Source organism: Isoptericola sp. NPDC057653, assembly GCF_042799955.1.
Taxonomy (GTDB): Bacteria; Actinomycetota; Actinomycetes; order Actinomycetales; family Cellulomonadaceae; genus Isoptericola.
In genome coordinates, this window is sequence record NZ_JBHVHP010000001.1 from 1099561 (window position 1) to 1211646 (window position 112086).

Below are 112086 nucleotides of genomic sequence, written 5' to 3' on the forward strand. Positions count from 1 at the left end.
CGGCCAGCATCGCGGCCGCGGCGCTCGGGCCGGACTCGAGGAAGCAGTCCTCCCACAGCCACACCTCGTCGAGGCCGGCGGCCTCGGCGGTGCGGGCGAACGGGACGAACCGCGAGGGCGGGTTGCCGTAGGGCGCGAGGATGCAGCCGAGAGTCGCCATGCGCCGATCCTGCCGCACGCCTCCGCCGCCGAACAGGCAGTTGACACCGTGATCGCGCAATCTCGGGTGCGATCACGGTGTCGGCTGCCTGTTCGGCAGGCGGGCGGAGCCCGGTCAGAGCGGGGTGACGGTGCCGCGGAAGTGCTGGCGGCCGCGGCCGCCGTTCCAGCCGACGTACGCGAAGCCGGGGGCCTCGGGCTCCGGCGTCACGGCCACGTCGACGGTGCCGGGCAGCAGCACCGGCGAGGCGAACTCGACCGTCCACCGGTAGGCGTCCCCGCGAGCGTGCCCGACGTCGGCCAGCGCGCGGGCGGCGGTGTACATGCCGTGCGCGATGGCGCGGGGGAACCCGAACGCCTTGGCGGACAGGGCCGACAGGTGGATCGGGTTCCGGTCGCCGGAGACCGCGCCGTACGCGCGGCCGGTGCCCGGGCCGAGCGCCCAGCGGCCGGTGGGCAGCGGGGGCGTCCACGTGCCGGCCGGCGCGCGCTCCTCGCCGTCCTCGGGCTCGGCCGCCGCGGCGTCGGAGGCGTCCGCCTCCGCGGTCCACGGCAGGTGGAACCCCTTGGCGAGGTACGTCGACACACCGCGCCACACGGCCGGGCCGGCCGGATCGTCCTGTCGGCGCACCTCGGCGACGAGGTCCACCTGGACGCCGCGCTTGTGCGGCCGCAGGTTCTCGGCCCACGCGCGCACCTCGAGCACGTCGCCGAGCACCACGGGACCCCGCACGACGACGTCGTTCGCGAGGTGCACCATGCCGAGCAGCGGCAGCGGGAAGTCGCCGCGCACCATGACCGCCGTCGCCAGCGGGAACGCGAGCACGTGCAGGTAGCCCGCGGGCAGGACGTCGGTGACCGGCTCGTGCAGCAGCCGCTGGTAGTCGTGCAGGTGGTGGGCGACGTCGGCCGTCGGCACCCCGGAGACGCGGTAGGCGACGTCGGGCAGCGTGAGGGGCGGCTCCTCGCCGTCCCCCTCGCCGGTCCGGCCCTGGCCGATGACGGGCAGCCCCGGCATCGCGCGGCCGGCGGCGATCCGTCCGGACGCGGCGGCGCCGCGCGCGTACAGGCCGCCGAGCCCGGGGAGGGTCGGCAGCGTCTCGACGCGCAGCGGCTCGCCGGCGCTGGTGGCCGGCGCGGCCGCCGTCACCGCCCCACCAGGTTCTGCCCGCACACGCGCAGCACCTGACCGTTGACGCCCGCGGCCGCGGGGGAGCAGAGGAAGGCGATCGCCTCGGCGACGTCCACCGGCTGCCCGCCCTGCTGCAGCGAGGAGACGCGGCGCGCGACCTCGCGGGTGGCGAACGGGATCGACGCCGTCATCTCGGTCTCGATGAAGCCCGGCGCCACGGCGTTCGCGGTGCCGCCGCGCGCGGCGACGAGCGGGGCGGTGGCGCGCGTGTGCCCGATGACGCCTGCCTTGGAGAACCCGTAGTTGGTCTGCCCCTTGTTGCCGGCGATGCCGGACGTCGACGCGAGCGACACGATCCGCAGGCCGTCGACGCCCTCGCCCCCGTCGAGGCCGAGCAGCTGGTCGTTGATCCGCAGCTGCGCCTCGAGGTTCACGGCGATGACCGAGTCCCACTGGGCGGGTTTCATGTTGGCCAGCAGCTTGTCGCGCAGGATCCCGGCGTTGTGCACGACGACGTCGAGCCCGCCGTGGCGGGTGCGCGCGTGCTCGAGGATGCGGCGGCCCGCGTCCTCGGCGGTCACGTCGAGCTGCAGCGCCGTGCCGCCCACGGCGTTGGCGGTGCGGGCCAGGCCCTCGCCGGCGGCGGGGACGTCCACGCAGACGACGGTGGCGCCGTCGCGGGCCAGCGTCCTCGCGATCGCCGCTCCGATGCCGCGGGCCGCGCCGGTGACGACGGCGACCTTCCCGGCCAGCGGGTGGTCCCAGTCGGCGGGGAGGTCGGCGTCCGCCGGCCCGACCGGCAGCAGCTGCCCGTCCACGTACGCGGAGCGGGCGGACAGGAAGAAGTGCAGCGTCGCCAGGGTGGAGGCGGCGTCGACGGCGGCGCCGTCGGTGAGCACGATGCCGTTGCCGGTGGCGCCGGCGCGCAGCTCCTTGGCCAGGGAGCGCAGGAAGCCGTCCACGCCGTTGCGGGCGGCGGCGAGGGCGGGGGCGTCGCCGGCGGCGGCCTCGCGCGAGACCGTGATCACCCGGCCGTTGCCGGCGAGCCGGCGCAGCACGGACCCGACGGCGAGGACGGCCTCGGAGACGTCGGTGGGCCGGGCGGCCTCGGTGAGCACGAGGAGGACGGCGCCCCAGCGGGCGTCGTCGGTGGGCTGGCGGCGCACGTCGAGGCCCCAGCCCAGCAGCTCCTTGGCGAGGGTGTCCGCGTCGCCGGTGGAGGCGGCGTCGGAGACGACGAGCACGGGCCCGACGGTCAGCGGGTCGCCCGCGCGGAACCGCCGCAGGACGGCGGGGCGGGGGAGGCCCAGCTTCTTGGCGAGCGTCTTGGTGAAGCCGCTGTTGACGGCACGGGTGTAGGAGTCGGTCATCTCGTTCCTTCTCCGCTCAGACGGACTCGACGACGGCGGTGGCACCGAGGCCGCCCGCGGCGCAGATGGAGATCAGGGCACGGGCGGGCTCGCCGGACTCGGCCGCCTTCGCCGCCACCAGCTTCGCCGCCGTGGCGAGGATGCGCCCGCCGGTGGCCGCGAACGGGTGACCCGCGGCGAGCGAGGAACCGTTCACGTTGAGCTTGTCGCGGTCGATGCTGCCGAGCGGCTCGTCGAGGCCGAGCTCCGCCTTGCAGTAGTCGGCGTCCTCCCAGGCGGCGAGCGTCGTGAGGACGGTCGACGCGAACGCCTCGTGGATCTCGAAGAAGTCGAAGTCGCCGAGGGTGAGGCCGTTGCGGGCGAGCAGGCGGGGCACCGCGTGCACCGGCGCCATGAGCAGGCCGTCGTGGCCGTGCACGAAGTCGACGGCGGCGGTCTCGGCGTCGACGAGGCGGGCGAGCACCGGCAGGTCGCGCTCCGCGGCCCAGTCCGCCGAGGCGAGCAGCACGGTCGATGCGCCGTCCGTGAGGGGGGTGGAGTTGCCGGCCGTCATGGTGGGCTCGGCCGGCTCCGCGAGGCCGCGCCCGAAGACCGGCTTGAGACCGGAGAGCTTCTCCATCGAGGTGTCGGCGCGCATGTTGTCGTCGCGGGTCAGGCCGCGGAACGGCGTGACGAGGTCGTCGAAGAACCCGGCGTCCCAGGCGGCGGCGAGGTGCTGGTGGCTGGCGAGCGCGACCTCGTCCTGCGCGCTCCGGGAGATGCCCCAGCGCGCGGTGGTGATCGCCTGGTGCTCGCCCATCGACAGCCCGGTGCGGGGCTCGTCCGTGGCCGGGGTGAGCGGCTTGAGGTCGGACGGGCGGATCTTCGCGAACGCCTTGAGGCGCGCCTGCAGCGTCTTGGCGTGCGAGGCGTCGAGCAGCGCGCGGCGCAGCCCCTCGCTCACGGCGACGGGTGCGTCGGAGATGGTGTCGGTGCCGCCGGCGATGCCGGACTCGATCTGTCCGAGGCGGATCTTGTTCGCCACCGTGATGGCGGCCTCGAGGCCCGTGGCGCACGCCTGCTGCAGGTCGAAGGCGGGCGTCTGCGGGGACAGCGAGGAGCCGAGCACGGACTCGCGCACGAGGTTGAAGTCGCGCGAGTGCTTGAGGACGGCGCCGCCGACGACCTCGCCGATGCGCTCGCCCTGGAGGCCGTAGCGGGCGACGAGACCTTCGAGCGCGGCGGTGAACATCTCCTGGTTGGAGGCGTCGGCGTACTTCTTGCCGGCCCGGGAGAACGGGATGCGGTTGCCGCCCACGATCACGGCGTCACGCACGCCGGCGGGGGCGGACGAGCTCGCGGCGCGGGCGGTGGTCCGGGAGGTGCCGGACGGCTTGCGTGTAGCCACAGGGGTAGTTCCTTCACTCCGTCGGTCAGGTAGGACTCACAGTACCTGATACTCTCAGTCTCGTGAGACGAGTCACAAGGTGCGGCCGATGACGGCCGCAGAGCAGCTCGACGCCCGCTCGAACCAGGAATCTCGATCGGCCCTCGACGGTCGTTCGACGCGCTGGGACGATCATCGTGCCGCGCGGCGGGCGCAGCTCGTCAACGCCGCGCGCAAGGCGGTGCACCGCGGCGGGCCCGGGGTCTCGATGGACGAGATCGCGTCCGAGGCGGGCACGTCGAAGTCGATCGTCTACCGGTACTTCGACGACAAGGCAGGGCTGCGCCTCGCCGTGTCCGCGCACGTCGTCGCGACGATGCACGACGCCCTCCGCGAGGCCGCCGAGGCAGCGCCCACCCCGCACGCCGCGCTGCGCGCGATGGTCCGCGTCTACCTCGAGATGATCGAGCACTCGCCCAACGTCTACTGGTTCGTGACGCGCACCGCCATCGGCGGCAACGAGCCCGCGCCGGGAGCCGCCGGCACCGGGCAGGTCGAGGCGCTCGGCGCGTACCTCGACTCCGTCATCGAGCTGGTGGCCGAGCCGTTCGCCCGGGCCGTCCAGGTGGCGCCCGGCCTCGCCGCCGCGTGGGCCGCGGGCGCCGTCGGCTTCGTGCGCGGCGCCGGCGAGTGGTGGCTGGGCCACGAGGGCCCCGGACGCCTCACCCGGGAGGAGCTCACCGAGCAGGTGACGCTCTGGCTGTGGACCGGCCCCGTCGGCGTCCTCCACCACGAGGGCGCGACGCCTCCCCAGACCTCCCTGACCTCCGACCCCGCACAACCGCAGGAGAACCGATGACCACGACGTCCGACCGCCCCGCGACGACGCACGCCACCGCCGGCGCGTCCGCCCCCGCGCCGTCCTCCGCCAAGGCGACCGCGCGCGTCGACGTCGCCGGCCTGTCCGAGCAGCTGCTCGGCCGGTGGCCGGAGTGGCGCCGGCACGCCCGTGCCCGCTCGACCGACCCGACCTTCTGGAAGGACGAGTCGCTGTCGATGGCGGAGCACCGCGAGCGCGTGCTCGAGCAGATGAAGCTGCTCGCGACCGACCCGAAGCACCAGGTGTGGCTCGGCTACCCGACGCGCCTCGGCGGGGCGGACTCCCCGGGCGCGAACCTGGCGGGCTTCGAGGAGCTCGCCGTCGCCGACCCGTCGCTGCAGATCAAGGCGGGCGTCCAGTGGGGCCTGTTCGGCTCGGCGATCCTGCACCTGGGCACCCCGGAGCAGCAGGACCGCCTGCTGCCGGGCGCCATGGACCTGACCGTGCCGGGCGCGTTCGCGATGACGGAGATCGGGCACGGCTCGGACGTCGCGTCGGTGGCCACGACGGCCACGTACGACCCCGAGACGGAGGAGTTCGAGATCCACACGCCGTTCCGCGCGGCGTGGAAGGAGTTCCTCGGCAACGCGGCCGTGCACGCCACGGCGGCGACCGTCTTCGCGCAGCTGATCACGAACGGCGTCAACCACGGCGTGCACTGCTTCTACGTGCCGGTGCGCGACCCGGAGACGATGGAGTTCCTGCCGGGGATCAGCGGGCACGACGACGGCCTCAAGGGCGGTCTGCGCGGTGTGGACAACGGGCGCCTCGCCTTCGACCACGTGCGCATCCCGCGCTCCGACCTGCTGGCCCGCTACGGCGCGGTCGCCGCGGACGGCACGTACTCGTCGTCGATCGACAGCCCCGGGCGGCGCTTCTTCACGATGCTCGGCTCGCTCGTGCAGGGCCGCGTGTCGCTGGACGGCGCGGCGTCGACGGCGTCCAAGCTCGGCCTGGCCATCGCCGTGAAGTACGGCGCCGAGCGCCGGCAGTTCACGTCGGCGTCGCCGATCGAGGAGACGGTGCTGCTGGACTACGCGACCCACCGCCGCCGCCTCTTCCCGCGCATCGCGGAGACGTACGCGACGCACTTCGCGCACGACCGCCTGCTCGACCTGTTCGACGACGTGTTCTCCGGCGAGAAGGACACCCCGGAGCACCGCGAGGACCTCGAGACGATGGCGGCGGCGCTCAAGGCGACGTCGACGACGTTCGTCCTCGAGACCCTGCAGGAGGCGCGCGTCGCCTGCGGCGGTGCCGGCTTCATCACCGAGAACCGCATCACGAGCCTGCACCACGACATGGACGTGTACGCCACGTTCGAGGGCGACAACACGGTGCTGCTGCAGCTCGTGGCGAAGCGCCTCGTGGGCGACTACGCGAAGGCGCTCAAGGGCGCGACGTCGACGCCGGCCGGCATCGCCCGGTTCGTCGTCGACCGGGCCGCGGACGCCGCCCTGCACCGCACCGGCCTGCGCCGGGCCGGCCAGGCGATCGCCGACGTCGGCGACCCGCGCCGCGCCGCCGGGCACCTGCGCGACGCCGAGACCCAGCGCGAGCTGCTGGCCGACCGCGTCGCGACGATCGTCGAGGACGTCGCCATGGCCCTGCGTCCCGCGCAGAAGGCCGACCCGGTCACCGCCGCGCGGATCTTCGACGAGAACCAGGTGCAGCTCGTCGAGGCCGCCCGGGCGCACGCGGACCTGCTGCGGTGGTCGGCGTTCACCGACGCGCTCGAGCAGGTCGAGGACGCCGGCACCCGCCGCGTCATGACGTGGGTGCGCGACGTCTTCGGGCTCACGCTCATCGAGCGCAACCTCGCCTGGTACCTGCTCAACGGGCGCCTGTCCGTGCAGCGTGCGCGCACGGTGACGTCGTACGTCGACCGCCTGCTCGACCGCCTGCGCCCGCACGCCGTCGACCTGGTGGACGCGTGGGGCTACGGGCCGGAGCACCTGCGGGCCGTCATCGCGTCGGGCATCGAGGCGGAGCGGCAGGACGAGGCGCGCGCCTACTACGCGCAGCAGCGTGCCGACGGCACGGCGCCGATCAGCGAGAAGGCGCTCAAGAAGCAGAAGCGCTCCTGACGTCGGTCGCGCGAACGCCGCTGGGGCCCGGCGAGACGATGTCTCGCCGGGCCCCAGCGGCGTCGTCGTGCGCGCGGGTGCGTCAGGCGGCGGCGGGCGTCGGCTCCCCGGCGGCTCGCACCGGCTGCGGGTACTGCCCGACGGCGGCGGGGGCGTCCTCGGCGGGCGCCGCCGCGGGAGCGTCGGCCGGGGCGGCGACGGCGACCTCGGCAGGAACCTCGACGAGCACGGGCGCCTCGGCGGCCTGCTCGTCACGCAGCGGCAGCCCGAGGGTCACGGTGGCCGGGCGCGAGACGCGCGGCGGCGGGACGGCCAGGGCCACCAGCGCGGCGCCCCCGAGCCCGAGCAGCAGGGCGGCCCACGCCACCCACGTCCAGCCCAGCGCCGCCGACGCGCCCAGCAGGGCTCCGTCCGCGACTCCTACGACGAGCCCGACGACGAGCACCCGTCTCATGCCTACCTCCCACGGTCCGCCTCATCCGTGCCTCTCCCAGGAGACGACAGGTACGGCGCTCGTGCATCCGCTGGGCGGACCGGGCAGGTCACAGGTGCGTCACGGTCGCCGTCCAGGCATGCGCTGCCAGTCGAGCGCGGGCGCCGGCACGGGGACCGGGTGCGGCGCGTCGGCGTGCCCGAGCAGGAGTGGGGACGGCGTGGCGTCGAGCGACGAGCGCAGCTGGTGGTGCATCTCGCCGGTCAGTCGCAGCGCGAGCTCGAACCGGACGGGCGCCACGAAGTCGACGTGCAGCCGGCCGCCGAGCGCGGGGTGCGGCGAGAAGGCGAGCACCTCGTCCGCGCGCGGGACCGTGCCCGCGTCGAGGGCGTCCCGGCAGAGGTCCTCGAGGAGGAGGTCGGCGCGCCCGTCGGGTGACTCGAGCTCGGTGTACATCTCGACCGCGCTGGACCACCGGAGCTCGAGCGACCCCTCGATCGTGTCGAGGAACCACCACCCCTCCAGGGACTCGAGGAAGACGTCGCCGAAGACGGTCGTGAATCGGGGCGTCTTGCCGTGGACCCCCAGCCACGACCAGGACGCCAGCCCGTACGCGAAGGCGCCCGGGGTGAAGGTTCGAAGCAGTTCCACGAGCGAATCAAACCACCTTGTGGTAAAAGACAAAACCCTTGGCGGTCCGGACGGTCGTCGTGGCCTGGCTCACGGAGAAGCGTCACCTGGTCGTGACCTGGGTCAAAGATGCGGGCAGAATGGTCAAGCAGAGGTCATCTCCGCAGGTCCCGGATCGGCCGTCGGGGGGTACAGGAACTCGCCCTCGGCCCTGGGCGTTGTCCCGGGTGCGGTCCGACGACCTCGGGACGCTCAGGACTTTCAGCCCCTCACCCGGAGGTGACCCATGGAGACGCCGGCCGACAGCCGACGGATCGACGCCCGCAGCGTCGCGATCACGGGCCTCACGACCCTGGCCTGGTACGCCGTGCCGGACGTCGTCGGTCCCCGATGGGCGCGTGCCCTGACGAAGGCCGGGGTGCTGGCGGGCGGGGTCGCCCTCGGCATGGCCGTGACCCAGGAGGGCCGGTCCGCGCTCGACGGGGTCCGGGAGGTGCGCGACGAGCTGCGTGACCTCGAGGGGCCCGGCGCGGCGCCGGTCGTCGACGGCGCCGTCGAGGACGCCGAGCGGGACGACAACGTGCTGGTCGGCGACGGAGGCCTCGACGGGGCCGACCCGCTGCCGGACCCGGCCGTCGTGGGTGTCGCCGTGGGTGCCGCCGTCGTGGTGGCGGCGGTCGTCGCGGTGGCGGCGGAGAAGTGGGCCTACCGCCGCGGCGAGCGCTGGCGCGAGCGGGGGCTGGCGCTCCCGCACACGCGGGTGGGGCTGCTCCTCGGGGCCGCGGCAGCGGCGGCGACCGCCCTCGACCCCGCGGCGGCCGTGCGGCCCTGACCGGCAGGGTCGGCGGAGGTCACGCGTCGCCGGTCGTCGAGGCCCGGACGACGAGCCGCGGTGGCGAGAGCTCCGTGCCGTGCGCGGGGCGGCCGTCGATGGCCGCGAGCAGCAGCTCGGCGGCCCGCTGGCCGAGCCGGTCGAGCTGCGGGTCCACGGTGGTGAGCGGCGGCCGGCTGGCGAGGGCCATGACGTCCCAGTCGTCGTAGCCGGTGACGGCGACGTCCTCGGGCACGCGCACGCCGCGGTCGCGGAGCCGGTCGCAGCCGCCGCGGGCGAGCTGGTCGGAGGCGAAGACGAGCGCGTCGACCGGGAGCGGGTCCCCGGGGCGGTGGTCGCCGAGCACGAGGTCGACGGCGAGCCGGCCCCACCGCTCGGACCACTCGCCGAACAGCGGCTCGCCGACGAGCTGGGCGCCGTGCTCCGCGAGCGCTGCGGAGAGGGCCGCGTGCCGCAGCGTCGACGCGGCCTGGTCGCCGCGCCCCCCGACGTACGCGACCCGGCGCCGGCCGAGGGAGACGAGGTGCGCGGCGAGCGCGGCCATCCCGGCGGTGTCGTCCGGGACGACGGAGGCGTCCTGCGGGTCCTGCGACGGCGAGTAGGCGTAGACCACGGGCATCGGCACCTGGATGGGCGGCCGGGAGTCGGTGGTGCGGCCGGTGACGATGATCCCGTCGACGCGGCGCGCGACGAGGCTGCGCACGTGGTGCTGCTCGCGCACGGGGTCGTGCCGGGCGGTGGCGAGGAGGGCGGAGATCCGCCCGCCGACGAGGGCGTTCTCCGCGCCGAGCACCACGGGCAGCGAGAAGCGCCCGGCGGAGTCCGTGCTCAGCAGGCCGACGGTGAAGCTCCGCCGCGCCGAGAGGGACCGGGCCTGCGCGTCCGGCACGAACCCCAGCCGCTCGGCGGCCTCGCGGACGCGGGCGCGCGTCGCGGGCCGCAGCGAGCCGGTGTCGTTGAGGGCTTTCGAGACGGTGCTGGGGGACACCCCCGCCAGTGCGGCCACGTCGGTGATCCGCACGACGCCCGGAGCCTCCGCCATAGGACCTCCTCGAAGTTTCCTGATGTTCCGCCCCGCGGCGGGCGGACGGGTCGATGGTACGCGATATCGCCTGTGAAGATGGTGGTTGACGGCTTCGGTGTCTCTCCCTACGGTAAGGAAAACGGATTCCTAGTTTCCTTCCTCGAGGGAGAGGCGCATGACGACGACGACGTTCAGGACCGACCGCGGGCCGGCCGAGCCCACCGCGGCGGCGATCGCGGCCCTGCGTCCGCTGCCGCCCGGCAGCGCGACCGTCGACGGCGGGCTCTGGGGGCACCGCCTGCGGGTCAACCGCGCGGCGTCCGTGCCCGAGGGCCTGGGGCACCTGCGCGAGTACGGGAACCTGCGCAACCTGGAGGTCGCGGCGGGGCTCGCCGAGGGCGAGGCGACCGGGCCGGTCTTCGCGGACTCCGACGTGCACAAGTGGCTCGAGGCGGCCGCGTGGGAGTACGGGCGCGAGCCCGACGAGGCGCTGCTCGCCGACATCCTGGAGGTGACCCGCGCCGTCGCGGGCGCCCAGGCTCCGGACGGCTACCTCGACTCCGTGCCGCAGCTGCGCGACGTGCCGCGCTACTCGGACCTGCCGTGGAGCCACGAGCACTACTGCGCCGGCCACCTGTTCCAGGCCGCGGTGGCGCAGGTGCGCGCGACCGGGCGGCGCGAGCTCCTCGACGTCGCGGTCCGCCTCGCCGACCACCTCGTCGAGACGTTCGGGGACGGGCCGGGGCGGCTGCGCGAGGTCGACGGCCACCCGGTCGTGGAGTCGGCCCTCGTGGAGCTCTACCGGGAGACGGGCACCGCCGCCTACCTCGAGCTGGCGCGCTGGTTCGTCGAGGCCCGGGGCACCGGTATCATCGCGGGCCACGGCAAGCAGCCCACCTACTTCTCCGACCGCGTGCGCGTCCGCGAGGCGACCACGGTCGAGGGACACGCCGTGCGCGCCGTCTACCTCGGCGCCGGCGCCACCGACGTCGCCGTGGAGACGGGGGACCGCGAGCTCCTCGCGGCGCTCGAGCGGCAGTACGCGGCGATGGTCGACGGGAAGCAGTACCTCACCGGCGGGCTCGGCTCCCGCTGGGACGGCGAGTCGTTCGGCGACCCGCACGAGCTGCCGAACGACCGGGCCTACGCGGAGACGTGCGCCGCCATCGGCGGCGTGCAGTGGGCGTGGCGCCTGCTGCTCGCGACGGGCGACGTGCGCTACGCGGACCAGATCGAGCGGATGCTGCTCAACGGCTTCCTCGCGGGCCTGTCGCTGGGCGGCACCGAGTACTTCTACGTCAACCCGCTCCAGGTGCGCACGGGCGCCCACGCGGAGGAGGAGCGGAACCCCGCGGCGGGCCGCCGCCCGTGGTTCGGCTGCGCCTGCTGCCCGCCCAACATCATGCGGACGCTGTCCAGCCTCGAGGGCTACCTCGCCACGGTGGCCGACGACGCGCTCCAGGTCCACCAGTACGCGCCCGGCACGATCGCGGCCGCGCTGCCCGGCGGCACGCTGCGCGTGCGCGTCGAGACGCGGTACCCGCACCAGGGGCGCGTGACCCTGCACGTCGAGGAGGCGCCCGCGGGCGCGGGCCTCGCGCTGCGCGTGCCCGGCTGGGCCGAGGGCGCCACGCTCGACGGGGCCCCGGTCGGGGCGGGTGCCTACGCGAGGGTGGGCCGCCCTCTCGCGGCGGGCGACGCCGTCGTGCTCGAGCTGCCCGTGACGCCCCGCCTCACCGCGGCCGACCCGCGGGTCGACGACGTGCGCGGCTGCGTCGCCGTCGAGCGCGGCCCGCTCGTGTACGCCCTGGAGCAGGACGACCAGGACCCGGGTGCCGTCGTGGACGACGTGCGGATCGACGTCGCCGGCCCGCTCGGCGAGGAGGAGCGGCCCGACCTGCTGGGCGGGGTGGTCGTCGTGACCGCCACGGGCACGGTGCAGGGCCGGCCCGCGACCGCCGCGGGGGACGGCCCCTACCGGGCGGCGTCGGCGCCGGCCCCGGCCGCCGCCGGCACGGTGACGCTGCGGGCGATCCCGTACCACCTGTGGGCCAACCGCGGCCCGCAGGCCATGCGGGTCTGGGTCCCCGTGGCCTGACCGGCAGCACCTCGCGCGGGGCGCCCGGCCACCGGGCGCCCCGCCCCCCGCGGGCACCGCCGCCCGCGGGACGCAGACGCGGCGCCCGCGGGCGCGGAGGAGGAGAGCGATGGAGCTCACCAGACGGCAGCTGCTCGCGCTGCTCGGCGCGGGCGGCGCCACGGCCGCCGGTGTGGGACTGGCCGGGTGCGCGGGCCAGGTCGCCGCCGTCGACGTCGGGGCCCCCGGGTTCGGGGACGGGGCCCGCGGCACGGTCGAGATGTGGTGCCGCTCGGACACGATCAACGGGGTGCAGGCCGTGGTGGACGCGTTCCACGCGGCGCAGGACCGCGTCCGGGTCCGGCTCACCCCGATCCAGGGCGGGCAGTACGTGACCAAGCTCGCCACCGCCATCCGCGGCGGGCGGGTGCCCGACGTCATCGACATCGACGACATCTACTCGACGATGTTCGCGTTCCGCGACGTGCTCACCGACCTCACACCGCTCGTCGAGGACCTCGGCCTCGGCGACGCGCTGAGCCCGGGCCACCTGGCGCTGGCCACCAAGGACGGCCGGCACTACGGCGTGCCGTTCCTGGGGGACTTCTCGGTGCTGTTCTGCAACACCGAGCTGTTCGACCGGGCGGGCGTGGACGTCGCCGAGCACACGGCGTCGTTCGACGGCATCCTCGAGGCGGCCCGCGCGATCGCCGCGCTCGACGACGACACGTACGCCTGGTCGTACCCGGGCAACGCCTCCGGTGCGCTCGGGTTCACCGTGCAGCCGCACGTGTGGGCCACGGGCACGGACCTCATCGCGGGGGACGTCGGGGACCAGCGCGGGAACGTCGCCGGGAACGACGCGCTGCGCCGCACCCTCGACCTCGAGCGCACGCTCTGGGACGAGAAGCTGGTGCCGCCCGGCTGCTTCGCCGACGACGCGTCGCGCTGGTCCGCCGACTACGTGGCCGGCCGGCTCGGGATGTTCCCCGCCGGGTACGGGGTCGTCGCACCCAACGCCTCGCCCGAGCTGCTCGAGCGGAGCCAGGTCGTGCTGCTGCCCGGGCCGGACGGCGGCCGCGCGTTCTTCGACGGCGGCGACAACCTGTGCATGCCCGCGGGCGGGAAGAACCCGGAGGGGGCCGCCGAGCTCGTCCGGTTCGCCGTCGCGCTGGAGCAGCAGGCGCGGATGCCCGACGGGTTCTACTCGCCGATCCGCTCCGACGTCGTGACGCCCGGGTTCGAGGCCGACCACCCGCTCGTCACGCCGACGCTGAAGGCGCTCGACTCCGGGTACGCCCCCACCACGCTCGCCTACAACCTCATCTACAACCAGCAGGACGGACCCTGGCTGCGCATGTTCCGCCGGGCCGTCTTCGACGGGGAGGTCGACGCCGCCATGGACGAGGCCCAGACCACGTACGACCGCATCCTGCGGCAGGCCCAGGCATGAGCACCCCGGCCGTCGCCCCGCCCACCGCCGCGGGCCGACCCGGAGCGGCCCGCCGGCCCGCCCGGCGGCACGGCACCCTCACGCACCCCGCCCGCACCGGCCTGCTGCTCGTCGCACCTGCCGTCGCGTTCGTCGTCGTGTTCGTGCTGGTGCCGCTGGTCTCCGCTGTCGGGATCTCCTTCACGAACCTGCCGCTCATCGGGCCGTGGCGCTTCGTCGGCCTGGAGAACTACGCGTCCGTGCTCACCGACCCCACCTTCTGGCGCGCCGTCGGGTACACGCTGCTGTACACCGCGATCGTCACGCTGCCGATCCTCGTGCTCGGCTACACGCTCGCGGTCGTCGTGCGGTCCAACCGCCGCGGCGCCACCGTGCTGCGGACGATCTTCTTCGTCCCGTACGTCGTCGGCCTCACCACGCTGAGCTTCCTCATGCTGCTCGAGGCGCAGCCCAACAGCGGCATGGTGAACGTGGTGCTCAAGGCCCTCGGGATCACCGACGGCACGACGGCGTGGCTCGTCGACGGGCCGCTCGCCACCGGGCTGCTGTGCGTCATGGTGATCTGGGCGGTGTCGGGCCTGACCATGGTGCTGCTCATGTCCGGGATGCAGGGCATCCCTCGCGAGGTCTACGAGTCGGCCGAGCTGGACGGCGCGTCCTGGTGGGTCCGGGAGCGCTCGATCACCGTCCCCATGCTGCGGCGCACCATCGCCATGACCGTCGTGCTGTCGGTCATCGGGTCGCTGCTCGCGTTCACGCAGTTCTACATCCTGACCCAGGGCGGCCCCGGCTCCGACACCACCACCGTGGTGATGGCGATCTACCGGCGGGCCTTCGTGCAGCTGCAGCTGGGGGCGGCGACCGCGATGTCGCTCGTCCTGGTCGTCATCACCGGACTGGTCACCGCGGCGCAGTTCTGGCTGCTGCGGGAGAGGAGCTGACATGGCTGGCACGGCAAGCCTCACGGGCACGGCCCCCACGGCCGACCTCCCCGGCCCCGCCGGGGGCGCCGCCACCGGGCGCGGGCCGTCCTCCGGTGCCACCCGGCCGTCGGGCCCCGAGCGCGACACCCGCGTGCGCCGCACGCTCTACGCGGTCGGCGGGATCCTCGCGGCGCTCGTCTTCGTGGTGCCGCTGGTGCTCGCCCTCGTCCGGGCCGGGCAGCCGGGCGACGTCGTCGTCGAGGCACCCGACGGGCGGTTCCTCGACCTGTCGTGGGTCAACTTCCGGCTCATCCTCGACCAGCCGGAGATCTGGCGCGGCATCGTGAACTCGGTGGTCGTGTCGGTCTCGACGGCGGTGCTCACCGCCGTCCTGGCGACGCTCGCCGGCTACGGGTTCGCCAAGTTCGGCTTCCGCGGCCGGGGGCTGCTGTTCGGCCTGGTGCTCGTCACGCTGATGGTGCCGTTCCAGGCCATCCTCACCCCGCTGTACCTGCAGATGAACGCGATGCGGCTCACGGACAGCCTGTTCGGCCTCGTGCTCTTCTACACGACCGTGAACCTGCCGTTCTGCGTGTTCGTCATGCGCAACGCGTTCGAGTCCGTGCCCGGCGAGATCGAGGACTCGGCCCACGTCGACGGCGCGGGCACCGTGCGCATGATCGTGTCGGTGCTGCGCCCGCTCGTCGTGCCGGGCGCGGCGACCGCCGCGCTGTACGCGTTCCTCGCGTCGTGGACCGAGTTCCTCGGCGCGCTGACGTTCCTCACCGACTCGTCCCTCTACACGCTGCCGGTGTCGCTGGTGAACCTGCAGCAGGGCGCGTACGGCCAGGTGGACTTCGGGCTCCTGGCCGCCGGGTCGGTGGTCGCGATGATCCCGTGCGTCGTGCTGTACGTGGCGTTGCAGCGGTACTACGTGGCAGGGCTCGCGTCGGGGGCCGTCAAGGGCTGACGGGCCGGCCGGGCAGGTCGGGGCGCCGTCGTCAGTCGTCGAAGACGTCCCAGCAGATCGCGCTGCGCGCCCGCTGGTCGTCCAGGACGAGGGCGAGCAGCTCCGCCGGCACCTGCTCCCGCTGCCAGTCGCGCTCGGCGAGGCGCGCGGCCTCCGCCTCGTCGGCGGGGGCCGCGGCGCTCGCGGCGCGGATCGCGTAGGCGGCGGCACCCAGGTCGTGCGCGGCGACGTGCGCGACGGCGACCGCCTGCCCCGCCGCGAGGGCGGCGAACCGCGCCGGGTCGGGACGCCCCTTGCCGGCCGCGTTCGCGACGAAGGCGGTGCGGTGCGCCTCGCGCATCGGCACCTCGCCGCGGATCCAGCCGCGCGCGACGTCGAGCGCGTCGCGCGGGCGCGGGTCGTCGGGAGCCTCCCGCTCGAACAGCGGCAGCACGTGGTCGGCGCAGGCCACGGCCCACGCGGCCAGCATCCGGTGGTGGTCGTCGGTGAGGGACCCGCCCCGCCGCACCGTGATCAGCCGGGGGTCGCGGTCGGTCGGCAGGATCGGCATTGAGCCCATCCTGCCCGGCGCGGGAGGAGGAGGGCGGTCAGGCCTCGCGCGTCAGCGCGAACGCCACGACGCCGACGACGGCGACCCCCGCGCCCCAGGCGGGCAGGCCCGCGGCCGCGGCGAGTGCGCCGGCCGCCACGAAGAGCGTGGCCTGCACGACGAGCCGCCAGGGCTGGCGAAGCCGGTGGCGCGTGGTGCGCGCCAGCCACCGGCCCCACACCGCCACGGCCGCGGCGGGGAGCGCGACGAGCAGGACGACGGAGGCCACGACGGACCCCGCGCCGCCCCCGACGGCGGCACCGAGGCGCCAGCCGGACACGGCCAGGAGCGCGAGCAGGGCGAGCTCGCAGCAGAAGGCGAGGAGGTCGGCCGGGCCCACGTGCTCCGGGGGCTCGGGCCGCCGCTGGTCGTGCCGCGTCGGGGCGCTCATGCGGGCACCCTAGCGGTGCCGTCGGGAGGGCCCGCGGGCGCCGGTAGACTGGCGGTGCGCCGTGTGGCGCCCCCCGCCCGGACCGATGCCGGATACCGGCACCGCGAGGCGGTGCGGCGATCACCCGGTCCGAGCACCCGGAGCATTCCGGCCACCCGTGCTTGTACTCGTGCGACCCGAGGGAAGTTGATGACCGCCGCTGCCGACAGCGCTGAAGCCGTGTCCGCCCCCCGCCCGCAGCTCGACACCGTCGAGCTCGCCGCGTCCACGCCCGACGAGGCGCAGCCGTTCGCGGAGCTCGGGCTCAAGCCGGACGAGTACCAGCGCATCCGCGACCTGCTCGGGCGCCGCCCCACCGCGGCCGAGCTCGCCATGTACTCCGTGATGTGGTCCGAGCACTGCTCGTACAAGTCGTCCAAGGTGCACCTGAAGAAGTTCGGTGAGCGCGTCACCGAGGAGATGAAGGAGCACCTGCTCGTCGGCATCGGCGAGAACGCCGGCGTCGTCGACGTCGGCGACGGCTGGGCGGTGACCTTCAAGGTCGAGTCGCACAACCACCCGTCGTTCGTCGAGCCGTACCAGGGCGCCGCGACCGGCGTGGGCGGCATCGTCCGCGACATCATCTCGATGGGCGCGCGCCCGGTGGCGGTCATGGACCAGCTGCGCTTCGGTGCCGTCGACCACCCCGACACGGCCCGCGTCGTGCACGGCGTCGTCAGCGGCGTCGGCGGCTACGGCAACAGCCTCGGCCTGCCCAACATCGGCGGCGAGCTCGTCTTCGACGGCTCCTACCAGGGCAACCCGCTCGTCAACGCGCTGTGTCTCGGCGTGCTGCGCCACGAGGACATCCACCTCGCCAACGCCACGGGCGTGGGCAACAAGGTGGTCCTGTTCGGCGCCCGCACGGGCGGCGACGGCATCGGCGGGGCCTCCATCCTCGCCTCGGAGACCTTCGAGGACGGCGTGCCGGCCAAGCGGCCGAGCGTGCAGGTGGGCGACCCCTTCATGGAGAAGGTGCTCATCGAGTGCTGCCTGGAGCTCTACGCCGCGAAGGTCGTGGAGGGCATCCAGGACCTCGGCGCCGCGGGCATCTCCTGCGCCACGAGCGAGCTGGCCTCCAACGGCGACGGCGGCATGCACGTCTGGCTCGACGACGTGCTGCTGCGCGACCCCACGCTCAACGCCGGCGAGATCCTCATGTCGGAGTCGCAGGAGCGCATGATGGCGGTGGTCACGCCGGAGAAGCTCGAGCAGTTCCTCGCGATCACCGGCAAGTGGGACGTCGAGACTGCCGTGATCGGCGAGGTCAACGACTCCGGCCGCCTCACCATCGACCACCACGGCCAGCGGATCGTGGACGTCGACCCGCGGACGGTCGCGCACGAGGGCCCGGTCTACGAGCGCCCCTACGACCGCCCGGCGTGGCAGGACGGCCTGCAGGCCGACACCACGGTGGCGGCCGGCCTGGCGCGTCCGACGTCGGCCGACGAGCTGCGCGCCACGGCGCTGCGCCTGCTCGCGTCGCCCAACCTCGCCTCCAAGGCGTGGGTCACCGACCAGTACGACCGCTTCGTGCAGGGCAACACGGCGCTCGCCCAGCCCGACGACGGCGGCGTGGTCCGGGTCGACGAGGCCACGGGCCGCGGCGTCGCCCTCGCGACCGACGCGAACGGCCGCTACGGCAAGCTCGACCCCCGCACGGGCGCGCAGCTCGCCCTCGCGGAGGCGTACCGCAACGTCGCGACGGCCGGCGCCACGCCGCTCGCCGTGACGGACTGCCTCAACTTCGGCTCGCCGGAGCACCCGGACTCGATGTGGCAGCTCGTCGAGGCGATCGAGGGCCTCGCGGACGCCTGCCAGGAGCTGGGCGTGCCGGTCACCGGCGGCAACGTGTCGCTCTACAACGGCACGGGCGAGCCGGGCCAGATCGACTCGTCGATCCACCCGACGCCGGTCGTCGGCGTCCTCGGCGTGATCGACGACGTGCGCACCGCCGTCCCGTCCGGCTGGCGCGAAGAGGGCCTGTCGATCCTGCTGCTGGGCCGCACGGCCGACGAGCTCGACGGCTCCGCGTGGGCCGACGTCGAGCACGGGCACCTGGGCGGCCTGCCGCCGCGCGTGGACCTCGCCGCGGAGAAGGCGCTGGCGTCCGCGCTGGTCGCCGCCCGCGAGCAGGGCCTCGTCGCCGCCGCGCACGACCTGTCCGAGGGCGGCCTCGCCCAGGGCCTGGTCGAGGCGTCGCTGCGCTACGGCGTCGGCGCGGACGTCGCGCTCGACGGCGTCACCGGCCGCGACGGCGTCTCGCCGTTCGCCGCGCTGTTCAGCGAGTCCACCGCGCGTGCCCTGGTGGCCGTGGACACGGAGCACGAGCCCGAGCTGGTCGCGGTGGCCGAGGCCGCCGGCGTCCCCGTGCTGCGGCTCGGCCGCACCGCCGGCGACGCGCTGGTCGTCGCCGGCGGCTTCGACGGCGAGACCTTCACGGTGCCGCTGGACGAGGCCCGCGAGGCGCACGAGGGCACGCTGCCGCGCATCTTCGGCTGAGCACGGAGCGCCGTGGGCGCGCGTGGGGTGCGGTCCCGACCGGGGTCGCACCCCCGCGCGCCCACGGTCGTTGAGAGGTCCGCCACGGTGGGGCTTTCGCCGTCGGCGGCCCTCGGCGGCGTGATCTCTCGTGTCACCGGCCCGGTCGACGGGAGAGATCTCCTGCGGGGACGCCGGAGAGCGGGCCAACGCGTCTCGCCGCGTGAGATGGCGTCTCGCCGGTCGGCTACCCTGCGAGGGACGTGCGTGTGCCGTGCCGCCCCTCCCGGGCCCGCGGGCGCGTCCCCACCGACCGGGAGGAGCCCCGATGGAAGACCGTCTGCAGCCTGTGTTCGCCGAGGTGCTGCGCCGCAATCCCGGCGAGGTGGAGTTCCACCAGGCCGTGCGTGAGGTCTTCGAGTCGCTGGGCCCGGTGCTGCGCAAGAACCCGCAGTACGTGGAGGCCGCGGTCCTCGAGCGCATCTGCGAGCCCGAGCGGCAGATCATCTTCCGCGTGCCGTGGGTCGACGACACCGGCCGCGTGCGGATCAACCGCGGCTTCCGCGTCGAGTACAACTCGGCCCTCGGCCCGTACAAGGGCGGCCTGCGCTTCCACCCCTCGGTGTACCTGGGGATCGTGAAGTTCCTCGGCTTCGAGCAGATCTTCAAGAACGCGCTGACCGGGCTGCCCATCGGCGGCGGCAAGGGTGGCTCCGACTTCGACCCGCGCGGCCGCTCCGACGGCGAGGTCATGCGGTTCTGCCAGTCGTTCATGACCGAGCTGTACCGCCACATCGGCGAGTACACGGACGTGCCGGCGGGCGACATCGGCGTGGGCGCCCGCGAGGTCGGCTACCTGTTCGGCCAGTACAAGCGGATCACCAACCGCTACGAGTCCGGGGTGCTCACCGGCAAGGGCCTCACCTGGGGCGGCTCGCTCGTGCGGCGCGAGGCCACCGGCTACGGCGCGGTCCTCTTCGCGCAGAGCATGCTCGGCACGCAGGGCGAGAGCCTCGACGGCCGGCGCGTCTCGGTCTCCGGCTCCGGCAACGTGGCGATCTACGCGGCCGAGAAGGCGACGCAGCTCGGCGGCCGCGTCGTGACGTTCTCCGACTCCTCCGGCTACGTCGTCGACGAGGCGGGCATCGACCTCGACCTCCTCAAGGAGATCAAGGAGGTGGAGCGCGGCCGCGTCGCGGACTACGTGGAGCGTCGCCAGGGCGCGCGCCTCGTGACCGACGGCAGCATCTGGGACGTCCCCACCGACGTCGCGCTGCCGTGCGCCACGCAGAACGAGCTCACCGAGGCGGACGCCAAGCAGCTCGTCGCCAACGGCGTGCGCGCCGTCGCGGAGGGCGCCAACATGCCCACGACGCCCGAGGCGGTGGGGCTCCTGCGCGACGCCGGCGTGCTGTTCGGCCCGGGCAAGGCGGCCAACGCCGGCGGCGTGGCCACCTCGGCGCTGGAGATGCAGCAGAACGCGTCCCGCGACTCGTGGAGCTTCGAGCACACCGAGTCGCGGCTCGCGGAGATCATGACCAACATCCACGACAGCTGCCTCGCCACGGCGGACGAGTACGACGCCCCCGGCGACTACGTCGTGGGCGCCAACATCGCGGGCTTCACCAAGGTGGCCGACGCGATGATCGCCTTCGGCGTGATCTGACCGGCGCGAGCCCTACGTACGACGACGGCGCGTCCCCGGGCGGGGACGCGCCGTCGTCGTGAGCGGGGCCGGGCGGTCGCCCGCGGGCCGGCTCAGACCTCGTGGTTCTCCGACGAGATCATCCACGCCTGCTTCTCGAGGTCGGTGATGATCTCGTGCAGCAGGTCGGCCGTCGTCGGGTCCTCGGCGTCGACGTCGTCGTGCACCTCGCGCGCGACCTCGACGGTCTGCGCCACGCGCTCGACGATCGCGTCGACGGTGTCCTCGACGGACACGAGGCCGGCGGGGTACGGGGACAGGTCCGTCGTGGTGGCGACGGTCTCCGTGCGCCCGTCCGGCACGGCCTGGAGGGCGCGGAGCCGCTCGGCGACGGTGTCGCTGTGCTCGCGGGCGACGTCGACCAGCTCGTCCAGCTGGAGGTGCAGGTCGCGGAACCCGCGGCCCGTGACGTTCCAGTGGGCCTGCTTGCCCTGGACGTGCAGGTCGACCAGCGCGACGAGCACGCGCTGCAGGTGGGCGCGGAGCTTGTCGGACGCCTCGGCCCGGGGGGTGCTGCGCTTCATCGTGGGAGTGGTCATGGATGAACCTCGCTTCCGTTGACGATCGCTCTCTTGAACTATTCCAGGTTAGAGAGCCTTCCCGTGCCGCGCCAGCAAGGCCAGGCGAACCTTGGTCGTCCGCGGACGGGTGGGCGGACGGGTGGGCAGACGGCTCAGCGCTCGCGCGTCACGAGGTCGAGCACCGTCGTCGCGAACGCCCCGGTGAGCGTGGGGGCGTGGCCGGCGCCCGCGATCGACCACAGCTCGACCGACGTGCCGCCCGAGCATCGGGCCCACGTCGTCACCGTGGTCTCGGGGCCGGGGATCGCGCCGTCGAGGTCGCGCCCGGCGGCGGCGGAGGTGGGCGTCGGGTCGCACTCGTCGAGGCGGGCCCAGGCGGCGGCGGACTCCGCTGCCGCCGGGTACGCGTGCCCGTCGCGGACCCCGCCGCCCGCGCGGATGACGGTGTCGGCGGTGCCGTGCGCCTGGACGACGCTCACCGCGCGCGAGGGACGGCAGGCGCGGTCGTCGGCCGGCATCGCGCCCGCGAGCGACACCGCGACCGCCACGAGGTCGGCGTGGTCGCACGCCGTGCGGTACGCCATGAACCCACCGTTCGAGTACCCGACGACGGCGACCCGGCCGGGGTCCACGGCGTAGGAGGCCTCGAGCGTGCGGATCACCAGCGCGAGGTAGGCGGAGTCGTCCACGCCGCCGCGGTCCGCACCGCAGCAGGCGTCGCTCGCGTTCCAGAAGCGGCGCCCGTCGGGACCCTCGGTGCCCTCGGGGAGGGCGTAGAGCACGCCGCGCGCGAGAGCCTCGTCGCGGAGCCCGAGGGCGGCGTCCACGCGCGCGGTGCCGGAGCCGAAGCCGTGCAGGACGACGACGAGCGGGGCCGGGCGCGCGGGGTCGTACCCGGGCGGCACGTGGACCTGGACGGGGCGCCCCCCGACGTCGACGCTGCCGGTCGCGCCCGCCGGCAGCGCCTCGGCGGCCGCGAGCACCACCGGCTGCGACGACGCCCGCTCCGCCGCCGGCGGCGGCACCCGGGAGCCGCAGGCCGCCAGGAGCAGCGCGACCACCGCGACGACCGTCGCCAGGAGGGGCCGATGCGCTGGCATGTCGCCGATTGTCGCGTGCGCGCCGCGCCCGGCATAGGCTGAAAAAGGGTGCGGAGGTGGTGCTCCGATGACGTGGCAGCTGGCGCTGGTGACGGCGGCGGTCGTGGCGTTCGCGACGGTCGCCGCCCGGTCGTGGCTGCGCTCGCGCGCGCATCGCGAGGCCGTCGCGCGGCGGTCGCGCCGGCGCCGCCCGGCCGTCGCCGACCCGCTGCTCACCCTCACCGTCCAGGTGCGCCTGGGGGAGCTGGCCCGCGAGCTGCGCGCCATCGACGACGACCCGCAGGTCTACGCCCGCGCCCACCACGCCCGCGCGGCCCAGGAGGCCTACGACGCGCTGCTGCGCGAGGCGTGCCGCCTGGCCGGGCTGGGCGTCGTCGACCTGCCGCGGCGTGCCGGCGAGCGCGCCGAGTCCGCCGAGCGGCTGCGCGAGGAGCTGGAGCTCAGCTCCCGCGGCTGGTCCTGGTGAGGTGCCGAGGAGGCGCGAAGGGGCGGCCCGCACGGATGCGGACCGCCCCTGCTGACCACCTCGCGGGGGCCAGGGCCCCGGCGTCAGGTGCTCGGGGTCAGAGGGCCTCGAGCGCCGTGTTGAACGTGGCGGACGGGCGCATCACCGCGGCGGCCTTGACCGCGTCGGGGCGGTAGTAGCCGCCGATGTCGGCGGGCGAGCCCTGCACGCCGACGAGCTCCTCGACGATCGTCTGCTCCTGCTCGGCGAGCGACGCGGCCAGCGGGCCGAACGCGGCGGCCAGCTCGGCGTCGTCCGACTGCGCGGCGAGCTCCTGGGCCCAGTACAGCGCCAGGTAGAAGTGCGAGCCGCGGTTGTCGATCCCGCCGACGCGGCGCGTCGGGGACTTGTCCTGGTCGAGGAACGTGCCCGTGGCGCGGTCGAGGGTGTCCGCGAGCACCTGGGCGCGCGCGTTGCCGGTGGCCGTGGCCAGGTGCTCGAACGACGCGGCCAGCGCGAAGAACTCGCCGAGCGAGTCCCAGCGCAGGTAGTTCTCCGCGAGCAGCTGCTGCACGTGCTTCGGGGCGGAGCCGCCGGCGCCGGTCTCGAAGAGCCCGCCGCCGTTCATCAGCGGCACGACCGAGAGCATCTTGGCCGAGGTGCCCAGCTCGAGGATGGGGAACAGGTCCGTGTTGTAGTCGCGCAGCACGTTGCCCGTCACCGAGATGGTGTCGAGGCCCTGGCGGATCCGCGCGAGCGAGAACGCCGTCGCCTCGGCCGGCGCCATCACGTGGATGTCGAGGCCGTCGGTGTCGTGGTCGCCCAGGTACTCCTCGACCTTGGCGATGAGCTGCGCGTCGTGGGCGCGCTGCGCGTCGAGCCAGAACACGGCGGGGGAGCCGGTGGCGCGGGCGCGGTTCACGGCGAGCTTGACCCAGTCGCGGATGGCGACGTCCTTGGTGGTGCACGCGCGCCACACGTCGCCGGCCTGCACGTCGTGGCTCAGCAGCACGTCGCCGGCCGCGTCCACGACCTCGACGGTGCCGTCGGCCGGGATCTCGAACGTCTTGTCGTGCGAGCCGTACTCCTCGGCCTTCTTGGCCATGAGGCCCACGTTGGGCACGGAGCCCATCGTGGCCGGGTCGAGGGCGCCGTTGACGCGGCAGTCGTCGATGACGGTCTGGTAGACGCCGGCGTACGAGGAGTCGGGGATGACGGCGAGGGTGTCGTGCTCCTTGCCGTCCGGGCCCCACATGTGGCCGCCGCCGCGGATCATCGCGGGCATGGAGGCGTCGATGATGACGTCGGACGGCACGTGCAGGTTGGTGATGCCGCGGTCGGAGTCGACCATGGCGAGCGCCGGCCCGTCGGCGAGGCCCTGCTCGACGGCGGCCTTGATGGCCGCGCCGTCGGGCAGCGTGTCGACGGCGGCCAGCAGGCCGCCGAGGCCGTCGTTGGGGGAGATGCCCGCGGCCTTGAGCTGGTCGCCGTACTTCTCGAAGAGGGCCGGGAAGAAGGCCTGCACGACGTGGCCGAAGATGATCGGGTCCGAGACCTTCATCATCGTGGCCTTGAGGTGCGCGGAGAACAGCACGCCCTCGGCCTTGGCGCGCGCGACCTGCTCGGCGAGGAAGGTGTTCAGCGCCGCGACGGACATGAACGTCGCGTCGACGACCTCGCCCGCCTCGACCTTGAGGCCGTCCTTGAGGACGGAGGTGCCGGCCGGCGTGACCAGACGGATGGTCAGGGTGTCGTCGGCGGGGATCACGACCGACTTCTCGTGGGAGAAGAAGTCGCCGGAGCTCATCGTCGCGACGCTCGTCCTGGAGTCGGGCGACCAGGCGCCCATGCGGTGCGGGTGCGCCTTGGCGTAGTTCTTCACCGAGGCGGGGGCGCGGCGGTCCGAGTTGCCCTCGCGCAGCACCGGGTTGACGGCCGAGCCCTTGACCTTGTCGTACCGGGCGCGCACGTCCTTGTCCGCGTCGGTCTGCGGGTCCTCGGGGTAGTCGGGGATGTCGTAGCCCTGGCCCTGCAGCTCCGCGATCGCGGCCTTGAGCTGCGGCTGGGAGGCCGAGATGTTCGGCAGCTTGATGATGTTGGCCTCGGGGGTGGTGGCCAGCGCGCCCAGCTCGGCGAGGGCGTCGCCGATGCGCTGGTCGTCGCTCAGGCGCTCCGGGAACTGGGCCAGGATGCGACCGGCGAGGGAGATGTCGCGCGTCTCGAGCGTGACCCCGGCCTGGGCGGCGTACGCCTCGACGATCGGGAGGAACGAGTACGTCGCGAGCAGCGGCGCCTCGTCGGTGTGGGTGTAGATGATCGTGGCGGCCTCGGGCCGGGACTCGGTGGTCATGCGGCGATGCTCCCTAGGCAGGGCAGTGATGGACGAGAGATTGTTTGACATCAAGATATCTGGCCGCGGCGGAGCCTGTCGAAAACGGGACGCACGCCACGCACCCTCCGCGCGCGGCCAGGACGGCCCGCCGTTACCGTCGAGCCGTGCCGACGCGTCAGCTCCATCTCGCCCATGCCGGCCCGGCCGAGGTCGCGGACGCCCTCGCCGCCCTCCGCGCGGAGGTCGGGCTGCCCGCGATGTTCCCCGCGGCCGTCCGCGACGAGGCCGAGGAGTCAGCGAAGAGCGGCGGGTCGGCGGTCGACGGCGTCCAGGCGCGGCAGGACCGGCGCGACGTCGAGCTCGTGACCATCGACCCGCCCGGCTCGATGGACCTCGACCAGGCGGTGCACGTCGCGTCGTCGGGACGCGGCTACATCGTGCGGTACGCCATCGCCGACGTCGCCGCCTTCGTGGCTCCGGGGGGCGCGCTCGACGCCGAGGCCCACCGCCGCGGCACCACGGTCTACGGCCCGGACGTCCGCACGCCCCTGCACCCGACCGTCCTGTCCGAGGGGGCCGCGAGCCTGCTGCCCGACGAGGACCGCCCGGCCGTCCTGTGGACGATCGGGCTGGACGCGGACGGCGAGATCACCAGCGCCTCCGTGACGCGCGCGACGGTCCGCTCGCGCGCTCGCCTCACCTACGGCGAGGCCCAGGCGCACCTCGACGCCGGCACCGCGTCCGAGTCGCTCGCGCTGCTGGCCGACGTCGGGCGGCTGCGTCAGGCGCGCGAGCGCGACCGCGGCGGGGTGTCCCTCGAGGTGCCGGAGCAGGAGATCGTGCCGCAGGACGGCGGGACCTTCGCCCTGGAGCTGCGCCGCACGCTGCCCGTGGAGGGCTGGAACGCCCAGATCTCGCTGCTCACCGGGATCGCCGCCGCGGCGATGATGCGCGAGGCCGGCGTCGGCCTGTTCCGCACGCTGCCGCCCGCCGACGACCGCGACGTCGCGCGCCTGCGCCGCACCGCGGCCGCGCTGGGCATCGACTGGTCCGCCGACGTCTCCTACGCGCAGCTCGTGCCCACCCTGGAGTCGCGCCGCCCGGCCCACGCGGCCTTCCTCGCCGAGGCGACGTCGCTCTTCCGTGGCGCGGGCTACCTGGCGTTCGGGGTTCCCGGGCCGGACGGCGGTGCGCCGGTGGCGCTCCCGGCCGACGCGCGGCACGCGGCGATCGCCGCCGAGTACGCCCACGTCACCGCGCCGCTGCGGCGGCTCGCCGACCGCTACGCCACCGAGGTGTGCCTCGCGCACGGCGCGGGCCGCGAGGTCCCCGCCTGGGTGGCGGAGGTGCTGCCCGCCCTGCCCGAGACCATGGCGGCGGCGTCCCGCACCGCGGGCGCCTTCGAACGGGGCAGCGTCGACATCATCGAGGCCGCCCTGCTGGCAGGCCGCGAGGGTGAGGGGTTCGACGCCGTCGTCGTGGACGTCCGCGGGCCGGCCAAGGACGAGGCCGAGGGTGGGGTGCAGCGCGGCGAGGTGATGCTGACCGAGCCCGCCGTGCGAGCGCGCGTCGACGGCGCCGACCTGCCCCTCGGCGAGCGGGTCCGCGCGACGCTCGCCGCGGCGTCCGTCCCCGAGCGACGGGTGCTGTTCACCCTGCCCTGAGCGGTCGCGGGCGCCGCACCGCGCGGTCAGGGCTCGAGGTCGGTGATCCCGGCGCCCGTGCGGACGTCGAGCGGCACCGAGACCTGGTCGTGCGCGATTACCCAGCGGTCGCCGTCGCGGCGCAGGCCGAACGTCCCGCGCACCCACATGCCGGGCACGGCCGTGCCGTCGGCGAGGGTGCCGCTGAGGCGGCCGAACGCGTGCCCGAAGGCGACGCGGTCGTCGACGGTGAGCGTGAGGTCGCGCAGCTCGTAGTCGACGGTGGCGAAGGTGTCGAACACCCGCACCCAGTTCCGTAGCTTCGCCTCGATCCCGACGTGCTGCAGCGGCGGCTCGACGTCGAACGACACGACGTCGGCCGCGTAGACCTCGCGCAGCGCGTCGAGGTCCTTGGCGCGCAGCGCGACGGCGATCGAGCCGAGCCGTCGCCGGATCTCCTCGGTGTGCTCCTGTGTCGCGGTCATGGTGGTCGTCTCCTGTCCTCCGGGTCCACTCTCCCGACGAGACAGCGGTCCGAGACGTGAGGGCGAGCCGTCCCCGGTGCCGGCGGCACCCGAGGTGACGTTTTGATAACACTCCTGCCTTATAACGATTCAACCTCTAGCGGAGCACCGGCATCTATTCGTTAAGGTTCCTGCCCTACGGCCATTGCGGTACCACCGCGGCGCGAGGACGCGTCGCCGACCGGAAGGACCCACGATGAACCGACGTACGACGCGAGGCCGGTGGCTGATGGCGGCCGCTGCCCTCACGAGCGTGACTCTCCTGGCCGCCGGGTGCTCCGGTGGCGACGCCGACGCCAACAAGGACGGGGGCTCGACGAACGCGCCCGCCGCCGAGGGCAAGGCCACCGACCGCGAGCTCGTGATCTGGGCCGGCTCCCAGACCCCGATCACGGCCAACTTCAACCCCTACGCCGTGGGCGTCCTCCACCTGGCCAACGGCGGCATCTACGAGACGCTGTTCGCCTTCAACAAGCTCCAGGACGTGGACCCGACGCCGATGCTGGCCGAGTCCTACGAGTGGAACGAGGACGGCACCGAGCTGACGGTCACGCTCCGCCAGGGCGTGCAGTGGAACGACGGCGAGGCGTTCACCGCCGACGACGTCGTCTACTCCTTCACCAACGCCACGGCCAAGCCCGTCTACCTCGAGGACGCCGTCGCCAAGGACGACTCGACCGTCGTCTTCTCGTTCGCCGACCCCGCGTTCGCCAACGAGTTCGCCATCCTCGGCAGCACCTACATCGTGCCGGAGCACGTCTTCGCCGAGCACGAGAAGGACTCCGGCAAGGACGCCGAGGGCAACGCGCTCGAGGGCCTCGTCGCCTGGGCCAACGCCGAGAAGCCGGTCGGCACCGGCCCGTACACGGTGGACTCCACCTCGAACGCGGCCTACACCGCCAAGGCCAACCCGAACTACTGGGGCGGCGCGCCCAAGGTCGCGTCCCTGCGGTACGTCGGCATCGACGCCAACCAGTCGGCCGAGGACCTGCTCACCACCGGCCAGATCGACTGGTCGACGATGTTCGTGCCCGACCCCGAGCGCGTCACCGCCAGCGGCGCCTACGGCTACGTGAACACGCCGGTCGACCCGACCGTGCTGTACACCTGCGCCAACGTCGACCTCGGCTGCGAGGGCGACCAGACGGACGTCGCCGTCCGCCAGGCCCTCAACGTCGCGATCGACCGCAAGGCGATCAACGACAAGGCCTTCGTCGGCCTCGCCAAGGAGATCTCGCCGACGTTCGCCCTGCTCGGCCGCGACGACAAGTGGATCGCCGACGGCATGCCCAAGGAGTCGTCGCAGACCGCGGACGCCGCCGCCGCCGCGACGATCCTCGAGGACGCCGGCTACACCAAGGACGACAAGGGCTTCTACGGCAAGGACGGCAAGGCCATCGACCTGACGCTCACGTCGGTCGACGGCTGGACGGACTACAACAGCGCCGCCAAGCTGATCGAGGAGCAGGCCAAGGCCGCCGGCATCAAGGTCACCGCGTCCACGATCTCGTGGAACGAGTTCGCCGACGCCCGCGTGTCCGGCGAGTTCGAGCTCATCATGGGCGGCGTCGTCGGCACCTCGATCGCCGACCCGTTCCAGATCTACCGCGAGTGGTTCACCGGCGACTACACCCAGAAGGTCGGCAAGGCCCTCGAGCCCGGCGAGTGGAACTTCTCCCGGTACGACAACGACGACGTGGACGCGGCCGTCCAGGCCGCCTCCCAGACGAACGACGAGGCCGCCAAGAAGGCCGCCTACGCCACCGTCCAGGAGCACATCGTCGAGGACCTGCCGTACATCCCGCTCGTCGTGAACGCGTCGCAGACGTTCTTCAACACGACGGCCTACGCCGGCTGGCCCACGGACGACGACATGTACATGTTCCCGCCGTCGTGGCAGGGCCCGTCCTCGGGCGTCATCCTCGGCAAGCTCGGCGGCGTCGAGTAGCCGACCCACGAGACCGGGTGACCGGCGGGCCCCACGGCCCGCCGGTCACCCGGTCCGGCGCACCCGCGCCCGGTACGACCAGCACCACGACGACGTGACGCACCAACCGAGGAGGAGCCGCATGCCCGCGAACCCGAAGGGCGGCCCGACCCCATGAAGTTCTACCTGAGGCGGATCGCCTTCTACGCGATCACGCTGTGGGCCGCGATCTCGCTGAACTTCTTCATCCCGCGCCTGCTGCCGGGTGACCCGTTCGACATCCTCATGGCCAAGCTGCAGCGCGCCGGGGGCATCCCGGCGGGCACGGAGAACAGCATCCGGCTCCTCCTCGGCGCCGCCGAGAACCAGTCCCTGTGGGAGCAGTACCTCACGTACTGGAAGAACGTCCTCACGGGCAACCTCGGCGTCTCCATCACCAACTTCCCGACGCCCGTCACCGAGCTCATCGGGGACGCGATCCCGTGGACCCTCGGCCTGGTGGGCACCGCCACGATCATCTCGTTCGTGCTCGGCATCGGGCTCGGCGCGTTCGCCGGCTGGAAGCGCGGCACGTGGGTGGACAGCCTCGTCCCCAGCACCACGATGCTGCAGTCGCTGCCGTACTTCTGGGTGGCCCTGGTCCTCATCTTCGTGTTCGCCGTGAACCTGCAGTGGTTCCCGATCATCGGCGCGTACGACGTCTTCCACTTCAACGGCCCCGAGTGGAGCTGGGCCTTCGTCGGCTCCGTGCTCTACCACGCGTTCCTCCCGGCGGTGACGATCGTCGTCTCGTCGGTCGGCGGCTGGCTGCTCGGGATGCGCAACATGATGGTCTCGACGCTGTCGGAGGACTACGTCACCACCGCCGAGGCCAAGGGCCTGCGGCCCCGCCGGGTGTTCACCACCTACGCGATGCGGAACGCGGCCCTGCCGTCGCTCGCCGGGTTCGGCGTCTCCCTCGGTTTCGTCGTCGCCGGCTCGCTCGTCATGGAGCAGGTCTTCACCTACCCCGGCGTCGGCAAGCTCATGATCACGGCCGTGCGCAACAACGACTACGCGCTGATGCAGGGAGTCTTCCTCGTCATCACGCTCGCGGTCCTCGCGGCGCTGTTCCTCATGGACCTCATCTACGGCTTCCTGGACCCGAGGACGCGGCACAATGACTGACACCCCGACCCCCGACACCTCGTCGCCCGCCACCGCGCCGGTCAAGAAGTCCGCGCTCCGCCAGATGATGCCCTCGATGTCGGGCAAGCTCGTCGCCGGGCTCGTCCTCATCGGTGCGATCGTGCTCTTCGCGGTCCTCGGCCCGTTCGTCACGCAGGACCCGCACAGCTCCGCCAACGACCCGATGCTGCCGCCCCAGCCGGGCCACTGGCTCGGCACCACGAGCCTCGGCTACGACGTCCTCGCGCAGCTCGCCGAGGGCGCGCGCGGCTCGCTGACGGTCGGCGTGACCGCGGGGCTCATCGCCATCGTGCTGGCGCTCCTGTTCGGCGTCATCGCCGGGTACATGCGCGGCTGGACCGACGAGGTCCTCTCGCTGATCACCAACATCATGATCGTCATCCCCGGCCTGCCGCTGATGATCGTGATCGCCAGCTACCTCCAGGTGCGCAGCACGCTGCTGGTGGCCCTGATCCTCGGCGTGACCGGCTGGGCCGGCGGGGCCGTCGTGCTGCGCTCCCAGGCCCGGTCGCTGCGCGTGCGCGACTACGTCTCGGCGGCCCGCGTGGCCGGCGAGAAGACCCCGCGGATCCTCCTCGTCGAGGTGCTGCCCAACCTGCTGCCCCTGCTGGCGTCGCAGTTCCTCTTCGCCATCATCCTGTCGATCCTCGGCGAGGCCGGCCTGTCCTACCTGGGCCTCGGGCCCAACGGCCAGATCACCTGGGGCACCATGCTCAACGAGGCGCAGGGCGGCAGCGCGCTCTCGCGCGGCGCCTGGTGGTGGTTCGTCCCGCCGGGCCTGATGATCGCCCTCTTCGGCACCGGCCTGTCGCTGGTCAACTTCGCCATCGACGAGATCGTCAACCCGAAGCTGCGTCTCGCCCCGGCCGCCGCCAAGAGCGTCCGCGAGGCCCGCAGGTCCGGCCGCGACAAGCTCGGCCGCGCCTCGGCGGCGCCCGCCCCGGCCGCCGACCCCGTGGCCGACGAGGCCCCGACCGACCCGCAGGACTCGTCCGGCCAGAAGGAGAGGGTCGACGTATGACCACCGCCACCACCACGGGCCCGCTGAGCTCCGCGTCCCACGCCGAGCACGTGGCCGGCCTCGACCCCGTCCTCACGGCCCGGCACGTGTCCATCGAGTACGAGGTCGACCCGCCCGTCCACGCCGTCCGGGACGTCTCGCTGACGCTGCACCGCGGCGAGATCCTCGGCCTGGCCGGCGAGTCCGGCTGCGGCAAGACGACGCTCGCCTACGGCCTCAACCGGCTCCTCAAGCCGCCGGCGATCCTGCGCTCCGGCGAGGTGACGTTCCACGACGCGAACGGCACGGACATCGACGTCGTCGGCCTCGGCGGCGACTCGCTCCGGGCGTTCCGCTGGGACAAGGTCTCCATGGTGTTCCAGGGTGCGATGAACTCGCTCAACCCGGTGATCAGCATCCGCAAGCAGCTCGGCGACGTGCTCACCACCCACCGGCCGCAGATGGGGAAGAAGGAACGGGCCGAGCGTTCCGCCGAGCTCCTCGACCTCGTCGGCGTCGACCCGTCGCGGCTCGACAGCTTCGCCCACGAGCTCTCCGGCGGCATGCGCCAGCGCGTCATGATCGCCATGGCCATGGCCCTCAACCCGCAGGTCATGATCATGGACGAGCCGACGACGGCGCTCGACGTCGTCGTGCAGCGCGGCATCCTCCGCGAGATCATGCGGCTCCGCGAGCGGTTCAACTTCGCCGTCGTGTTCATCACCCACGACCTGCCGCTGCTGCTCGAGATCAGCGACCGCATCGCCGTCATGCGGGCGGGCGAGATCGTCGAGCTCGACACGTCCGAGTCCATCTACGCCCGGGCCCAGCACCCGTACACGCGCCAGCTGCTGAAGTCGTTCCCGAGCCTCACGGGTGACCGTGGTTCGTTCGTCCGCACCGGCGTCTCGCAGGACGCCGCCGAGGGGGAGGCGTCATGAGCAGCCTCGAGGTCCGCCATCTCGTCAAGGAGTTCAAGGTCCGCAACGGCGCCCGCAGCACCAGGCTGCGGGCGGTGAACGACGTGTCGTTCACCCTCGAGCCGGGCAAGACGATCGCGCTCGTGGGGGAGTCCGGCTCCGGCAAGTCGACCGTCGCCAAGATGATCTCCCAGCTCGAGACCCCGACCACCGGGGAGATCCTGCTCGACGGCACCCCCGTCCTGCGGCGCGGCAGGGGGCTGGCGTCCTACCGGCACCAGGTGCAGATGGTGTTCCAGGACCCGTTCGCGTCGCTCAACCCGTACCACACGGTGGCCCACCACCTGGAAAGGCCGCTGCGGCTGCACGGCGTCGCCTCCGGGGCCGGGCTCGAGCCCGCCGTCCACGAGCTGCTGGAGCGCGTCAACCTCACGCCGGCCGAGATCTACGCGGTGAAGCGGCCGCACGAGATGTCCGGCGGGCAGCGGCAGCGCGTCGCCATCGCCCGGGCCCTCGCGCCCGGCGCGCGGTTCCTCGTCGCCGACGAGCCGGTCTCCATGCTCGACGTGTCCATCCGGCTCGGGGTGCTCAACCTCCTCGCGCGGCTGCAGCGCGAGGAGGACCTCGGCGTCCTGTACATCACCCACGACCTCGCGACCGCCCGGCACTTCAGCGACGAGATCATCGTCATGTACCGGGGGGACATCGTGGAGCGGGGGCCGTCCGACGAGGTCATCCTCAACCCGCAGCACGACTACACGAAGACGCTGCTCGCCGCCGCTCCCGAGCCCTCTCGGCACGGGCGGCTCCGGGAAGAGGTGCGGGCGGAGCTCGCCGCTTCCTGAGTGCTGGTCCGCGTGGTGGTTTCTGCGCGGGTCGGCGAGTGCATCGCGGCGACTGCGTCGCACGGGTCGGTGGGTGGGGGGCTTCCGCGCGGGTCGGCGACTGCTTCGCGCGGACGCGTTCACGGGCGCCAGGGCGCCCTCCACTTCGGGAGGGATACGTCCGCGCGAAGCACTCGCCGACCCGCGCTTCGCTGTCACCTCATCCCACGTCTGTGCGGACCGGGTCTCCGCCCCGGCATGGCGCTGGGCCGGTACGAGGGCGCGGTCCCGGTCGGGCCGCGCCCTCGTACCGGTCGCAGGACGGGGGACGACCACGCCGTGCCGGAGGGGAGGCGTGGACGGCCGGGACGAGGCGGCGCCGAGGCATAGGGTGCTGGCGTGCCTGCTCGACGACGGACCGACCCTGCCGCGGGGCGCGCGGCCGTGGCGGCGTGGCTGGAGGGCGACTCCTCGCGCCCGGTGGTGACCACCGCGGTGCGGTTCACGCTGGAGGAGCTCGCCGACGTCGCGCCGGGGAACTCGGTGGAGGTGCGCGTGCCGCCCGCAGGTGCGGTGCAGGCCGTCGCCGGGCCGCGGCACACGCGGGGGACGCCGCCCAACGTGGTGGAGACCGACGTCGACACGTGGCTCGGCCTGGCCACGGGGCGACTGACCTGGGACGACGCGCTCGGGGCGGGGCGGGTGAGCGCGTCCGGGGAGCGTGCCGACCTGTCCGCGCTGCTGCCATTGCAGGCGGCACGCCCCCGGCGCTGACGCGGTCGTCGCGCGCGGGATAGCGGGTCTCGGCTGCGTCCGCTACGTTCGGCGGCACCGGGCAGGTACCTCCGCCGGGTCCTCGGACGACGACGTCCGGTGACCTGGGGTTCAACCGTGGTTCACACGGTCCTGCTTGGGTGACGTCACCCGCACGTCCGCCGCAAAGGAGCCACCGTGACCCCACCCCGTTCCGCCCGCCGCCGAGGACCGCTCGCGGCCGCCGTGACGGCCGCGCTCGTCCTCCCCGCCGGAGCCGCGCTCGCGGCGCCCGCGTCCGCCGCCGTCTCGCCCGACGCGCCCGTCGTCATCGACGAGGTCTACGGCGGCGGCGGCAACAGCGGCGCCCCGTTCAACCAGGACTTCGTCGAGCTGTACAACCCGACGGACCAGCCCGTCTCCCTCGACGGGTGGTCGGTGCAGTACGCGTCGGCCACCGGCGCCTGGGCCAACGGCGCGCAGACCGCGCTGCGCGGCGAGATCCCCGCCCGTGGTTCGTACCTCGTCGCGCAGGCCCTGGGCGCGAACACCGCGCTGCCCGCGCTGCCCACGCCCGACGTCACCGGCACGATCGCGATGTCCGGCACGGGGGCCAAGGTCGCCCTCGTGCGCAGCACCGACCGGCTGTCGTGCGCCGGGGCGGACTGCGCCACCGCCGCCGACGTCGTGGACCTCGTGGGCTGGGGCCCGACCGCGAACGCCTGGGCCGGCTCCGGCCCGGCGCCCGCCACGACGAACGCGACGTCCGTCGCGCGCCGCGCCCACGCGCACACCGCCGACAACGCGGTGGACTTCGCGGCGGTTGCGCCGACCCCGGCCGCGAGCGGCACGGACCCGGGCACCGACCCGGGCCCGGGCGAGGACGCGACGATCGCGGAGATCCAGGGCACCGGCGCGACCTCGCCGCTGGCCGGGAAGACCGTGACGACCACCGGCGTCGTCACCGCGACCTACGCCACGGGCGGCTTCGACGGCCTGTACCTGCAGACCGCGGGCACCGGCGGCGACCCCGCCGACGACCCGACCCCCGGCGCGTCCGACGCCGTGTTCGTCTACTCCCGCGCGGCCGCGCAGCAGCTCGAGATCGGCGACCACGTCGAGGTCACGGGCAAGGTCAGCGAGTACTCCGGCCTGACGGAGGTCAGCGCCGACGCGTGGACGGTGCTCGACGAGCCCGCCTCGGTGGAGCCCCTGGCCACGACCTGGCCCGCCACGGAGGCCGAGCGCGAGGCGCTCGAGGGCATGCTGCTCGCGCCGCAGGGCGACTTCACCGTCACCGACAACTACGACACCAACTTCTACGGCACCGTCGGCCTCGCGGCCGGCAGCTCGCCGCTGGTGCAGCCGACGACGGTCGGGCGGCCCGGCTCGCCCGAGGCGACGGAGCAGGCCGAGGACAACGCGGCCCGCGGCCTCCTCCTCGACGACGGCTCGTCCACCAACTACAGCTCGGCCGCCAACTCCGGCCAGCCGCTGCCGTGGCTGACCGGCGGCGACCCCGTGCGCGTCGGCGCGGCCGTGACCTTCACGCGCCCGGTGGTCCTCGACTACCGCTTCGACGCCTGGGGGCTGCAGCCGCAGCACCGGCTCACGCCCGACGTGGCGGACGCGGTGCAGCCGGCCACGTTCGAGGACACGCGCGAGGCGTCGCCCGAGGCCGTGGGCGGCACGCTCCAGGTGGGCACGTTCAACGTGCTCAACTACTTCACGACGACCGGCGACCAGCTCACCGGCTGCCGGTACTACACCGACCGCGCCGGCGACCCCGTCACCGTGCGCGACGGGTGCGACGCCCGCGGCGCGGCACAGGCGGACGACCTGCAGCGTCAGCAGACCAAGATCGTCGCCGCGATCTCGGCGCTGGGCGCCGACGTCGTGTCGCTCGAGGAGATCGAGAACTCCGCGACCTTCGGCAAGGACCGCGACCAGGCGCTCTCCGACCTCGTCGACGCGCTCAACGCGTACGACGGCGCCGGCACCTGGGCGTACGTCGGCTCGCCGGCGGAGCTGCCCGCCAGCGAGGACGTCATCCGGACGGCGTTCGTCTACCGCACGGCCGGCGCGGAGCCCGTGGGCTCCTCGCGGATCCTCGACGACCCCGTGGCGTTCGGCAACGCGCGCCAGCCGCTCGCGCAGGTGTTCCAGCCTGCGGGCGGGGTCGACGCCGACCCGGGCGACGACGTCGTGGTCATCGCCAACCACTTCAAGTCGAAGGGGTCGGCCGGACCGTGGCCGGGCGACAAGGACACGGGCGACGGCCAGGGCGCCTCGAACGAGTCGCGCGTGCGGCAGGCGACGGCGCTGGTCGCCTTCGCCGACGACGTGGCCGGCGACGCCGGCACCGACGCGGTGCTGCTCGTGGGCGACCTCAACTCGTACGAGCAGGAGGACCCGGTCCTGGTGCTCACCGACGCCGGCTACACGGACCTCGGCCCCACCACCGGCGAGTACACGTACGCGTTCGACGGCGCGGTCGGCTCGCTCGACCACGCGCTCGCGTCGCCCGGCCTGGTCGCCCGGGTGACCGGCACGGACATCTGGAACATCAACGCGTACGAGCCGGTGGCGAACGAGTACAGCCGGTACAACTACAACGCGACGATCCTCTACGACGAGTCGCCGTTCCGGTCGTCGGACCACGACCCGCTGCTCGTGGGGCTCGACCTCGCGCCGGCCGCGCCCGCCTGGTCCGCGAAGGCCACGTACACCAAGGGCGACCGGGTCGCCTTCGGCGGCGGCCTGTTCGAGGCGCTCTGGTGGTCGCGCGGCGACCGGCCCGGTGCCTCGCTCTACGGGCCCTGGGCGGAGGTCGGCGCTCCCGTCGTGACCGCCGACGGGACGTTCCCGGCCTGGACCCGCACCTGGGTGTACGGCAAGGGTGACGTCGTGGTCCACGACGGGCACCGCTGGGAGGCGCGGTGGTACAGCCGCACCGACGAGCCCGGCGCGTCGGCGTACGGCCCGTGGAAGGACCTCGGCGCCGCCTGACCCGCTCCGCACGGACAGCGGCCGGGCCGGTCGGACCACCCACGTGGTCCGACCGGCCCGGCCGTCGTCGTCAGGGCTGCTGCTTGCGGCTGCCCATGCCCGCGACGAGGGAGACGCCCACCGCGGCCAGCACGATCTGGAAGACCAGCTCCAGCCAGTCGATGCCGCCGGTGTCCTCGACCCCGAACAGGCTCGCGACCCACGTGCCCAGCAGGGCCGCGACGATCCCGACGAGGATCGTCACCAGGATCGAGATGTTCTGCCGACCGCGGACGACCAGCCGCCCCAGGGCGCCGATGATCGCGCCGATGACGATCGCGCTGATGATGCCGGAGATGCCCACGATGCTTCCCCTCTCTCGACGACGGCGCTGGTCGCGCCCTCGTCGACCGTACGGCGGGCCGTCCGTGCCCGCCGGGCGCCGACGGTGTGCCGGCGGGCCCCACCCGGTGACTTAGGCTCGTGGGGTGAGCAGCTCCGCCCCCGACGGCCCCGAGAACGACGGCGCGACGACGGCCGGGTCCGCGCCCGGCGAGGTCGGCCCCACCCCCGCACCGCAGCACGCCGCGGACGGTCCGGCACCCGCCGACGCGCCCGCGGACCACGCCTCCCCGGCGGACGCCGCGGCCACGGACGACGGCGCGACGGAGGCCTCCACGACGGGGGCCCCCGCGAGCGAGGAGCCGCAGGACGTGACGCTGCTCGTCGACCCGGACCGGGTGCGCCGCGCGCCCAAGTACCCCGTCTTCCTCTGGGTGGGTGCGCTGGTCGGCGCCGTCGTCGGCCTGATCTTCTCGACCTGGCTCATCGACGTCTCCGGCTCCGCCGAGACCCTGATGAAGCCGGGCGTCTACGTGTCGGTGACGGTGCTGGGCGGCATCGCGCTCGGCCTCGGGGTCGCGGGCCTCGTCGCGGTGATCTCCGACCGGCGCAGCCTGCGCCGGCGCTGACTCCTCCGCCGGCCCGTCCGGCGACCCGTCCACGCAGGTCGGCCGCCCGGGCTCCTGTGGGATACTCGGACCATGCCCTTGCGCCCTGACGGCCGCCTGAACCATGACCTCATGCCCGGCGAGAAGGGCCCCCAGGACGCGTGCGGCGTCTTCGGGGTCTGGGCCCCCGGTGAGGAGGTCGCCAAGCTCGCCTATTTCGGCCTGTACGCGCTGCAGCACCGCGGACAGGAGTCCGCGGGCATCGCGACCAGCAACGGTGAGCAGATCCTCGTCTACAAGGACATGGGACTCGTGTCCCAGGTCTTCGACGAGACGGCGCTCGACGCCCTCACCGGACACCTCGCCGTCGGCCACTGCCGGTACTCCACCACGGGTGGCGTGACCTGGGAGAACGCCCAGCCGACGCTCGGCGCGACGGCGGGCGGCACCGTCGCCCTCGGGCACAACGGCAACCTCACCAACTCCGCCGAGCTCGTCAACCTCGTGGCCGAGCGCTACGGCGCGCAGCGGCGCGGCGAGCTCGCGCGCGGCAACACCACCGACACGGCGCTCATCACGGCGCTGCTCGCGGGCGACGCCGACCACACCCTTGCGCAGACGGCGCTCGAGGTGCTCCCGCGCCTGCGGGGTGCCTTCTCCCTCGTCTTCATGGACGAGGGCACCCTCTACGCCGCGCGTGACCCGCAGGGCGTGCGCCCGCTGGTCCTGGGCCGCCTCCAGCGCGGCTGGGTGGTCGCGTCGGAGACCCCCGCCCTCGACATCGTCGGCGCGTCGTACGTGCGCGACGTCGAGCCGGGCGAGCTCATCACGATCGACGCCGACGGCCTGCACTCCGACCGCTTCGCCGAGCCGGAGCGCGCCGGCTGCGTGTTCGAGTACGTGTACCTGGCACGCCCCGACAACACGATCAACGGCCGATCCGTGCACGCGTCGCGCGTCGCGATGGGCCGCGCACTGGCCCGCGAGCACCCGGTCGAGGCCGACCTCGTCATCCCGACGCCCGAGTCCGGCACGCCGGCCGCCGTCGGCTACGCCGCCGAGTCGGGCATCCCGTTCGGCCAGGGCCTGACGAAGAACGCCTACGTGGGCCGCACGTTCATCCAGCCGTCCGACACGCTGCGGCAGCTCGGCATCCGGCTCAAGCTGAACCCCCTCCGTGAGGTCATCCGCGGCAAGCGCCTCGTCGTCGTCGACGACTCGATCGTGCGCGGCAACACGCAACGCGCCCTGGTGCGGATGCTCCGCGAGGCCGGCGCCGCCGAGGTGCACGTGCGCATCTCGTCCCCGCCGGTGAAGTGGCCGTGCTTCTACGGCATCGACTTCGCCTCGCGCGCCGAGCTCATCGCCAACGGGCTGACGCCGGACGAGATCGGGCAGACCCTGGGTGCCGACTCCCTCGGCTACATCTCGCTCGAGGGCATGATCGAGGCCACCGAGCAGCCCGCCTCCCAGCTGTGCGCGGCCTGCTTCACGGGCAAGTACCCGATCGAGCTCCCCACCGCCGACCAGCTCGGCAAGCACCTGCTGGAGCAGGCCGAGCTGCCCCTCGGAGCCCCCGAGGACGGGCTCCGGCAGGTCTCCGTGGGCGCCGGTGCGTCCACCGCCCTCGACCATCCCTGACCGTCGACCGACACACAGCCGACTGACACAGCCGACGAACGGTGAGCCACACGTGACGAACGAACCCCTGACCTACGCCGCCGCGGGCGTCGACACCGAGGCCGGCGACAAGGCCGTCGAGCTGATGAAGGACGCGGTGCGGCGCACGCACGGTCCCGCCGTCCTCGGCGGGGTGGGCGGGTTCGCCGGGCTCTTCGACCTGTCGGCGATCCGCGAGTACCGCAAGCCGCTGCTCGCCACGTCGACCGACGGCGTCGGCACCAAGGTCGCGATCGCCCAGGCGCTCGACAAGCACGACACCATCGGCTTCGACCTCGTCGGCATGGTCGTGGACGACATCGTCGTGGTCGGCGCCGAGCCGCTGTTCATGACGGACTACATCGCCACCGGCAAGGTGGTCCCGGAGCGCGTCGCCGACATCGTGCGCGGCATCGCGCAGGCCTGCGAGGTGGCCGGCACGGCCCTCGTGGGCGGCGAGACGGCCGAGCACCCGGGCCTCCTGGAGCCCGACGAGTACGACGTCGCCGGCGCGGCGACGGGCATCGTCGAGGCGGACGCCGTGCTCGGCCCCGACCGGGTGCGCGCGGGAGACGTGCTGGTCGCGATGGGATCGAGCGGCCTGCACTCCAACGGCTACTCGCTGGTGCGGGCGGTCGTGAAGCACGCGGGCTGGACGCTGGACCGGCACGTCGAGGAGTTCGGCCGCACCCTGGGCGAGGAGCTGCTGGAGCCCACGCGCGTCTACGCGCGCGACGTGCTCGCGCTCGCCGAGGACCCGGCCGCCCGGGTGCACGCGTTCACGCACGTGACCGGCGGCGGGCTCGCGGCGAACCTCGCGCGCGTCCTGCCCGAGGGCACGGTGGCCACGGTCGACCGCTCGTCGTGGGAGGTGCCGCCCGTCTTCCGCACGATGCGCGACCTCGGCTCGGTGCCGCGCCACGACCTGGAGAACACGCTCAACCTCGGTGTCGGCATGGTGGCCGTCGTCGGCGCCGACGGCGTGGACGCGGCGCTGGCGACGCTGGCCGCGCGCGGCGTGCCCGCCTGGGTGCTCGGCTCGGTGGCGGACCTGGACCCGGCCGCCCCGGCCGAGGACCTGGTCGCGGGGACCAAGGGCGTGCACGGCGGGGCCGTCAGGATGACCGGCGACTACCGCTGACGATCCGCAGGGCGGGGGAGGTCCGGCCTCCCCCGCACGGACGAAGGGCCGGACGGCAGCTGCCGTCCGGCCCTTCGTTTCGTGCGACGCAGATTCCCGTCGAGGCGGGAGCCTGACGCTGACGACTCAGCGCTCGTCGTTCCAGGCGTTGTATCGGTTGTCGTACTCGTCGTCGTCGGGGGAGGAACGGTCCTCCGTGGCGACATCCGTGCGACTTCCCTCGCTGCTCCTGAGCTCCTGCTCGAGCGCGTGGTAGTTCGTCTCGGGGCTGTAGTACTTCAGCTCGCGAGCGACCTTAGTCTGCTTTGCCTTCTGACGGCCGCGGCCCATGGCTGAGACCCCCTCAACGTAGGAGCGGGGCTTGCGCCGTCCGTGACGGCGGCCCCGTGCGTAAGTAGTCTGTTCAGATCCCAACGGTACATGCTCGCGCGCCATTCCCTCCACTCCGCGACACGTGCCGTTCGCATCAGTCGACGTCGGAGCGGGTGATCTCGCGCAGATGGTGTCTCAGGTCACGAGACCGATCGGTGCACCTTCCGGTCCGTCGCGGGGCGTCACGGCCTCCAGAACGGGACGGAACGCACATCTCGGGCCAGGACTGGACGATCCGGGCGATTTCATCCAGCTCCCAAGTCGCCTCAATCCCGCTTTCTGCACACAATGGATGAGCGAGACCGTGTCCGCACACCGGGCGCCGCCCGGGCCGGTCGCGCACCAGGAGGTGCAGGGGATGTCGCTCCACGGAGACTCCGAGGTTCTGCTGACGCCTGCCGAGGTGGCCAGCCTCTTCCGCGTCGATCCGAAGACCGTGACCCGCTGGGCGAAGGCGGGGAAGCTCTCGTCGATCCGCACCCTCGGTGGGCACCGTCGCTACAAGGAGTCGGAGGTGCGCGCGCTGCTCGGCGCCGCCTCCGAGGAGGCGACGCCGGACAAGTAGGGACGGCCGGGGAGCCGGCCGGAGGGGACCGCTCAGCGGCGCCGGGCGCGGACGACGACGATCACGACCAGCGCCAGGCCCGCAGCGGCCGCCCCGAGCAGCACCTGCGCGTTGCGCCGACGGCGGGGCGCGCCGTCAGGAAGCCCGCCACCGGTCACGAACGCGCCGGCGTCGGACGCCGCCTGCTTGGTGGCCTTCGCGAGCTGGTTCGCCTGGTAGGCGGGGGACAGGCGGGTCGCGAGCTGGTCGAGGGTCTCGGTCAGCTCCGCGCGGGTGCGGGCGACCTCGTCCTCGAGCTCCCGGGTGGTGGGCGCCGGGGTCCTGTTCTCGGGCGTCGTGGACTCGGTCACCGGCGCACCCCCTTCTTCAGCGTCTCCACGTCTTCCTTCACGCGGTCGATCGTCTCGGGCCGGCGCGCGGCCTTCTTGAGCTGGCCGACGGCGATCGCCACGGCGATGCCCGCCACGAGCAGCATGGCGACGCCGACCGTCAGGGCCGAGAGCCACAGCGGCCACGCGGTGGCGAGGCCGGTGATCCCCGCCCAGATGAGGACGCCCACCGCGTACAGCACGATGACGAGGGCGGCCACGATGAGGCCGATCCCGATCCCGGACCGCTTGGCCTTCTCTGCCATCTCGGCCTTGGCGAGCGCCACCTCGGCGCGCACGAGCCGCGTGGCCTGTTCCGACAGCTGCTCCACGAGCCGCCCCATGGAGGGCGGCTGCTCGGCGGGCGGCGTGCGTCCGTCGTCCCAGTCCGTCATCGACTGCTCCGATCCTGCGTGAGGTGATCGTCCGTGCGGTCCCACTCAACCCGTCCCTGCTGGTCCAGGCAATTCGACCGGCCGGATCGAGGGGGGTGAGCCTTGCGGTTCCCGGCGTCCGCCGGAACGACGAAACCCCCGCGCCGTGGGGCGCGGGGGTTTCGGTGGTGGCTCCGACCGGCGTCGATCCGGTGACCTTTCGATTTTCAGTCGAACGCTCTACCAACTGAGCTACAGAGCCTGGACACGAACGCCCGGGCGCCGTTTCCGACGAACCGGGCGCATCATGCGCGACCCTGACGGGACTTGAACCCGCGACCTCCGCCGTGACAGGGCGGCGCGCTAACCAACTGCGCTACAGGGCCATGGCGAGGAGAAATCTCCGCGCCTGGAAGCTCGTTTCGAGCCGAGAAGAAGCGTACCCCATGGTCGGCGGGATCTTGAAATCGTCCGCTGACCAGCAAGAACGCCCTGTTTCGCGGGCTACCGGCGTGGCCGGTGTCCCGCTGACGTACCCCCAACGGGATTCGAACCCGTGCTACCGCCGTGAAAGGGCGGGGTCCTAGGCCGCTAGACGATGGGGGCTGGACCCGGCAAGCATACCCAGGCACCGGACCTGGCCCGCCCGCGCCGTGGGCGAGGATGGGACCGTGGTGGAGATGACGCGCGAGGAGTTCGAGGACGCGGTCCGGGACGGCCTCGACCAGGTGCCGGCCGACCTGGCGGCCATGATGGACAACGTGGTCGTCCTGGTCGAGGACGACGCCCCCGCCGACGACCCGGAGCTCCTGGGGCTGTACGAGGGCGTGCCGCTCACCGAGCGCGACCTGCACTGGGCAGCCGGATCGCTGCCGGACCGCATCACCGTCTACCGGAACCCCACCCTCGCCATCTGCGACACGCGCGAGGACGTGGTGGAGGAGGTCGCGATCACCGTGGTGCACGAGATCGCGCACCACTTCGGGATCGACGACGAGCGGCTGCACGCCCTCGGCTGGGGCTGAGCGGACACGACCGGACCCACGGCGCGCCGGGGCGCGCCGTGGGTCCGGTCGGTGTCCGCCCGTGGCAGGCCCGGTCAGAGGGGGCTGTACTCCCAGTGCCACGCCTCGGGCTTGCGGCCGTCGGCCTGGGCCCAGGCGGGGTTGTGCCAGCCGAACTTCCCGGCGTTCGCGACCAGCCACTGGTGCTGCGCGCTGGAGTACTCCTGCACTCCGCCGTTGAGGTCGACGGCGATGCCCCAGCCGTGGTCCGAGTACCCGGGCACCGCGGCGAAGTAGCCGCGACTCGCCTTGACCGACACCTGCGACTCGTAGGAGCGGTAGGAGTCGCGGATCTCCAGGTGCGTGCCGAAGCGGGCCCGGTACGCGACGTCGAGCCGCTCGAGCTGCTCGGCGGCGTCGGCGCGGAGCGTCTCGCCCTTCGCGAACGACAGCTCGGCGAGGTCGGCGGACGGGATGCGCCCGTTCTCGTACCCGTCGGTGTCGTCCGCGTGCTTCTTGAGGGTGGGGGCCGCCTTGCGGGCCGACGCGGCCTGGGCGTGGAGGATCTCGGCGGGCGTCGCCGGCGCGGGCTCGATGCTGACGGCGCTCGCGTCGGTGTCGTCGAGCAGGTCGGTGAGCGCCTCCGTCGCCTCGGCGACGTCCGCCGCGTCCTTGTCGCGGACCTCGAGCGAGGTCCGCTCGCCGGCGCGCGACGCCGCCTCGGCGTCGGACCGGTCCGTGACGAGGGCGCGCAGGTGCTTCGCGCTCTTGGCCACGGAGCGGCGCTCGGCGCGGGGGACGCCCCGCGTGTCGGTCGTCAGCTGGTCGGCGCGGGTCAGTGCCGCCTGGGCGGCGGACAGCGCGTCGTCGCCGCCGGAGGGCGCCTTCGAGCGCTCGGGGGCCGCCTCGTCGGCGGCCCGGGACGCCGTGGTCGCGTCGACGGCGCCGGCCGTCGCGGCGGACGCCCCGGTCAGGGTGGGGTGCGTGATGGCCGCGGCGCCGCTGACGGGCTCGGTGCCGAAGGCGCCGGTGCCGATGCGGCCCACGGAGCTCGCCGCGGGCGTGGTCGACGCCGCGGTGCGGGTCTCGCCGGACGCCTGGGTCAGGCCGGTGGCCACGCCGGTGGACAGGGCCACGACGGCGAGCGCGACGGGCACGCCGGCGCGCACCGCCCGACGCCGCCTGTGGGGGGCGTCGGTGGTGGCGGTGCGTCGGGCGTTGTCGGCGCGTCGGGGACGGTCGGGGTGGTGGATGTCGCGGCGCCGGGGGTGCTGCGTGGGCGCGGGCGCGTCGTCCTGCAGGGCATGCTGGGTCACGTGGTGTGGTCCTTGGTTCGGGGCTCATCCCATCGTGGGGGCCGCCGTGGGGTGCCCCGGGCGATTTGGTTGACCAATCAACAGAAGTCCCGTGCGGACCGGGCGGACGCGATGTGAAGACCCGGACATCCCGGGGCGATCGGCACTCTGCCGTGGGAGCGATCCGGATGCTGGGACGGGGCGTCCCGCCCGGACACCCGCCGCGCTCGTCGTCGGGCGGCACGCCTCAGGATGCTCCGATGAGCTCCGCACCCGTGACCGTCGCGGTCCACCGCGCCGTCAGCCCCGACCGTGTCCCCGAGGTCACCGCGTGGGTGCAGTCCGGCGTCCGCCTCGCCAACCGGTGGGACGGCTTCCTCGGCTCCGGCTGGATCCGCGCCTCCGAGGGCGCGGCCGACTGGATCATGCTCTACCGCTTCGCCGACGCGACGCGGCTCGACGCCTGGGAGGGGTCGGACGAGCGGCGTCGCTGGCTCGCCGCCGGGGAGGGGCTGGTCGAGGAGCGCCGGGTGGAGAAGCGGACCGGGATCGAAGGGTGGTTCGACCCGCCCGTGCGCCAGGACGAGCCCGCCGGCCCGCCGCTCCTCGCGGCCCCGCCGCGCTGGAAGCAGTCCGTGGCCATCTGGTTGGGCTTCTTCCCGGTCAACCTCGCGTTCACCGCGCTGATGGGCTGGCTCGTGCCGTCCTTCGCGGACCTGCACGTGGTGCCGCGGGTGCTCGTGTCGACCCTCGTGCTCACCCCGATCATGTCGCTCTGGGTGCTGCCGTGGGTCACCGGCCGGCTCACCGGCTGGCTGCACGCACCGCGCCGCTGAGCCGCACCGGGTGCGCGGCGGGGCGTCAGCGGGAGGTCGGGACCGCCGCCGCGTCGAGCCAGCCGCGCAGCGCAGCGGGGCGGTCGGTGATGATGCCGTCGACGCCGGCGTCCAGCAGCGCCTCCCACGTGGCCTCGTCGTTGGCGGTCCACCCGAAGACCTGGCGTCCGGCGGCGTGGGCGGCGGGTACGAGCGCCGGGTCCTCCGCGAGGAGCGCCGCGCCCGGGCTGACGGCGGCCGCGCCGAGCTCGTCGAGGAGCTCCGCCAGGTCGGCACGGGGGTGCTCGAGGAGCAGCGACCGGGGCACCTGCGGCGCGACGTCCCGCAGGGCGGCGACCGTCGTGGGGTCGAAACCCTGCACCATCAGGCGGCCCGTCAGCCCGGACCCGGCGACCACGCGCATCGTCACGGCCACGTCCTCGGCCGTCCAGGCTCCCTTGTACTCGCAGAGGACGTCGAGACCCGGCCGCGCCGCGACCAGGTCGAGCACCTCCGCCAGGGTCGGGATGCGCTGCCCGGCGAACTCGGGTCCGAACCAGGAGCCCGCGTCGAACGCCTGCAGCTCGGCCACGGTGTGGCCGCCCACCTCGCCGGCGCCGTCGGTCGTGGCGTCGACGGTGCCGTCGTGGATCACGACCGGGACGCCGTCGGCGCTGAGGTGCACGTCGATCTCGATCATCCGCGCCCCGGCGTCGTCGGCCGCGGCGAACGCGGCGAGCGTGTTCTGCGGGGCGTCGGCGGAGGCGCCGCGGTGGGCGACGACGACGAGGTCCTGGGCGGGCACGGTGCTCCTTCGGACGGTGCTGTCGGGTGGGCCCCGTGGGGATCGAACCCACAACCCGCGGATTAAAAGTCCGCTGCTCTGCCGATTGAGCTAGAGGCCCGCCGCCGTCCGCCCGAGGGTCGGTCGCCGGCTGCGGACAGCGTACGCGGGAGCGGCTGCGGGTCGTGCCGCCGGCCGTGCGGAGGTCGTGGCGGCGCCGCCCGGAAGGTCACGATCAGGTCACGGAGGGCAACCTATCCATCGCACGACGGGCCTGTCACGCCAGGTCTCACCCATCGGGAGATCTCGTCCCGATCGCGTCTCAGCGTTGCGCCGAGCACCCCGACCCTGTTTCGGTGGACGGGTTCGCCAGGACCGACGAGAGGAGCTCCCATGCTCACCGTGACCGACAACGCCCGTACCGCCGTCGAGGACCTCGCCCAGCAGGCGGGGGTGCCCGACGAGGGTGGCCTGAGGATCGCGCAGTCTGCCGGACAGCCCGGCAACTTCGAGCTCGCGCTCGTCCCCGCGCCGCAGCCCGACGACCAGGTGGTCGACGAGGAGGGCGGCACGCACGTCTTCGTCGAGGCGGAGGCCGCACCGGCCCTCGACACCCTCACGCTCGACACCGACCCGGCGGCTCAGGGCCCGGGATTCGTGCTCACGCCGCAGGCGTGACCCCGGGACGGGACCTCCGACCCGTCGGGTGACGGCGAGGCGACACCGTCCGACGACGACGGCCGGGCACGAGGGACGACCTCGTGCCCGGCCGTCGTGCGTCCGCGCCCGGTCGCCCCGGCCGGATGGCGCGCGGGCACCCCGGTGCGCCATGGTGTGACCCGCGCCGCGACCCCGTGCGGCGCGGAGGAAGGTGACCACCCGTGCCGTCGACCCCGTCCATGTCCCCCGCAGACGCCCCGCGGAGGGCGAACCGCAGCCCCGTCCTGCGAGGCCTCGCCCGCGGCGGCTACGTCGCCTCGGGGGTGCTGCACCTGCTGCTGGGCTGGCTCGCCGTCCGGCTCGCGCTCGGCTCGTCGGGCGGGAGCGCCGACCAGCAGGGGGCCCTGAAGGAGCTCGCGGCGGCGCCCGGCGGCGCCCTGCTCCTGTGGCTCACGGCGGCGGGCTTCGCCGCGCTCGCGCTGTGGCAGCTCACCGAGGCGCTGGTGGGCGTCCCCGGGGCCGACACGGCGAAGCAGGTCGGCTCGCGGGTCAAGGCCGGCGCCAAGGCGGTGCTCTACGGGGTGCTGGCGGGCACGGCGGTCGGCGTCGCGACCGGGGCGTCGGGCGGCGGGAGCTCCGAGGAGGGCGTCACCGCGGACCTGCTGGCCGCCCCCGCAGGGCGCTGGCTCGTCGCGGCGGTCGGCGCCGTCGTCGTCGGCGTGGGCGTGTTCCACGTCGTGAAGGGATGGCGCCGGACGTTCCTCGACGACCTGCGGGGGACCGGCGGCGGGGCGGTCGGTCAGGCCGTGGTGCGGCTGGGGCAGGTGGGCTACGCGGCCAAGGGCGTCGCCCTCGCCGTCGTCGGCGGGCTGTTCGTGGCGGCCGCCGTCACCGCGGACCCGCAGAAGGCGGGCGGCCTCGACGACGCGCTCCGGACCATCCGCGACCAGCCCTTCGGCACCGCGCTGCTGATCGTCACGGGCGTGGGGATCGCCGCCTACGGCGTGTACTCGTTCGCCCGTGCGCGGTACGCGCGGATGTGACGGTCAGGTCGCGGGCTCGACGATCCAGGTCGCGCCGAGCAGCAGGCAGCCCACGGTGACGAGCAGGAAGACCACCACCCACAGGATCCCGGTGGTGTGGGTGAGCGCCGCGAGCTGGTCGGCGTCCGACCGGCGGGCGCGGCCGCGGGTGCGCTGGGCCTGCAGCTCCAGGACCGGGCGCACGGAGCCGAGCAGCAGGAACCATGTCACGGCGTACGCGACGGCGGCCTGCGTGGCCGCGTCGAGCCACCACGAGACCGCGACGAGCGCGGCGCCGCTCACGAGGATCGACCAGAGCCCGAACCAGTTGCGGATCTTCAGCAGCAGGAGGGCGAGCAGCAGCACCAGCAGCCACAGCAGCCCGACGGCGTAGCCGTGCCGGAGCAGCCACGCGGCGCCCAGCCCGGTGAGGCCCGGCCCCACGTAGCCGGCGAACGCCGTGACGATCATGCCGAAGCCGCGGGGGCGCCCGGCGGAGACCGTCAGCCCCGACGTGTCGGAGTGCAGGCGGATCGCGTCCAGCCGCCGCCCGGTGACCATCGCGGCCACGGCGTGCGCGCCCTCGTGCGCGATCGTCACGACGTGCCGTGCCACCCGCCACACGGGGGTGACGAGCACGACGGCGAGCGCGACCAGCCCGGCCGACAGCACCACGGCCTGGGGCGGGGGCGGCACCGGCGTGGTGGTGGCCGTCCAGATCTGCGTCAGCACGTCGGTGACGCCGGCGAGGAAGTCGTCCACGCCGGTCATTCCACCACGCCCGGCTGGGCGACCACCGAGGAGCCCACGGCGGGACGTGCGACAATGCTGGTGGTGGCTGCGCGTCCGCGCGCCCCGCGTCGTGGAGATCCCCCCGGATTGCGTGCGGCGGACCCCGACCCTCGACGTCTTCGACGTCCCAGCCCGAGAGGCCCTTCTTCTTGACTACTTTTGCCGACTTCGGCCTGCCCACCCCTGTCGTCCGTGAGCTCACGGAGCAGGGCATCACCACCCCGTTCCCCATCCAGACGGCGTCGCTGAACGACACGCTCGCCGGCACCGACGTGCTCGGCCGGGGCCGCACCGGGTCGGGCAAGACCCTGGCGTTCTCGCTGCCCGTCGTGACGCGGCTCGCGACGTCGGCCGCGCAGGCCGTGGCCGCCGGCCGCCCCCGCCGTCGTCCGGGGCGCCCGCGCGCTCTCGTGCTGTGCCCGACGCGTGAGCTCGCCAACCAGATCAACGCCACGATGGAGCCGCTGGCGAAGGCTCTCGGCCTCGTGACGACCACCGTCTTCGGCGGCGTCGCCCAGTCCCGTCAGGTGACCGCCCTGAACGCGGGCGTCGACGTCCTCATCGCCTGCCCCGGCCGGCTCGAGGACCTGCTCGGCCAGAAGCACCTCAGCCTCGACGAGGTCGAGATCACCGTGCTCGACGAGGCGGACCACATGGCCGACCTGGGCTTCCTGCCCGGCGTGAAGCGGATCATGGACCGCACCCCGGTGCGTGGCCAGCGCCTGCTGTTCTCCGCGACGCTCGACAACGGCGTCGACGTGCTGGTCAAGCGCTACCTCAAGAACCCGGTGACGCACTCGGTCGACGAGGCCGCCGCCCCGCCGCCCCAGATGACCCACCACATCCTCGCCGTCGCGGACGCCGACGCGAAGAAGGACGTGGTGCACGCGCTCGCGTCGGGCACCGGCCGCCGCGTCCTGTTCACCCGGACGAAGCACCAGGCGAAGAAGCTCGCCAAGCAGCTCACCGGTGCGGGCGTGCCCGCCGTCGACCTGCACGGCAACCTCGGTCAGGGCGCGCGCGAGCGGAACCTCGCGGCGTTCTCGTCCGGCGACGTCAAGGTGCTGGTCGCCACCGACATCGCGGCGCGCGGGATCCACGTCGACGACGTCGAGCTCGTCGTGCACGTGGACCCGCCGGCGGAGCACAAGGCGTACCTGCACCGCTCCGGTCGGACGGCCCGCGCGGGCTCCGTCGGCGACGTCGTCACCGTGATGCTCCCCGAGCAGCGCGGCGACGTCCGCGACCTCACGCGCAAGGCGAAGATCACCGCCCGCCCGCAGCAGGTCGCGCCGGGCGACGCCACCGTCACCGCCCTCGTGGGCGAGGTCGCGCCGTACGTGGCGCCGCCCGCTCCGGCGGCGCCCGCGCCGCAGCGCCGCAAGGGCTCCGGCCGTCCCGCGCAGGGCGGCCAGGGCGGTCAGTCCCGCGGCGGACGCCCGCAGGGTGGCTCGGCCCAGGGCGGCCGGTCCCAGGCGGGTCAGGCGCAGGGTGGTCAGGCGCAGGGCGGGCGCGGCCAGCGCTCGCAGTCCCACGGTGCGTCCGGGGGCGCTCCGTCGGCCGTCCGAGCGGACGGCTCCGCCCCGGCCCGTCGCCGTCGTCGCGGCGGCCGCGGCCGGGGCCACGGCGGCTCCGCGCCGCAGGCCTGACGGCCCGGGCGGAACACCGACGGCACGGCCCGGGTTGACGACGACGGAGGTGTCAGATGACGTACGAAGTCACCAAGTCCGACGAGCAGTGGCAGGTGGAGCTCTCCCCCCAGGAGTTCGCCGTCCTGCGGCAGGCGGGCACCGAGCGGCCCTGGACCGGTGAGCTGCTCGACGAGAAGCGCGTCGGCGTGTACCGCTGTCGTGCCTGCGGCCACGAGCTCTTCCGCAGCGAGACCAAGTTCGACTCGCACTGCGGCTGGCCGTCGTTCTACACGCCGCTCGCCGGCGAGAGCGTGGAGCTGCTGGAGGACCGGTCGCACGGCATGGTCCGCACCGAGGTGCGCTGCGCGCGCTGCGGCTCGCACCTGGGGCACGTCTTCGACGACGCGCCGCAGACGCCCACCGGCGACCGGTTCTGCATGAACTCGCTGAGCCTGACGTTCGAGGCAGCCGAGGGCTGATCGTCCGGCCGTCGTGGGTGTGACCGTGGCCCCGTCCTCGCGACGAGGACGGGCCACGGTCCCCGCCGCAGCGCACCTGGTGGGTCGGGTCTAGGGTCGAGCAGGTGACCGAGCCCGTGCCCGCCGCGTCCCCGACCGACGCCGACCTCGGCCTCGACGCAGCGCTCGCCGCCGTCTCCGCCGCGTCGTCCGTCCCCGACCACCTGGTCAACCTGCGCGACGTCGCGACCGCCGCCCCGGGCCTCCGGCCCGGGGCGCTGCTGCGTTCCGACGCGCCGCGGTCCGGCGACCGCGCCCCCGAGGGCGTCGCCTGGCCCCCGCGCACCGTGCTCGACCTGCGCGACCCCGGGGAGAACGGGGAGGCGCACCCGCTGTCGTCCGTCGCGCGCGTCGTGCCCCTGCCGGTGCTGAACGGCACGGCGGTGGCGGCGTCCGGCGGGCCCGTGGTGGTCCCCGCCCTGGGCGACCTCTACGTGTCGATGCTCGACGAGCCCGGCGCCGGCCACCTGGTCGAGGCGGTGCGGCTGATCGCCACGGGCGACGAGCCCGTCCTCGTGCACTGCACGGCGGGCAAGGACCGCACGGGGGTCACGGTCGCGCTGGTGCTGGCGCTGCTCGACGTCGACCGGGAGGCGATCGTCGCGGACTACGAGCGCACCGGGCCCCACATGCGCGACGTGATGGTGCGCGCGGCGGTGACGGCCAACCTCGCGGTCCCGGACGCCCACCTGCTGGCGAAGCTGCCCCCGGAGCTCGTGACCGCCCCGGGGTGGGCCATCGAGGCGGTGCTGGACCGGCTCGCCGAGCACGACGGCGGCGCGCAGGGCTGGTTCCTGGCGCACGGCGGCGACGCAGCCACGCTCGACGCGCTGCGTGCGCGGCTCGTCGTCTGACGGCGGCCGCGGGGACGAGAAACGGCGAGGACCCGGTCCGGGTCCTCGCCGTTCGTCTGCCCCGCCGCCGGCGGTGGCAGCGTCAGGAGCGTGCGTCCCGCCAGCGGACGAAGTCCTCCGAGTAGCGGTGCAGCAGCGTGGCGAGCTGTGAGACGTCGGCCTCGTCCCAGTCGCCGAACGCGTCCTTGTACATCTCGATGCGACGGTCGCGTGCACGGGCGAACCGCTGTGCGCCGTCGGCGGTCAGGGTGATGCGCTGGCCGCGGGTGTCCTCGGGGTCGACCTCGCGGTGCACGAGGCCGAGGTCCACGAGCCGGCTCAGCTGTCGAGAGACCGTGGCCCGCCCGACGCCGAAGTGGGCGGCGAGGTCGGAGCCACGGATCCCAGGATGGGAGTCGATGTGCGCGAGGATCGGGTACGCCGACGCCTCGAGCTCGGGATGCACCCGCCGGGCGGTCTGGGCCGCGGACGACTGGGCGCGACGGATCAGCACCCGGATCTCTCGTTCGAGAGCACCGAACGGGTCGGTGGCCGGGTCTGGCGGTGACGGTGCGGCTACGTCGTGCATGCGCCCATCATGAGGCTTCGCCGAGGCAAACGGGAACGTCGCCACCGGGGGAAGTTGCGCCCGGACGGGGCCGCAGCGGGTGAAATCGGCCCCGTCCGGGTGTTTCGCAGGTGTCAGGCCCGCTCGGCGACGGGCGCCGCCGGCTCCGTGACGGCCTCGGGGGCGTCCTTCTCCTCGTCGAGCACCTGCTCGATGCCGGAGCGCTGGCCCAGCGGGATCTCCTTCATGAACAGCACGGCGATCAGCGAGATGACCGCCATCGGCACGGCGTACAGGAAGATCGTCGTGATGCCGTCCGAGTAGGCGCTCTCGACGACGGACTGCACCGGGACCGGCAGCGCGGCCAGGTCGGGCACCGCGCCCGAGCCGGCACCCATGGCGTCGGCAGGGATGCCGAGCTTCGCGAGACCGGTCACCAGGTCCGACTTGATGTGCGAGGCCATCACCGCGCCCAGGGCCGAGACGCCGATCGCGCCGCCGAGGGAGCGGAAGAACGCGACGCCGGAGGTGCCGGCGCCCATCTCGTGCACGTCGAGCGTGTTCTGCGTGGCCAGCACAAGGTTCTGCATCAGCGCGCCGACCGACAGGCCCAGGCCGAGCAGGAACACCGAGATGAGCACGAAGCTCGTGTCCACCTCGATGGTCGACAGGCCGTACAGGGAGGCGGTCAGCAGGACGGCGCCGCCCACCATGATCGCCTTGTACCGGCCGGTCTTGGAGATGATGCGGCCCAGGACGATGCCGGCGAGCATCGTGCCGACCACCATCGGGATGGTGAGCAGGCCGGACTCGGTGGGCGTCTTGCCGCGGGCCAGCTGGAAGTACTGGCTGAGGAACACGGCGGTGCCGAACATGGCGACGCCGACGGAGGCGGACGCGATCACGGCGAGCACGAACGTGCGGTTCTTGAACAGGTGCAGCGGGATGATCGGCTCCGCCGCGGCGCGCTCCACGAAGCCGGCGGCGACGAGCGCCACGACGGCGCCGCCGACCATGGCGGCGGTCTGCCAGGAGGCCCACTCGAACTGGTCGCCCGCGAAGGTGACCCACAGCAGCAGCAGCGCGACGGCGACGGCGATGAGCACGGCGCCCGCGTAGTCGATCTTCACGGCGCGCTGGTCGCGCGTGGGCAGGTGCAGCGTCTTCTGCAGGACGACGAAGGCCACGATGGCGAACGGGACGGCGACGAAGAAGCACCAGCGCCAGCCGAACGAGTCGGTGAGCACGCCGCCGAGCAGCGGGCCGCCGATCTGGCCGACCGCCATGACGCCACCCATGAGGCCCATGTACTTGCCGCGCTCGCGCGGGCTGATGATGTCGGCCATGAGGACCGTCGCGAGGGCGGTGAGGCCGCCGGCGCCGATGCCCTGCAGGGCGCGGAAGCCGATGAGCATCTCGATGTTCTGCGAGAAGCCGGCCGCGGCGGCCGAGACGACCGTGATCGCCAGGGCGATCTGCATGAGGCTCTTGCGGTTCGTGAGGTCGGCGAGCTTGCCCCACAGGGGGGTCGAGATCGTCATCGTCAGCAGCATGGCCGTGACGACCCACGTGTAGGAGTGCTGGGAGCCGCCGAGCTCGCTCACGATCTTGGGCAGCGACGTCGAGACGATCGTCGACCCGAGGAGGGACACGAAGACGCCGAGGAGGATGCCCGAGAGGGCCTCGAGCACCTCGCGGCGGCTCATCGCGGGGGCCGGCGGGGCGGACAGGTCCGGCGCTGCGGGCACCGGGCTGGGGGACTGACTCATCGGGCGGGGATCTCCTCCTGCGCCTGGGCGCGGTCGTGGGTCGTGGTGAGGGCGGCCGCGACGCTGCGGATCCGGGAGGTGGCCTCGGCGAGGTCTTCGTCCGACCAGTCGGAGAAGGCCTCGGAGACGAGGTCGTCGATGCGGCGGAAGGACGCCTCCGCGAACTCGCGGCCGGCGTCCGTCAGGGCGAGGTAGCGCACGCGCCGGTCGTCGTCGTCCACCGTGCGGAGGACGAGGCCGGCGTCGACGAGGGCGCTGACCTGGCGGCTCGCGACGGAGACGTCGACGCGGAGCTTGGCGGCGACGTCGGTGAGCTGGACGCGCCCGCACCGCGTGAGCATGTGCAGCGCGCCGAGCCCGGCGCGGGGGAGGTCCAGGTCGCGCGCCACGCGCATGGCGGCCTCGCGCTGGGCGCGGGAGAGCTCTTCGAGCGTCTCCACGAGCTCGCGGGCCGCGGTGCGGGCAACAGGCATGGCAGGGCCTTTGTGAGAGGAACGAGGGGTGCTCGGGGCCGAGGGGCCGGAGCGGTGCGGCCCGACGGGCCGACTGATTGCAGAGTGCAAACATACGCGCAGTGCTTGCAGCAAGCAAGTGTCCAGGTCGGAGCGTCGGAGCCGGGGGACGACGGCGGCCCGCCGCGTCCGGGGGGACGCGACGGGCCGCCGTCGGTGTCGTGCCGTCAGGCCTGGGCTCAGGCGCGCTTGTACGCCTCGCCCGCCATGTCCTCGAGCTCGACGCCCTTCGTCTCGGGGATCTTGCCCAGGACGAAGAAGAACGACAGCACCGCGAAGACGGCGTACATCAGATAGGGGATCGACGGCCCGAACGACGCGAGCATCGGCGGGAACGTCAGCGTGATCGCGAAGTTCGCGATCCAGTTCGCTGCCGCGCCCACGCCCAGCGCGGCGGCGCGGATGCGGTTGGGGAACATCTCGCCCAGCAGGACCCACATCAGCGGGCCCCAGGTGGCGCCGAAGAACACGACGAACGCGTTCGCCGCCACCAGCGCCATGCCGTTCCAGGGGGCCCCGAGGGTGAGGGAGTCGCCGCTGCCGGTCGACTGCGTGAACGCCAGCGCCATCAGGCCCAGCGACACCGCCATGCCCGCCGAGCCGATGAGGAGCAGCGGGCGCCGCCCCACCTTGTCGATGAGGGCGATGGCGATGAACGTGACCGCGACGTTGGTCACCGACGTGATCGTCGAGACCAGGAAGGCCTGCGACTCGTCGAAGCCCACCGACTGCCACAGCGTCGTCGAGTAGTAGAAGATCACGTTGATCCCGACGAACTGCTGGAAGATCGCCATGACGATGCCGACCCAGACGATCGGCTTCAGCCCGAAACGGTCGCCCTTGAGGGAGCCGAGCTCCGCGTTCTTCTCGTCGGTGGCGATCGACCGGCGGATCTCCGAGATCCGGTCGTCGGGATGCTCGTCCGGGCCGAGCACCGACGCGAGGACCGCACGTGCCTCGTCGTCCCGGTCCTTCGTCACCAGATAGCGTGGCGACTCCGGCATCCGCATCGCGAGGATCCCGTACACCGCCGCGGGGACGACCGCGACGAGGAACATCCAGCGCCACGCCTCCCAGCCGAACCACAGCTCGTTCGCCGCGCTGCCCGCCGCCGTCGCCAGGATCTGGTCCGACAGGAGGGCCGCGAAGATACCGACCGTGATCGCGAGCTGCTGCAGCGAGCCGAGGCGCCCGCGCATGACGGCCGGCGCGATCTCCGCGATGTACGCGGGCGCGATCACCGAGGCGATACCGATGCCGACGCCGGCCATGAAGCGCCAGACCGCCAGGTCCCACGCGCTCCACGCGATCGCCGACAGGATCGACGACACGAAGAACAGCACGGCGCCCAGCACCATGACGTGCGTGCGGCCCCACCGGTCGGCCAGCTTGCCGCCCGACCAGGCGCCCAGCGCGCAGCCGAGCAGGGCGATCGCCACGACCAGGCCCGTCACGGTGGAGTTGAGGCCGAACTGCCCCTGGATCGCGTCGACGGCGCCGTTGATCACCGACGAGTCGAAGCCGAAGAGGAAGCCACCGACGGCCGCCGCGAAGGCGAGTGCCGTGGCCTTGCGATGGGCGCTGTGCGCCGCGGAACCAGGTGCTGGGCTCGTCATGATCGTCCTCGGTTCGCTCGGCAGAACTTTCTCTCGATGCTAGGTCGGGGTCGCTCTGTCGGCGCGCTGAGCAGGTGGGACGCGACCCGGGCCGGCGCGGGGTGAGACTGGACCGGTGAACGACGCACCCGAGCCGCGCAGGCACCGCCGACCCGCCATGCTCGACCCCCAGACCGCGGAGCAGATCCCGGGCGACCTCGACCCGGCGCTGCGGGACGAGGTCGCCCACACCACCGCCCGCGCCGTCGTGCACCGGGCGCGCGCCGCCGAGGACCCGGTCGTCGTGGACCGCCTCGTGCGCCTCGTCGAGCGGGAGGGGCTCGACGTCGTCGCCGCCCTGTGGTCCGAGGCGGCGCCCGCGTCCCTGCCCGGCGCGCTGTGGCGGCTGTACGTGCTGCGCGAGTGGGTGCGTCGTGACCCGCGCACCGTCGGGCTGCGCTACCGGCTGGGCGTCGACGTGGCGCCCGTGCACGAGGTCGTGGCGGGAGTGCCGCGCCCGCCCGCGCCCGACGACCTGCGGGCGCTCGCGGACGACGTCCTGTCGGGCGTCTTCGCCGGCGACCTGGCCGTGGCGCTCGAACGCGCCGCCTCGTTCTGCCGGATCCTCGCGACGGGCGCGGCCTTCGACGCCGACGCGCGCGAGGTGGCCGACCCCGACGGCGCCACGCGGATGACCCGAGGGGCCGCCGACCTCGTGCGGACCGCGGAGGAGCTGGAGCGGGCCGCGTCGTCCTGGCGGGCGGGCACGCTCGGCTGATCCTTCGGGGGTGTGACCTGCGTGTTCGGAGGGCGGGGACGGCGGGGCTTACGATGTTCGCGCGACGTCGGGCCGCGGTAGCCCCGGGCTCCATCTTCAGCCGCTTCGAGCGGCCACGCGCCGAGAGGCGCTCCCGGTCCGGCGTCGCACCTCACCCGAGCTTCCTGCAGCCAGTAGGTGGAATCGTTCAGCGCGCGTTCAACTGGTCGCGCCAGGATGGCCACCTCTAGTCTGTGAGAGTCTCAGCGTCCTCGATCCGGGAGCCACACGTGCGCCTGCGCCTGACACCGCGCGACACGACCTATTTCGACATGCTGGCGACGCTCGCGCAGCACAACGTCACGGGGGCCTCGCTCCTGGCGGAGCTGCTCGGGGCGTCACGGCAGGAGCGGGAAGGGATCGTCCGTCGGCTCAACGAGGCCGAGCACATCGCCGACGACGCCACGCACTCGATCATGCGACGGCTGAACCAGACGTTCGTCACCCCGTTCGACCGGGACGACATCTACGGCCTGGCGTCCGCGCTCGACGACTGCATGGACGCCATGGAGGAGGCCGGCGACCTCATCGTCCTGTACAAGGTCGACGAGCTGCCGCTGCGCGTGTCGGAGCAGGTGCAGGTGCTGCAGCGCTGCGCCGAGCTCACCGCCGAGGCCATGCCCCGCCTGCGCTCCATGGACCAGCTCTCCGACTACTGGGTCGAGATCAACCGGCTGGAGAACCAGGGCGACAAGCTGCACCGCGAGCTCATCGCACAGCTCTTCGACGACACCACCGACCCGGTGCTGCTCATCAAGCTCAAGGAGATCGTCGACATGCTCGAGGAGGGCGCCGACGCCTTCGAGCGGGTCGCGAACATGGTCGAGACCATCGCCCTCAAGGAGTCCTGACCGTGGAGGTGGCGCTGGTCGTCCTCGTCGTCGCGCTCGCGCTCGGCTTCGACTACACCAACGGCTTCCACGACGCGGCCAACGCGATCGCCACCTCGGTCTCGACCCGCGCGCTCACGCCGCGCGTCGCCCTGCTCATGGCCGCGGTCATGAACTTCGTCGGCGCGCTGCTGGGCACCGAGGTCGCCGAGACCATCGCGACGTCGATCGTCGACCTGCAGGACGCCAGCAACCACACGGCCCTCACCGTGGTCCTGTGCGCGCTCGTGGGCGCCATCGTGTGGAACCTCATCACCTGGTGGTTCGGGCTGCCCTCGTCGTCCACGCACTCGCTCATCGGCGGCCTCGTGGGCGCCGGGCTCGCGGCGGGCCTGCCGATCTACGGGCAGGCGATCGTCGACAAGGTCGTGCTGCCGATGGTCTTCTCGCCCCTCATCGGCTTCGTCGGCGCCTACTTCGTCATGGTCGCGGTGCTGTGGATCTTCCGGAACGCGGCCCCGTCGCGCGTCACCCGCCGGTTCCGCCTGGCGCAGACCGCGTCGGCAGCCGCGATGGCCCTCGGCCACGGCCTGCAGGACGCGCAGAAGACCATGGGCGTCATCTTCATGGCGCTGCTCACGGTCGGCTGGGCGGACCCCGACGGGGGCATCCCGCTGTGGGTCAAGCTCGCCGCGGCCACCGCGATCTCCCTCGGCACGGCCTCCGGCGGCTGGCGCATCATGCGCACGCTGGGCCGGCGCATCATCGAGCTCGACCCGGCCCGCGGCTTCGTCGCCGAGTCCGTGTCGGCCCTGGTGCTGTACGCCAACGCGTTCATCCTGCACGCCCCCGTCTCGACGACGCACACGATCACCTCGGCGATCATGGGCGTCGGCGCCACGCGCCGGCTGTCCGCGGTGCGCTGGGGCGTGGCCAAGAACATCGGCGTCGCCTGGGTGCTCACCATCCCCGCCGCCGCCCTCGTCGCGGCACTGACGACCCTGCTCTTGCACCCCGTGCTGGGCTGACGCCGGGCGACCGGCCGGCCGGTCGCCCGGTCGTCAGTACACGGGGGGCGTGACCTTCTCGACGGCGACGACGCGCGGCCCCTTGCCGGTGACGGCGACGTGCGCCACGAGCAGGTCGCCGGGCTCCAGGAACGGGTCGCGGGAGGGCAGCACGTTCGCCACGGCGCGGCGCGAGTGCTGGCCGAGCACGTCCAGCACCGTCGGCAGCACCGGCCGGTGCGTGCACAGCACCGACGACCGGCCGGACTCGAGCAGGTCGCGCACGGTCGCCGCGACGCGGGCCGGGGACCGCTCGTGCTCCGCCTCGCCGAGCTGCTCGCTCAGCTCCGGCCGGGCGTGCGACCCGCGGACGTAGGGCTCGATCGTCGCCGCGCAGCGCTCCCAGCGGCTCGAGACCACCGACGTCACCCCGTACGCCGCGAGCACCGGCACGAGCGCGGCGCCCTGGGCGTGGCCGGTCGGGGTCAGCGGGCGGTCCTGCTCGGGGCCGTGCCAGCCCCCGCGCGCCAGCGCCTTGCCGTGCCGCACGATGACGACGGCGTGGGTGGCGAGCCGGCCCTGCGCGTGCGCCTGGACGAGCGCCTCGAGCGGGCCGCGGTCGGCCTCGCGGGTCAGCCGTGCCGCCGCCGCGTCGACGTCGAGCCACGCCTTGCGGTCCACCTCGTCCCGCGTCGGCGGCTGCACCGGGTAGCGGGCCGTCAGCGCCGCCCCGTCGTCGGCGCGCGACGCCCGCCGGGCCGCCCAGTAGTGCACCCGCTTCACCCGGCCCTCGGGGGTCAGGTACTGCAGGCCTGGCAGCGGCACCCCGAGCACCACCGGCTTTCCCGTCTCCTCCGCGACCTCGCGCGCCGCGGCGGTGTTGAGCGCCTCGCCCGGCTCGAGCTTGCCCTTGGGCCACGACCAGTCGTCGTAGCGGGGCCGGTGCACGAGCTGCACCTGCAGCCGCCCCTCCCGCTCGCGCCACACGAGGGCGCCCGCCGACTCGATGACGGGAGCGTGCTCCACCGACGTGGCCCCCAGCCTGTTCACGAGCGGCGACGCCGCCACGCCCGCCGACCGGCGCACCCCCGCCGCCCTCACCGGGTCCTCTCGGGCCGGCGACGGTGGCGGTCGACGAGGCTCGCCTGCAGGTCCTCCAGCGGCTCGCCGTCGGGGCCGACGCTGTGCCGCACCCAGGTGTCGTCGGGCTGCAGGTGCCACGTCGACGTGAGGTCCGACATCGAGCGGTCCATGAGCTCCAGCAGCTCCGCGACCTGGCCCTCGTCCGTGATCCGCACCAGCGCCTCGACGCGGCGGTCGAGGTTGCGGTGCATGAGGTCCGCCGAGCCGATGTACACCTCGGGGCCGGACTCCGGGCCCTCGCCGATCGCCGGGCCCGCGGAGTTCGCGAACGCGTAGATGCGCGAGTGCTCCAGGAAGCGGCCCAGGATCGACCGGACGCGGACGTTCTCGCTCAGGCCCGGCACGCCGGGACGCAGCGCGCAGATGCCGCGCACCACCAGGTCGACGTGCACGCCGGCCTGCGAGGCGCGGTAGAGCGCGTCGATCGTCGCCTCGTCCACCGCGGAGTTCACCTTGATCCGCACCCACGCCTCGTGCCCGGCGCGGGCGGACGCCGCCTCGCGCTCGATGCGCTCGATGAGGCCGGAGCGCACCGTGCGCGGCGCCACCAGCAGCCGGTGGAAGCGCGACTGCGGCGCGTACCCGGAGAGCTGGTTGAACAGGCGCGTGAGGTCCTGGCCGACGTCGCGGTCGCACGTGAGCAGGCCGTGGTCCGTGTACATCCGGGCCGTCTTCGGGTGGTAGTTGCCCGTGCCGATGTGGCAGTAGCGCCGCAGCCCGTCGGCCTCCTGGCGCACGACGAGGGACAGCTTGCTGTGCGTCTTGAGGCCGACGATCCCGTACACCACGTGCACGCCCGCCTCCTCGAGCTTGCGCGCCCAGGAGATGTTGGCCTGCTCGTCGAACCGCGCCTTGATCTCGACCAGCGCCAGCACCTGCTTGCCCGCCTCGGCGGCGTCGATCAGGGCGTCGACGATGGGGGAGTCGCCCGACGTGCGGTACAGCGTCTGCTTGATCGCCAGCACCGCCGGGTCGGCCGCGGCCTGCTCGAGGAACGTCTGCACGGACGTGGAGAACGAGTCGTACGGGTGGTGCAGCAGGACGTCTCGCTCGCGGATCGCGGCGAAGACGTCCCGCGGCGTCGCGGACTCCACCTCCGCGAGCTGACGGTGCGTCGTGGGGACGAACGGCGGGTAGTGCAGCGACGAGCGCTCGATGTCGGCGATGACGTTGAGGCCGGTGAGGTCGAGCGGCGCGGGCAGCTCGTACACCTCCTCGTCCGCCACCCCGAGCTCGCGGACCAGCAGCTCGCGGATGCGCGGCGAGATCCCGAGCGCCAGCTCCAGCCGCACGGGCGGACCGAACCGGCGGCGCAGCAGCTCCTTCTCCATCGCCTGCAGGAGGTTCTCGGCGTCGTCCTCCTCGACCTCCACGTCCTCGTTGCGCGTGACGCGGAACGTGTGGCTCTCGCGCACCTCCATCCCCGGGAAGAGGTGGTCGAGGTGCTGGGCGATGACCTCCTCCAGCGGCACGAACGACGTCTGCGTGCCGCCGCCCTGGGTGGGCGTCGGCGCGGACGGGCGCCCGCGGTCGTCGACGGCGATGAAGCGCGGCAGGAGCGGCGGCACCTTGACCCGCGCGAAGTGCTCCTTGCCCGTCAGCGGGTTCGCGACGACGACGGCCAGGTTGAGCGACAGCCCCGAGATGTAGGGGAACGGGTGCGCCGGGTCCACCGCCAGCGGCGTCAGCACCGGGAAGATCTGCTTGCGGAAGAACTTGTGCAGGCGCTCCTGCTCGCGCACCTCCAGCTCGTCCCAGTGCACGATCGTGATGCCCTCGGCGTCGAGCGCGGGCTGCACGTCGGAACGGAACACCTCCGCGTGCCGCTCCATCAGCTGGTGGGACGCGTCGCCGATGGCCTCCAGCACCTGGCGGGGGCTCATGCCCGACGCCGCGGTGACCGCGATACCGGTGGCGATGCGGCGCTTCAGGCCCGCCACCCGCACCATGAAGAACTCGTCCAGGTTGGACGCGAAGATCGCGAGGAACCGCGCGCGCTCCAGCAGCGGCAGCGCCGTGTCCTCCGCGAGCTCCAGCACCCGCTCGTTGAACGCCAGCCAGCTCAGCTCGCGCTCGGCGAACCGGTCGTCGGGCAGGGGCTCGACCGCCGTCGCCCGGGCGGCCCCGTCGGCCTCGGGCTCCTCCGCGATGTGCTCGGCGATGTGGGCGGCGAGCTGCGGGTCCATCGGGCGCGACGGCGCGACGGCGGTGGCCCGCGGGCGGCTGTCCGTCACCTCGGCGGCCGCGACGGCGGCGTCCGACGAGGTGGGGGAGTACCGGCCCCGACCGTCGCGGGTCCGGGGCGGTCGGGGGCGCGACGCTGTCATGCCCCCCATCCTGACACCGTGGAGTGAACGGCGGGTGTCCAGCGGGTGCCGCAGGGACCGGGCGTCCGCATCGTGGCTGCTCGGGGAAGGTCCGGCGGGCCGGGCGCCGGGCCGGGCGGGTGGGCTACGCCGCGTCCGGGGCGGCGGGGCGCGCGTACTGGACGTCCGCCGCCGCCCGCTCGAAGCCCGCTCCCGCGTACGTGGCCAGCGCGGCCGCGTTGTCGCCGTCCACGTACAGCACGGCGCGGTCGCAGCCGACGCGGGCCAGGTGACGCAGCCCGACGGCGGTGAGCGCGCGGCCCAGGCCATGGCCCTGCGCGTCGGGGGAGACGCCGACGGCATAGATCTCGCCGGTGCGGCCCTCGCCCGTGCCGCCTCCGTCGTCGAGCGGGCCGGTCTCCACCTTGGTCCACAGGAACCCGAGCGGGGCGGCGTCGGGCGCGCCAGCGTCCTCGACGAGGAAGAAGCCCTCGGGGTCGAACCACGGCTCGCGCTGGCGGTCGTGCAGGTCGTCGACGGTGAGTCGCCCCTGCTCGGGGTGGTCCGCGAAGGCGCGCGCGTTCAGGCGCACCCACGCCTCGTCGTCGGCCCCCGGGCGCACCGTGCGCCACGTGAGTCCCGGCAGGTCGGGCAGGTCGCGGGCGGCGTCCTCGGGGCCGAGCGTGCGGGCCAGCACCAGCAGCTCACGGGCGACCTCGTAGCCGCGCGCGGCCGCGAGCCCCCGCGCCGCCGGGAGGTCCCCGTGCGCCCACACGCGCAGCGGCTTGCCGCGCTGGCCCGGCGCGCCCGAGAACATCGGCAGGCGCGCGTCGCGCTCCGCCGTGCGCAGCAGCACGCTGCCCACGCCCGCGCGGCGGTGGTCCGGGTGCACGACCAGCTCCGCGCTCGCGTCGTCGCCGCCGCGGTCGACCTGGGCGTAGCCGACCGTCGCGCCGTCGCCGTCCTGCGCGACGACGTGGGTCAGCCAGTCCGCGTCGGTGCCCAGCCGCAGCAGCGGCTGCTCCGACAGCGGCGCGACGCCGTCGTGCTGCTCCGCCGCCGTGGCGAGCGCGCGCACGGCGTCCTGCGCGGCGGGGTCGAGGGGGCCGAAGGAGAGCGAGGGCGTCAGGGGCACGGGCCCATTGTCGCCGAGGTTCGCCGGGTCGGTCCCGTCGGGGGCGGGGATCGGGGGGCGAGGATCGGAGTCGGGGACCGGGTCGACGTCCGTGCCAGCGTCGTCCCAGGCCGGCCACAGGTCGGTCCCGGGGAAGCCTGGTGTCCTGTCGTCCCGACCGGCACGCATCCTCGAGGAGACAGCGATGAGCCAGGACACCCGCACCCCGTCCCCCGCCGGCCCCGGACCCGGCCCGGCGCCGGCTCCCGGGCCGGTGTCCCCGCAGCCGGGGTACCCCGGCCCCGGATACGGGGCGCAGCAGTACGCGCCGCCGCCGGCCGACCCGCGCGGGTTCCCGGCGGGGCAGCAGCACCTTCCGGCGCGCTCGCGCCGCCTGTGGACGACACCGGTCGTGGCGGTCGTCGCCGGGATCGCGCTGCTGCTCGGCGCCCTGGTGGGCGCGGGCGCGGCCACCTGGGGCGGGCGCGACGCAGGGCCCGGCAGCTTCCAGCCCGACGACCGGGGCTCGTTCCCCGGCGGTCGGCTGCCCGGGCAGCAGGACGGCAGCGGGACGTCGAGCGAGGGGACGGCGTCCGGTCTCTGACCCGGTCGGGGAACGACGCGGCGGCCGGGACCCGAAGGTCCCGGCCGCCGCGTCGTGCGCTGGGGGAGTCAGTCCTCCGAGCCGGGCTTGGCCGACGAGAGGCCCGCAGCGATGAGGTCCATCACCGACGAGTCGGCGAGGGTGGTCGCGTCGCCGACGGTGCGGTTCTCGGCGACGTCGCGCAGCAGGCGGCGCATGATCTTGCCGGACCGGGTCTTGGGCAGCTCCGGGACGACGAGGATCCGGCGCGGCTTGGCGATCGGGCCGATCTCCTTGGCGACGTGCGCGCGCAGCTCCTCCTGCACCTCGGCCGCGCCCTCGGGGGTCGCGCCGCGGTCGGCGTGCTCGCCGCGCAGGATGACGAACGCGACCACGGCCTGGCCGGTGGTCTCGTCGTTGGCGCCCACGACGGCGGCCTCGGCCACGACGTCGTGCGAGACGAGGGCGGACTCGATCTCCGTGGTGGACAGGCGGTGGCCGGAGACGTTCATGACGTCGTCCACGCGGCCCAGCAGCCAGATGTCGCCGTCCTCGTCCTTCTTCGCGCCGTCGCCGGCGAAGTAGAGGCCCTCGAACCGGGACCAGTAGGTGTCCTTGAAGCGCTGCAGGTCGCCCCAGATGCCGCGCAGCATGGACGGCCACGGCTCCGACAGCACCAGGTACCCGCCGCCGCCGTCCGGCACGGAGTGCGCCTCGTCGTCCACGACGTCGGCCACGACGCCGGGCAGCGCGACCTGCGCCGAGCCGGGCTTCGTCGCGGTGACTCCGGGCAGCGGGCTGATCATGATGGCGCCCGTCTCGGTCTGCCACCAGGTGTCGACGATGGGCGCGGTGTCGCCGCCGATGACGCGGCGGTACCACATCCAGGCCTCGGGGTTGATGGGCTCGCCCACCGAGCCGAGCACGCGCAGGCTCGACAGGTCGAAGCCGCCGGGGATGTCCTCGCCCCACTTCATGCAGGTGCGGATGGCGGTGGGCGCGGTGTACAGGATCGAGACCTTGTACTTCTCGACGAGCTCCCACCAGCGGCCGCGGTGCGGGGTGTCCGGGGTGCCCTCGTAGATCACCTGGGTGGCGCCGTTGGTCAACGGGCCGTACACGACGTACGTGTGCCCCGTGACCCAGCCGATGTCGGCGGTGCACCAGTAGACGTCGCTCTCGGCCTTGAGGTCGAAGACGTTCCTGTGGGTGTACGCCGCCTGCGTCAGGTAGCCGCCCGTGGTGTGCAGGATGCCCTTCGGCTTCCCCGTGGTGCCCGACGTGTACAGGATGAACAGCGGGTGCTCCGCGTCCACCTCGACCGGCTCGTGGACCGGGTCGGCCTGCTCCAGGGCGTCGTGCCACCAGACGTCGCGGCCGTCGGTCCACTCGACGTCCTGCTCGGTGCGGCGCACGACGAGCACGTGCTGGACGGTGGTGGCGGGCTCGCCGTCCTTGGGCGCGAGCGCCTCGTCGACGGCGGGCTTGAGGGCGGACGGGGCGCCGCGACGGAAGCCGCCGTCGGCCGTGATGACCACCTTCGCCTCGGCGTCGGCGATGCGGCTGCGCAGCGCGTCGGCGGAGAAGCCGCCGAAGACCACGGAGTGCGGGGCGCCGATGCGGGCGCAGGCGAGCATCGCGACGACCGACTCGACGAGCATCGGCAGGTAGACGACGACACGGTCGCCCTTGCCGACGCCGAGGGCGGTGAGCGCGTTGGCGGCGCGGGACACCTCGGCCTGCAGGTCGGCGTACGTGACGGTGCGGGTGTCGCCCGGCTCGCCCTCGAAGTGGAGGGCGACGCGGTCGCCCCGCCCGGCCTCGACGTGCCGGTCCACCGCGTTGTACGCGGCGTTGAGCTTGCCGTCGGCGAACCACCTCGCCACCGGCGCCCCGGACCAGTCGAGCGTCTGGGTGAACGGCGTCGACCAGGTGACGAGCTCCCGCGCCTGGTCGGCCCAGAACCCGAGCCGGTCGGCCTTCGCCTCCTCGTACAGGGACGGCTGGGCGTTCGCCGCCGCCGCGAACGCGGGGCTCGGCGGGAACGCTCGCGTCTCGTGCAGCAGGTTCTCGAGGCTGGGGGCGGTGGTCTCGTTCTCTGGCACGCTTACCTCCGGTGCGCATCGTCTCTGGTGCGGTCCGCCGGCACGACACGTCGTGGCCGGGGACGACGGGCCCGCGGGGCCTCGCCGTCGGGAGTCTAGACCTCGCTGGTGACCCGGGTCACGTCGTCCCACGGTTCGGCCGCACTCCTCGCAAAACGGGTCTGCCGGGCGCCCGGCCTCCGGCGTCCTCCGGGCGATATTCGGTAGGGCCGCCGGCGTCCGGCCTGGTAGACGTGCACCATGACGACCCCTGAGGTGACATGGCCGCGGCGGTCCGGCCCGATCGTGCTGCGCCCGCCCACGTCCGCGGACCTGGACCAGGTGCTCGGCTGGCGCAACCGGCCGGACGTGACCCGCTGGCTGCTGCGGACGCAGGTGGACCCGGACCGGTTCCGCGCGTCGTGGCTCGCGTCCGTGGACGACCCGACCGACCACGGCGCCGTCGCCGACCTGGACGGCGTCGTCGTCGGGACGGGCTCGCTGTCCGTGAGCGACGGGATGGGGCAGTCGCAGGGCGACGTCTGGCGCGGCGCGGAGGGGTCGCTCGGCTACCTGGTCGACCCGTCGTACGCGGGCCGCGGCGTCGCCACCGCGATCGCGCGCGGTCTGCTCGAGGTCGCGTTCGCCGAGCTGGGCCTGCACCGTGTCACGGCCGGCTGCTTCGCCGCGAACGCGGCCTCGTGGCGCGTGATGGAGAAGGTGGGCATGCGGCGCGAGCAGCACGGCGTCCAGGACTCGTGGCACGACGAGCTCGGGTGGGTCGACGGCTACACGTACGGGATCCTTGCCGCGGAGTGGCACGGCCGAGAGGTCTGAGCGGACACGAGGACGGCGCCCGGGAGTCGAGTCCGACCGAGCGCCGTGCCCGCCAGCCCGGACGCGGGTATCAGGCGCTTGATCCGATCACTGGGTGGGGCCGTTCCCACCGAGTGGGTCCTCAACCGTGGACTTCCTGTGCGTGGGTCCTGCGTCCGGCTGTCTTCATCCATGGAACGTCACCCCGTGCGGGGGCGCAAGCGGTCAGGCGCGGCGGCGCACCCACCAGCGGCGGAGCAGCCAGGCGGCCACGCCCGCGGCCGCGACGCCCCCCGCGGCGAGGGCGACGGCGGGCGGCCGGAGGGCCGAGCGGAGCGCCACGGGGCGGGAGAAGGTGAGCACGCCCCAGCCGTTCTCGGCGGCGACGCGGCGCAGCGTCTTGTCCGGGTTGACGGCGAACCCGTGCCCGACGGTGGCCAGCATCGGCGCGTCGGTGACGGAGTCGGAGTAGGCGTAGCTGCGCTCGAGGTCGTACCCGCGCTCGGCGGCGAGCCGCTCGACGGCCTCGGCCTTCTGCTCGCCGTACGCGTAGAACTCGATCTCGCCGGTGTAGCGGCCGTCCTCGACCGCCATCCGCGTCGCGATGACGTGGTCGGCGCCGAGCACCGTGGCGATGGGCTCGACGAGCTCGGCCCCGGACGCGGAGACGATGACCACGTCGTGCCCCAGCTCGTGGTGCTCGGCGATGAGGTCCACGGCCTCGGCGTAGACGTAGGGGTCGATGAGCTCGTGCACCGTCTCGGCGACGATCTGCTGCACCTTGCTCACCTCCCAGCCGGTCGCGAGCTCGGACAGGTGCTTGCGCATCCGCTCGGTCTGGTCGGCGTCGGCGTTGCCCGCGTAGAAGAGGAGGTGCGCGTAGGCGCTGCGCAGCACGTCGCCGCGGGTGATGAGGCCCCCGGCGTAGAAGGGCTTGGAGAACGCGGCCGACGAGCTCGTCGCGATGATCGTCTTGTCGAGGTCGAAGAACGCGGCGACGCGCGACCGCGGTGTCGCCGTCCTCGACGGTGACGTCTCGCGCGGGCCCGGTCCCTGGTCGGTCACGGCCCAGAGCCTAGCCGGAGGGTCGGACCCCTCGGCCGGGTGTCCATGCACAATTTCTGTGCACAACTCTTGTGCAGAAGAGTTGTGCATGCTTATTGTGCACGCATGGACGAGACGCCGGAACGCCCGTACACCCACCTCGAGCTCACCGCCGAGGCCGCCAAGGTGCTCGCCCACCCCCTGCGGTCCCGCCTGCTCGGCGCGCTGCGCCGGGAGGGCCCGTCGTCGGCAACCGCGCTCGCCGCCGAGCTGTCGACCAACACCGGCGCCACCAGCTACCACCTCCGCAAGATGGAGTCCGTCGGCCTCGTCACCGACACCGGGGAGGGGCGCGGCAAGGAGCGGCTCTGGCAGGCGGCCACGGAGAGCCACGGCTGGACCGACTCCGACTTCGGCGGCGACGAGGACGCACAGACCGCGCTCGGCTGGCTGGTGCGGGACTACCACCGCCAGTTCGACACCAACTACGCGCACTGGCTCGACGTCGCGGACAGCTGGCCGAGGGAGTGGACCGACGTCGCCGGGATGACGGACACCTGGGTGGACGTCACGCCCGAGCAGGCGCGGGCCTTGTCCGACGAGCTCGAGGCCGTCGTGAACAAGTACCTGCACATCGGCGCCGGCGACCCCCGTGCCCGGCGCCTGCACCTGTGGCGCTTCCTGTTCCCCCTCGCCCCCGACGACGTCCCCGCCGCCGAGACCGCCGCCGAGACCGGGGGCGCGGCCGAGACCGGGGGCGCGGCCGATGCCGAGGGCGAGGACGAGTCATGAGCCCGCAGAAGGTCTTCCTCCTCCTCACGGCCACCCGGTGGTTCCCCGTCGGCCTCGTCGTGTCGATCACGACGCTGCTGCCCATCGAGCGCGGCCTGACCGTCGGCCAGACCCTCACGCTCGCGTCGGTCACCGGGCTGGTGGTGTTCGCGCTCGAGCTGCCCACCGGCGGTACCGCCGACGCGGTCGGACGACGGCCGATGCTCGTCGCGTCCGCCGTCGCGCAGGTGCTGGCCGCCACGACGTTCCTCCTGGCGCAGTCGCTCTGGGCGTTCTTCGCCGCCGCGGCCCTCATGGGCCTGTTCCGCGCGCTGGACTCCGGCCCGCTCGAGGCCTGGTTCGTCGACGCCGTGCACGCCGAGCACCCCGGGGCCGACGTCGACCGCACGCTCGCCCACCAGGGCACGGTGCTCGGGGTCTCGATCGCGCTCGGCGCGCTCGTCTCCGGCGGCCTGGTCTGGTGGCACCCGCTGACGGCGTGGTCGGCGCTCGCGCTGCCGTACGCGGTGTACTGCGTGCTCGCCGTGGCCCACCTCGTGATGGTCGCGCTGCTGGTGCGCGAGGCTCCGCGGCGCACCGGCGGCGCCGCCCCGGGTCCGACGGGGCCGCGCCGACGCTGGCGCGCCGCGCTGCGGAACGTCGCCGACTCGGCCCGAGAGGCGCCGGCGAGCATCGCGTCGGGCCTGCGGCTGGCCCGCGACAACCGTGTGCTGCGCGGCCTGCTGCTCGTGGAGCTGTTCGCGTCCACCGCGATGGTCGTCTTCGAGTCGCTGCAGCCGGTGCGCCTGTCCGAGCTGCTCGGGGGCGAGGCGCAGGCCGGTGCCGTCATGGGCCCGGTCGCCTCCGTCGGGTGGGGGACGTTCGCCCTGGGTGCCGCCCTGTGCGGGCTGGCGTCCCGCCGGTTCGGTGTGGCGCGCACGGCCATGGCGTCCCGGGTCCTCAACGGGCTCGGCGCCGTCTGGATGGGGCTCGCCGGCGGCCCGGCGATGCTGGTGGTCGCCTACCTCGTCACCTACGGCCTGCACGGGAGCTCGGGGCCGTCCTACAACGCCCTGCTGCACCGCGAGGCGCGGCGCGAGAACCGCTCCACGGTGCTGTCCATGGCCTCGATGCTGGCGTTCGCGTCGTACGCCGTCGCCTCGCCCGCGCTGGGCTGGGTGGCGCAGAGCTGGTCCACGCCGCTCGCGATGATGCTCGGCGGCGGGTTCAGCGTGCTCGGCGTCCTGTGCTTCCTGCCCGCGCTGCGCGCGGAGCGGGCGCGCCGGACCGGGGACGCGGTCGTGGCCGAGGGCGGGGAGGTCGCCGCCGACGGCGTCGCCGGCCGGGCCGTCGCCGCGGCGGCCAAGGACGCGGCCGAGGACGCCGCCGCGGTCTGACGCGGGCGGGAGGCCGTCCCCAGGAGGCGGCCGTCCACAGATCGCGGCGCGACGCCGTGGCCGGCGCCGCGGCCGGCCCAGCCTGGGCGCATGGACGACGCACCCACCAGCACGCTGCCCGGCCCCGGAGTGGCCGCGGCTCCCGCGCCCGCCACGGTCCCGCGAGGCGCCCCGCCGGGAGTGCCCGGACCCGTCGGCGGGTCGGCCCGCTGGCCCGCCGCCCGGGGACCGTGGGCGACAGGCCGAGGACGGCGGACGGTCGCCGTCCTCGGTGCGTGCGGCGGCGCCGGGACGAGCGTCCTGGCGGCGGCCCTCGCGCAGGCGCTGCGCCGCGACGGGGAAGGTGCCGTGCTGGTCGACCTCGACCTCCCCGGCCCCGGCGCGGACGTCCTGCTGGGCATCGAGCAGGAGGCCGGTGCCAGGTGGCCCGAGCTCGCCGCCGCCCGCGGCGACGTCGACGGTGTCGGGCTGGTCGCCGCCCTGCCGCGCTGGCGGTCGGTGCCCGTGCTCTCCGGGGCCCGCCTGCAGCCCGTGCGTCCCGACGACGCCGTGGTCGTGGACGTCTGCACCGGGCTGCTGCGCGGCGGCGAGACGGTGGTGCTCGACCTCCCCCGTCCTGCCGCGTGGACCGCCGGCACCCGCATGCTCGTGGCCGCCGCGGACGCGGTGCTCCTGGTGACCCCGTGCAGCGCACCCGGCGTGTCCGGGGCGCTCGCGGCGCGCGCCCAGCTGGCCGACCTCGGCGCGCCCGAGCCGTGGCTCGTCGCCCGAGGACCCGCCCCCGGCCGTGTCGACGCCGGGGCGCTGGAGGAGGCCCTGGGTCTCCGGGTCGCGGTCACGGTCCGTCGTGACGGGCGGCTGCCCGCCGCGGTCGACCGCGGGGACGGGCCGCCCGTCGGCCGGAGGTCGCCGCTCGGACGGGCCGCCGCGTCGCTCGTCGCGGCGTTGGCGGGGGCGTCGTGACGGCCGGCCTCCCGCTCGTCGACCGGGCCCTGCTGGACGACGTGCGGGCCCGCGTGGGCGCGGCCGGCACGGCGGTCGACGACGAGGCGGTGCGCGCGGCGCTGCGGGCCACGGGCCGCGTCTTCGGCTCCGCCGCGCTGAGCGACCTCACCCGCGCGGCGCGGGCCGAGCTCACCGGGGCGGGGCCGCTGCAGGAGCTGCTCGACGCCCCGGACGTCTCCGACGTGCTCGTCAACGGTCCACGCGACGTCTGGGTGGACCGAGGCGCCGGCCTGGACCGGACGGACCTCGACCTGGGCACCCCGGACGCCGTGCGGGCGCTCGCCGTGCGCATGGCGGCGGTCGCGGGGCAACGCCTCGACGACGCCGCGCCCACCGTCGACGCGAGGATGCCCGACGGCACGCGCCTGCACGCCGTCGTCGAGCCCGTCGCCCCCGCCGGTGCGGTGATCGCGCTCCGGGTGCTGCGGCAGGCGGCGCACTCCGTGCGGACCCTCGTGGCCGGCGGTGGGTTGCCGCCGCACTGGGAGGGGCTGCTCGGTGCCCTCGTGACCGGGCGGGCGAACCTGCTCGTGACCGGTGGCACCGGCACCGGGAAGACGACGCTGCTCGCCGCGCTGCTGTCCCTCGTGCCGCCCGACGAGCGCGTGCTCGTGGTCGAGGAGGCGCGCGAGCTCGCGCCCCGGCACCGGCACGTGGTCTCCCTCGCGGCCCGGCGCCCGAACGTCGAGGGCGTCGGCGAGGTCACACTCACAGAGCTGGTGCGGGGCGCCCTGCGGATGCGGCCCGACCGGATCGTCGTCGGGGAGTGCCGCGGTGCCGAGGTGCGCGAGCTGCTCCTGGCGATGAACACCGGCCACGACGGTGGCATGGCCACCGTGCACGCCAACGCCGTCGAGCACGTGCCCGCCCGGCTCGAGGCGCTCGCGGCCCTCGCCGGGATGCCCCGGGACGCCGTGGCCGCGCAGGCGGCGGCCGCGCTGGACGTCGTGCTGCACCTGCGGCGCCGTGGCGGCAGCCGCCACCTCGCGGAGATCGGCGTGGTGGGTCGCGGCGCCGACGGGCGGCTCGTCGTGAGGCGCGCGGCCGCCTGGGAGCCCGGCACGACGCCTCGGACGGACGAGGCCTGGGACGAGCTGGTCGCGCGGTGGGCGCCGTGACGCCGGGGGCCGGTGCCGATCCCGGCCTGGCCGTCGGGTGGTGGGTGGCGCTCGCGGCCTGGCTCCTGCTCGCTCCGTGCGGGCGACGGGCGACGTCGCTCACGCGGACGGCCGTCACGGTGCGGGCGGCGGGCGGGTCCGGCCTGCTGCGACACCGTCGTGGCCCGGTGGTCGGAGCGGAGGCGGTGCGGGTCGCCGTGGCGCAGGTGATCGCCCTGCTGCGCGCCGGGGCACCGCCGGCGGCCGCCTGGTCGCGCGCTCTGGGCGTGCCGGTGGACGCCACCGGGGTGCCGGACGCCGCGGCGTTGGCACCCGTGGTCGGGGGCGACCGCCACGCCCGGTCGGTGGTCGCGGGCGCCGTGCTCGCCCGCGACGTCGGGGCCCCGCTGGCCGCCGTGCTCGACGCGGTGTCGGGGGCGCTGGTCGCCGAGGCGGAGGCGCGCGCCGAACGGGAGGCCTCGTTGGCCGGTCCTCGTGCGACGGCCCGGGTGCTGACCGGGCTGCCCCTGCTGGGCGCGCTGCTCGGGTGGGCCCTGGGAGCCGACCCGCTCGCCACGGCCCTCGATGGGGGTGCCGGTACCGCGGCCGTCTGCCTCGGGCTGCTGCTCCTCGCGGCCGGACGCGCCTGGACCGGTCGGCTCGTCGCCGCCGCCCGCTCCGCCGGGGAGGCGGCGGCGTGACCGGGCTGCTGGCCGCCGGGACGTCCACCGGCGCAGCCTGGGCCGTCGCCGCGCTGGTGCTGGTCGGTTCCCTGCCCTGGTGGGTCGCCGCGGCGGCCACCCGGAAGCGGGCGTCGCGGCTGCCCACCGATCGTCGTCCCGCGGAGGACGAGCGCGGGCCGCGGGGTGCGCCGGTGGACGTTCCCGTGCTGCTCGAGCTGCTGGGCGCCGCGCTGCGCTCCGGGGCAGGCGTGCCGCGCGCCCTCGACGCGACCGGGGCGGCGCTCGACGAGGCCTCGGGAGGGACCCCGGACGCGGCGGGGCTGCGGGCCGCCGCCGCCGCGTTGCGGCTCGGAGCCGACTGGGAGAGTGCATGGCGGCGCGCGCCCGACCGGCTCGGGCCGGTGCCCCGCGCGCTGCGCGGGGCGTGGACCGACGGCGCGTCACCGTCCGGCGCGCTGCGGGCGGCGGGCGAGGAGCTGCTGCACGCGCGCCGCTCGGCCGCCCGGACCGCGGCGGCCCGGCTGGCGGTGCGTCTCGTGCTGCCGCTCGGAGCCTGCTTCCTGCCCGCATTCGTGCTGATCGGCCTCGTGCCCGTGCTCCTGGCGCTCGGCCTCGACCTGCTGTCCGGGTGACCGCGACCAGCACCGACGACCCGGAACGCCCGGGCCACCGCGCCTGCCCACCCGGGCCCGCGCGTCACGACTGGCCGGGGGATCCCGGCCGGCCATCGAGAGATCACGGAGGAGACATGAGGGACGACCACGGGAACACCGAGGACGAGAGCCCCCGGCGCGAGAGCACCGGGCACGAGCGGGCCGGGCACGAGGGGGCCGCGCAGCACGCCGGCGGGCCCCCGGGTGGCGGGCAGCTCGACCCGGAGGCCGGGCTGGCCACCGCCGAGTACGCCGTCGCCACGGTGGCGGCGGTCGGGTTCGCCGGCCTGCTCATCGCGGTGCTCAAGAGCGGCATGGTGAAGGGCCTGCTGGAAGGCATCATCAGCTCGGCGCTGTCGATCTGATGACGCGGCACCGCAGGTCAGGAGCCGGCCCGGACGCTCGGACCGCCCGGGCACCCGGGCACCGCCCGGGTGTCGAGGGGCTGGCGGACGCACCCGGCGAGAGACGGCAGCGCGGCGAGGGCCACCCTCGGGGCGGCGGCCGGCCTCGACGCGACGGGCAGCGGGGCGCGGTGACGGCGGAGCTCGCCGTCGGGCTGCCGGTCGTGGTGCTCCTCCTGGTCGCGGTGCTCAGCTTCGCGGCCGCGTCCACGGCACAGATGCGTGCCCTGGACGCGGCCCGGGCGGGAGCTCGCGCCTACGCGATCGGGGAGGACGACGCCACGGCGCGGCAGGCGGTCGCTCAGGTGGGCGGCGCGGATGCCGCCGTGACCGTGTCCCGCGACGGCGCCTGGGTGCGCGTGACGGTCACGCGGCCGGTGGTCGGCGGGTGGTTCGCCGGGGCGCCGGTGCGGGCGTCGGGGGACGCGACCGCCTGGGTGGAGCCGTGAGGCAGGCGGGCGGCGGGGACCGTGGCGCGGGCACGGTGCTGGTGCTCGCGGTCGCCGCGGTGCTGGTGCTGCTGGCGCTCGCCGTCGGGGCCCTGGGATCCGCGCAGCGTGCGCGGGGCTCGGCCCAGGCGGCGGCGGACCTCGCCGCCCTGGCGGGGGCGACGGCGTGGCGGCAGGGTGCCGACCCCTGCGCGACGGCCGCCGAGGCGGTGCGTCGCAACGGCGGCGAGCTGGTGGCCTGCGTCCCGGAGGGCGCCGGCACGCTCGGCGTGCGGGTCGCGCGGACTCCGCTCGGGCCGGCGGCAGGGCCGTGGTCCGGCGCTCTCGGCGACGCGGTCGCGGGTGCGCGGGCCGGCCCGCGGCCTCCGGTCGTCACGGGCGGGTCCGTCGCGCCTGCGCGGACCGTGGTGGTCCGGGCGGGCGCGGCGGCGTCGGCGCGTCCGGGTGGAGCGGCGGGAGCGGCCCGCGGGACGTCAGGAGGGGTTGACGTTGAACAGCGCGGCGCGCTCGCTGATCTTGCGGGCGCGGGCCAGGCGCGGCTTGTCCGAGCCGTCGCGGATCACGGACCCGGACGCCTCGAAGTCGGCCAGGAAGTCGATCGCCCAGGCGACGTCCGCGGACGACGGGCTGAAAGACTCGTTGATGACGGCCGGGGTCTCGAGGTCCAGGCAGAGCTTGCCGGTCAGGCCGAGCGCCACGCCGTCGGCGGACTGCTCGCGCAGCAGGGCGTGGCTGGTGCCGACGGTCGGGCCGTCGATCGGGCCGGGCAGCCCGCCGATGCGGCTGGCGGTGACGAGGCGCGAGCGCGGGTACGCCATCGCGAGCGACTCGTTGGCGGTGCCCGTGTCGCGACGGTAGTCGCCGGACCCGAAGGCCAGGCGGAAGGCGCCCGGCGCGCGAGCGATGCTCACGGAGTCCTCGATGCCGAGCGCGGACTCCACCAGCGGGATGACGGGCACGTTCCCGCCGAGGCGCTGCACGGTGTCGATCACCTGGTCCGGGGACTCGGTCTTGGCGAGCATCACGCCGGACAGGCCGGACGCGTCGCGCAGGAGGCGCACGTCGTCGGCCCAGGCGCCCGAGCCGCGCTCGTTGATGCGCACCCACGCGCGTCCGCCGCCGGCGAACCAGTCGAGCACCTTCTGACGCGCCTCGTCCTTGCGGCTGTCGTCGACGGCGTCCTCGCAGTCGAGGATGACCTGGTCCGCCCGGGAGAGCTGGGCGGAGTCGAACATGTCGTCGCGCAGGGCCGACAGCAACAGCCACGAACGGGCGTTGGCGGCGTCCACGCGCGTCTCCTCGCGGGAACTGCGGCGTTCGGCGAGGTCGATCTGAGTAGTCACCTCACGATGGTAGGTTCCGCCGGCCCGGGCGCGAGCGTGGTGGCGCACAAACCGACGGTCCCCTCTTTGTCGCCTCCGGCCTCGGACCCGCGCACCTCGTCGTCGCCCGGTCACCGACGGTCAGGCGGTGGCGGCCTCCGGGGCGTGCGACAGGACGGCGTCGAGCAGGCGCACGGCGGCGGCCTTGTCGAGGGGGGCGTTGTCGCTGCCGCACTTGGGCGACTGGACGCAGGCGGGGCAGCCGTCGGCGCACGAGCAGGCGACGATCGCGTCGCGCGTGGCCGCCAGCCAGCGGGCGCCGAGCGCGTAGCCCCGCTCGGCGAAGCCGGCCCCGCCCGGGTACGCGTCGTACACGAACACCGTGGCCTCGCCCGTGTCGGGGTGCAGCTCGGTGGACACGCCGCCCAGGTCCCACCGGTCGCAGGTGGCGAGCAGCGGCAGCAGCCCGATCGACGCGTGCTCCGCGGCGTGGAGCGCACCCGGCGCCTCGTCGGGGGAGACGCCCGCCGCGCGCAGCACGAACTCGGGCACCGACCACCAGACGGCGGTGGTGGCCAGCGTCCGGGATGGCAGGTCGAGCGGCTCGGTGCCGAGCACCTGCATGTCGGGCAGGCGGCGGCGCTGGAAGCTCACCACCTGGCTCGTCACCTCCACGGGGCCGAGGCCCCAGCGCACGGGACCCCAGTCGCGGCCCTCGACCGGCCGGTGACCCTCGTCGTCGATCGCGATCTCCATGACCTCGCGCGACCACGTGCCGTGCTCCACGTCCTTGCGCACCACGAGCGCCACGTGGTCCTCCAGGTCCAGGTGGTCCACGACGAACGTCGCGCCCTGGTGCACGTACACCGCGCCGTCGTGCACCTGCCCGTCCGCCGACCCGGCATCCACGGTGCCGAGCAGCCGCCCGGTGGTCGCCTCCACGACGCGGACGGGCCGCCCGCCGGAGCCGCGCAGGTCCGCCATCCCCGACGCGGGCTGCGCGTGCGTCCAGTACCAGCCGGACGGGCGGCGCCGCAGGGCGCCGCGCGCGACCAGCACGTCGAGCACCTCGCGCACCGCGTCGGGGTCGCCGAACGCGGAGAGGTCCTCGGCGCGCAGCGGCACCTCCTGGGCGGCGGCGCACAGCTGCGGGGCGAGCACGTGCGGGTTCGACGGGTCGAACACGGTGGCCTCGAGGGCGGCGTCGAACACGGCCTCGGGGTGCGTCACGAGGTAGGTGTCCAGCGGGTCCTCGCGCGCGACGAACGCGACCAGCCCCTCGGCCCCGGCACGCCCGGCGCGCCCCGCCTGCTGCCACAGCGAGACGCGGGTCCCGGGCCAGCCGGCCACCAGCACGGCGTCGAGCCCCGAGATGTCGACGCCGAGCTCGAGCGCGTTGGTGGTGGCCAGCCCGCGCAGCTCGCCCGTGCGCAGGGCCTCCTCGAGGGCTCGCCGCTCCTCGGGCAGGTACCCGCCGCGGTAGCTGGCCACGCGCGCGCCGAGGTCGGTCGCGACCGGCCGCAGGTGGTCGCGGGCCTGCTGCGCCACCGACTCGGCCCCGCGCCGGGACCGGGTGAAGGCGAGCGTGCGGGCGCCGGAGGCGGTGAGGTCCGCGAGCAGGTCCGCGGTCTCCGCCGTCGCCGACCGGCGCGGGTGCGCGGCGGCACCCCGCGTCGTGAGGACGGCGTCGGCCTCCTGCTCGCTGTGCGTCGGGTCCAGCGGGTCGGGCAGGGCCCACGGGTCGTCCTCGTGCGTGGGCGCCTCGCCCGAGGGCCGGGAGCGCTCGAAGCCGGCCACCTCCGGCGGCTGCCACAGCGCGAACGTGCGGCGTCCCGCGGGCGAGGAGTCGGCCGTGACGGCCACGACGTCGTCGAGCGGGACGCCGGCCAGCCGCGCGGTGCTCACCGCCGGCTCGGCCGTCGTGGCGCTCGCGACGACGAACACCGGGCCCGCGGAGGCCGTGGTGCCCGCCGGGGCCAGCCGGTCCGAGGGGCGGTAGTGGGCGGCGAGGCGGGCGAGCCGCCGCAGCACGAGCGACACGTGCGCGCCGAAGACGCCGCGGTACGCGTGCCCCTCGTCGACGACGACGTAGCGCAGCCCCCGCAGCAGCCGGGCCCAGCGGCGGTGGCCGGGCAGCATCGAGAAGTGCAGGAAGTCGGGGTTGGTGAGCACGACGTCGGCGTGCTCGGTCACCCAGCGACGCTCGTCGGTGGGGGTGTCGCCGTCGCACGTCGCGACACGGGGGCGCGGGGCGCCGTCGGGCATCGCCCTGACGAGGCGCTCGAGGCCGACGAGCTGGTCGGCGGCGAGCGCCTTGGTGGGGGAGAGGTACAGCACGGTGGCGGGGGCGGGTCCGCGCACCGCCGTGAGGGCGGGCAGCCAGAACGCGAGGGACTTGCCGGACCCGGTCGACGTGGCGAGCGCGACGTGCCGCCCGGCCCAGGCGGCGTCGGCGGCCTCGACCTGGTGCGCCCACGGCCGCGCGACGCCGAGCGCACGGTAGCCGTCGACCAGGCCCGGGTCGGCCCAGGTGGGCCAGTCGGCGGTGACACCCTCCCGGGCCGGGAAGGTGCGCACGTGCGTGAGCCGGTCCGCCCGCGCGCCGCGCGCGGTGAGCACGTCGAGCAGCGGGTGCTGCTCGGGCGCGGGGGTGGGGTCGGCGGGCACGGGCGACAGTCTCGCACCGCGCGGGCATGGCCCGGAGGGCCGGGGGTCCGGGGCCGGGGAGGGGCCGGGTCGGGCATGTCCGCCAAAGACGAATTCGCGCGGAAGGCGCGGCACCTCAACGTTTGATCGGGAATGGCATCGGCATCCGGTGAAGAGGGTGTGACCATTCCCGGACCGGCTTTGTTATCCGATCGTGACACCGTTCCCTGGTACGCATGCCTCGATCCACCTCGCGACGCTCCGTCGTGGCCGCAGTCGCCGGCGCGCTCGTCACCTCCGCCCTCGTGGTGCCCGCCGCGGCCGCTCCCGCGACCGCCACCACCACGACCGCCACGACCAGCGGGCTCGGCGCCCGCTGGGTCAAGGCGGACCGGGCGCGGATGACGACGACGCCGTCGAGCAGGTCCCGCACGGTCGCCCGGCCCGACGACGGCACCAAGGTGCGCGTCCTCGAGCGCGGCCGGTACCGCCTCAAGGTCCGCACCCCCTCGGGGCGCGTCGGCTGGGCGGCGAAGTCCGCGCTCACCTCGGTGCCGCTCCGGGACGTGACCGGCACCCGCTACACCAAGAAGCTGGTCGCCGTCCGCAAGGACATGAGCGGCCGCTCGAAGGTGGTCAGGCACGTGCGCCTCGGCACCACCGTGAAGCTCCTGGCCCGCACCACCGGCCGCGACGTCAACCGCGTCAAGGTGCGCGTGCCCGGTGGCCGCACGGGCTGGGTCGCCGCCACCCGTCTCACGACGCGCAACGTGTGGGGCCAGCTCGGCCGCTGCGAGTCGGGCGGCAACCCGCGCGCCAACACGGGCAACGGGTACTACGGCCTCTACCAGTTCACGGGCCGCACGTGGCGCGCCGTCGGCGGCAAGGGCCTGCCGCACCGCCACGGCCGCGCCGAGCAGACCAAGCGGGCGCAGATCCTGCAGGACCGCGCGGGCTGGGGCCAGTGGCCCGCCTGCACGCGCAAGCTCGGCCTGCGCTGACGGGCGCGGCCGGCGTCGCCCGGCGCACCGGGTGAACTTCGGTATCGATCTGGCCTCGGTCTGGTCGCCCTGCGACCAGCGGGGAGAGCCCGGGCACTACTTTCTGCTCTGCATCGTCGGACGCTCCGACGTCTCGTAGAGGAGACCCGTGTTCAGCACAGCTCGGCCGTCGGCGCGCCCGACGGCATCCCGGAGAACGGCGGCCGTCGCCGCCCTGCTGTCCGCCACGCTGGTCGTGGGCACCGCGGTGACGGCGTCCGGCGCCCCGGTGGTCGGGCCGGACGCCGGCGCACCGACGTGCACCGACGTGGCCGACGGCGAGGTCGCGGCGCTCGCGCTCGCGCGCGAGTGCGAGCGGGACGTGCGCGTCTCCGTGGCCGACGAGCCCGGCACGTCGCTCTGGGCCGAGCCTGGCGGTGAGCTGCGCCTCGAGACGACCCTGGCCGCCACGGACCCGAGCGCCGTCGACCGGGAGTACGCGGACGGCGACGTCTACCACTCCGCCGCCGCGAACGGCCCGACGGTGATCAGCCCCACCGCGCCGCCCGCGACGGTCTGGGACCGGCCGTGGGCGGGCCTGTGCGACCCGGCGGAGGTCACGGGGACGAACCTCGCGGGGACGTGCGCCGCCCGGTCCACGCAGCGGCTGGTGTGGACGCTGGACGGGCCCGGCATCCTCGCCGACCTCGAGCCGGGCGACGTGACGCGGTCGACGCTCTACGCCCAGGCGGAGCAGGGCTGGCTCGACGACGTCGGCTGCACCCCGAACGTCCTGGAGATGTACGACCTGACGGGCGTGTCAGGGGCCGCCTCCTGGGCCGGGGCCCCGGCCTGGACCGCCGATCGACGGGTCGCGCAGTGGACCCGCTACTGGCGCGCGTGCGACGCGGGCGCCGCCTGGTCGGGCTTCTACCAGGTGGACGCGACCGCCACGGTCAAGGACATGGTCGCCGACGGGCGCACCCGCGCCACGCTGGGCCTCAAGGCCGGCGACGAGACCTGCATGTCGTGCGGGTGGAACAGCTTCGACCCGCAGCTGAAGCTCACCGTGTGGTTCGAGCGTGCGCCGCTGGCCCCCACGTCGCTGACGGTGGCGAACGAGTACGGCCCGGACCTCGCGTGCGGCGCGCAGGAGCGGTGGCTCCGCGGCTCCCAGGCCCGGCTGTCGGCCGTCGTGGCCGACCCGGACGACTATCTCGACGAGAGTGCCAGCCGGCCGATGACGGCGACCTTCCAGGTCTTCGCGGCGGGTGCGCCCGGCACCGTCCTGTGGTCGAGCACGTCGTCGTACGCGCAGGACTCCGGCTCGACCCACTCGGTCGCCGTGCCCGGCTCGGTGTTCCAGGACGGCCAGACCTACGGCTTCCGGGTCTGGGGTACCGACGCCTCGGGGGTGCGCGGCCCGGAGGCCACCTGCGGGTTCGGGATCGACCGGACGGCACCGGACGCGGCGACGATCAGGCCGCTCCTCGGGTACGACGCGGTCTACGTCGACGACGAGGTCCGGGGCGGCGCCGGCCTGACCGGTGGCTTCGAGATCCGGTCCGCCTCCCCGGAGGTCGACCACTACGTCTGGTCCACCCGGGCGGAGTCCCTCACGACGATGGGGAAGGAGATCCCGGCGGGGCGCCCGGCGGTCTTCACCTACGCGCCGTCCGGCGGCGGGTCGGGGCTGCTGTACGCCGCCGCCGTGGACCGTGCCGGGAACGTGTCGGCGCCGCAGGAGTACCGCTTCCTCGTGTCCTGGCACTCCGACGCCCCCACCCCGCCGCCGCTCACCGTGACCGGGCCGACGTCGACCACGTACGGCAAGCCGGTCGCGTACACCGTCAGGCTCAGCGACGACGCACCGCAGCCGTACGGCACAGTCACCGTGAAGCGCGGCACCACGGTGCTGGCCTCCACCGCGGTCGACGCGCGCACGGAGACGCTGACCGTCCCCGGCAGGGCGCTGCCCGGCGGGTCCACGAACCTCTCGTTCACGTACCAGGCCGTCGAGGGCGCGAAGGTGTGGTCCACCATCCGGGCCGTGAACGTCGCGAAGCTCCGGCCGACCGTGTCGGCGGCCGCGAAGGACACCCCGTGGCGTCACGGCAGCACGCACAGGCTCGCGGTGTCGGTGCGTGCGGCGATCGGAGTCCCGACGGGAACGGTCGGGGTGTACTGGGGCGGGGAGCGCGTGGGCAGGGCCACGCTGCGGGACGGCCGTGCCACGGTCACCGTCGCGGGGCGTGCGCTGCCCGTCGGCTCACGGACGCTGTCGGTCCGCTACTCGGGCTCGGCCACGGTCGCGGCCGCGCGTGTCACGAAGGAGGTGACGGTCCGCAAGGCGCTGTCGACGACGTCGGCGCGGCTGGCGGACTCCGACGTGCGCAAGCCCGCCCGCGCCACGCTCAAGGTCGCGGTCACGTCGCCGTCGAGCGTCGCGCCCACCGGCAAGGTCGCGGTCTCGGTCGACGGGCGGGTCGTCACGACGGCCACGCTCCGGGCGGGCGACGACGGCCACGTGCGGGTCCTCCTCCCGCGGTCGGTCGCGCCGGGCTGGCACAAGGTCAAGGCCGTGTACCGCGGGTCCGGCACGACGTGGGGCGACGCCTCGCCGGTCCGGTGGCTCCGGATCCGGCCGGCCCTCTGACGCGGAGGTCACGGGGGAGCCGGAGCCCCGGCTCCCCCGTGCCGCGCGTGCGGACGCCGCACCGCGGGACGGCGTGGCGCTGCGCCGCGGCCTCGGCCCGGCCCGTGGCCGGCCGCCCTGTCAGTCGACGAGCACGGCCTGCATCGCGCGGGACAGGAACCACGGGTCGACGACGGCGGTGAGCTCGCGCGCCGAGTGCATCGACAGGATGGCGGCGCCCACGTCGACCACGCGGATGCCGAGGCGGGTCGCCGTGATCGGTCCGGTCGTCGAGCCGCAGGGGACGGTGTTGTTGGAGACGAACTCCTGGCTCGGCACCTCGGCCGCCGCGCACGCGGCCTGCCAGCGGGCGGCCCCGTGGGCGTCCGTCGCGTAGCGCTGGTTGGCGTTGATCTTGAGGATCGGGCCGCCGCCGGCGTGCGGGTGGTTGGCCGGGTCGTGCCGCTCGGGGTAGTTCGGGTGCACGGCGTGCCCGACGTCGGACGACACGCACAGCGAGGCTGCGAACGCGCGCGCCCGCTCGTCCTCCGACGCGCCGAGGCCGGCGCACACGCGTCGCAGCACGTCCTCCAGGAACGGGCCGGCCGCGCCGGAGCGCGAGCCCGAGCCGATCTCCTCGTGGTCGAAGGCGGCGACCACGCCGATCCCGGCCAGGTCCTCCGGGGAGGTACCGAGCAGGGCGGTGATCGCGGCGTGCGTGGAGAGCTGGTTGTCCAGGCGGGGCGAGGCCCACAGGGTGGCGCCGATGCCGAAGGCGCGCGCCGGCTGCGTCTCGGCGAGCACCACGTCGTAGCCCAGCACGTCCGCGGCGTCGACGCCGTCGCCCGCGGCCGCGGCGAGCTCGGCCAGCACGTCGGCCTGCGACACGTCGCCGAGGCCCACGACGGGCTGCGTGTGGCGCTGCTTGTCGAGGGTCAGGCCCTCGTTCGCGGAGCGGTCCAGGTGGATCGCGAGCTGCGGGATGCGCGCGACCGGGCCGGTGCGCACCAGGTGCTCGGCGCCGTCGGCGGTGACGAGGCGGCCGGCGAGCTCCACCTCGCGGTCGAGCCACGAGTTCAGCAGCGGGCCGCCGTAGACCTCGACGCCGGCCTGCACCCAGCCGTCGCGCCCGGTCGTGGGCTTCGGCTTGAGCTTGAACCCCGTGGAGTCGGTGTGCGTGCCGAGGATGGTGAACGGCGTCGTCGGGCCGGCCGTCGGCGGCAGCGCGAACGCGATCGCCGAGCCGTCGCGGACGACGACGTACCGGCCGCCGGGCGCCACGTCCCAGGCGGCGGTCTCGTCGAGCCGGACGTACCCGGCCGCCTCCGCGCGGCGCGCCACCTCCTCGGCGGCGTGGTACGACGAGGGCGAGGCGGCGACGAATGCGCCGAGGTCCTCGGTGTGGGCGCGGGCAGCTGCGGGGACGACGTCGGGCATGACCGTCATCCTCCCACGCGGCCCCTGGCCGCGCGCCGGCCGCCGTCGCCCCGGACCGGTCAGTCCCGCGGCGGCCCGAGGTAGCCGTCGACGAGCTGCGTCCACCGGCCCTGGCCGTCGACCGTGAGCCGCCAGCCCTCGTAGGCGGGCCCGCCGTCGGCCGCCTGCATGTCCGCGGACTCCTGGGCGGTGAGGGCGCCGGCGTCGACCGCGTCCTGCCAGTCGGGTGCCGCGGCCTCGCAGGGCTGGGCCATGCGGGGCCAGGCGTAGAGCTCCTCGAGGCCCCCGAGGTGCGAGACCTCCCCGATGCACGGCCTCGTCTCCGACAGCAGCCGCGCGAGGACGGCGTAGACGTCCTCGTCGCGCTCGGCGGCGGGCAGCTCGAGGAGCTCGCGCGGCGACCGTCCGTCCCAGTTCTCGCCGACCCGGCCCGACGCCTCCGCGAGGGCGATGAGCGTCTCGTCGTCGCAGGACAGCGCCGCCGTGAACATCGTGGCGACGGTGGTGCGCGCCGGCTCCGGGACGTCCGTCAGGTCCGGGTCCAGGACGTCCAGACCGGTCGCCGAGCACTCGCCCTCCGCCGACACCCGGTCCGCGGCCGAGGAGAGCCGCGCGCCGTCGTCGTCGAGGACGACGCGCCGCCACCTGGGCGACGTCACGACCGTCGACCCGTGCTCCGGCGACCACACCACCGCGAAGGCCCGCACGTGGTAGTCGCCGTCGGGCAGGCGGTTCGGGTAGGCCGTGGTGCCCTCGGCGATCCCGCCCGGGTCGCAGGTCGAGGTCGCGTAGTCCTCGGCGTCCCGCGAGGTCTCCCCGGTCGACAGCGTGAGCGGCTCCTCCGTGCGGTCGATCCCCAGGTCGACGACGCGCCCGTCCTGCGCCCAGACCAGGCTGGGCCCGAGCAGCACGGTGCCCGCGGGGGTGCCCGCGTCGCGGGTGAACCGTGCGGGCAGGGCGATGGTGGCGCCGTCGCCGTCCGCTACCGCGCCGCCGAGCCGGGGGTCGTCGGGGTCGTCGAGGACGAGCCGGTAGCCGGCCGGGCTGTCGGGGACGTCGCGCTCCGCCATGCCGCACGAGAGGTCCGTCCCGTCGAGCCAGCCCGGCTGGTGCCCGGGCTGGATGGTGTCGACGGCGCGGGCACCGGCGGTGCCCCGGGCGTCCCGCGCGGCTCCGTCGGACGGCGTGGGCGAGGCCGACGGCGTCGGCGTCGGGGTGGTCGCCGGCCCCGGCAACGGACGGGGCGGGTCGGGCAGCAGCGCCGCCCCGCCGAGCGCCAGCGCGCCGGCGAGGGCGAGCGTGGTCGCGCCGATCCCGGCCTGCTTGACGGTGCGGCGGCGCCGCACGCGCCGGCGGACGTCCCCGAGCGCGGCGTCCAGGGCCGACGCCTGCGCCCCGGCGCCCGCCAGCGCGTTCAGCCCGCGGCGCAGCGCCTCGTCGGTGCGGCCGTCCGCCCAGTCGTCCCGTGCGTGGTTCGTGGTCATCGCCCGGCCCCCGTCCCCGTCGTCCCCGTCGTCCCCGTCGTCCCCGTCGTCCCCGTGAGCGCGGCCGCGCCGTCGGCGTCCACCCGGAGCACGTCGCGGAGGGTCGCCGTCGCGTCGAAGAGGTAGCGCTTGACCGTCCCCTGCGCCAGGCCGAGCGTGTCGGCCACCTGCGGCACGGTGAGGTCCTCGAAGTAGCGCAGGACGACGCACGCCCGCTCGCGGGGGGTCAGCCGCCCGAGCGCCGCGGCGACGTCGGCCCGCGCCGTCGCGCCCGAGGCCGCCCCGCGGACACGGTCGTCGGTCGCCACCAGGTGGCGCGCCGACGTCCAGCGCCGCGTCCGCCGGTGCTCGTCGAGGAAGAGGGTGAGGATCGCGCGCCGCACGTACGCCTCGCTGGTCCCGCCCCCGTCCAGCGCGTGCACCCCGGGCCGGTCGGCGGCGCCGCGGCGCAGCCGGGCGAACACCTTGACCAGCGCGTCCTGCACCAGGTCCTCCGCGAGCCGCTGGTCCCCGCACAGCACGTACGCGTAGCCCACCAGGGCCCGTCCTCGTGCCCGTGCGAGCTCCGCGAGCTCGTCCTCCCAGCGGCTCATGGCCCCTCCTTGTGCCGTCCTCACCCACTCGGACGGTCGGGGGGCGCGAACCGTTGGGTCAGGATGTCACGGCGGTTCGTGACGGCCGTCACATGTGGGTAGACTCCCCGCATCCCGCCGTCAACGGCGACGGCGGGACCTTACCGACGGGCGGTCACCGCCGCTCCCGTCGGGTCGAGGAAGCACGTCAAGGAGGACGGATGCTCACGTTCGGATCCAGCAGCATCACCATCGTCGCCGTGATCGGGGTGATCGGTCTGGCCGCCCTGGTCTGCGCGGCAGCCCTGCGCAGACAGGTGCTCGCCGCCCCCGAGGGGACGTCCGGCATGCAGGAGATCGGGCGGGCCGTCCAGGAGGGCGCGTCGGCCTACCTGAACCGCCAGTTCCGCACCCTCGCGCTGTTCGCCGTCGTGGTGTTCGCGCTGCTCTTCCTCCTGCCGGGCGACGGCGGGGTCCGGGTGGGGAGGTCGATCGCGTTCCTCGTCGGCGCGGGGTTCTCCGCCGCCATCGGCTACCTCGGCATGTGGCTCGCCGTGCGCGCCAACGTGCGCGTCGCGGCCGCCGCGACGCGCCCGGATGGGAGGGCCGACGGGGCCCGGATCGCGTTCCGCACCGGCGGCGTCGTCGGCATGTCCGTCGTGGGGCTGGGCCTGCTGGGTGCCGCGCTCGTGGTCCTCGTCTACCGCACCGAGGCTCCGGCGGTCCTCGAGGGCTTCGGCTTCGGCGCCGCGCTGCTCGCCATGTTCATGCGCGTCGGCGGCGGCATCTTCACGAAGGCGGCCGACGTCGGCGCCGACCTGGTGGGCAAGGTCGAGCAGGGCATCCCCGAGGACGACCCCCGCAACGCCGCGACCATCGCCGACAACGTGGGCGACAACGTGGGCGACTGCGCGGGCATGGCCGCGGACCTCTTCGAGTCGTACGCGGTGACGCTCGTCGCCGCCCTCATCCTCGGCAAGGCGGTGATGGGCGAGCAGGGCCTCGTCTTCCCCCTGATCGTCACCGCGATCGGCGCGTTCGTCGCGCTGCTCGGCGTGCTCGTCACCCGCGTCCGCGGCAGCGAGAACGGGCTCGCCGCGATCAACCGCGGCTTCTACATCTCCGCCGTCGTCGGCGCCCTGCTGGCCGCCGTCGCCGCGTTCGTCTACCTGCCGTCGTCGTTCTCGGAGCTCGCCGGCACCGCCGACATCGGCGACGTCACCGCGGACCCGCGCGTGGTCGCGTCCCTGGCCGTCGCGATCGGCGTCGTCCTCGCGGGCGTCATCCTGTGGATCACGGGCTACTTCACGGGCACGACGTCGAAGCCGACGCTGCACGTCGCGGCGACTTCGCGCACCGGCGCGGCCACGGTCGTGCTGTCGGGCATCGGGGTCGGCTTCGAGTCGGCCGTGTACACCGCGGGCGTCATCGCCGCCGCGATCTGCGGCGTCTTCCTCCTCGCCGGTGGCTCGATCTGGCTCTCCCTCTTCCTCGTGGCCCTCGCGGGCTGCGGCCTGCTCACCACGGTGGGCGTCATCGTCGCGATGGACACGTTCGGTCCCGTGAGCGACAACGCGCAGGGCATCGCCGAGATGTCGGGCGACGTCGACGAGGAGGCCGCGCAGATCCTCACCGACCTCGACGCCGTCGGGAACACGACCAAGGCCATCACGAAGGGCATCGCGATCGCGACGGCCGTCCTCGCCGCCACCGCGCTGTTCGGCTCGTACGCGGACGCCGTGACGGGCGCGCTCGCCGACGTGAAGGAGATGGGCGCCGGCCTGGTGCCCGCGATGCTCAGCTTCGAGATCGTCTCGCCGGTCACCCTGGTGGGGGTGATCCTCGGCGCCGCCACCGTGTTCCTGTTCTCCGGGCTCGCGATCGACGCCGTGACCCGCGCCGCCGGCGCCATCGTCTTCGAGGTGCGCCGCCAGTTCCGCGAGCACCCCGGGATCATGACGTACGAGGAGCGGCCCGAGTACGGCCGCGTCGTCGACATCTGCACCCGCGACTCGCTGCGCGAGCTCGCGACGCCCGGCCTGCTCGCCGCGTTCGCGCCCATCGCCGTCGGCTTCGGTCTGGGCGTCGGCCCGCTCGCCGGGTTCCTCGCCGGCGCGATCGGCGCGGGCGTGCTGATGGCCGTGTTCCTCGCCAACTCCGGCGGCGCGTGGGACAACGCCAAGAAGATCGTCGAGGACGGCGCGTTCGGCGGCAAGGGCTCCGAGGCGCACGCCGCCACCGTCATCGGCGACACCGTCGGAGACCCCTTCAAGGACACCGCCGGCCCCGCGATCAACCCGCTCATCAAGGTGATGAACCTGGTGTCCGTGCTCATCGCGCCCGCCGTCGTCATGATGAGCGTGCCCGCGGACGCGAACCAGGTGCTGCGCATCGTCATCGCCCTGGCCGCCGCGGCCGTCGCCTTCGGCGCCGTGATCATGTCCCGCCTGCGCGCCGCGCGCGTCGACCGCGAGCAGGCGGACGAGGCGGCGAGCGTCCCGGCGGCGTAGTCCTCGCACCACAGCGACGGCGCGGGTCCCGGGGTCGCTCCCGGGGCCCGCGCCGTCGTCGTGCGGCCGGGCGGTGCTACTGGCCGGTGCGGCCGTCGATGCACTCGCGCAGCAGGTCGGCGTGCCCGGCGTGACGGGCGTACTCCTCGACCAGGTGCTCGAGGACGTCCCGCACCGAGAGCTGCTCGCCCTCGCGCTCCACGGTGCGGCCCATGTCGGCGTCGGTCTGGGTGGCGAGCCAGGCGTCGGCGGCCGCCGTCTCGCGTCGCCACGTGGCCCACGCCTCCTCGACGACGGCCGGGTCGGCGACGGCCCCGTCGAAGTCCGCGTCGGGCGCGTCGGGGCTGGTGTACAGGGGCGCCAGGTCGGGCTGGCCCTGCAGCCGTCGGCGGAACCAGGTGTGCTCCACCTTCGCCAGGTGCCGCACCAGGCCGAGCAGGGAGAGGGTGGAGGGCGGCACCGAGCGGCGCGCGAGCTGGTCGGCGTCGAGCCCCTCGCACTTCATCTCCAGGGTGCTGCGGTAGGCCTTGAGGTAGAACCAGTGGGTCTGCAGCTCGCCCACCGGGTCGGCCCACTGCTCGCGGGGGTCGTCCTCGGGGTCCACCCACATGTCGGGGAACTGTCTCTGCGCGGCGTCGCTCATGCGGTCATCCGACCGCCCGACCCGCCCGGGCCGCAACCGGATTTCCCCGCCGCCGGGCTCAGGCCGCGGGCGCGGGTCGGCGGCGCAGCACCGCGCCGACCACCGCGGACCCGACGGCCACCGCCGCGCCGACGCCGACCGCCCACCACAGCTGGGTGCGCAGCGGCACCAGGAGCGCGTCGACGGTGTCGTCCAGGACCTGCCGGCCCGACGCGCCGACGTCGAGCCGGGCGAAGGCCGCCTGCACCGTCTCGGGCAGCAGCACCAGGAGCACCAGCATGGCCGCGGCGACCAGGCCGCCCATGACCGCCGCCGTGCGCACGCGCCGGCCCGGCCGGGCGGCGAGCACGGCCAGGACGGCGAGGAGCACCGTCACCGGCAGGGTCCACGGCGCCCAGCGGTCCACGAGCGCGACCGCCGACTGCGCGGCGGCCAGGTCCCGCGACGCGTACAGGACGACGTCCGCGCCGGTCGACGCGAAGCCCTCGGGGACGGGCAGCCCGCGGTCGCGCAGCGCCTGCCCGACCGACTCCAGGAACGGGTCGAGCGGCAGCGTCACCACGCCGTCGGCGGCGTCGACCACGGCGCTCTCGTCGCGCAGCACGGCCACGGTCGAGGCGTGCCCCTGCCGGCTGGCCGCCTCCCAGGCGGGCGGGAAGGAGTCGGAGCGGACGAACGCGTCCGCCACCTCGCCGACCACGGGCTTCAGCGCCCCCGCCAGCACGCCCGAGTCGATCTGCCCGACGACGGTGTCCGTCAGTGCCTCGGCGACGGCGTCCTGCGTGGTGATCTCGTGCGCCAGCGGCGCGGTCGCCGCCACGTAGGCGTCGGTGTCCAGCAGCGTGCCCTCGACGTACCGGGCCGGCACCGTGACCACCGCCGCGAGGACGGCCAGGGCGACGAGGACGCCGCTGAGGAAGCTCCGCATGAGGGGCACGCTACGCGGCCCCGCGGGCGGGCGGGTCAGAGGCCGGTGCGACCGTCGATGCACTCGCGCAGCAGGTCCACGTGGCCCATGTGGCGGGCGTACTCCTCGAGCACGTGCAGCAGCACGTCGCGCGCCTCGACGGAGCCGCCGTCGTACGGGACCTCGCGGCTCATGTCCTCGCCGGCGAACCAGTCGTCGGCGGCCTCGACGGCGCGGTGCCACGCGTCCCAGGCCTCGTCCACGCACGCCGGGTCGGGGAGGGCGCCGTCGAAGTCGACGTCGGGGTAGCCGGGGAGCTCGAACGGCCCGCGGTCGGGGCTGCCCTGCAGCACGCGGCGGAACCAGTGGTGCTCGACGTTCGCGAGGTGCCGCACCAGCCCCAGCAGGGACAGCGACGACGGCGGCACGGAGCGGCGCGCCAGCTGGCCGGCGTCGAGGCCCTCGCACTTCATGACCAGCGTCATCCGGTACCGGCAGAGGTACTCCCAGAGGGTCTCCTTCTCGCCGACCGGGTCGACGCCCGTCGCTCGCGGGTCATTCTCAGGATGCACCCACAGGCCGGGCGTGGTAGAGGTCACGCGCGTAATCTGGCCGAACGTCAGCCGCGGGTCAAGCGGCCGCCTCCCACCTGCGACGACGTACCGTGCGCGCCGGCTGTGGCGGTAGCCTTCGCGACCATGGGGGCCAGCAGGACACGAGCTCGCGGGCGGTCGCGCACGCCGTCTCGTGCCGTGCCCCGACTCGTGCCGCGCGCCCTGGCACGACCGGTGCCGGGGGCGTGGCGCCGGCGGTCGTCGCTCGTCGCGGCCGGGGCGCTGGCGCTGATGACCGGGCTCGGCGCGGGGTTCGCGACGGGCCTCGTCCCCACGGAGCCGGACGGCGTCGCGCTGCCCGACGGGCCGGCGGACGAGTGCGCGGTGGTGCAGGCGGCGTGGTCGCAGTCCGCGAGCCTGCAGGTGGGGATGTCGGTGGACGACCCGGCCTCGCTGCGGCACGGGTTCGTCGGCGCGCGGGACGCCCTCGCGGGGGTGCGGCCCCCGGACGACGTCCTGGAGGACTGGCGGACCGTCACGGACTACGTCGGCACGGTCGCCGACACCGTCGAGGCGGCGGACGAGGGCGACGTCGCGGCGGCGGTCGCGTCGGCCATCGCGGAGCTGGACACGGCGGCGATGACGCAGGCCTCGAACCGTGTCACGACGTTCCTCAAGGACGGCTGCGGGACGACCGCGCCGGCCGACGACGCCGGCTGACGGGCGGGCACGCGCCGCGGGGGATTTCCGCGCGCGCGAGCGGTGGTTCACGATAGGGGGATGCGCCGCGCCCGCCTCGTGCCCCGTCAGCTCCCGTTCGTCGTCGCGGGGATGCTCGTCACGGGGGCCGCGCTCGCGGCGTGCGGGCAGGGCGGGGACGGTGGCGCGGAGCCGGCGGCGGAGCCCGCGCCGGCGGTGTCGATCCCGAGCGACCTGAGCATGGGCGTCGAGGGGGAGGCCGCGCGCTCGGGGTCGTCGCGTCCCTCCCCGAGCACGAAGGACGACGCGGCGGACGACGCGGCGGCCGCGCAGGCGGAGAGGTGCGCCGAGCTGCAGCAGGCGTGGTCCACCACCAACCGCGCGCTCGTGGACCTCAGCCCGGACCACCCGCGCGCCCTGGTGCAGAGCTTCCGCACGGCCGGCAAGGCGATGGGGGAGCAGGAGCCGCCCGAGGACGTCGCGACGGCGTGGGGCACCATGGCCGACTACCTGGGCAGCGCGGTGACGGCGTTCGAGGACGTCGACGAGGACGACGCGAACGCGGTCGGCTCGGCGATGGCGGGCGCGATCACCGCGGACGACACGGCGGAGGCGACCGCGGCCGCGAAGGACATCACCACGTTCCTCTCGACGTCGTGCACGGGCCGATGAGCGCCGGCGCCTCGGCCCCGGTGCCGGGCGCGGCCGCCGACGCCGCCCCGCTGGTCGACGTCCTGCGGGGCGACCTCACGGCGGCGGGCTACACGGTGGACGGCGTCGAGGAGGCGCTGGGGGCCGTCGCGTCCGCGGCGCTGCACCGCGAGCAGACGGTGCCGGCGCGCCGGGAGCTCGCGCGGGCGGTCCCCGGGTCCGACCCGCGGGCGGCGCTCGCCCGGCTGTTCCTGCTCGGCGACGACGTCCCCCGCGCGGAGCTGGACCGGGCGCTCCCGGGCCTCGGCGCGTCGGGCGCGGTCCGGCTCGGTCTGGTGTCCGCCGCGGGCGAGGATCCCGGCGACGCCGTGCGCGCCGTCGTGGACCTGCGCCCGTACGCGGCCGTGGACGCCGGGGGAGAGGCGTCGTGGTGGCTGTCGAGCGACCTCGCGGAGCTCGCGACCGGCGGCCGCCTCGCGACGGACCACGTCCTGGGCGCGGGCGGCGCCTCCACGACGCTCGCGCAGGTCACCGCGCGCACCCCCGTGGGCCGCGTGCTCGACCTCGGCACCGGCTGCGGCATCCAGGCGCTGCACGCCGCGCGCCACGCCCGCGCGGTGGTGGGCACGGACCTGTCGCGCCGCGCGCTCGGATTCGCACGGTTCAACCTCACGCTCAACCTCGCCGGCGACCTTGCCGGCGACCTTGCTGGCGACCTCGCCGCCGACGCTCCGTCGGCGGGCACCGAGCTCGAGCTGCGGCACGGCTCGATGCTGGAGCCGGTGGCGGGCGACCGCTTCGACCTCGTGGTCTCGAACCCGCCGTTCGTCATCACGCCGCACGCGGGCGCGGCCGGCCGCGCCGTCGCCGAGGCGCTGGGCGACTACGAGTACCGCGACGGCGGCCGGTCGGGCGACGACCTGGTGCGCGACCTGGTGCGCGACGTCGGGCAGGTGCTCGCCCCCGGCGGCGTGGCGCAGCTGCTCGGCAACTGGGAGCACCGCCGCGGCGAGCCGTGGGAGGAGCGCGTGGGCGAGTGGCTCGACGCGTCGGGCCTCGACGGCTGGGTGATCCAGCGCGAGGTGCTCGACCCGGCCGAGTACGCCGAGACGTGGATCCGCGACGGCGGCACGACGGCGGAGCGCGAGCCCGCCGCGTGGGAGGCCGCGTACGGGGCGTGGCTGGACGACTTCGCGGGCCGGGACGTCGAGGCCGTCGGGTTCGGCATCGTCACGCTGCGCCGCCCGCTGGACGGCGCGCGACCCACGCTGCGCCGTCTGGAGGAGCACACCGGTTCGGTGCACCAGCCGCTGGGCGCGCACGTCGCCGCCTCGCTGGCGGCGCACGACTGGCTCGCCGCCCGCGACGACGACGCGCTCGGCCGGGCCCACCTGGTCGTGGCGGACGACGTCACCGAGGAGCGGTTCCACACCCCGGGCCAGGCGGACCCGAACGTGGTCGTGGTGCGGCAGGGCGACGGGCTCGGGCGGGGCGTGCACGCCTCGACGGGGCTCGCGGCGTTCGTCGGGGTGTGCGACGGCGAGCTCGCCGTCGGACAGATCGTCGGGGCCCTCGGCGCGCTGCTCGACGTCCCCGCCGACGACCTGCGGGCCGAGCTGCTGCCCGCCGTCCGTGGGCTGGTCCGCGACGGCTTCCTGCGCCCCGCGGAGGACGCTCGCTGAGAGCTCGCGGGACGTGGGCTGTGCCACATGGGCAGTTCTCCCCGTGGACCGGGGGCGCGTGATCCGGCCCCGTCCGTCACCATGGTGGCCATGCGCAACCGACAGACCATGACCCGTGCCTCGGCCATCGCCGCGAGCGCCCTCATCGCCCTCGGCCTGGCCGCCTGCAGCGGCTCGGGTGACGGGGACACCGGCTCCACGGACGGCGGCGCGACCGCCGCCGAGGAGCAGGAGACGCCCCAGGAGGAGGCCGCCGCCGGCGGCGACGACGTCTGCTCGGCGGTGGAGGCCCTCACCGACGCCTCGTCCGCGATGAGCGACGTCGACCCGTCCGACCTGCAGCCCACGGTCGACAAGCTCGAGGAGCTCACCACCACGCTCGAGGGCGTCAGCGAGCCCCCGGCGGAGATCGCCGACGACTGGGCGACCCTCACCACGTCGTTCCGCACCGCGACGGACGGCATCGGCGCCGCGGCGAAGAACCCGACGGACGCCGACTCGATGACGAAGCTCCAGGACGCCATGACCGCGATGACCGGCTCGGAGTTCACGGACGCCGCGCAGTCCGTCGGCACGTACGCCGGCACCAACTGCTGACCCCGCTCGCCGAGGCAGCCGCCGCCCGGGACCCGCGATCGGGTGCCCGGGCGGCGGTCTGTCCGGAGCCTGCGCGGCGGGCTCTCCGGCCCGACCCGCCGGCGGAGGTGGTCGTCAGCCGATGAGGACGGCCGCCCCCGGCCGCCGGTACAGCCGCTGCCGGTCGCGCATCGCGAGGCCGGTGCCCAGCGTGATCGGGCCGAGGCGCCCGAGGAACATCAGGGCGACCAGCACCAGCTGGTGCCAGGCCTGCATGTCGGCCGTGATGCCCGTGGACAGCCCGGTGGTGCTGAACGCGGAGACCACCTCGTAGAGCACCTGGTCGAGGGTGAAGGCGCTGGTGGACAGGGTGATCGCCAGCGTGGGCACGACGACCGCGGCCACCCCGATGAGCGCCACCGTGAGCGCCTGCCGCTGGGTGCCGGGCGTGAGCCGCCGGTCGAAGAGGGTGGCGTCGGGGTCGCCGCGCAGCTCGGACCAGATGGCGACCGCCAGGACGGCGAAGGTGGTGACCTTGATGCCGCCGGCGGTGCCGCCGGAGCCGGCGCCGACGAACATCAGCATGTCGGTGAAGAACCAGGTGCCGTTGTTCGCCTGCGACAGGTCCACCGAGTTGAACCCCGCGGTCCGCGGCATCACCGCCTGGGTGAACGCGGCCAGCACCTTGGCGGGCGGGTCGAGGGGGCCGAAGGTGCCGGGGTTGCGCCACTCGGCGGCGAGGAAGAACCCGGTGCCCACGACGAGCAGCACCGCCGTCATGAGCAGGGTGAGCCGCGTGTGCACGCTCCAGCGGGACAGGCGCCGCAGGTCGGTGGGGCCCGTCCGCGGCGCGGCGGGTGCGGTGCAGCCGCCACAGCTCCAGCAGCACGGGGAAGCCGAGGCCGCCCACGATGATCGCCGCGCAGATCGGCAGGCAGACCCACGGGTCGGCGACGAACGGCACGAGGTTCTGGCTGTAGACCGAGAAGCCGGCGTTGTTGAACGCCGAGACGGCGTGGAACAGCCCGGACCAGGCGGCGTGCCCCAGCGGCTCGTCGTAGGCGGTGGCGAACCGGACCGTGAGGACCGCGGCCACCGCGAGCTCGCTGACCACGGTGAAGCGCAGCACGCCCAGCAGCACGCGCCGCACGTCGCCCATGCCGACCGAGCGGGTCGTCTCCGTGGCCACCAGGCGGGTGCTCAGGCCGAGGCGCCGCGTGAGGAGCAGCCCGAGCAGGGACGCGAGCGTCATGACGCCGAACCCGCCCACCTGGATGAGCAGCAGGATCACGACCTGGCCGAACGGCGTCCAGAAGTGCTCGGTGTCCACGACGGCGAGCCCGGTCACGCAGGTCGCGGACGTGGCGGTGAACAGGGCCTCGACGAACCCGGCGTTGCGCCCCGTCGCGGAGATCGGGAGGCTCAGCAGGGCTGTCCCGGCGCCGATCGTGGCGAGGAACGCGAGCGTGACCACCTGCGCCGGCCGGCGGCGCAGGCTCGCCGGGGACGTGGGGGCGGCGGTGGTGTGCGCCCGGTGGGGGCGCGGCCACGGGGTGAGGCGCACGAAGGATCAGTGTGCACCCGGGAGCGGCCGGCCCCCACCGCGCGTGCCCAGGGCGTCAGTCGACGACGCGCTGCGCGTCCGGCGCGGCGAGCGCGGCCGCGAGGATGGCCTCGATCGCGAAGGCGGTGTCCTCGGCGAGGTCGACGGCGTCGGGCGCGAGCAGCCACTGCACCTGGAGCCCGTCCATGACGCCGATGACGGCGCTCGCGGCGCGCCGTGCGCGGGCCTCGTCGAGGTCGGCGCCCCGCTCCTGCGCCACCTGCAGGAGGGCCCGTGTGATCTCGCCGCGCAGCACCGCGAAGCGCTCGGTGACCCAGGCGGCGGCGGGGTGCCCGTCGGTCACGGACTCGCCGGTGAGCACGGCGTAGGCCTGCACGATGCCGCGCCGGTCGGCGTTGATCCGCGCGGTGGTCATGAGGTGGCGGAACAGGTCGAGCCCACCGGGGATGTGCTGGCCCTCGAGGTGCTCGACGTCCACCCGGTCGCGGTACTCGAGCACGGCCCACAGCAGCTTGTCCTTGCTGCCGAAGTGGTGCAGCACGCCCGCGTGCGTGATGCCGACCTGCTCGGCCACGTCGACGAGCGACCCCGCGTGGTAGCCCTTCGAGCCGAACACGCGCGTCGCCGCGCCGAGGATCTCCTCGCGCCGCTCGGCCTTCGAGGGGCGGGTCCGTCGCGGGGAGCTGCCGTCTGCCATGGCGTCACCATACTGTGACCTTGGTCTACTTACTTACCTGTCAGTAACTGTGGTTCACTGACGCCAGTCGGTGCCCACGAAGGCCGCCGACCGGGACGAAGGAGTACCACCGCGTGTCATCGCAGACCGCAGCCACCAGCACCGACGCCGCCGCGCGCGCCGTCGCCCCCGCGGGCGACGAGGGGGTCGAGCGGGCGATCGACGCGCTGGTCGACCGCCTGCACCTCGAGGAGAAGACCGCCCTCGTCGTCGGCGCGTCCCTGTGGGCCACCGCCCCCGTGGAGCGCCTGGGCCTCGAGCCGGTCGTGATGTCCGACGGGCCCGTCGGCGTCCGCGACCCGGAAGGCCGCGGGACGTCCGCGATGCTCCCCGCCCCGTCGGCGCTCGCGGCCACCTGGGACGTCGACCTGGCCCGCCGCGCGGGCGCCCTGTTCGCCGCCGAGGCCCGTCGCCACGGCGTGGACATGGTGCTGGCGCCGCAGGTCAACCTGCAGCGCACGCCCGTCGGCGGCCGCCACTTCGAGTGCTACTCCGAGGACCCGCACCTCACCGCCGAGGTCGCCGTCGCCCTCGTCACCGCGGCGCAGGAGCGCGGGGTCGGCATGTGCGTCAAGCACTACGTCGCCAACGACTCCGAGACGGACCGCACCCGCTACCTCGCCCGCGTGGACGAGCGCACCCTGCGCGAGCTGTACCTCGCGCCGTTCGAGCGGCTCGTCGCGGCGGGCGCCTGGAGCGTCATGGGCGCCTACAGCGGCGTGGACGACGGCCGGGTGGCCGCGCCCGCGCTCGAGCACCGGCCGCTGCTCACCGGCGTGCTCAAGGAGGAGTGGGGCTTCGACGGGCTCGTCGTGAGCGACTGGGTGGCCACGCGGTCCGTGGCCCCCGCCGTCCGCGGCGGCCTCGACCTGCAGATGCCCGGCCCGGACGGGCCCTGGGGCGACGGGCTGCTCGACGCCGTGCGCTCCGGCGCCGTCGACGCCGCCGACCTCGACGACAAGGTGCGCCGGCTGCTGCGCCTCGCGCACCGCGTGGGCCGGCTCCCGCTGCCCGGCGTCGACGCCGCGCCCGCCGCCCACGCCCCCGTGGACGCCGTGCCGCTGCTGCGCGAGCTGGTCGCGCGCTCGGTCGTCGTGCTCAAGGACGACACCGGCCTGGTGCCGCTCGCCGACGGGCCCGCCGGCGCGCCGCTGCGCGTGGCGCTGCTCGGCGCGCACGCGGTGGAGCCGTTCTTCCAGGGCGGCGGCTCGTCGTTCGTCGTGCCCGACCGCCTCACCCACCCCGCGGACGCCCTGCGCGACGCCCTCCCCGCGGGCTCCGTCGTGGACGTCGTCGCCGGGTCGCGGGTGCTGCGCAACCCGCCCGCACTGAACCTGTCCCGCTGCACCGACCCCGTGACCGGCGCCCCCGGCGTCCGGGTCGAGCTGCTCGGCGCCGACGGCACGGTGCGTCGGGCCGGGACCCGCACCGCCTGGGACGGCTGGTGCGCCGACGTCGGCCCCGACGACGCGACCCTGCGCCTCACCGCCCGCGTGCGCACGGACGAGCCGGGCACCCACGAGCTCGGGGTCGGCACCGTCGGCGTGCACCGCGTGCGCGTGGACGGCCGCCCCGCCTCCGCCGCGGACGTCGTGGCGCGGGAGGACGTCATCCTCGCCTCCGCGCACAACCACCCCGTCGCCGCGACGCTCGCGGTCGAGGGCGGCGCCGACGGCGCGCTCCTCGAGGCGGAGCTGCAGGTCGTGCACCCCGTCGGCTACGACCGCTTCGTGCGCGGCGCCCTGGTGCACCGGCTGCCCGGCCCGTCCGCCGAGGACGAGCTCGCCGCCGCCGCGGCGGCGGCCCGCGCGGCCGACGTCGCGGTGGTCGTGGTGGGCACCACGCCCGAGGTCGAGTCCGAGGGCTACGACCGCGTCGACCTGGCCCTGCCCGGCACCCAGGACGCGCTGGTGCGCCGGGTGCTCGCCGCCAACCCGCGCACCGTGGTGGTCGTCAACGCCGGTGCCCCCGTGCTGCTGCCCTGGTACGACGACGCCCCCGCGGTGCTGTGGGCCTGGCTGCCCGGCCAGGAGGCCGGCACCGGGCTCGCCGACGTGCTCACCGGCGTCACCGAGCCGTCCGGCCGCCTCCCGTGGACGCTGCCCGCGAGCGCCGAGGCCGTGCCCGTGCCGCACGCCGTCCCCGTCGGCGGCGTCGTCGACTACGCCGAGCGCCTCGACGTCGGCTACCGGGCCTGGGAGCGCCGGTCCGACGCCGGCCCCGCGCCCGCGCCGGCCGCCCCGTTCGGGCACGGCCTCGGCTGGACCACGTGGGAGCACGAGTCCGCCGTGCCGCTCCCGGCCGACGACGACCGCGGGACCGGCGACGTCGTCGTGCGCGTGACCGTCCGCAACACGGGCGTCCGCGCGGGCCGCGAGGTCGTACAGGTCTACGTCGTGCCGCCCGCGGGCACGGCGGCGGCAGACCCCGCGCGGCCCGTGCGCTGGCTCGGCGGGTTCGCCGTCGTCGACGCGGCGCCCGGCGAGCGGGCCACCGTCGACGTGCGCGTGCCCCGGCGCGCCCTCCAGACGTGGGACACCGCCACCGGCGGCTGGACCACCCCGCCCGGCACCTACCGGCTCGTCGTGAGCCGGTCGGTGCGCGACCCGCGGCTGGACGTCGAGGTCGACGTCCCGCCCGGGCCGCTCCCCACCACCCCCTGACGTCCCACCCAGCTGTCCCAATCCCAACCGCCCCGCTTCGCCGGGGCACGTGCAAGGAGGCACACCGTGAGAATCCGCAAGCTCAGCACGGCGGTCGCGGGCGCGGCGGTCGTCGCCCTGCTGGCCGCAGCCTGCGGCGGCGGCGGCACCGGCGACGGAAGCCCCTCCGCCTCGGCCGGCGGGGTCGGCACCGAGACCCTCACCGTCGGCATGCCCAACGGCGTCCAGACGGAGAACCAGTCGCCGTTCGCCACCGGCTCGTCGGCGCTCTCGCTCGGCTACGCGTTCGTCATCTACGAGCCGCTCATGATGCGCAACCAGGCCAAGCCCTCGGAGGAGCCGAAGCCCTGGCTGGCCGACAAGATCGAGTGGAACGAGGACTACACGCAGGCGGTCATCACGCCGCGCTCGGGCGTGACCTGGTCCGACGGCGAGGACTTCACCGCGAAGGACGTCGCCTTCTCGATCCAGCTGCGCATCGACAACGACGGCCTCAACGCCGCCGCGCTGCCGTACGACAAGGTCGAGACCGACGGGTCCACCGTGACCGTGTCGTTCACCGCCCCGCAGTACGTCAACCAGTCCAAGCTGTACGACCTGCTCATGGTCCCCGAGCACCTGTGGAAGGACGTCGACGACCCGACGACGTTCACCAACACCGAGCCCGTCGGCACCGGCCCCTACACGCTGAAGTCGTGGACGCCGCAGGCCGCGACCGTCGTCGCGCGCGACGACTACTGGGGCGGCCAGCCCAAGGTGCCGGAGATCCGGTACTCGTCGTACAACGACAACAACGCGCTCACCACGGCCCTCACCACCGGCGAGGCCCAGTGGGGCTGGACGTTCATCGCCGACTACGAGAACGTCTACATCGCCCAGGACCCGGAGCACTACCACCAGTACGCCGCCGCGGGCCTCGGCATCGACGCGCTCTTCCTCAACAACGAGAAGAAGCCGTTCGACGACGTCGCGTTCCGCACGGCGCTCAACATGGTCGTCGACCGCCAGGAGCTGGTGGACGTCGCCACCTCCGGCGTGAACCCGCCGCTGACGAACGCCACCGGCCTGCCGCTGCCCGCCGGCGAGGAGTTCCTCTCCGACACCTACAAGGACACGGACCTCACGGTGGACGTGGACGGCGCCAAGGCCGTCCTCACCGACGCGGGCTACACGTGGGAGGGCGAGAAGCTCGTCGACCCCGACGGCGAGAAGGTGACCTTCGAGCTCACCAACCCGGCCGGCTGGAACGACTACCTCACCGCGCTCGACCTCATCAAGAACGCCGCCGCGAAGCTCGGCGTCGACGCCACCGTCAAGCCCGTCAACCAGGACGGCTGGTTCGCCGACGTCATCCCGCCGGGCGACTTCCAGGCCTCCCTGCACTGGACCGACGGCGGCGCGACGCCGTGGGACATGTACGCCGACCAGTTCGACGGCGCGCAGTACAAGAAGCTCGGCGAGCCGGCCACGTGGAACTTCGGCCGGTTCAAGGACGACGCCGCGACGAAGGCGTTCGCCGACTACGCCGCCGCCACCGACGACGCCACCCGCGCCGCCGCGCTGGAGACCATCCAGAAGGTCTACGTCGAGCAGGTGCCGGCCATCCCGATCTGGTCGCGCCCCGCCACCGCGCAGTACTCGTCGCTGAACTACACCGGCTGGCCGTCCGAGGACGACCCGTACAACCAGCCGCAGCCCACCGGCGTGCAGGCCGCGCAGATCGTCATGAACCTGGAGCCCGCGTCCTGATGCCCGCCCAGACCACCTCCCCCGGGGCGCCCGCCGGCGCCCCGGGGGAGGCCCCCCAGCCCGACCCCGGGGCGCCCGCGCTGGAGGCCGTCGGGATCACCAAGCACTACCCGGTCAAGGGCGGCGGCACCCGCCGCGGCGCCGTCGTGCACGCCGTCGACGGCGTGGACCTCGCGCTGCACCGCGGCCGCGTCGTCGCCCTCGTCGGCGAGTCCGGCTCCGGCAAGTCGACCGTCGCGCGCCTGCTCGCCCAGCTGCAGCCCGTCACCGCCGGCCGCCTGCTGCTCGGCGGCGCCGACGCGCGCGCCCGCGGCCGGCGCGCGTTCCGGCGCTACGTCAACCGGGTCCAGATGATCTTCCAGGACCCCTTCGCGTCCCTGAACCCCGTGCACCCCGTGCGGTACACGCTCACGCGCGCCCTGCGGATCCACCGCGGCCGGCTGCGGGGGCCCGAGCTGGAGCAGGCGCTCGCCGAGCTGCTCGAGCGCGTGCACCTCACGCCCGCCGAGCGGTACGTCGACAAGTACCCGCACGAGCTGTCGGGCGGGCAGCGCCAGCGCATCGCCATCGCCCGGGCGCTCGCCGCGGACCCCGAGGTGCTGCTGGCCGACGAGCCCATCTCGATGCTCGACGTGTCCATCCGGCTCGGGATCCTCAACCTGCTCGCCGACCTGCGCGACCGGCTGCACCTGGCGATCCTCTACATCACCCACGACATCGCGTCCGCGCGGTACTTCGCCGACACCACGCTGGTGATGTACGCCGGGCGGGTCGTGGAGTCGGGGGACAGCGAGTCCGTCACGCAGGACCCGAAGCACCCGTACACGCGGCTGCTCCTGGCGTCCGCCCCCGACCCGGAGGACCTGACCGAGCGGCCCGCCGGCGCCGCGCGCGGCGAGCCGCCCAGCCTCGTGACCCCGCCGAGCGGCTGCCGGTTCCACCCGCGCTGCCCGTTCGCCACCGACCTGTGCCGCACCGAGGCGCCGCCCCTGCTCGACGTCGGCCACGGGCCGGCGGGCGAGCCGCGGCAGGCCGCCTGCTGGGGGTACGCCGACCGCGCCGACGCCCCGGTGCTGACGTCGACGGGGGTGGACGCATGAGGTTCGTGCTGCGCCGCGCGCTCTTCTACCTGTTCACCGCCTGGGCCGCCATCACCATCAACTTCTTCGTGCCGCGCCTGCTACCGGGCGACCCGGTCACCGCCCTCATGGGACGCATGCAGGGCCGCATCGACTCGAACGCGGAGGAGTCCCTGCGGGTGCTGTTCGGGCTCGACCAGGACATGTCCCTGTGGGACCAGTACGTGCACTACTGGCAGATGCTGCTGCACGGCGACCTGGGGCTGAGCTTCACCCACTTCCCGACCCCGGTCTCCGAGATCGTCGTGCAGGCGCTGCCGTGGACCGTCGGCCTGGTGGGCATCGCCACGATCATCGCGTTCCTCCTCGGCACGGCCGTGGGCACCGGCATCGGGTGGCGGCGCGGCACCTGGGCGGACTCGCTGCTGCCGATCACCACCTTCTTCTCGGCGGTGCCGTACTTCTGGCTGGGCCTCATCGCCATCGCCGTGTTCGCCGTCAACCTCGGCTGGTTCCCGTCCAACGGCAGCTACGACCGCGGCATGGTGCCGTCGCTGAGCTGGGACTTCGTCGGCTCGGTGATCTACTACGGCACCCTGCCGGCCCTGACGATCGTCGTGTCGTCGGTCTCCGGCTGGATCCTCGGGATGCGCAACATGATGGTGACCGTCTCCAGCGAGGACTTCGTCACCGTCGCGCACGCCAAGGGGCTCTCGTCCCGGGCGGTCGTCGTGGGCTACGCCGCACGCAACGCCGTCCTGCCGCAGGTGTCGAGCTTCGCCCTCGCCCTCGGCTTCGTCGTGGGCGGCACGCTCGTCATGGAGATGGTCTTCAGCTACCAGGGCATCGGCTACACGCTCTACCAGGCCGTCTCCACCCACGACTACCCGCTGATGCAGGGCTGCTTCCTCGTCATCACGCTGTCCGTGCTGGTCGCCAACCTCGTGGCCGACCTGGCGTACGCGGCGCTCGACCCCCGCACCCGGCAGGAGGGCTGACATGGCCACCGGAACCACCGCGATCGAGGTCGCGGCCCCGACCGGGGCGGACGACGTCGGCCCCGGCGTCGCGCGCCCCGGGCGGCGCCCGCGGCTGCTGTTCCTGCGCAACTCCAAGGCGCTGGTCGGCATCGCGATCCTCGTGTTCTTCGGGATCCTCGCGGTCGTGGGGCCGTGGATCGCGCCCTACGACCCGAACCAGGTGAGCACCGCCCTGCTGCAGCCGCCGTCCGGCGCGCACTGGCTCGGCACCGACCACACCGGGCGGGACATCCTGTCGCAGATCATCGTCGGGACCCGGGGCGTGCTGGTCGTGGGCCTGGTCGCCGGGCTCGGGGCCACCGTGCTCGGCGTGCTCGTCGGGGTCACCGCCGGGTTCGTCGGCGGGATCGGCGACGAGGGGCTGTCCGCGCTGTCGAACGTCTTCCTCGTCATCCCGCAGCTGCCGCTGATCATCATCATCGCGGCCCAGCTGCCCAGCGCGGGCGGCATCACGGTGGCGCTCGTCATCGGCGTCACGGGGTGGGCGTGGGGCGCGCGCGTGCTGCGCGCCCAGACCCTGTCCCTGCGCAAGCGGGACTTCGTCGAGGCGGCGCGCGCCACCGGCGAGCGCACCTGGCGGATCGTCCTGGCCGAGGTGCTGCCCAACCTCACGGCGATCATCGCCGCGGGCTTCGTCGGCACGGTGACGTTCGCCGTGCTGAGCCAGGTGACGCTCGCGTTCATCGGCATCACGCCGGTGAGCGAGTGGAACTGGGGCACCATCCTGTTCTGGGCGCAGAACAACCTGGCGCTGCAGCGCGGCGCCTGGTGGTGGTTCGTGCCCGCCGGCCTGTGCATCGCGCTGCTGGGCATGGCGCTCACCCTGATCAACTTCGGCATCGACGAGCTGGTCAACCCGCGCCTGCGCAGCACCGGCATGCACGCGCGCACCCTGCGCCGCCGCGGCATCCGCCCGCGCGTCGGCTTCACCCCGGTGGTGAGGCCGACGGGGGCGGCCGGGGCGCGCGACGTCGAGCGCACCGCACTGCACCAGGCACCGCACACCGAGGAGGAACGATGAGCGAGCCCGTGCTGGAGATCCGCGACCTGCGCGTGGACTACGGCTTCGGCGACGACCCGACGCACGTGCTGCGCGGCGTCGACCTCACCCTGCACCGCGGCGAGGTGCTGGGGCTGGCGGGGGAGTCGGGCTGCGGCAAGTCGACCCTCGCCTACGCCGCGACCCGGCTGCTGCCCCCGCCCGGCCTCATCACGGGCGGCGAGGTGTGGCTCACCGACCGCGAGGGGCGGCGCAGCGACGTGCTCGGCCTCACCGACGCGCAGCTGCGCGCCGCCCGCTGGCGCGACGTCGCCATCGTGTTCCAGGGCGCGATGAGCTCGCTCAACCCGGTGTTCCGGATCGGGCGCCAGCTCACCGACGGCATCCGCGCCCACCGGCCCGGCCTGTCGGCGCGGGACCTGGACGCGCGCGCCGCGGAGCTGCTGGAGATGGTCGGCATCTCCGCGGACCGGCTCCGGGCGTACCCGCACCAGCTGTCGGGCGGCATGCGCCAGCGCGTGATGATCGCGATGGCGCTCGCCCTGGAGCCGCAGGTGCTGCTCATGGACGAGCCGACGACGGCGCTCGACGTCGTCATGCAGCGCCAGATCCTCGAGCAGATCATGGAGCTGCGCGACCGGCTGGGGTTCTCCGTCGTGCTCATCACCCACGACGTGTCCCTGCTGGTGGAGGTCGCCGACCGCATCGCGATCATGTACGCGGGGGAGATCGTCGAGGAGGCCACGGCGCAGGAGGTCTACCGCCGCCCGCGGCACCCGTACTCCGCGGGGCTGCTGAGCTCCTTCCCGCCGCTGCACGGCCCGCGCCGCGAGCTGTCGGGCATCCCCGGCGCCCCGCCGGACCTGCAGCGGCTCGGCGCGGGCTGCCCGTTCGCGCCGCGCTGCCCGCACGCGATGGACGTGTGCCGGGACGTGCGGCCGGTGCTGGGCCCGCCCCGCACGGGCGAGGAGCGGCGCGTCGCGTGCCACCTGCACGACGCCTGGCTCGTCGCCGCGGGCTCGGGCGTCGGCCTGCCGCCGGAGCTCGCCCGCTGACCCCTTCGAGCACGGGATCCGTATCGCCGAACGACCTCGTGGCGACACGGATCCCGTGCTCGAAGGGGACGGCGCTCAGCGTGCCTCCGCCCCGACCGTCGTGGCGGCGGCGTCCGCCTCGCCGGCGGCGGGCTCCTGCCGGTCCCGGCCGAGCAGGACGGCGCTGAGCACGGCGCCCACCAGCGCGATCACGGCCGCGCCGACGAACACGGCGGAGAACCCGTCGGTGAGGGCGACGACGTCGCCGAGGGCGGTCGCGCCGGCCGCGGCGCCGACGGCCGTCATCGCCGCGAGGCCGAGGGCCGAGCCCACCTGGTAGCTCGTGTTGACGATGCCGGAGGCCAGCCCGCCCTCGGACGGCGCCGCGCTGGAGATGGCGGTGCCGAGCGACGGGATGAACGCCAGGGACATGCCGAGGGCGGCGACGAGCGTCGCGGGCAGGACGTCGACGACGTAGCTGCCGTCGGGGCGCACCAGCGCCAGCCAGCCGAGCCCGGCGGCCAGCAGGACGAGGCCGGTCACGGTGGTGGCGGTGGTGCCGAACCGGGCGATGACGCGCGGCGCCAGCACCACCATGCCGAGCATGATCAGCGCCGTCATGGGCACGAGCGCGGCGCCCGAGGCGAAGGCGTCGAACCCGAGCACCTGCTGCAGGTAGAGGTTGAGGAAGAACCACATCGGGATCCACGCGGCGCCGAGCAGCAGCTGGGCGAGGTTCGCCGCGCCGAGCCGCGGGGTGCGGAAGATGCGCAGCGGCACCAGGGGCTCGCGCCGCACGGCCTGGCTCACGACGAACAGGACCAGGAGCACCGCGGCCCCGCCCAGCACCAGCCAGGTCTGCGGGGCGGCCCAGCCGACCTCCGGCGCGCGGACGACGCCGTAGACGAGGGCGCCGAGACCTGCGGTGACGGTGAGCGCGCCGACCAGGTCGACGGAGCCGGAGGCGCCCGTGCGGGCGGCGGGGAGCAGGCGCGGGGTGAGCAGCAGGACGGCGAGGGCCACCGGCACGTTGAGCCAGAACACCCACGGCCAGCTGAGGTACTGCGTGATCAGGCCGCCGAGGAAGACGCCGGCGGTGCCACCGGCGGGGGCCGCGGCGCCGTAGACGGCGAGCGCCCTGGTGAGCTCGCGCGGGCTGGACCCGAAGACGGTCATGAGGAGGGTGAGCGCGGCGGGCGCGATCATCGCCGCGCCGACGCCCTGGACCGCGCGGCCGGTGAGCTCGGCGGCGACCGACCCGGCCGCGCCCGCGAGGACCGAGCCCGCGAGCAGCACCACCCAGCCGAGCGTGAAGAGCCGCCGCGCGCCGAACAGGTCGGACAGCCGACCGCCGAGCAGCAGGAGGCCGCCGAACGCCACGACGTACGCGTTGAAGACCCAGGAGAGGTTGCCCTGGGAGAACCCGAGGTCGTCCTGGATGCGGGGGAGGGCGACCCCGATGATCGAGGTGTCCATGATGACCATGAACTGCGCGGCGGCGATGAGCGCGAGAGCCCCGCCGCGTGCGGTGGTGGACATGAGGTTCCGTTTCCGGCTCGGGCCGTGGCGGCCGTGCCTGAAGGGCTGGGCTAGATACCCCGGCGGGGTATGACGGGGAACGTAACCTACCCCCGGGGGGTATGCAAGGGGTTGGTGAAGACCGGTGTGCGCGGTCGAGGGGACGACGTGGCCCGCGAGGTCTGGTCCCGGCTCTGACCAGCCGCTATGTTGCACGCAGTCTCGACGGAGAGGGCGGTGGCGCATGGGCGCTGGAGTGCGGCGTTGGATGGCGGCGGTCGGGGCGGCGCTCACGCTCGCCCTGGTCTCGACGGGGCTCGTGGTCCCCGCGGCGGCCGACGACGCGGGCGAGGACACGATCGTCGTCACCCCCACCGAGCAGCGCTGGTGGGTGGGGCAGGACATCACTCTCGAGGTGAGCGTGACCCAGGACGGCGCGCCGGGCGTCGGGGAGGTGTCCTGGTCGGACGACGGCCAGATCTCGACCCTTTGGCGAGCCCCCCTGACGGACGGGCGGGCCACGATCACGATCCCGAGCGACCGCATTCGGCCCGGCCAGCAACCGGTCGTCGTCCAGCACATCGACACGTCCTCGGCCGTCGATCCGGCCACCGGGCAGTACCCCGTCCGGTCGACGGGATCGGTCGTGATCGAGGTCGCCGACCCCGCGACCCCCGTCCTGAGCGCGACGTCGTGGTATTACGGCGACGATCACGAGCTCCGCTTCGACCTCAACGGCACCGACGAGCCGCGGGAGGGCATGGTGGCCGTCGACTTCGGCGGGGGCGTCGAGCGGTCGGCGCCGCTGGTGGACGGTGTCGCCACGTTCGGTCTCGACGGGACGGAGCAGGTCCACGGGCGCCTCCGGTTCGTGCACACGACGGTCGCGGGCTCCGTCGTGTCGAGCTGGGCGTGGTGGGCGTCGGCCAGGAGCAAGCCGGTCACGCTCAAGGCGTCGGCGCCGTCCTCGGTCCGCTACGGGTCGGACGTCGTCGTGCCGGTGCGCGTCACCTCCGCGCTGGGAACGCCCGCGGGGCGGGTGTTCGTCACGCTCGGCACCGGCGAGAAGGCCCTGGCGTCGGCCGTCCTTGTCGACGGACGGGCGACCTTCCGGTTGCCCGCGAGCAGGCTCGGCCTGGGCCAGGCGCGTCTGGTCGTCAGGTTCGATGGCTCCCTGGAGTTCGCCGCGAGGCTGTGGTCGGCTGCGATCGTCGTGCGTCCTCGCGCCACGTCCGTCGCCGTGTCGACCGCGAAGACATGGACGTACGGCAGGGCGCGCCGGGTGGCGGTGACGGTTTCGTCGCCCGACGCGACGCCGACGGGCCGGGTCGAGCTGTGGTGGAACGATCACAAGGTGCGCTCCGCCACGCTCGCGAGAGGGAGGGCGTCCCTGTACGTCCCGGCGACGAGGGCCTCCGCGGGGAAGCACCGCATGGTGGTCAAGTACGTCGGGCCGTCCACGTTCGAGAGGTCGCAGCGCGGCTGGACTCAGAAGGTCGCCCAGGCGCGGCCCCGGGTCACGTTCCGCATGAACCGCACCTCGTTCCCGAACGACTGGTCCGCGACCCGCTCGGTCGGGGCGACGGTCACCGTCCGCACCGCGGGGCTTCCGGAGCGGGGCAGACTGTGCGTCTGGTCGCGTGACTCGCACCTCTTCGATGACCGGTGGATCGGCTGCTGGTCCAACTGGACGTGGCGGGTCACGGACGGGAAACGGACGATCCGCGTGCCCGGGCACGTCCTGGGGATCACGGACGCCGTTTCGGGAAAGACCTACGTCAAGCTCGAGTACATCCCCAGGGACCCCAACGTCCGGTCGGTCTTCTCCAACACGATCACCCTGAGGCACCACGCGCCGTAGGAACCCGACCGATCACGCGCTCACGCGGGGGCCCGGCGGTGCAGGCCTGCGCGGGAGCGGGGAGAGCTCCCCACGTCGCGCATACGTTTCCGACACACCGCAGTGGGTAGCGTGGTCCCGTGCTCACCGCGACGCGCCCCCAGACGCCGCCGACCCCCTCGCAGGGGACGGCGGGAGTCGGCGCGCCGATCCTCCGGGTCGGCGCGTGGCGCGGGGAGCGGCCCACGCCGAGGACGCGGACGGCGCCGCGCGTCGTGGCCGCCGTCGTCGCGCTGCTCGCGGCGGTCGGCGTCTGGCTCGTGTGGCGGTTCTTCGTCGGCACGGCGGCGGGGCAGCGGGTGGACGAGCTCGCGTTCTTCGGCGCCACCCACGGCCAGGGCCGGCTCTGGCAGGTGGCCGAGCCCGTGCTCGACGTCGTGTCCGTGGCGTTCGTCGTCGCGGGCGTCGGGGTCGCGGTGCTGGTCGCCGTGCTCCGCAAGCGGTGGGTGCTCGCGCTGCAGGTCGTCGTCCTCGTGGCGGGCGCCAACATCACCACGCAGGTGCTCAAGCACGGGATCCTCGGCCGGCCCGAGCTGCTCGACGGCTGGACCGGGCCCAACACGCTGCCCAGCGGGCACACCACGGTCGCCGCGTCGGTGTCCGTCGCGCTGCTGCTCGTCACGCCGCGCGCGTGGCGTGCCGTCGTCGCCCTGCTGGGCGCGGCGTACACGGGGGCGACGGGCGTCTCGACGCTCGTCGGCCAGTGGCACCGCCCGTCCGACGTCGTGGCCGCGGTGCTCGTCGTGCTCGCGTGGGGCGCGCTGGTGTGCGCCCTCACGCCGGCGTCGTCCACCGACGAGCTGCGCCGCAGGGGAGAGTCGTACTCGGCGCCGGGTTCGTACGTCGTCGCGGGGCTGCTGCTGCTCGGGTCGCTGGCCGGGGCCCTGATCTCCGGCGCGACGCTCGTCGGCCTCGTGCGCAGCGGGGACCCGGTGCCCCTCTCGCCCGACCTCACCGCCTACGCGGCGGGCGCCCTGGGCGCCCTCGCCGTGACCGCCGCGGCGTTCGCCGCGCTCCTCCTGCTGCGCCAGCTCACCGCGCAGCCTCGCCGCGCGTCTCGGTAGAGTGCCGCCCGACGGCCCGTGTCGGGGAAGTGACGAGCGGATGTCGTACCGTGACATGACCGGTCGGCGGGCCGCCGCCCAGCATCGCCGCCAGCACCGCAGCACCAGGGAAAGCAGGAACGGATGCCCCAGCCACGCAAGCTCGTGATCGTCGAGTCGCCCACCAAGGCTCGCAAGATCCAGGGCTACCTCGGCGACGACTTCGAGGTCGAGGCGAGCGTCGGGCACATCCGTGACCTGCCCCAGCCGCGGGACCTGCCCGCGGAGATGAAGAAGGGCCCGTACGGCAAGTTCGCCGTCGACGTCGACAACGGGTTCGACCCCTACTACGAGGTCCACGCGGACAAGAAGCAGAAGGTCCGCGAGCTGAAGAAGGCCCTCAAGGAGGCGGACGAGCTCTACCTCGCCACCGATGAGGACCGCGAGGGCGAGGCCATCGCCTGGCACCTCATCCAGGAGCTCAAGCCCAAGGTCCCGGTCAAGCGGATGGTCTTCCACGAGATCACCCGCGAGGCGATCCTGCGGGCGCTGGAGAACACCCGCGAGCTCGACGAGGACCTCGTCGACGCGCAGGAGACCCGCCGCATCCTCGACCGCCTGTACGGCTACGAGGTCTCGCCGGTGCTGTGGCGCAAGGTGCGCCAGGGCCTCTCGGCGGGCCGGGTGCAGTCGGTCGCCACGCGCCTCGTCGTGGAGCGCGAGCGCGAGCGCATGGCGTTCGTCCCCGCCGACTACTGGGACGTCACCGGGCAGTTCGCGCCCACCGGGGGCGACGACGCGGGGCAGGCGTTCCGCGCCCGCCTCACCGGCCTCGGGGCCGACCGGGTCGCTGCGGGCCGCGACTTCGACGACCGCGGGCGGCTCAAGGTCCGCACCGGCGTCGTCCAGCTCGACGAGGCGTCGGCGAACGCCGTCGTCGCCGGGCTCGCGGACGCCGCGTTCGCGGTCCGCTCGCTGGAGACCAAGCCGTACTCGCGCAAGCCGGCGGCACCGTTCACCACCTCGACGCTGCAGCAGGAGGCGGGCCGCAAGCTGCGCATGAGCTCGCGGCAGACGATGCGCACTGCGCAGGGGCTGTACGAGAACGGCTACATCACCTATATGCGGACCGACTCGCCGTCGCTGTCCGCGGAGGCGACGGACGCCGCGCGCCGGCAGGCGGCGGAGCTGTACGGCCCGGAGTACGTGCCGGGCCCGCCGCGGCTGTACGCCCCCAAGAACAAGGGCGCCCAGGAGGCGCACGAGGCGATCCGCCCGGCGGGCGACTCGTTCCGCACGCCCGCGCAGGTGGCCCGCGAGATCTCCGGCGACCAGTTCAAGCTGTACGAGCTGATCTGGAAGCGCACCGTGGCCTCGCAGATGGCCGACGCCAAGGGGTCGACGGCGTCCGTGCGCGTCGCGGCGCCGCTGGCCGACGCCGCGGGCGAGCTCGCGGGCCGCGACGCGGTCTTCTCGGCGTCGGGCACCGTCATCACGTTCCGCGGCTTCCTCGCCGCGTACGAGGAGGGGACGGACGTCGCCGAGGGCGACCAGGGCGCCGCGTCGGCCAAGGACGCGCGCCTGCCCCGCATGGCCGAGGGCGACGCGCTGCGCGGCGACGACCTCGCCGCGGACGGGCACTCGACCACGCCGCCCGCCCGCTTCACCGAGGCGTCGCTGATCAAGGCGCTCGAGGAGCTGGGCATCGGCCGGCCGTCGACGTATGCCGCCACGATCTCGACCGTCCAGGACCGCGGCTACGTGCGCACCAAGGGCCAGGCGCTGGTGCCGACGTGGCTCGCGTTCGCCGTCGTGAAGCTGCTCGAGGAGCACTTCCGCTGGCTGGTGGACTACGACTTCACGGCCGAGATGGAGGCCGACCTCGACCAGATCGCGTCGGGCAGCCGGGACCGCGTGGCCTGGCTGACGCGCTTCTACTTCGGCGACGGCTCGGGCGAGAGCACCGGCTGGGGCCTGCACGAGCTGGTGGAGAACCTCGGCGAGATCGACCCGGTGGCGATCAACTCCGTCGAGATCGGCGAGGGCATCCGCGTGCGCGTCGGCCGGTACGGCCCGTACGTCGAGGACCTGGGCGCCGAGGTCGAGGAGGGCCAGAGCCCGCCGCGCGCGTCGATCCCGGAGGACGTGGCCCCCGACGAGCTGACGGTCGCCATGGCGCGCGAGCTGCTGGCCGCGGGCGCCGACGACGGCAAGCAGCTCGGCACCGACCCGGTGTCGGGCAACGCGATCATCGCCAAGTCCGGCCGGTACGGGCCGTTCGTCACCGAGGTGCTGGACCTGCCGGAGATCGACCCGAGCCTGTCGGCCGCGGCGCAGAAGCGCGCGAAGGCGGCGCAGCCGAAGCCCCGGACGGCGTCGCTGTTCAAGGACATGTCCCTGGAGACGGTGACCCTCGACGACGCGCTCAAGCTGCTGTCGCTGCCGCGCGTGGTGGGCACCGACCCGGAGTCGGGCGACGAGATCACCGCGCAGAACGGCCGCTACGGGCCGTACCTCAAGAAGGGCACGGACTCGCGGACCATCGCGTCGGAGGAGCAGCTCTTCACGATCACGCTGGACGAGGCGCTGAAGATCTACGCCGAGCCCAAGCGGGGCCGCGGGGCCCGTGCGGCGACCCCGCCGCTGCGCGAGCTGGGCGACGACCCGACCAGCGGCAAGCCGATCGTCGTCAAGGACGGCCGGTTCGGCGCCTACGTCACCGACGGTGAGACGAACCGGACGCTGCCGCGCGACCTCACGCCGGAGAGCATCACGCCCGAGCGGGCGATCGAGCTGCTGGCCGAGAAGCGCGCCGCGGGCCCGGCCAAGAAGCGTCGCACGACGGCCACCAAGTCGACCGCGGCGAAGAAGCCCGCGGCGAAGAAGTCGACCGCCAAGAAGTAGCGCGCGGCCGCGGCGCGACGGAGGGGACCGTCCGGTCACGGACGGTCCCCTCCGTCATGAGCGGCCCTCGGGGCCGGCGCGCACTCCTGGCGCTCAGTCCTCGCGCTCAGTCCTCGCGCTCGACGAGGTAGACGTGCCCGTCGGGCCGGGTGACGCGCTCGAGGGTCTGCCGCAACCGGGTGTCCCGGGCGATGTCCTCCTCCGTCGGGGGCACGGGTGGGGACTTCCGGATCGACGCCGGCCCGAAGAAGGGCAGGAAGAACTCGGTGACCTTCATCCCCCAGGTCCGGTCGTCCTCGCGACGTGCGCGCCGTGCCATGAGACTCCTCGAGAAATCACTTGGTGGTCCAACTGTTGGTGCACTAACTATAAACGCCTCGTAGGCTGTGCGCATGGACCTGCCCGCCGACCCCCTGCGCCTC

General features: G+C 74.4%; 100 protein-coding genes, 4 tRNA genes and 2 pseudogenes (2 of these 106 cut by a window edge). 60 read left to right on the plus strand and 46 right to left on the minus strand.

Going from position 1 to position 112086, the window contains the following annotated elements; genetic code table 11:
* The 4 genes from ACFU9A_RS04995 to ACFU9A_RS05010 form a co-directional block, all read right to left on the minus strand.
* Window positions 1–160: the start of an LLM class flavin-dependent oxidoreductase gene (locus ACFU9A_RS04995; RefSeq protein WP_430574157.1), read on the minus strand. The gene continues 761 nt to the left of window position 1, outside the view; only the first 160 of its 921 coding nucleotides appear in the window; its start codon is at window positions 158–160; its stop codon lies beyond the left edge, outside the window.
* 114 nt (window positions 161–274) lie between these two features.
* Window positions 275–1309: a MaoC family dehydratase gene (locus tag ACFU9A_RS05000; RefSeq protein WP_430574158.1), complete on the minus strand. Its 1035-nt coding sequence runs from the start codon at window positions 1307–1309 to the stop codon at window positions 275–277.
* Complete coding sequence (locus tag ACFU9A_RS05005) at window positions 1306–2661, minus strand: 3-oxoacyl-ACP reductase (protein WP_430574159.1); 1356 nt, start codon at window positions 2659–2661, stop codon at window positions 1306–1308. The genes ACFU9A_RS05000 and ACFU9A_RS05005 overlap by 4 nt, the downstream gene beginning before the upstream one ends.
* 16 nt (window positions 2662–2677) lie before the next feature.
* Entirely contained in the window at window positions 2678–4048 is a 1371-nt protein-coding gene (locus tag ACFU9A_RS05010) for an acetyl-CoA C-acetyltransferase (protein WP_430574160.1), read from the minus strand.
* An 88-nt stretch (window positions 4049–4136) separates the two neighbouring features.
* Here ACFU9A_RS05010 and ACFU9A_RS05015 point away from each other — a divergent pair, with 88 nt between their 5' ends.
* Both ACFU9A_RS05015 and ACFU9A_RS05020 read left to right on the plus strand, forming a co-directional pair.
* Complete coding sequence (locus tag ACFU9A_RS05015; protein ID WP_430574161.1) at window positions 4137–4886, plus strand: TetR/AcrR family transcriptional regulator; 750 nt, start codon at window positions 4137–4139, stop codon at window positions 4884–4886.
* A complete protein-coding gene (locus ACFU9A_RS05020) occupies window positions 4883–6994 on the plus strand; it encodes an acyl-CoA dehydrogenase (protein ID WP_430574162.1) in 2112 nt (703 codons plus the stop codon). Before ACFU9A_RS05015 ends, ACFU9A_RS05020 begins: the two co-directional genes overlap by 4 nt.
* 82 nt (window positions 6995–7076) lie before the next feature.
* Here the strand turns inward: ACFU9A_RS05020 and ACFU9A_RS05025 are convergent, their stop codons facing one another.
* Window positions 7077–7448, minus strand: coding sequence for a hypothetical protein (locus tag ACFU9A_RS05025; RefSeq protein ID WP_430574163.1), 372 nt, complete (start codon window positions 7446–7448; stop codon window positions 7077–7079).
* 99 nt (window positions 7449–7547) lie between these two features.
* A complete protein-coding gene (locus tag ACFU9A_RS05030; RefSeq protein WP_430574164.1) occupies window positions 7548–8078 on the minus strand; it encodes a hypothetical protein in 531 nt (176 codons plus the stop codon).
* 265 nt (window positions 8079–8343) lie between these two features.
* On the opposite strand from ACFU9A_RS05030, the gene ACFU9A_RS05035 reads away from it, so the two are divergent.
* Window positions 8344–8889, plus strand: coding sequence for a hypothetical protein (locus ACFU9A_RS05035; RefSeq protein ID WP_430574165.1), 546 nt, complete (start codon window positions 8344–8346; stop codon window positions 8887–8889).
* A 19-nt stretch (window positions 8890–8908) separates the two neighbouring features.
* Here ACFU9A_RS05035 and ACFU9A_RS05040 read toward each other — a convergent pair whose 3' ends face one another.
* Window positions 8909–9931 carry a LacI family DNA-binding transcriptional regulator gene (locus ACFU9A_RS05040; RefSeq protein WP_430574166.1) on the minus strand — a complete coding sequence of 341 codons (1023 nt, stop codon included), beginning with the start codon at window positions 9929–9931 and terminating at the stop codon, window positions 8909–8911.
* Between the two features lie 157 nt (window positions 9932–10088).
* Here ACFU9A_RS05040 and ACFU9A_RS05045 point away from each other — a divergent pair, with 157 nt between their 5' ends.
* The 4 genes from ACFU9A_RS05045 to ACFU9A_RS05060 all read left to right on the plus strand — a co-directional run bounded on the left by ACFU9A_RS05045 (window position 10089) and on the right by ACFU9A_RS05060 (window position 15336).
* Complete coding sequence (locus ACFU9A_RS05045) at window positions 10089–12011, plus strand: glycoside hydrolase family 127 protein (RefSeq protein WP_430574167.1); 1923 nt, start codon at window positions 10089–10091, stop codon at window positions 12009–12011.
* A gap of 109 nt (window positions 12012–12120) precedes the next feature.
* On the plus strand, window positions 12121–13443 hold the full coding sequence (locus ACFU9A_RS05050; protein WP_430574168.1) for an ABC transporter substrate-binding protein: 1323 nt from the start codon (window positions 12121–12123) through the stop codon (window positions 13441–13443).
* A complete protein-coding gene (locus tag ACFU9A_RS05055) occupies window positions 13440–14384 on the plus strand; it encodes a carbohydrate ABC transporter permease (RefSeq protein ID WP_430574169.1) in 945 nt (314 codons plus the stop codon). Before ACFU9A_RS05050 ends, ACFU9A_RS05055 begins: the two co-directional genes overlap by 4 nt.
* A gap of 1 nt (window position 14385) precedes the next feature.
* On the plus strand, window positions 14386–15336 hold the full coding sequence (locus ACFU9A_RS05060; protein ID WP_430574170.1) for a carbohydrate ABC transporter permease: 951 nt from the start codon (window positions 14386–14388) through the stop codon (window positions 15334–15336).
* Between the two features lie 31 nt (window positions 15337–15367).
* Here ACFU9A_RS05060 and ACFU9A_RS05065 read toward each other — a convergent pair whose 3' ends face one another.
* Together ACFU9A_RS05065 and ACFU9A_RS05070 are read right to left on the minus strand one after the other, a co-directional pair.
* Window positions 15368–15886 carry a putative immunity protein gene (locus ACFU9A_RS05065; protein ID WP_430574171.1) on the minus strand — a complete coding sequence of 173 codons (519 nt, stop codon included), beginning with the start codon at window positions 15884–15886 and terminating at the stop codon, window positions 15368–15370.
* Between the two features lie 37 nt (window positions 15887–15923).
* On the minus strand, window positions 15924–16316 hold the full coding sequence (locus ACFU9A_RS05070; protein WP_430574172.1) for a DUF2568 domain-containing protein: 393 nt from the start codon (window positions 16314–16316) through the stop codon (window positions 15924–15926).
* Window positions 16317–16505: 189 nt separating this feature from the next.
* On the opposite strand from ACFU9A_RS05070, the gene purL reads away from it, so the two are divergent.
* Window positions 16506–18857: a phosphoribosylformylglycinamidine synthase subunit PurL gene (gene purL, locus ACFU9A_RS05075; protein WP_430574173.1), complete on the plus strand. Its 2352-nt coding sequence runs from the start codon at window positions 16506–16508 to the stop codon at window positions 18855–18857.
* Window positions 18858–19164: 307 nt separating this feature from the next.
* Window positions 19165–20502: an NADP-specific glutamate dehydrogenase gene (gene gdhA, locus ACFU9A_RS05080; protein ID WP_430574174.1), complete on the plus strand. Its 1338-nt coding sequence runs from the start codon at window positions 19165–19167 to the stop codon at window positions 20500–20502.
* Window positions 20503–20594: 92 nt separating this feature from the next.
* On the opposite strand, the gene ACFU9A_RS05085 is transcribed toward gdhA, so the two are convergent.
* Together ACFU9A_RS05085 and ACFU9A_RS05090 are read right to left on the minus strand one after the other, a co-directional pair.
* Entirely contained in the window at window positions 20595–21080 is a 486-nt protein-coding gene (locus ACFU9A_RS05085; protein WP_430574175.1) for a Dps family protein, read from the minus strand.
* A gap of 134 nt (window positions 21081–21214) precedes the next feature.
* Window positions 21215–22162: an alpha/beta hydrolase family esterase gene (locus tag ACFU9A_RS05090; RefSeq protein WP_430574176.1), complete on the minus strand. Its 948-nt coding sequence runs from the start codon at window positions 22160–22162 to the stop codon at window positions 21215–21217.
* Between the two features lie 67 nt (window positions 22163–22229).
* Between ACFU9A_RS05090 and ACFU9A_RS05095 the strand changes: the two genes are divergently transcribed.
* Window positions 22230–22628 (plus strand): hypothetical protein, encoded by a 399-nt coding sequence (locus ACFU9A_RS05095; RefSeq protein WP_430574177.1) that lies wholly within the window; start codon window positions 22230–22232, stop codon window positions 22626–22628.
* Between the two features lie 97 nt (window positions 22629–22725).
* Here ACFU9A_RS05095 and ACFU9A_RS05100 read toward each other — a convergent pair whose 3' ends face one another.
* Window positions 22726–24957, minus strand: a complete 2232-nt coding sequence (locus ACFU9A_RS05100) for an NADP-dependent isocitrate dehydrogenase (protein ID WP_430574178.1) — start codon at window positions 24955–24957, stop codon at window positions 22726–22728.
* A gap of 146 nt (window positions 24958–25103) precedes the next feature.
* Here ACFU9A_RS05100 and ACFU9A_RS05105 point away from each other — a divergent pair, with 146 nt between their 5' ends.
* Window positions 25104–26603, plus strand: coding sequence for an RNB domain-containing ribonuclease (locus ACFU9A_RS05105; protein WP_430574179.1), 1500 nt, complete (start codon window positions 25104–25106; stop codon window positions 26601–26603).
* A 26-nt stretch (window positions 26604–26629) separates the two neighbouring features.
* Here the strand turns inward: ACFU9A_RS05105 and ACFU9A_RS05110 are convergent, their stop codons facing one another.
* A complete protein-coding gene (locus tag ACFU9A_RS05110; protein ID WP_430574180.1) occupies window positions 26630–27067 on the minus strand; it encodes a YybH family protein in 438 nt (145 codons plus the stop codon).
* A 235-nt stretch (window positions 27068–27302) separates the two neighbouring features.
* On the opposite strand from ACFU9A_RS05110, the gene ACFU9A_RS05115 reads away from it, so the two are divergent.
* The 7 genes from ACFU9A_RS05115 to ACFU9A_RS05145 all read left to right on the plus strand — a co-directional run bounded on the left by ACFU9A_RS05115 (window position 27303) and on the right by ACFU9A_RS05145 (window position 36727).
* Window positions 27303–29054 carry an ABC transporter substrate-binding protein gene (locus tag ACFU9A_RS05115; protein WP_430574181.1) on the plus strand — a complete coding sequence of 584 codons (1752 nt, stop codon included), beginning with the start codon at window positions 27303–27305 and terminating at the stop codon, window positions 29052–29054.
* A 153-nt stretch (window positions 29055–29207) separates the two neighbouring features.
* A complete protein-coding gene (locus tag ACFU9A_RS05120) occupies window positions 29208–30200 on the plus strand; it encodes an ABC transporter permease (protein WP_430574182.1) in 993 nt (330 codons plus the stop codon).
* Window positions 30193–31242 (plus strand): ABC transporter permease, encoded by a 1050-nt coding sequence (locus tag ACFU9A_RS05125; RefSeq protein ID WP_430574183.1) that lies wholly within the window; start codon window positions 30193–30195, stop codon window positions 31240–31242. Before ACFU9A_RS05120 ends, ACFU9A_RS05125 begins: the two co-directional genes overlap by 8 nt.
* Window positions 31239–32162: an ABC transporter ATP-binding protein gene (locus ACFU9A_RS05130; protein ID WP_430574184.1), complete on the plus strand. Its 924-nt coding sequence runs from the start codon at window positions 31239–31241 to the stop codon at window positions 32160–32162. The genes ACFU9A_RS05125 and ACFU9A_RS05130 overlap by 4 nt, the downstream gene beginning before the upstream one ends.
* Window positions 32159–32986 (plus strand): ABC transporter ATP-binding protein, encoded by an 828-nt coding sequence (locus ACFU9A_RS05135; RefSeq protein WP_430574185.1) that lies wholly within the window; start codon window positions 32159–32161, stop codon window positions 32984–32986. Before ACFU9A_RS05130 ends, ACFU9A_RS05135 begins: the two co-directional genes overlap by 4 nt.
* Window positions 32987–33364: 378 nt before the next feature.
* Complete coding sequence (locus ACFU9A_RS05140) at window positions 33365–33739, plus strand: sterol carrier family protein (RefSeq protein ID WP_430574186.1); 375 nt, start codon at window positions 33365–33367, stop codon at window positions 33737–33739.
* A 177-nt stretch (window positions 33740–33916) separates the two neighbouring features.
* Window positions 33917–36727, plus strand: a complete 2811-nt coding sequence (locus ACFU9A_RS05145; RefSeq protein WP_430574187.1) for an ExeM/NucH family extracellular endonuclease — start codon at window positions 33917–33919, stop codon at window positions 36725–36727.
* A 70-nt stretch (window positions 36728–36797) separates the two neighbouring features.
* On the opposite strand, the gene ACFU9A_RS05150 is transcribed toward ACFU9A_RS05145, so the two are convergent.
* Window positions 36798–37070, minus strand: coding sequence for a GlsB/YeaQ/YmgE family stress response membrane protein (locus ACFU9A_RS05150; RefSeq protein ID WP_430574188.1), 273 nt, complete (start codon window positions 37068–37070; stop codon window positions 36798–36800).
* A 124-nt stretch (window positions 37071–37194) separates the two neighbouring features.
* Here ACFU9A_RS05150 and ACFU9A_RS05155 point away from each other — a divergent pair, with 124 nt between their 5' ends.
* The 3 genes from ACFU9A_RS05155 to purM all read left to right on the plus strand — a co-directional run bounded on the left by ACFU9A_RS05155 (window position 37195) and on the right by purM (window position 40456).
* Window positions 37195–37677 carry a hypothetical protein gene (locus ACFU9A_RS05155; protein WP_430574189.1) on the plus strand — a complete coding sequence of 161 codons (483 nt, stop codon included), beginning with the start codon at window positions 37195–37197 and terminating at the stop codon, window positions 37675–37677.
* Window positions 37678–37749: 72 nt separating this feature from the next.
* Window positions 37750–39297: an amidophosphoribosyltransferase gene (gene purF, locus ACFU9A_RS05160; protein WP_430574190.1), complete on the plus strand. Its 1548-nt coding sequence runs from the start codon at window positions 37750–37752 to the stop codon at window positions 39295–39297.
* A 52-nt stretch (window positions 39298–39349) separates the two neighbouring features.
* Window positions 39350–40456 carry a phosphoribosylformylglycinamidine cyclo-ligase gene (gene purM / locus ACFU9A_RS05165; RefSeq protein WP_430574191.1) on the plus strand — a complete coding sequence of 369 codons (1107 nt, stop codon included), beginning with the start codon at window positions 39350–39352 and terminating at the stop codon, window positions 40454–40456.
* Window positions 40457–40582: 126 nt separating this feature from the next.
* Here purM and ACFU9A_RS05170 read toward each other — a convergent pair whose 3' ends face one another.
* Window positions 40583–40786: a DUF3073 domain-containing protein gene (locus tag ACFU9A_RS05170; protein ID WP_430574192.1), complete on the minus strand. Its 204-nt coding sequence runs from the start codon at window positions 40784–40786 to the stop codon at window positions 40583–40585.
* Window positions 40787–41186: 400 nt separating this feature from the next.
* Here ACFU9A_RS05170 and ACFU9A_RS05175 point away from each other — a divergent pair, with 400 nt between their 5' ends.
* The gene (locus ACFU9A_RS05175; protein ID WP_079575713.1) at window positions 41187–41393 is read left to right on the plus strand and encodes a BldC family transcriptional regulator; all 207 of its coding nucleotides are present in this window, start codon (window positions 41187–41189) and stop codon (window positions 41391–41393) included.
* A gap of 32 nt (window positions 41394–41425) precedes the next feature.
* Here the strand turns inward: ACFU9A_RS05175 and ACFU9A_RS05180 are convergent, their stop codons facing one another.
* The 5 genes from ACFU9A_RS05180 to ACFU9A_RS05200 form a co-directional block, all read right to left on the minus strand.
* Entirely contained in the window at window positions 41426–41743 is a 318-nt protein-coding gene (locus ACFU9A_RS05180) for a DUF3618 domain-containing protein (RefSeq protein ID WP_430574193.1), read from the minus strand.
* Entirely contained in the window at window positions 41740–42156 is a 417-nt protein-coding gene (locus ACFU9A_RS05185; RefSeq protein WP_430574194.1) for a phage holin family protein, read from the minus strand. The genes ACFU9A_RS05180 and ACFU9A_RS05185 overlap by 4 nt, the downstream gene beginning before the upstream one ends.
* A 165-nt stretch (window positions 42157–42321) precedes the next feature.
* Window positions 42322–42397, minus strand: a tRNA-Phe gene (locus ACFU9A_RS05190).
* 50 nt (window positions 42398–42447) lie between these two features.
* Window positions 42448–42521 (minus strand) — tRNA-Asp (locus ACFU9A_RS05195).
* A 147-nt stretch (window positions 42522–42668) separates the two neighbouring features.
* Window positions 42669–42741 (minus strand) — tRNA-Glu (locus ACFU9A_RS05200).
* 74 nt (window positions 42742–42815) lie between these two features.
* On the opposite strand from ACFU9A_RS05200, the gene ACFU9A_RS05205 reads away from it, so the two are divergent.
* A complete protein-coding gene (locus ACFU9A_RS05205) occupies window positions 42816–43160 on the plus strand; it encodes a metallopeptidase family protein (RefSeq protein WP_430575342.1) in 345 nt (114 codons plus the stop codon).
* A 74-nt stretch (window positions 43161–43234) separates the two neighbouring features.
* Here ACFU9A_RS05205 and ACFU9A_RS05210 read toward each other — a convergent pair whose 3' ends face one another.
* Complete coding sequence (locus ACFU9A_RS05210; RefSeq protein ID WP_430574195.1) at window positions 43235–44455, minus strand: D-alanyl-D-alanine carboxypeptidase family protein; 1221 nt, start codon at window positions 44453–44455, stop codon at window positions 43235–43237.
* Between the two features lie 239 nt (window positions 44456–44694).
* Here ACFU9A_RS05210 and ACFU9A_RS05215 point away from each other — a divergent pair, with 239 nt between their 5' ends.
* Window positions 44695–45270 carry an antibiotic biosynthesis monooxygenase gene (locus ACFU9A_RS05215; protein WP_430574196.1) on the plus strand — a complete coding sequence of 192 codons (576 nt, stop codon included), beginning with the start codon at window positions 44695–44697 and terminating at the stop codon, window positions 45268–45270.
* Window positions 45271–45295: 25 nt separating this feature from the next.
* Here the strand turns inward: ACFU9A_RS05215 and ACFU9A_RS05220 are convergent, their stop codons facing one another.
* The gene (locus ACFU9A_RS05220) at window positions 45296–46054 is read right to left on the minus strand and encodes a glycerophosphodiester phosphodiesterase (protein ID WP_430574197.1); all 759 of its coding nucleotides are present in this window, start codon (window positions 46052–46054) and stop codon (window positions 45296–45298) included.
* Between the two features lie 27 nt (window positions 46055–46081).
* A tRNA-Lys gene (locus ACFU9A_RS05225) sits at window positions 46082–46154 on the minus strand.
* Window positions 46155–46426: 272 nt separating this feature from the next.
* On the opposite strand from ACFU9A_RS05225, the gene ACFU9A_RS05230 reads away from it, so the two are divergent.
* Together ACFU9A_RS05230 and ACFU9A_RS05235 are read left to right on the plus strand one after the other, a co-directional pair.
* Window positions 46427–46711 carry an iron-sulfur cluster biosynthesis family protein gene (locus ACFU9A_RS05230; RefSeq protein WP_380245280.1) on the plus strand — a complete coding sequence of 95 codons (285 nt, stop codon included), beginning with the start codon at window positions 46427–46429 and terminating at the stop codon, window positions 46709–46711.
* Between the two features lie 203 nt (window positions 46712–46914).
* Window positions 46915–47736: a DUF1206 domain-containing protein gene (locus ACFU9A_RS05235; protein WP_430574198.1), complete on the plus strand. Its 822-nt coding sequence runs from the start codon at window positions 46915–46917 to the stop codon at window positions 47734–47736.
* Between the two features lie 3 nt (window positions 47737–47739).
* On the opposite strand, the gene ACFU9A_RS05240 is transcribed toward ACFU9A_RS05235, so the two are convergent.
* Window positions 47740–48486: a M50 family metallopeptidase gene (locus ACFU9A_RS05240; protein WP_430574199.1), complete on the minus strand. Its 747-nt coding sequence runs from the start codon at window positions 48484–48486 to the stop codon at window positions 47740–47742.
* 170 nt (window positions 48487–48656) lie between these two features.
* Here ACFU9A_RS05240 and ACFU9A_RS05245 point away from each other — a divergent pair, with 170 nt between their 5' ends.
* From ACFU9A_RS05245 to ACFU9A_RS05255, 3 genes are all read left to right on the plus strand, one after another.
* Window positions 48657–50156, plus strand: coding sequence for a DEAD/DEAH box helicase (locus ACFU9A_RS05245; RefSeq protein ID WP_430574200.1), 1500 nt, complete (start codon window positions 48657–48659; stop codon window positions 50154–50156).
* Window positions 50157–50212: 56 nt separating this feature from the next.
* Window positions 50213–50617, plus strand: coding sequence for a peptide-methionine (R)-S-oxide reductase MsrB (msrB, locus tag ACFU9A_RS05250; protein WP_430574201.1), 405 nt, complete (start codon window positions 50213–50215; stop codon window positions 50615–50617).
* Window positions 50618–50721: 104 nt separating this feature from the next.
* Window positions 50722–51510, plus strand: coding sequence for a tyrosine-protein phosphatase (locus tag ACFU9A_RS05255; RefSeq protein ID WP_430574202.1), 789 nt, complete (start codon window positions 50722–50724; stop codon window positions 51508–51510).
* Window positions 51511–51592: 82 nt separating this feature from the next.
* On the opposite strand, the gene ACFU9A_RS05260 is transcribed toward ACFU9A_RS05255, so the two are convergent.
* The 4 genes from ACFU9A_RS05260 to ACFU9A_RS05275 form a co-directional block, all read right to left on the minus strand.
* A complete protein-coding gene (locus ACFU9A_RS05260) occupies window positions 51593–52078 on the minus strand; it encodes a MarR family winged helix-turn-helix transcriptional regulator (RefSeq protein WP_430574203.1) in 486 nt (161 codons plus the stop codon).
* 113 nt (window positions 52079–52191) lie between these two features.
* Window positions 52192–53826 carry an MDR family MFS transporter gene (locus tag ACFU9A_RS05265; RefSeq protein WP_430574204.1) on the minus strand — a complete coding sequence of 545 codons (1635 nt, stop codon included), beginning with the start codon at window positions 53824–53826 and terminating at the stop codon, window positions 52192–52194.
* On the minus strand, window positions 53823–54299 hold the full coding sequence (locus ACFU9A_RS05270; RefSeq protein WP_430574205.1) for a MarR family winged helix-turn-helix transcriptional regulator: 477 nt from the start codon (window positions 54297–54299) through the stop codon (window positions 53823–53825). The genes ACFU9A_RS05265 and ACFU9A_RS05270 overlap by 4 nt, the downstream gene beginning before the upstream one ends.
* A 218-nt stretch (window positions 54300–54517) precedes the next feature.
* Window positions 54518–55954 (minus strand): sugar porter family MFS transporter, encoded by a 1437-nt coding sequence (locus ACFU9A_RS05275; protein ID WP_430574206.1) that lies wholly within the window; start codon window positions 55952–55954, stop codon window positions 54518–54520.
* A 157-nt stretch (window positions 55955–56111) separates the two neighbouring features.
* Between ACFU9A_RS05275 and ACFU9A_RS05280 the strand changes: the two genes are divergently transcribed.
* The 3 genes from ACFU9A_RS05280 (at window position 56112) to ACFU9A_RS05290 (ending at window position 58608) form a co-directional block, all read left to right on the plus strand.
* The gene (locus ACFU9A_RS05280) at window positions 56112–56711 is read left to right on the plus strand and encodes a hypothetical protein (protein WP_430575343.1); all 600 of its coding nucleotides are present in this window, start codon (window positions 56112–56114) and stop codon (window positions 56709–56711) included.
* A 269-nt stretch (window positions 56712–56980) separates the two neighbouring features.
* Complete coding sequence (locus ACFU9A_RS05285; protein WP_430552112.1) at window positions 56981–57601, plus strand: DUF47 domain-containing protein; 621 nt, start codon at window positions 56981–56983, stop codon at window positions 57599–57601.
* Window positions 57602–57603: 2 nt separating this feature from the next.
* Entirely contained in the window at window positions 57604–58608 is a 1005-nt protein-coding gene (locus ACFU9A_RS05290) for an anion permease (RefSeq protein ID WP_430574207.1), read from the plus strand.
* Between the two features lie 33 nt (window positions 58609–58641).
* On the opposite strand, the gene ACFU9A_RS05295 is transcribed toward ACFU9A_RS05290, so the two are convergent.
* The 3 genes from ACFU9A_RS05295 to mshD all read right to left on the minus strand — a co-directional run bounded on the left by ACFU9A_RS05295 (window position 58642) and on the right by mshD (window position 63171).
* The gene (locus tag ACFU9A_RS05295; protein ID WP_430574208.1) at window positions 58642–59613 is read right to left on the minus strand and encodes an NUDIX domain-containing protein; all 972 of its coding nucleotides are present in this window, start codon (window positions 59611–59613) and stop codon (window positions 58642–58644) included.
* 71 nt (window positions 59614–59684) lie between these two features.
* On the minus strand, window positions 59685–62066 hold the full coding sequence (locus tag ACFU9A_RS05300; RefSeq protein ID WP_430574209.1) for an RNA degradosome polyphosphate kinase: 2382 nt from the start codon (window positions 62064–62066) through the stop codon (window positions 59685–59687).
* 115 nt (window positions 62067–62181) lie between these two features.
* Window positions 62182–63171 carry a mycothiol synthase gene (mshD, locus tag ACFU9A_RS05305; RefSeq protein WP_430574210.1) on the minus strand — a complete coding sequence of 330 codons (990 nt, stop codon included), beginning with the start codon at window positions 63169–63171 and terminating at the stop codon, window positions 62182–62184.
* A gap of 184 nt (window positions 63172–63355) precedes the next feature.
* Between mshD and ACFU9A_RS05310 the strand changes: the two genes are divergently transcribed.
* Entirely contained in the window at window positions 63356–63754 is a 399-nt protein-coding gene (locus ACFU9A_RS05310) for a hypothetical protein (protein WP_430574211.1), read from the plus strand.
* Between the two features lie 68 nt (window positions 63755–63822).
* On the opposite strand, the gene acs is transcribed toward ACFU9A_RS05310, so the two are convergent.
* Window positions 63823–65838, minus strand: a complete 2016-nt coding sequence (gene acs, locus ACFU9A_RS05315) for an acetate--CoA ligase (RefSeq protein WP_430574212.1) — start codon at window positions 65836–65838, stop codon at window positions 63823–63825.
* Between the two features lie 240 nt (window positions 65839–66078).
* On the opposite strand from acs, the gene ACFU9A_RS05320 reads away from it, so the two are divergent.
* The gene (locus ACFU9A_RS05320; RefSeq protein ID WP_430574213.1) at window positions 66079–66654 is read left to right on the plus strand and encodes a GNAT family N-acetyltransferase; all 576 of its coding nucleotides are present in this window, start codon (window positions 66079–66081) and stop codon (window positions 66652–66654) included.
* A gap of 204 nt (window positions 66655–66858) precedes the next feature.
* On the opposite strand, the gene ACFU9A_RS05325 is transcribed toward ACFU9A_RS05320, so the two are convergent.
* Window positions 66859–67698 carry an HAD family hydrolase gene (locus ACFU9A_RS05325; protein ID WP_430574214.1) on the minus strand — a complete coding sequence of 280 codons (840 nt, stop codon included), beginning with the start codon at window positions 67696–67698 and terminating at the stop codon, window positions 66859–66861.
* A gap of 105 nt (window positions 67699–67803) precedes the next feature.
* On the opposite strand from ACFU9A_RS05325, the gene ACFU9A_RS05330 reads away from it, so the two are divergent.
* The 9 genes and pseudogenes from ACFU9A_RS05330 to ACFU9A_RS05370 form a co-directional block, all read left to right on the plus strand.
* Complete coding sequence (locus ACFU9A_RS05330; protein WP_430574215.1) at window positions 67804–68469, plus strand: winged helix-turn-helix domain-containing protein; 666 nt, start codon at window positions 67804–67806, stop codon at window positions 68467–68469.
* Window positions 68466–69845 carry an MFS transporter gene (locus ACFU9A_RS05335; RefSeq protein WP_430574216.1) on the plus strand — a complete coding sequence of 460 codons (1380 nt, stop codon included), beginning with the start codon at window positions 68466–68468 and terminating at the stop codon, window positions 69843–69845. Before ACFU9A_RS05330 ends, ACFU9A_RS05335 begins: the two co-directional genes overlap by 4 nt.
* A gap of 90 nt (window positions 69846–69935) precedes the next feature.
* Window positions 69936–70808, plus strand: coding sequence for a P-loop NTPase (locus tag ACFU9A_RS05340; RefSeq protein WP_430574217.1), 873 nt, complete (start codon window positions 69936–69938; stop codon window positions 70806–70808).
* A complete protein-coding gene (locus ACFU9A_RS05345; protein ID WP_430574218.1) occupies window positions 70805–71968 on the plus strand; it encodes a TadA family conjugal transfer-associated ATPase in 1164 nt (387 codons plus the stop codon). The genes ACFU9A_RS05340 and ACFU9A_RS05345 overlap by 4 nt, the downstream gene beginning before the upstream one ends.
* On the plus strand, window positions 71965–72648 hold the full coding sequence (locus ACFU9A_RS05350) for a hypothetical protein (protein ID WP_430574219.1): 684 nt from the start codon (window positions 71965–71967) through the stop codon (window positions 72646–72648). Before ACFU9A_RS05345 ends, ACFU9A_RS05350 begins: the two co-directional genes overlap by 4 nt.
* Window positions 72645–73262, plus strand: coding sequence for a type II secretion system F family protein (locus ACFU9A_RS05355; protein WP_430574220.1), 618 nt, complete (start codon window positions 72645–72647; stop codon window positions 73260–73262). Before ACFU9A_RS05350 ends, ACFU9A_RS05355 begins: the two co-directional genes overlap by 4 nt.
* 116 nt (window positions 73263–73378) lie before the next feature.
* Window positions 73379–73648, plus strand: a complete 270-nt coding sequence (locus ACFU9A_RS05360; RefSeq protein WP_430574221.1) for a DUF4244 domain-containing protein — start codon at window positions 73379–73381, stop codon at window positions 73646–73648.
* A 170-nt stretch (window positions 73649–73818) separates the two neighbouring features.
* Window positions 73819–74136 carry a TadE family type IV pilus minor pilin gene (locus ACFU9A_RS05365; RefSeq protein ID WP_430574222.1) on the plus strand — a complete coding sequence of 106 codons (318 nt, stop codon included), beginning with the start codon at window positions 73819–73821 and terminating at the stop codon, window positions 74134–74136.
* Window positions 74133–74483, plus strand: a pseudogene (locus tag ACFU9A_RS05370) (Rv3654c family TadE-like protein); the annotation flags it as partial. The gene ACFU9A_RS05365 and the pseudogene ACFU9A_RS05370, both read left to right, overlap by 4 nt.
* Before the next feature lie 126 nt (window positions 74484–74609).
* Here the strand turns inward: ACFU9A_RS05370 and ACFU9A_RS05375 are convergent.
* Both ACFU9A_RS05375 and ACFU9A_RS05380 read right to left on the minus strand, forming a co-directional pair.
* On the minus strand, window positions 74610–75479 hold the full coding sequence (locus tag ACFU9A_RS05375) for an HpcH/HpaI aldolase/citrate lyase family protein (RefSeq protein ID WP_430574223.1): 870 nt from the start codon (window positions 75477–75479) through the stop codon (window positions 74610–74612).
* 120 nt (window positions 75480–75599) lie between these two features.
* Window positions 75600–78125 (minus strand): DEAD/DEAH box helicase, encoded by a 2526-nt coding sequence (locus ACFU9A_RS05380; protein ID WP_430574224.1) that lies wholly within the window; start codon window positions 78123–78125, stop codon window positions 75600–75602.
* A 215-nt stretch (window positions 78126–78340) separates the two neighbouring features.
* Between ACFU9A_RS05380 and ACFU9A_RS05385 the strand changes: the two genes are divergently transcribed.
* Window positions 78341–79105, plus strand: coding sequence for a transglycosylase family protein (locus ACFU9A_RS05385; RefSeq protein WP_430574225.1), 765 nt, complete (start codon window positions 78341–78343; stop codon window positions 79103–79105).
* Window positions 79106–79253: 148 nt separating this feature from the next.
* Entirely contained in the window at window positions 79254–81740 is a 2487-nt protein-coding gene (locus tag ACFU9A_RS05390) for an Ig-like domain-containing protein (RefSeq protein ID WP_430574226.1), read from the plus strand.
* 120 nt (window positions 81741–81860) lie between these two features.
* Here the strand turns inward: ACFU9A_RS05390 and ACFU9A_RS05395 are convergent, their stop codons facing one another.
* Genes ACFU9A_RS05395 through ACFU9A_RS05405 form a run of 3 tightly spaced genes read right to left on the minus strand, consistent with a single transcriptional unit; the run spans window position 81861 to window position 85233 of the window.
* A complete protein-coding gene (locus tag ACFU9A_RS05395) occupies window positions 81861–83156 on the minus strand; it encodes a M18 family aminopeptidase (protein ID WP_430574227.1) in 1296 nt (431 codons plus the stop codon).
* Window positions 83157–83215: 59 nt separating this feature from the next.
* On the minus strand, window positions 83216–84640 hold the full coding sequence (locus ACFU9A_RS05400; protein WP_430574228.1) for a hypothetical protein: 1425 nt from the start codon (window positions 84638–84640) through the stop codon (window positions 83216–83218).
* Window positions 84637–85233 carry a sigma-70 family RNA polymerase sigma factor gene (locus ACFU9A_RS05405; protein ID WP_430574229.1) on the minus strand — a complete coding sequence of 199 codons (597 nt, stop codon included), beginning with the start codon at window positions 85231–85233 and terminating at the stop codon, window positions 84637–84639. The genes ACFU9A_RS05400 and ACFU9A_RS05405 overlap by 4 nt, the downstream gene beginning before the upstream one ends.
* Before the next feature lie 200 nt (window positions 85234–85433).
* Between ACFU9A_RS05405 and ACFU9A_RS05410 the strand changes: the two genes are divergently transcribed.
* Window positions 85434–87722 (plus strand): sodium-translocating pyrophosphatase, encoded by a 2289-nt coding sequence (locus ACFU9A_RS05410; RefSeq protein WP_430574230.1) that lies wholly within the window; start codon window positions 85434–85436, stop codon window positions 87720–87722.
* A gap of 76 nt (window positions 87723–87798) precedes the next feature.
* Here the strand turns inward: ACFU9A_RS05410 and ACFU9A_RS05415 are convergent, their stop codons facing one another.
* The 3 genes from ACFU9A_RS05415 to ACFU9A_RS05425 are packed head-to-tail and all read right to left on the minus strand — an operon-like array spanning window position 87799 to window position 89871.
* Window positions 87799–88365 (minus strand): DinB family protein, encoded by a 567-nt coding sequence (locus ACFU9A_RS05415; protein WP_430574231.1) that lies wholly within the window; start codon window positions 88363–88365, stop codon window positions 87799–87801.
* Between the two features lie 58 nt (window positions 88366–88423).
* Window positions 88424–89293, minus strand: a complete 870-nt coding sequence (locus tag ACFU9A_RS05420) for a hypothetical protein (protein WP_430574232.1) — start codon at window positions 89291–89293, stop codon at window positions 88424–88426.
* A gap of 35 nt (window positions 89294–89328) precedes the next feature.
* The gene (locus ACFU9A_RS05425; protein ID WP_430574233.1) at window positions 89329–89871 is read right to left on the minus strand and encodes a DinB family protein; all 543 of its coding nucleotides are present in this window, start codon (window positions 89869–89871) and stop codon (window positions 89329–89331) included.
* A gap of 153 nt (window positions 89872–90024) precedes the next feature.
* Between ACFU9A_RS05425 and ACFU9A_RS05430 the strand changes: the two genes are divergently transcribed.
* The 4 genes from ACFU9A_RS05430 (at window position 90025) to ACFU9A_RS05445 (ending at window position 93455) form a co-directional block, all read left to right on the plus strand.
* A complete protein-coding gene (locus tag ACFU9A_RS05430) occupies window positions 90025–90546 on the plus strand; it encodes a hypothetical protein (RefSeq protein WP_430574234.1) in 522 nt (173 codons plus the stop codon).
* 60 nt (window positions 90547–90606) lie between these two features.
* Complete coding sequence (locus ACFU9A_RS05435) at window positions 90607–91197, plus strand: hypothetical protein (RefSeq protein ID WP_430574235.1); 591 nt, start codon at window positions 90607–90609, stop codon at window positions 91195–91197.
* A complete protein-coding gene (locus tag ACFU9A_RS05440) occupies window positions 91194–92858 on the plus strand; it encodes a methyltransferase (RefSeq protein WP_430574236.1) in 1665 nt (554 codons plus the stop codon). The genes ACFU9A_RS05435 and ACFU9A_RS05440 overlap by 4 nt, the downstream gene beginning before the upstream one ends.
* A 90-nt stretch (window positions 92859–92948) precedes the next feature.
* Window positions 92949–93455, plus strand: coding sequence for a hypothetical protein (locus ACFU9A_RS05445; RefSeq protein WP_430574237.1), 507 nt, complete (start codon window positions 92949–92951; stop codon window positions 93453–93455).
* Between the two features lie 114 nt (window positions 93456–93569).
* Here ACFU9A_RS05445 and ACFU9A_RS05450 read toward each other — a convergent pair whose 3' ends face one another.
* From ACFU9A_RS05450 to ACFU9A_RS05460, 3 genes and pseudogenes are all read right to left on the minus strand, one after another.
* Window positions 93570–94238 carry a potassium transporter TrkG gene (locus ACFU9A_RS05450; protein ID WP_430574238.1) on the minus strand — a complete coding sequence of 223 codons (669 nt, stop codon included), beginning with the start codon at window positions 94236–94238 and terminating at the stop codon, window positions 93570–93572.
* 127 nt (window positions 94239–94365) lie between these two features.
* Window positions 94366–94998, minus strand: a pseudogene (locus tag ACFU9A_RS05455) (potassium transporter TrkG); the annotation flags it as partial.
* Window positions 94999–95053: 55 nt separating this feature from the next.
* Window positions 95054–95695 carry a TetR/AcrR family transcriptional regulator gene (locus ACFU9A_RS05460; RefSeq protein WP_430574239.1) on the minus strand — a complete coding sequence of 214 codons (642 nt, stop codon included), beginning with the start codon at window positions 95693–95695 and terminating at the stop codon, window positions 95054–95056.
* Window positions 95696–95808: 113 nt separating this feature from the next.
* On the opposite strand from ACFU9A_RS05460, the gene ACFU9A_RS05465 reads away from it, so the two are divergent.
* The 6 genes from ACFU9A_RS05465 to ACFU9A_RS05490 all read left to right on the plus strand — a co-directional run bounded on the left by ACFU9A_RS05465 (window position 95809) and on the right by ACFU9A_RS05490 (window position 104320).
* A complete protein-coding gene (locus ACFU9A_RS05465; RefSeq protein ID WP_430574240.1) occupies window positions 95809–98397 on the plus strand; it encodes a beta-glucosidase in 2589 nt (862 codons plus the stop codon).
* 66 nt (window positions 98398–98463) lie between these two features.
* A complete protein-coding gene (locus ACFU9A_RS05470) occupies window positions 98464–100146 on the plus strand; it encodes an ABC transporter substrate-binding protein (RefSeq protein WP_430574241.1) in 1683 nt (560 codons plus the stop codon).
* Window positions 100146–101246, plus strand: coding sequence for an ABC transporter ATP-binding protein (locus ACFU9A_RS05475; RefSeq protein ID WP_430574242.1), 1101 nt, complete (start codon window positions 100146–100148; stop codon window positions 101244–101246). Before ACFU9A_RS05470 ends, ACFU9A_RS05475 begins: the two co-directional genes overlap by 1 nt.
* Window positions 101243–102223: an ABC transporter permease gene (locus ACFU9A_RS05480; protein WP_430574243.1), complete on the plus strand. Its 981-nt coding sequence runs from the start codon at window positions 101243–101245 to the stop codon at window positions 102221–102223. Before ACFU9A_RS05475 ends, ACFU9A_RS05480 begins: the two co-directional genes overlap by 4 nt.
* 1 nt (window position 102224) lies before the next feature.
* On the plus strand, window positions 102225–103286 hold the full coding sequence (locus ACFU9A_RS05485) for an ABC transporter permease (protein ID WP_430574244.1): 1062 nt from the start codon (window positions 102225–102227) through the stop codon (window positions 103284–103286).
* Entirely contained in the window at window positions 103283–104320 is a 1038-nt protein-coding gene (locus tag ACFU9A_RS05490; protein ID WP_430574245.1) for an ABC transporter ATP-binding protein, read from the plus strand. Before ACFU9A_RS05485 ends, ACFU9A_RS05490 begins: the two co-directional genes overlap by 4 nt.
* Before the next feature lie 75 nt (window positions 104321–104395).
* Here the strand turns inward: ACFU9A_RS05490 and ACFU9A_RS05495 are convergent, their stop codons facing one another.
* Window positions 104396–105838 (minus strand): MFS transporter, encoded by a 1443-nt coding sequence (locus ACFU9A_RS05495; RefSeq protein ID WP_430574246.1) that lies wholly within the window; start codon window positions 105836–105838, stop codon window positions 104396–104398.
* A 223-nt stretch (window positions 105839–106061) separates the two neighbouring features.
* Between ACFU9A_RS05495 and ACFU9A_RS05500 the strand changes: the two genes are divergently transcribed.
* The 3 genes from ACFU9A_RS05500 (at window position 106062) to topA (ending at window position 111664) form a co-directional block, all read left to right on the plus strand.
* Window positions 106062–107678: a hypothetical protein gene (locus tag ACFU9A_RS05500; protein ID WP_430574247.1), complete on the plus strand. Its 1617-nt coding sequence runs from the start codon at window positions 106062–106064 to the stop codon at window positions 107676–107678.
* Window positions 107679–107797: 119 nt separating this feature from the next.
* Complete coding sequence (locus ACFU9A_RS05505) at window positions 107798–108781, plus strand: phosphatase PAP2 family protein (RefSeq protein ID WP_430574248.1); 984 nt, start codon at window positions 107798–107800, stop codon at window positions 108779–108781.
* A gap of 123 nt (window positions 108782–108904) precedes the next feature.
* Window positions 108905–111664 carry a type I DNA topoisomerase gene (gene topA, locus ACFU9A_RS05510; protein ID WP_430574249.1) on the plus strand — a complete coding sequence of 920 codons (2760 nt, stop codon included), beginning with the start codon at window positions 108905–108907 and terminating at the stop codon, window positions 111662–111664.
* A gap of 106 nt (window positions 111665–111770) precedes the next feature.
* Here the strand turns inward: topA and ACFU9A_RS05515 are convergent, their stop codons facing one another.
* Entirely contained in the window at window positions 111771–111983 is a 213-nt protein-coding gene (locus tag ACFU9A_RS05515) for a hypothetical protein (protein WP_430574250.1), read from the minus strand.
* A 73-nt stretch (window positions 111984–112056) separates the two neighbouring features.
* On the opposite strand from ACFU9A_RS05515, the gene ACFU9A_RS05520 reads away from it, so the two are divergent.
* Window positions 112057–112086 carry the beginning of a MarR family winged helix-turn-helix transcriptional regulator gene (locus ACFU9A_RS05520; protein WP_430574251.1) on the plus strand. It continues 450 nt past the right edge of the window, so only the first 30 of its 480 coding nucleotides appear in the window; it begins with the start codon at window positions 112057–112059; its stop codon lies off the right edge, out of view.

What these genes read in the sequence shown, in the direction of transcription:
- ACFU9A_RS05005 (WP_430574159.1), bottom strand. Translation starts at nt 2,661, where the DNA reads ATGACCGACTCCTACACCCGTGCCGTCAACAGCGGCTTCACCAAGACG.
- ACFU9A_RS05015 (WP_430574161.1), top strand. Translation starts at nt 4,137, where the DNA reads ATGACGGCCGCAGAGCAGCTCGACGCCCGCTCGAACCAGGAATCTCGA.
- ACFU9A_RS05020 (WP_430574162.1), top strand. Translation starts at nt 4,883, where the DNA reads ATGACCACGACGTCCGACCGCCCCGCGACGACGCACGCCACCGCCGGC.
- ACFU9A_RS05025 (WP_430574163.1), bottom strand. Translation starts at nt 7,448, where the DNA reads ATGAGACGGGTGCTCGTCGTCGGGCTCGTCGTAGGAGTCGCGGACGGA.
- ACFU9A_RS05035 (WP_430574165.1), top strand. Translation starts at nt 8,344, where the DNA reads ATGGAGACGCCGGCCGACAGCCGACGGATCGACGCCCGCAGCGTCGCG.
- ACFU9A_RS05040 (WP_430574166.1), bottom strand. Translation starts at nt 9,931, where the DNA reads ATGGCGGAGGCTCCGGGCGTCGTGCGGATCACCGACGTGGCCGCACTG.
- ACFU9A_RS05045 (WP_430574167.1), top strand. Translation starts at nt 10,089, where the DNA reads ATGACGACGACGACGTTCAGGACCGACCGCGGGCCGGCCGAGCCCACC.
- ACFU9A_RS05050 (WP_430574168.1), top strand. Translation starts at nt 12,121, where the DNA reads ATGGAGCTCACCAGACGGCAGCTGCTCGCGCTGCTCGGCGCGGGCGGC.
- ACFU9A_RS05055 (WP_430574169.1), top strand. Translation starts at nt 13,440, where the DNA reads ATGAGCACCCCGGCCGTCGCCCCGCCCACCGCCGCGGGCCGACCCGGA.
- ACFU9A_RS05060 (WP_430574170.1), top strand. Translation starts at nt 14,386, where the DNA reads ATGGCTGGCACGGCAAGCCTCACGGGCACGGCCCCCACGGCCGACCTC.
- ACFU9A_RS05065 (WP_430574171.1), bottom strand. Translation starts at nt 15,886, where the DNA reads ATGCCGATCCTGCCGACCGACCGCGACCCCCGGCTGATCACGGTGCGG.
- ACFU9A_RS05070 (WP_430574172.1), bottom strand. Translation starts at nt 16,316, where the DNA reads ATGAGCGCCCCGACGCGGCACGACCAGCGGCGGCCCGAGCCCCCGGAG.
- purL (WP_430574173.1), top strand. Translation starts at nt 16,506, where the DNA reads ATGACCGCCGCTGCCGACAGCGCTGAAGCCGTGTCCGCCCCCCGCCCG.
- gdhA (WP_430574174.1), top strand. Translation starts at nt 19,165, where the DNA reads ATGGAAGACCGTCTGCAGCCTGTGTTCGCCGAGGTGCTGCGCCGCAAT.
- ACFU9A_RS05085 (WP_430574175.1), bottom strand. Translation starts at nt 21,080, where the DNA reads ATGACCACTCCCACGATGAAGCGCAGCACCCCCCGGGCCGAGGCGTCC.
- ACFU9A_RS05090 (WP_430574176.1), bottom strand. Translation starts at nt 22,162, where the DNA reads ATGCCAGCGCATCGGCCCCTCCTGGCGACGGTCGTCGCGGTGGTCGCG.
- ACFU9A_RS05095 (WP_430574177.1), top strand. Translation starts at nt 22,230, where the DNA reads ATGACGTGGCAGCTGGCGCTGGTGACGGCGGCGGTCGTGGCGTTCGCG.
- ACFU9A_RS05100 (WP_430574178.1), bottom strand. Translation starts at nt 24,957, where the DNA reads ATGACCACCGAGTCCCGGCCCGAGGCCGCCACGATCATCTACACCCAC.
- ACFU9A_RS05110 (WP_430574180.1), bottom strand. Translation starts at nt 27,067, where the DNA reads ATGACCGCGACACAGGAGCACACCGAGGAGATCCGGCGACGGCTCGGC.
- ACFU9A_RS05115 (WP_430574181.1), top strand. Translation starts at nt 27,303, where the DNA reads ATGAACCGACGTACGACGCGAGGCCGGTGGCTGATGGCGGCCGCTGCC.
- ACFU9A_RS05120 (WP_430574182.1), top strand. Translation starts at nt 29,208, where the DNA reads ATGAAGTTCTACCTGAGGCGGATCGCCTTCTACGCGATCACGCTGTGG.
- ACFU9A_RS05125 (WP_430574183.1), top strand. Translation starts at nt 30,193, where the DNA reads ATGACTGACACCCCGACCCCCGACACCTCGTCGCCCGCCACCGCGCCG.
- ACFU9A_RS05130 (WP_430574184.1), top strand. Translation starts at nt 31,239, where the DNA reads ATGACCACCGCCACCACCACGGGCCCGCTGAGCTCCGCGTCCCACGCC.
- ACFU9A_RS05135 (WP_430574185.1), top strand. Translation starts at nt 32,159, where the DNA reads ATGAGCAGCCTCGAGGTCCGCCATCTCGTCAAGGAGTTCAAGGTCCGC.
- purF (WP_430574190.1), top strand. Translation starts at nt 37,750, where the DNA reads ATGCCCTTGCGCCCTGACGGCCGCCTGAACCATGACCTCATGCCCGGC.
- ACFU9A_RS05170 (WP_430574192.1), bottom strand. Translation starts at nt 40,786, where the DNA reads ATGGGCCGCGGCCGTCAGAAGGCAAAGCAGACTAAGGTCGCTCGCGAG.
- ACFU9A_RS05175 (WP_079575713.1), top strand. Translation starts at nt 41,187, where the DNA reads ATGTCGCTCCACGGAGACTCCGAGGTTCTGCTGACGCCTGCCGAGGTG.
- ACFU9A_RS05185 (WP_430574194.1), bottom strand. Translation starts at nt 42,156, where the DNA reads ATGACGGACTGGGACGACGGACGCACGCCGCCCGCCGAGCAGCCGCCC.
- ACFU9A_RS05205 (WP_430575342.1), top strand. Translation starts at nt 42,816, where the DNA reads ATGACGCGCGAGGAGTTCGAGGACGCGGTCCGGGACGGCCTCGACCAG.
- ACFU9A_RS05215 (WP_430574196.1), top strand. Translation starts at nt 44,695, where the DNA reads ATGAGCTCCGCACCCGTGACCGTCGCGGTCCACCGCGCCGTCAGCCCC.
- ACFU9A_RS05230 (WP_380245280.1), top strand. Translation starts at nt 46,427, where the DNA reads ATGCTCACCGTGACCGACAACGCCCGTACCGCCGTCGAGGACCTCGCC.
- ACFU9A_RS05240 (WP_430574199.1), bottom strand. Translation starts at nt 48,486, where the DNA reads ATGACCGGCGTGGACGACTTCCTCGCCGGCGTCACCGACGTGCTGACG.
- msrB (WP_430574201.1), top strand. Translation starts at nt 50,213, where the DNA reads ATGACGTACGAAGTCACCAAGTCCGACGAGCAGTGGCAGGTGGAGCTC.
- ACFU9A_RS05260 (WP_430574203.1), bottom strand. Translation starts at nt 52,078, where the DNA reads ATGCACGACGTAGCCGCACCGTCACCGCCAGACCCGGCCACCGACCCG.
- ACFU9A_RS05265 (WP_430574204.1), bottom strand. Translation starts at nt 53,826, where the DNA reads ATGAGTCAGTCCCCCAGCCCGGTGCCCGCAGCGCCGGACCTGTCCGCC.
- ACFU9A_RS05270 (WP_430574205.1), bottom strand. Translation starts at nt 54,299, where the DNA reads ATGCCTGTTGCCCGCACCGCGGCCCGCGAGCTCGTGGAGACGCTCGAA.
- ACFU9A_RS05275 (WP_430574206.1), bottom strand. Translation starts at nt 55,954, where the DNA reads ATGACGAGCCCAGCACCTGGTTCCGCGGCGCACAGCGCCCATCGCAAG.
- ACFU9A_RS05280 (WP_430575343.1), top strand. Translation starts at nt 56,112, where the DNA reads ATGCTCGACCCCCAGACCGCGGAGCAGATCCCGGGCGACCTCGACCCG.
- ACFU9A_RS05300 (WP_430574209.1), bottom strand. Translation starts at nt 62,066, where the DNA reads ATGGGGGGCATGACAGCGTCGCGCCCCCGACCGCCCCGGACCCGCGAC.
- ACFU9A_RS05310 (WP_430574211.1), top strand. Translation starts at nt 63,356, where the DNA reads ATGAGCCAGGACACCCGCACCCCGTCCCCCGCCGGCCCCGGACCCGGC.
- ACFU9A_RS05320 (WP_430574213.1), top strand. Translation starts at nt 66,079, where the DNA reads ATGACGACCCCTGAGGTGACATGGCCGCGGCGGTCCGGCCCGATCGTG.
- ACFU9A_RS05330 (WP_430574215.1), top strand. Translation starts at nt 67,804, where the DNA reads ATGGACGAGACGCCGGAACGCCCGTACACCCACCTCGAGCTCACCGCC.
- ACFU9A_RS05335 (WP_430574216.1), top strand. Translation starts at nt 68,466, where the DNA reads ATGAGCCCGCAGAAGGTCTTCCTCCTCCTCACGGCCACCCGGTGGTTC.
- ACFU9A_RS05340 (WP_430574217.1), top strand. Translation starts at nt 69,936, where the DNA reads ATGGACGACGCACCCACCAGCACGCTGCCCGGCCCCGGAGTGGCCGCG.
- ACFU9A_RS05360 (WP_430574221.1), top strand. Translation starts at nt 73,379, where the DNA reads ATGAGGGACGACCACGGGAACACCGAGGACGAGAGCCCCCGGCGCGAG.
- ACFU9A_RS05385 (WP_430574225.1), top strand. Translation starts at nt 78,341, where the DNA reads ATGCCTCGATCCACCTCGCGACGCTCCGTCGTGGCCGCAGTCGCCGGC.
- ACFU9A_RS05395 (WP_430574227.1), bottom strand. Translation starts at nt 83,156, where the DNA reads ATGCCCGACGTCGTCCCCGCAGCTGCCCGCGCCCACACCGAGGACCTC.
- ACFU9A_RS05400 (WP_430574228.1), bottom strand. Translation starts at nt 84,640, where the DNA reads ATGACCACGAACCACGCACGGGACGACTGGGCGGACGGCCGCACCGAC.
- ACFU9A_RS05405 (WP_430574229.1), bottom strand. Translation starts at nt 85,233, where the DNA reads ATGAGCCGCTGGGAGGACGAGCTCGCGGAGCTCGCACGGGCACGAGGA.
- ACFU9A_RS05410 (WP_430574230.1), top strand. Translation starts at nt 85,434, where the DNA reads ATGCTCACGTTCGGATCCAGCAGCATCACCATCGTCGCCGTGATCGGG.
- ACFU9A_RS05415 (WP_430574231.1), bottom strand. Translation starts at nt 88,365, where the DNA reads ATGAGCGACGCCGCGCAGAGACAGTTCCCCGACATGTGGGTGGACCCC.
- ACFU9A_RS05420 (WP_430574232.1), bottom strand. Translation starts at nt 89,293, where the DNA reads ATGCGGAGCTTCCTCAGCGGCGTCCTCGTCGCCCTGGCCGTCCTCGCG.
- ACFU9A_RS05435 (WP_430574235.1), top strand. Translation starts at nt 90,607, where the DNA reads ATGCGCCGCGCCCGCCTCGTGCCCCGTCAGCTCCCGTTCGTCGTCGCG.
- ACFU9A_RS05440 (WP_430574236.1), top strand. Translation starts at nt 91,194, where the DNA reads ATGAGCGCCGGCGCCTCGGCCCCGGTGCCGGGCGCGGCCGCCGACGCC.
- ACFU9A_RS05445 (WP_430574237.1), top strand. Translation starts at nt 92,949, where the DNA reads ATGCGCAACCGACAGACCATGACCCGTGCCTCGGCCATCGCCGCGAGC.
- ACFU9A_RS05460 (WP_430574239.1), bottom strand. Translation starts at nt 95,695, where the DNA reads ATGGCAGACGGCAGCTCCCCGCGACGGACCCGCCCCTCGAAGGCCGAG.
- ACFU9A_RS05475 (WP_430574242.1), top strand. Translation starts at nt 100,146, where the DNA reads ATGCCCGCCCAGACCACCTCCCCCGGGGCGCCCGCCGGCGCCCCGGGG.
- ACFU9A_RS05480 (WP_430574243.1), top strand. Translation starts at nt 101,243, where the DNA reads ATGAGGTTCGTGCTGCGCCGCGCGCTCTTCTACCTGTTCACCGCCTGG.
- ACFU9A_RS05485 (WP_430574244.1), top strand. Translation starts at nt 102,225, where the DNA reads ATGGCCACCGGAACCACCGCGATCGAGGTCGCGGCCCCGACCGGGGCG.
- ACFU9A_RS05490 (WP_430574245.1), top strand. Translation starts at nt 103,283, where the DNA reads ATGAGCGAGCCCGTGCTGGAGATCCGCGACCTGCGCGTGGACTACGGC.
- ACFU9A_RS05495 (WP_430574246.1), bottom strand. Translation starts at nt 105,838, where the DNA reads ATGTCCACCACCGCACGCGGCGGGGCTCTCGCGCTCATCGCCGCCGCG.
- ACFU9A_RS05500 (WP_430574247.1), top strand. Translation starts at nt 106,062, where the DNA reads ATGGGCGCTGGAGTGCGGCGTTGGATGGCGGCGGTCGGGGCGGCGCTC.
- topA (WP_430574249.1), top strand. Translation starts at nt 108,905, where the DNA reads ATGCCCCAGCCACGCAAGCTCGTGATCGTCGAGTCGCCCACCAAGGCT.
- ACFU9A_RS05515 (WP_430574250.1), bottom strand. Translation starts at nt 111,983, where the DNA reads ATGGCACGGCGCGCACGTCGCGAGGACGACCGGACCTGGGGGATGAAG.